This is a genomic window from Janthinobacterium lyxosi, from assembly GCF_051380665.1.
Lineage (GTDB): Bacteria > Pseudomonadota > Gammaproteobacteria > Burkholderiales > Burkholderiaceae_D > Janthinobacterium.
In genome coordinates, this window is sequence record NZ_JBNYXM010000003.1 from 139,898 (window position 1) to 254,090 (window position 114,193).

100 protein-coding genes (2 of these 100 cut by a window edge) are annotated in these 114,193 nt (G+C 62.9%); 43 read left to right on the plus strand and 57 right to left on the minus strand.

Going from position 1 to position 114,193, the window contains the following annotated elements:
• The 8 genes from ACQ4WP_RS04000 to ACQ4WP_RS04035 all read right to left on the minus strand — a co-directional run.
• Window positions 1–575: the 5' portion of a ligase-associated DNA damage response exonuclease gene (locus ACQ4WP_RS04000; RefSeq protein ID WP_436518781.1), read on the minus strand. It extends 466 nt beyond the left edge of the window; the window shows 575 of its 1,041 coding nt (coding positions 1–575); its start codon is at window positions 573–575; its stop codon lies off the left edge, out of view.
• Window positions 576–665: 90 nt separating this feature from the next.
• On the minus strand, window positions 666–2,345 hold the full coding sequence (locus ACQ4WP_RS04005; protein ID WP_436518782.1) for a RecQ family ATP-dependent DNA helicase: 1,680 nt from the start codon (window positions 2,343–2,345) through the stop codon (window positions 666–668).
• A gap of 106 nt (window positions 2,346–2,451) precedes the next feature.
• Window positions 2,452–2,850 carry an MAPEG family protein gene (locus ACQ4WP_RS04010; protein ID WP_099762835.1) on the minus strand — a complete coding sequence of 133 codons (399 nt, stop codon included), beginning with the start codon at window positions 2,848–2,850 and terminating at the stop codon, window positions 2,452–2,454.
• A 48-nt stretch (window positions 2,851–2,898) separates the two neighbouring features.
• Window positions 2,899–6,297 (minus strand): hybrid sensor histidine kinase/response regulator, encoded by a 3,399-nt coding sequence (locus ACQ4WP_RS04015; protein WP_436518783.1) that lies wholly within the window; start codon window positions 6,295–6,297, stop codon window positions 2,899–2,901.
• A complete protein-coding gene (locus tag ACQ4WP_RS04020) occupies window positions 6,294–7,418 on the minus strand; it encodes a hybrid sensor histidine kinase/response regulator (protein WP_436518784.1) in 1,125 nt (374 codons plus the stop codon). The genes ACQ4WP_RS04015 and ACQ4WP_RS04020 overlap by 4 nt, the downstream gene beginning before the upstream one ends.
• Window positions 7,419–7,524: 106 nt before the next feature.
• On the minus strand, window positions 7,525–8,133 hold the full coding sequence (locus tag ACQ4WP_RS04025; protein WP_436518785.1) for a chemotaxis protein CheB: 609 nt from the start codon (window positions 8,131–8,133) through the stop codon (window positions 7,525–7,527).
• Between the two features lies 1 nt (window position 8,134).
• Window positions 8,135–8,968, minus strand: coding sequence for a CheR family methyltransferase (locus tag ACQ4WP_RS04030; protein ID WP_436518786.1), 834 nt, complete (start codon window positions 8,966–8,968; stop codon window positions 8,135–8,137).
• A 141-nt stretch (window positions 8,969–9,109) separates the two neighbouring features.
• Window positions 9,110–10,102, minus strand: coding sequence for an aldo/keto reductase (locus tag ACQ4WP_RS04035; protein ID WP_436518787.1), 993 nt, complete (start codon window positions 10,100–10,102; stop codon window positions 9,110–9,112).
• Between the two features lie 84 nt (window positions 10,103–10,186).
• Here ACQ4WP_RS04035 and ACQ4WP_RS04040 point away from each other — a divergent pair, with 84 nt between their 5' ends.
• Window positions 10,187–11,077, plus strand: coding sequence for a LysR family transcriptional regulator (locus ACQ4WP_RS04040; RefSeq protein ID WP_436518788.1), 891 nt, complete (start codon window positions 10,187–10,189; stop codon window positions 11,075–11,077).
• Between the two features lie 22 nt (window positions 11,078–11,099).
• Here the strand turns inward: ACQ4WP_RS04040 and ACQ4WP_RS04045 are convergent, their stop codons facing one another.
• Together ACQ4WP_RS04045 and ACQ4WP_RS04050 are read right to left on the minus strand one after the other, a co-directional pair.
• Complete coding sequence (locus ACQ4WP_RS04045; RefSeq protein WP_436518789.1) at window positions 11,100–11,687, minus strand: O-methyltransferase; 588 nt, start codon at window positions 11,685–11,687, stop codon at window positions 11,100–11,102.
• Window positions 11,688–11,725: 38 nt separating this feature from the next.
• Complete coding sequence (locus ACQ4WP_RS04050) at window positions 11,726–12,619, minus strand: DMT family transporter (protein WP_436518790.1); 894 nt, start codon at window positions 12,617–12,619, stop codon at window positions 11,726–11,728.
• Window positions 12,620–12,726: 107 nt separating this feature from the next.
• Between ACQ4WP_RS04050 and ACQ4WP_RS04055 the strand changes: the two genes are divergently transcribed.
• Both ACQ4WP_RS04055 and ACQ4WP_RS04060 read left to right on the plus strand, forming a co-directional pair.
• On the plus strand, window positions 12,727–13,506 hold the full coding sequence (locus tag ACQ4WP_RS04055; RefSeq protein WP_436518791.1) for an AraC family transcriptional regulator: 780 nt from the start codon (window positions 12,727–12,729) through the stop codon (window positions 13,504–13,506).
• A gap of 80 nt (window positions 13,507–13,586) precedes the next feature.
• Window positions 13,587–16,049, plus strand: coding sequence for a tetratricopeptide repeat protein (locus tag ACQ4WP_RS04060; protein WP_436518792.1), 2,463 nt, complete (start codon window positions 13,587–13,589; stop codon window positions 16,047–16,049).
• Here ACQ4WP_RS04060 and ACQ4WP_RS04065 read toward each other — a convergent pair.
• From ACQ4WP_RS04065 to ACQ4WP_RS04080, 4 genes are read right to left on the minus strand one after another with little or no spacing between them, the layout of a single operon-like run.
• Window positions 16,046–16,690: an FABP family protein gene (locus ACQ4WP_RS04065; protein ID WP_436518793.1), complete on the minus strand. Its 645-nt coding sequence runs from the start codon at window positions 16,688–16,690 to the stop codon at window positions 16,046–16,048. The two genes, ACQ4WP_RS04060 and ACQ4WP_RS04065, sit on opposite strands and share 4 nt — an antisense overlap.
• Before the next feature lie 59 nt (window positions 16,691–16,749).
• A complete protein-coding gene (locus ACQ4WP_RS04070; RefSeq protein WP_436518794.1) occupies window positions 16,750–17,274 on the minus strand; it encodes a hypothetical protein in 525 nt (174 codons plus the stop codon).
• A 2-nt stretch (window positions 17,275–17,276) separates the two neighbouring features.
• Window positions 17,277–18,080, minus strand: coding sequence for a type I methionyl aminopeptidase (map, locus tag ACQ4WP_RS04075; protein WP_436518795.1), 804 nt, complete (start codon window positions 18,078–18,080; stop codon window positions 17,277–17,279).
• Window positions 18,081–18,093: 13 nt separating this feature from the next.
• Window positions 18,094–18,693 carry a TetR/AcrR family transcriptional regulator gene (locus ACQ4WP_RS04080; RefSeq protein ID WP_436518796.1) on the minus strand — a complete coding sequence of 200 codons (600 nt, stop codon included), beginning with the start codon at window positions 18,691–18,693 and terminating at the stop codon, window positions 18,094–18,096.
• A gap of 112 nt (window positions 18,694–18,805) precedes the next feature.
• On the opposite strand from ACQ4WP_RS04080, the gene ACQ4WP_RS04085 reads away from it, so the two are divergent.
• On the plus strand, window positions 18,806–20,320 hold the full coding sequence (locus tag ACQ4WP_RS04085) for an AMP nucleosidase (RefSeq protein WP_436518797.1): 1,515 nt from the start codon (window positions 18,806–18,808) through the stop codon (window positions 20,318–20,320).
• Window positions 20,321–20,327: 7 nt separating this feature from the next.
• Here the strand turns inward: ACQ4WP_RS04085 and ACQ4WP_RS04090 are convergent, their stop codons facing one another.
• From ACQ4WP_RS04090 to ACQ4WP_RS04105, 4 genes are all read right to left on the minus strand, one after another.
• Window positions 20,328–20,798 (minus strand): RES family NAD+ phosphorylase, encoded by a 471-nt coding sequence (locus tag ACQ4WP_RS04090; protein WP_436518798.1) that lies wholly within the window; start codon window positions 20,796–20,798, stop codon window positions 20,328–20,330.
• Window positions 20,795–21,271 (minus strand): Xre family toxin-antitoxin system antitoxin, encoded by a 477-nt coding sequence (locus tag ACQ4WP_RS04095; protein ID WP_436518799.1) that lies wholly within the window; start codon window positions 21,269–21,271, stop codon window positions 20,795–20,797. Before ACQ4WP_RS04095 ends, ACQ4WP_RS04090 begins: the two co-directional genes overlap by 4 nt.
• Before the next feature lie 133 nt (window positions 21,272–21,404).
• A complete protein-coding gene (locus ACQ4WP_RS04100; protein WP_436518800.1) occupies window positions 21,405–21,875 on the minus strand; it encodes a cyanophycin metabolism-associated DUF1854 family protein in 471 nt (156 codons plus the stop codon).
• A gap of 2 nt (window positions 21,876–21,877) precedes the next feature.
• The gene (locus tag ACQ4WP_RS04105) at window positions 21,878–24,160 is read right to left on the minus strand and encodes a cyanophycin metabolism-associated ABC transporter (protein ID WP_436518801.1); all 2,283 of its coding nucleotides are present in this window, start codon (window positions 24,158–24,160) and stop codon (window positions 21,878–21,880) included.
• Between the two features lie 470 nt (window positions 24,161–24,630).
• Here ACQ4WP_RS04105 and ACQ4WP_RS04110 point away from each other — a divergent pair, with 470 nt between their 5' ends.
• The 4 genes from ACQ4WP_RS04110 to ACQ4WP_RS04125 all read left to right on the plus strand — a co-directional run bounded on the left by ACQ4WP_RS04110 (window position 24,631) and on the right by ACQ4WP_RS04125 (window position 30,828).
• Complete coding sequence (locus ACQ4WP_RS04110; RefSeq protein WP_436518802.1) at window positions 24,631–26,808, plus strand: cyanophycin synthetase; 2,178 nt, start codon at window positions 24,631–24,633, stop codon at window positions 26,806–26,808.
• Between the two features lie 87 nt (window positions 26,809–26,895).
• On the plus strand, window positions 26,896–29,466 hold the full coding sequence (gene cphA, locus ACQ4WP_RS04115; RefSeq protein ID WP_436518803.1) for a cyanophycin synthetase: 2,571 nt from the start codon (window positions 26,896–26,898) through the stop codon (window positions 29,464–29,466).
• A gap of 123 nt (window positions 29,467–29,589) precedes the next feature.
• Window positions 29,590–29,901, plus strand: a complete 312-nt coding sequence (locus tag ACQ4WP_RS04120) for a hypothetical protein (RefSeq protein ID WP_436518804.1) — start codon at window positions 29,590–29,592, stop codon at window positions 29,899–29,901.
• A 45-nt stretch (window positions 29,902–29,946) separates the two neighbouring features.
• On the plus strand, window positions 29,947–30,828 hold the full coding sequence (locus ACQ4WP_RS04125; protein WP_436518805.1) for a MurR/RpiR family transcriptional regulator: 882 nt from the start codon (window positions 29,947–29,949) through the stop codon (window positions 30,826–30,828).
• On the opposite strand, the gene ACQ4WP_RS04130 is transcribed toward ACQ4WP_RS04125, so the two are convergent.
• The 3 genes from ACQ4WP_RS04130 to ACQ4WP_RS04140 all read right to left on the minus strand — a co-directional run bounded on the left by ACQ4WP_RS04130 (window position 30,825) and on the right by ACQ4WP_RS04140 (window position 33,374).
• Window positions 30,825–31,235: a YgiW/YdeI family stress tolerance OB fold protein gene (locus tag ACQ4WP_RS04130; protein WP_436518806.1), complete on the minus strand. Its 411-nt coding sequence runs from the start codon at window positions 31,233–31,235 to the stop codon at window positions 30,825–30,827. The two genes, ACQ4WP_RS04125 and ACQ4WP_RS04130, sit on opposite strands and share 4 nt — an antisense overlap.
• A 92-nt stretch (window positions 31,236–31,327) precedes the next feature.
• Window positions 31,328–32,719 (minus strand): ATP-binding protein, encoded by a 1,392-nt coding sequence (locus ACQ4WP_RS04135; protein ID WP_436518807.1) that lies wholly within the window; start codon window positions 32,717–32,719, stop codon window positions 31,328–31,330.
• On the minus strand, window positions 32,709–33,374 hold the full coding sequence (locus ACQ4WP_RS04140) for a response regulator (protein WP_436518808.1): 666 nt from the start codon (window positions 33,372–33,374) through the stop codon (window positions 32,709–32,711). The genes ACQ4WP_RS04135 and ACQ4WP_RS04140 overlap by 11 nt, the downstream gene beginning before the upstream one ends.
• A 225-nt stretch (window positions 33,375–33,599) precedes the next feature.
• On the opposite strand from ACQ4WP_RS04140, the gene ACQ4WP_RS04145 reads away from it, so the two are divergent.
• Window positions 33,600–34,922: an aspartate aminotransferase family protein gene (locus ACQ4WP_RS04145; RefSeq protein WP_436518809.1), complete on the plus strand. Its 1,323-nt coding sequence runs from the start codon at window positions 33,600–33,602 to the stop codon at window positions 34,920–34,922.
• Here the strand turns inward: ACQ4WP_RS04145 and ACQ4WP_RS04150 are convergent.
• Window positions 34,919–35,182 carry a PAAR domain-containing protein gene (locus tag ACQ4WP_RS04150; protein WP_436518903.1) on the minus strand — a complete coding sequence of 88 codons (264 nt, stop codon included), beginning with the start codon at window positions 35,180–35,182 and terminating at the stop codon, window positions 34,919–34,921. The genes ACQ4WP_RS04145 and ACQ4WP_RS04150 overlap by 4 nt on opposite strands.
• A gap of 312 nt (window positions 35,183–35,494) precedes the next feature.
• Here ACQ4WP_RS04150 and ACQ4WP_RS04155 point away from each other — a divergent pair, with 312 nt between their 5' ends.
• The 4 genes from ACQ4WP_RS04155 to ACQ4WP_RS04170 all read left to right on the plus strand — a co-directional run bounded on the left by ACQ4WP_RS04155 (window position 35,495) and on the right by ACQ4WP_RS04170 (window position 42,251).
• Window positions 35,495–37,735, plus strand: coding sequence for a serine/threonine protein kinase (locus ACQ4WP_RS04155; RefSeq protein ID WP_436518810.1), 2,241 nt, complete (start codon window positions 35,495–35,497; stop codon window positions 37,733–37,735).
• Window positions 37,736–37,752: 17 nt separating this feature from the next.
• Window positions 37,753–38,292: an LbetaH domain-containing protein gene (locus ACQ4WP_RS04160; protein WP_436518811.1), complete on the plus strand. Its 540-nt coding sequence runs from the start codon at window positions 37,753–37,755 to the stop codon at window positions 38,290–38,292.
• A gap of 228 nt (window positions 38,293–38,520) precedes the next feature.
• Entirely contained in the window at window positions 38,521–41,211 is a 2,691-nt protein-coding gene (gene mutS / locus ACQ4WP_RS04165; protein WP_436518812.1) for a DNA mismatch repair protein MutS, read from the plus strand.
• Entirely contained in the window at window positions 41,208–42,251 is a 1,044-nt protein-coding gene (locus tag ACQ4WP_RS04170; RefSeq protein ID WP_436518813.1) for a hypothetical protein, read from the plus strand. The genes mutS and ACQ4WP_RS04170 overlap by 4 nt, the downstream gene beginning before the upstream one ends.
• Window positions 42,252–42,305: 54 nt before the next feature.
• Here ACQ4WP_RS04170 and ACQ4WP_RS04175 read toward each other — a convergent pair whose 3' ends face one another.
• Window positions 42,306–42,857, minus strand: coding sequence for an FKBP-type peptidyl-prolyl cis-trans isomerase (locus ACQ4WP_RS04175; protein ID WP_426071739.1), 552 nt, complete (start codon window positions 42,855–42,857; stop codon window positions 42,306–42,308).
• 93 nt (window positions 42,858–42,950) lie between these two features.
• Between ACQ4WP_RS04175 and ACQ4WP_RS04180 the strand changes: the two genes are divergently transcribed.
• Together ACQ4WP_RS04180 and ACQ4WP_RS04185 are read left to right on the plus strand one after the other, a co-directional pair.
• Window positions 42,951–44,072: a JmjC domain-containing protein gene (locus tag ACQ4WP_RS04180; protein WP_436518814.1), complete on the plus strand. Its 1,122-nt coding sequence runs from the start codon at window positions 42,951–42,953 to the stop codon at window positions 44,070–44,072.
• Between the two features lie 353 nt (window positions 44,073–44,425).
• Window positions 44,426–44,680 (plus strand): flagellar basal body L-ring protein FlgH, encoded by a 255-nt coding sequence (locus ACQ4WP_RS04185; protein ID WP_043462404.1) that lies wholly within the window; start codon window positions 44,426–44,428, stop codon window positions 44,678–44,680.
• Between the two features lie 169 nt (window positions 44,681–44,849).
• Here the strand turns inward: ACQ4WP_RS04185 and bamC are convergent, their stop codons facing one another.
• The 8 genes from bamC to ACQ4WP_RS04225 form a co-directional block, all read right to left on the minus strand.
• A complete protein-coding gene (bamC, locus tag ACQ4WP_RS04190; RefSeq protein WP_436518815.1) occupies window positions 44,850–46,043 on the minus strand; it encodes an NlpB/DapX family lipoprotein in 1,194 nt (397 codons plus the stop codon).
• Window positions 46,044–46,124: 81 nt separating this feature from the next.
• Window positions 46,125–47,003: a 4-hydroxy-tetrahydrodipicolinate synthase gene (gene dapA, locus ACQ4WP_RS04195; RefSeq protein ID WP_436518816.1), complete on the minus strand. Its 879-nt coding sequence runs from the start codon at window positions 47,001–47,003 to the stop codon at window positions 46,125–46,127.
• An 84-nt stretch (window positions 47,004–47,087) separates the two neighbouring features.
• Window positions 47,088–47,660, minus strand: coding sequence for a class I SAM-dependent methyltransferase (locus ACQ4WP_RS04200; protein ID WP_436518817.1), 573 nt, complete (start codon window positions 47,658–47,660; stop codon window positions 47,088–47,090).
• A gap of 42 nt (window positions 47,661–47,702) precedes the next feature.
• The gene (locus ACQ4WP_RS04205) at window positions 47,703–48,380 is read right to left on the minus strand and encodes a site-2 protease family protein (protein ID WP_436518818.1); all 678 of its coding nucleotides are present in this window, start codon (window positions 48,378–48,380) and stop codon (window positions 47,703–47,705) included.
• Window positions 48,381–48,463: 83 nt separating this feature from the next.
• Complete coding sequence (locus tag ACQ4WP_RS04210; RefSeq protein ID WP_436518819.1) at window positions 48,464–49,087, minus strand: L-threonylcarbamoyladenylate synthase; 624 nt, start codon at window positions 49,085–49,087, stop codon at window positions 48,464–48,466.
• A gap of 38 nt (window positions 49,088–49,125) precedes the next feature.
• On the minus strand, window positions 49,126–50,010 hold the full coding sequence (htpX, locus tag ACQ4WP_RS04215; protein WP_436518820.1) for a protease HtpX: 885 nt from the start codon (window positions 50,008–50,010) through the stop codon (window positions 49,126–49,128).
• Between the two features lie 94 nt (window positions 50,011–50,104).
• Complete coding sequence (locus ACQ4WP_RS04220) at window positions 50,105–50,938, minus strand: 3',5'-nucleoside bisphosphate phosphatase (RefSeq protein WP_436518821.1); 834 nt, start codon at window positions 50,936–50,938, stop codon at window positions 50,105–50,107.
• Between the two features lie 102 nt (window positions 50,939–51,040).
• Window positions 51,041–51,919, minus strand: coding sequence for an alpha/beta fold hydrolase (locus ACQ4WP_RS04225; protein WP_436518822.1), 879 nt, complete (start codon window positions 51,917–51,919; stop codon window positions 51,041–51,043).
• Window positions 51,920–52,146: 227 nt separating this feature from the next.
• Here ACQ4WP_RS04225 and ACQ4WP_RS04230 point away from each other — a divergent pair, with 227 nt between their 5' ends.
• From ACQ4WP_RS04230 to ACQ4WP_RS04250, 5 genes are all read left to right on the plus strand, one after another.
• Window positions 52,147–52,671 carry a gamma carbonic anhydrase family protein gene (locus tag ACQ4WP_RS04230; protein WP_436518823.1) on the plus strand — a complete coding sequence of 175 codons (525 nt, stop codon included), beginning with the start codon at window positions 52,147–52,149 and terminating at the stop codon, window positions 52,669–52,671.
• Between the two features lie 4 nt (window positions 52,672–52,675).
• Window positions 52,676–53,656: an Hsp33 family molecular chaperone HslO gene (gene hslO, locus ACQ4WP_RS04235; protein WP_436518824.1), complete on the plus strand. Its 981-nt coding sequence runs from the start codon at window positions 52,676–52,678 to the stop codon at window positions 53,654–53,656.
• Between the two features lie 149 nt (window positions 53,657–53,805).
• The gene (locus ACQ4WP_RS04240) at window positions 53,806–56,220 is read left to right on the plus strand and encodes a TonB-dependent receptor (protein WP_436518825.1); all 2,415 of its coding nucleotides are present in this window, start codon (window positions 53,806–53,808) and stop codon (window positions 56,218–56,220) included.
• Window positions 56,220–57,362 carry a glycerophosphodiester phosphodiesterase gene (locus tag ACQ4WP_RS04245; protein ID WP_436518826.1) on the plus strand — a complete coding sequence of 381 codons (1,143 nt, stop codon included), beginning with the start codon at window positions 56,220–56,222 and terminating at the stop codon, window positions 57,360–57,362. The genes ACQ4WP_RS04240 and ACQ4WP_RS04245 overlap by 1 nt, the downstream gene beginning before the upstream one ends.
• A 152-nt stretch (window positions 57,363–57,514) precedes the next feature.
• On the plus strand, window positions 57,515–57,796 hold the full coding sequence (locus ACQ4WP_RS04250) for a hypothetical protein (protein ID WP_436518827.1): 282 nt from the start codon (window positions 57,515–57,517) through the stop codon (window positions 57,794–57,796).
• Window positions 57,797–58,106: 310 nt separating this feature from the next.
• Here ACQ4WP_RS04250 and ftsB read toward each other — a convergent pair whose 3' ends face one another.
• The 3 genes from ftsB to pyrG all read right to left on the minus strand — a co-directional run bounded on the left by ftsB (window position 58,107) and on the right by pyrG (window position 61,568).
• Complete coding sequence (ftsB, locus tag ACQ4WP_RS04255) at window positions 58,107–58,430, minus strand: cell division protein FtsB (RefSeq protein WP_035821182.1); 324 nt, start codon at window positions 58,428–58,430, stop codon at window positions 58,107–58,109.
• A 61-nt stretch (window positions 58,431–58,491) separates the two neighbouring features.
• A complete protein-coding gene (eno, locus tag ACQ4WP_RS04260) occupies window positions 58,492–59,775 on the minus strand; it encodes a phosphopyruvate hydratase (protein ID WP_034750709.1) in 1,284 nt (427 codons plus the stop codon).
• A gap of 140 nt (window positions 59,776–59,915) precedes the next feature.
• Window positions 59,916–61,568, minus strand: a complete 1,653-nt coding sequence (gene pyrG / locus ACQ4WP_RS04265) for a CTP synthase (protein ID WP_436518828.1) — start codon at window positions 61,566–61,568, stop codon at window positions 59,916–59,918.
• A 246-nt stretch (window positions 61,569–61,814) separates the two neighbouring features.
• On the opposite strand from pyrG, the gene ACQ4WP_RS04270 reads away from it, so the two are divergent.
• Window positions 61,815–62,222, plus strand: a complete 408-nt coding sequence (locus tag ACQ4WP_RS04270; protein ID WP_436518829.1) for a PRC-barrel domain-containing protein — start codon at window positions 61,815–61,817, stop codon at window positions 62,220–62,222.
• A gap of 29 nt (window positions 62,223–62,251) precedes the next feature.
• On the opposite strand, the gene ACQ4WP_RS04275 is transcribed toward ACQ4WP_RS04270, so the two are convergent.
• The 5 genes from ACQ4WP_RS04275 to ACQ4WP_RS04295 all read right to left on the minus strand — a co-directional run bounded on the left by ACQ4WP_RS04275 (window position 62,252) and on the right by ACQ4WP_RS04295 (window position 67,599).
• The gene (locus ACQ4WP_RS04275; protein WP_436518830.1) at window positions 62,252–64,507 is read right to left on the minus strand and encodes a TonB-dependent receptor domain-containing protein; all 2,256 of its coding nucleotides are present in this window, start codon (window positions 64,505–64,507) and stop codon (window positions 62,252–62,254) included.
• A gap of 44 nt (window positions 64,508–64,551) precedes the next feature.
• Window positions 64,552–65,358 carry an energy transducer TonB family protein gene (locus ACQ4WP_RS04280; protein ID WP_436518831.1) on the minus strand — a complete coding sequence of 269 codons (807 nt, stop codon included), beginning with the start codon at window positions 65,356–65,358 and terminating at the stop codon, window positions 64,552–64,554.
• Window positions 65,355–65,780, minus strand: a complete 426-nt coding sequence (gene exbD, locus ACQ4WP_RS04285; RefSeq protein ID WP_436518832.1) for a TonB system transport protein ExbD — start codon at window positions 65,778–65,780, stop codon at window positions 65,355–65,357. The genes ACQ4WP_RS04280 and exbD overlap by 4 nt, the downstream gene beginning before the upstream one ends.
• Before the next feature lie 3 nt (window positions 65,781–65,783).
• On the minus strand, window positions 65,784–66,536 hold the full coding sequence (exbB, locus tag ACQ4WP_RS04290) for a tonB-system energizer ExbB (RefSeq protein ID WP_436518833.1): 753 nt from the start codon (window positions 66,534–66,536) through the stop codon (window positions 65,784–65,786).
• Window positions 66,537–66,678: 142 nt separating this feature from the next.
• Window positions 66,679–67,599, minus strand: a complete 921-nt coding sequence (locus ACQ4WP_RS04295; RefSeq protein ID WP_436518834.1) for a ChaN family lipoprotein — start codon at window positions 67,597–67,599, stop codon at window positions 66,679–66,681.
• Between the two features lie 188 nt (window positions 67,600–67,787).
• Between ACQ4WP_RS04295 and ACQ4WP_RS04300 the strand changes: the two genes are divergently transcribed.
• Window positions 67,788–69,197 (plus strand): FAD-binding oxidoreductase, encoded by a 1,410-nt coding sequence (locus tag ACQ4WP_RS04300; RefSeq protein WP_436518835.1) that lies wholly within the window; start codon window positions 67,788–67,790, stop codon window positions 69,195–69,197.
• A gap of 87 nt (window positions 69,198–69,284) precedes the next feature.
• Here ACQ4WP_RS04300 and ACQ4WP_RS04305 read toward each other — a convergent pair whose 3' ends face one another.
• Together ACQ4WP_RS04305 and ACQ4WP_RS04310 are read right to left on the minus strand one after the other, a co-directional pair.
• Complete coding sequence (locus ACQ4WP_RS04305; protein WP_436518836.1) at window positions 69,285–69,758, minus strand: GNAT family N-acetyltransferase; 474 nt, start codon at window positions 69,756–69,758, stop codon at window positions 69,285–69,287.
• A 39-nt stretch (window positions 69,759–69,797) separates the two neighbouring features.
• Window positions 69,798–72,953 (minus strand): error-prone DNA polymerase, encoded by a 3,156-nt coding sequence (locus ACQ4WP_RS04310; RefSeq protein ID WP_436518837.1) that lies wholly within the window; start codon window positions 72,951–72,953, stop codon window positions 69,798–69,800.
• A 97-nt stretch (window positions 72,954–73,050) separates the two neighbouring features.
• Between ACQ4WP_RS04310 and ACQ4WP_RS04315 the strand changes: the two genes are divergently transcribed.
• Window positions 73,051–73,836 (plus strand): PhzF family phenazine biosynthesis protein, encoded by a 786-nt coding sequence (locus tag ACQ4WP_RS04315; RefSeq protein ID WP_436518838.1) that lies wholly within the window; start codon window positions 73,051–73,053, stop codon window positions 73,834–73,836.
• Window positions 73,837–74,001: 165 nt separating this feature from the next.
• Entirely contained in the window at window positions 74,002–76,404 is a 2,403-nt protein-coding gene (locus ACQ4WP_RS04320; RefSeq protein ID WP_436518839.1) for a TonB-dependent receptor plug domain-containing protein, read from the plus strand.
• 150 nt (window positions 76,405–76,554) lie between these two features.
• Here the strand turns inward: ACQ4WP_RS04320 and ACQ4WP_RS04325 are convergent, their stop codons facing one another.
• Window positions 76,555–77,058: a hypothetical protein gene (locus ACQ4WP_RS04325; RefSeq protein WP_436518840.1), complete on the minus strand. Its 504-nt coding sequence runs from the start codon at window positions 77,056–77,058 to the stop codon at window positions 76,555–76,557.
• Between the two features lie 220 nt (window positions 77,059–77,278).
• Here ACQ4WP_RS04325 and ACQ4WP_RS04330 point away from each other — a divergent pair, with 220 nt between their 5' ends.
• Window positions 77,279–79,489, plus strand: coding sequence for an OsmC domain/YcaO domain-containing protein (locus ACQ4WP_RS04330; RefSeq protein ID WP_436518841.1), 2,211 nt, complete (start codon window positions 77,279–77,281; stop codon window positions 79,487–79,489).
• Between the two features lie 39 nt (window positions 79,490–79,528).
• Here ACQ4WP_RS04330 and coaD read toward each other — a convergent pair whose 3' ends face one another.
• The 5 genes from coaD to ACQ4WP_RS04355 all read right to left on the minus strand — a co-directional run bounded on the left by coaD (window position 79,529) and on the right by ACQ4WP_RS04355 (window position 85,083).
• A complete protein-coding gene (gene coaD / locus ACQ4WP_RS04335; RefSeq protein ID WP_436518842.1) occupies window positions 79,529–80,674 on the minus strand; it encodes a pantetheine-phosphate adenylyltransferase in 1,146 nt (381 codons plus the stop codon).
• 118 nt (window positions 80,675–80,792) lie between these two features.
• Window positions 80,793–82,127, minus strand: a complete 1,335-nt coding sequence (locus ACQ4WP_RS04340) for an ATP-binding protein (RefSeq protein ID WP_436518904.1) — start codon at window positions 82,125–82,127, stop codon at window positions 80,793–80,795.
• Between the two features lie 2 nt (window positions 82,128–82,129).
• Window positions 82,130–82,789: a response regulator gene (locus ACQ4WP_RS04345; protein ID WP_010400558.1), complete on the minus strand. Its 660-nt coding sequence runs from the start codon at window positions 82,787–82,789 to the stop codon at window positions 82,130–82,132.
• A 31-nt stretch (window positions 82,790–82,820) separates the two neighbouring features.
• Window positions 82,821–84,335, minus strand: coding sequence for a Do family serine endopeptidase (locus ACQ4WP_RS04350; protein ID WP_436518843.1), 1,515 nt, complete (start codon window positions 84,333–84,335; stop codon window positions 82,821–82,823).
• A 274-nt stretch (window positions 84,336–84,609) separates the two neighbouring features.
• Window positions 84,610–85,083 (minus strand): Hsp20 family protein, encoded by a 474-nt coding sequence (locus ACQ4WP_RS04355; protein ID WP_436518844.1) that lies wholly within the window; start codon window positions 85,081–85,083, stop codon window positions 84,610–84,612.
• A 222-nt stretch (window positions 85,084–85,305) separates the two neighbouring features.
• Between ACQ4WP_RS04355 and ACQ4WP_RS04360 the strand changes: the two genes are divergently transcribed.
• A complete protein-coding gene (locus ACQ4WP_RS04360; RefSeq protein ID WP_099668403.1) occupies window positions 85,306–85,656 on the plus strand; it encodes a hypothetical protein in 351 nt (116 codons plus the stop codon).
• A 183-nt stretch (window positions 85,657–85,839) separates the two neighbouring features.
• Here the strand turns inward: ACQ4WP_RS04360 and ACQ4WP_RS04365 are convergent, their stop codons facing one another.
• The 4 genes from ACQ4WP_RS04365 to imuA form a co-directional block, all read right to left on the minus strand.
• Entirely contained in the window at window positions 85,840–86,598 is a 759-nt protein-coding gene (locus ACQ4WP_RS04365; RefSeq protein WP_436518845.1) for an alpha/beta hydrolase family protein, read from the minus strand.
• A gap of 70 nt (window positions 86,599–86,668) precedes the next feature.
• Window positions 86,669–87,373: a glutathione S-transferase N-terminal domain-containing protein gene (locus tag ACQ4WP_RS04370; RefSeq protein ID WP_436518846.1), complete on the minus strand. Its 705-nt coding sequence runs from the start codon at window positions 87,371–87,373 to the stop codon at window positions 86,669–86,671.
• A gap of 99 nt (window positions 87,374–87,472) precedes the next feature.
• Complete coding sequence (locus ACQ4WP_RS04375; protein WP_436518847.1) at window positions 87,473–88,960, minus strand: Y-family DNA polymerase; 1,488 nt, start codon at window positions 88,958–88,960, stop codon at window positions 87,473–87,475.
• Window positions 88,890–89,600 (minus strand): translesion DNA synthesis-associated protein ImuA, encoded by a 711-nt coding sequence (imuA, locus tag ACQ4WP_RS04380; RefSeq protein ID WP_436518848.1) that lies wholly within the window; start codon window positions 89,598–89,600, stop codon window positions 88,890–88,892. Before imuA ends, ACQ4WP_RS04375 begins: the two co-directional genes overlap by 71 nt.
• A gap of 217 nt (window positions 89,601–89,817) precedes the next feature.
• Between imuA and ACQ4WP_RS04385 the strand changes: the two genes are divergently transcribed.
• Complete coding sequence (locus ACQ4WP_RS04385) at window positions 89,818–91,083, plus strand: putative Na+/H+ antiporter (protein ID WP_436518849.1); 1,266 nt, start codon at window positions 89,818–89,820, stop codon at window positions 91,081–91,083.
• 52 nt (window positions 91,084–91,135) lie between these two features.
• On the opposite strand, the gene ACQ4WP_RS04390 is transcribed toward ACQ4WP_RS04385, so the two are convergent.
• From ACQ4WP_RS04390 to ACQ4WP_RS04400, 3 genes are all read right to left on the minus strand, one after another.
• Window positions 91,136–93,169 (minus strand): GNAT family N-acetyltransferase, encoded by a 2,034-nt coding sequence (locus ACQ4WP_RS04390; protein ID WP_436518850.1) that lies wholly within the window; start codon window positions 93,167–93,169, stop codon window positions 91,136–91,138.
• An 83-nt stretch (window positions 93,170–93,252) separates the two neighbouring features.
• A complete protein-coding gene (locus ACQ4WP_RS04395) occupies window positions 93,253–94,467 on the minus strand; it encodes an MFS transporter (RefSeq protein WP_436518851.1) in 1,215 nt (404 codons plus the stop codon).
• 319 nt (window positions 94,468–94,786) lie between these two features.
• Window positions 94,787–96,001, minus strand: a complete 1,215-nt coding sequence (locus ACQ4WP_RS04400; protein WP_436518852.1) for an extracellular catalytic domain type 1 short-chain-length polyhydroxyalkanoate depolymerase — start codon at window positions 95,999–96,001, stop codon at window positions 94,787–94,789.
• Window positions 96,002–96,238: 237 nt separating this feature from the next.
• On the opposite strand from ACQ4WP_RS04400, the gene ACQ4WP_RS04405 reads away from it, so the two are divergent.
• On the plus strand, window positions 96,239–96,832 hold the full coding sequence (locus tag ACQ4WP_RS04405) for a PRC-barrel domain-containing protein (protein WP_436518853.1): 594 nt from the start codon (window positions 96,239–96,241) through the stop codon (window positions 96,830–96,832).
• 10 nt (window positions 96,833–96,842) lie between these two features.
• Here ACQ4WP_RS04405 and hrpA read toward each other — a convergent pair whose 3' ends face one another.
• Complete coding sequence (hrpA, locus tag ACQ4WP_RS04410) at window positions 96,843–101,075, minus strand: ATP-dependent RNA helicase HrpA (protein ID WP_436518854.1); 4,233 nt, start codon at window positions 101,073–101,075, stop codon at window positions 96,843–96,845.
• A gap of 56 nt (window positions 101,076–101,131) precedes the next feature.
• Here hrpA and argA point away from each other — a divergent pair, with 56 nt between their 5' ends.
• Window positions 101,132–102,442 carry an amino-acid N-acetyltransferase gene (gene argA, locus ACQ4WP_RS04415; RefSeq protein ID WP_046685875.1) on the plus strand — a complete coding sequence of 437 codons (1,311 nt, stop codon included), beginning with the start codon at window positions 101,132–101,134 and terminating at the stop codon, window positions 102,440–102,442.
• A 48-nt stretch (window positions 102,443–102,490) separates the two neighbouring features.
• On the opposite strand, the gene kdsA is transcribed toward argA, so the two are convergent.
• Complete coding sequence (kdsA, locus tag ACQ4WP_RS04420) at window positions 102,491–103,336, minus strand: 3-deoxy-8-phosphooctulonate synthase (RefSeq protein WP_436518855.1); 846 nt, start codon at window positions 103,334–103,336, stop codon at window positions 102,491–102,493.
• A 220-nt stretch (window positions 103,337–103,556) separates the two neighbouring features.
• Here kdsA and ACQ4WP_RS04425 point away from each other — a divergent pair, with 220 nt between their 5' ends.
• Together ACQ4WP_RS04425 and ACQ4WP_RS04430 are read left to right on the plus strand one after the other, a co-directional pair.
• Window positions 103,557–103,829 carry an oxidative damage protection protein gene (locus ACQ4WP_RS04425; RefSeq protein WP_034750797.1) on the plus strand — a complete coding sequence of 91 codons (273 nt, stop codon included), beginning with the start codon at window positions 103,557–103,559 and terminating at the stop codon, window positions 103,827–103,829.
• Window positions 103,795–104,538, plus strand: coding sequence for a DUF6622 family protein (locus tag ACQ4WP_RS04430; protein ID WP_436518856.1), 744 nt, complete (start codon window positions 103,795–103,797; stop codon window positions 104,536–104,538). The genes ACQ4WP_RS04425 and ACQ4WP_RS04430 overlap by 35 nt, the downstream gene beginning before the upstream one ends.
• Window positions 104,539–104,558: 20 nt before the next feature.
• Here ACQ4WP_RS04430 and rpiA read toward each other — a convergent pair whose 3' ends face one another.
• Complete coding sequence (rpiA, locus tag ACQ4WP_RS04435; RefSeq protein WP_436518857.1) at window positions 104,559–105,236, minus strand: ribose-5-phosphate isomerase RpiA; 678 nt, start codon at window positions 105,234–105,236, stop codon at window positions 104,559–104,561.
• 206 nt (window positions 105,237–105,442) lie between these two features.
• On the opposite strand from rpiA, the gene ACQ4WP_RS04440 reads away from it, so the two are divergent.
• The 12 genes from ACQ4WP_RS04440 to ACQ4WP_RS04495 form a co-directional block, all read left to right on the plus strand.
• Window positions 105,443–105,811, plus strand: a complete 369-nt coding sequence (locus tag ACQ4WP_RS04440; protein WP_436510929.1) for a response regulator — start codon at window positions 105,443–105,445, stop codon at window positions 105,809–105,811.
• 2 nt (window positions 105,812–105,813) lie between these two features.
• A complete protein-coding gene (locus ACQ4WP_RS04445; protein WP_436518858.1) occupies window positions 105,814–106,440 on the plus strand; it encodes a chemotaxis protein CheC in 627 nt (208 codons plus the stop codon).
• Between the two features lie 5 nt (window positions 106,441–106,445).
• Window positions 106,446–107,417 carry a GGDEF domain-containing protein gene (locus tag ACQ4WP_RS04450; protein WP_436518859.1) on the plus strand — a complete coding sequence of 324 codons (972 nt, stop codon included), beginning with the start codon at window positions 106,446–106,448 and terminating at the stop codon, window positions 107,415–107,417.
• Window positions 107,418–107,567: 150 nt separating this feature from the next.
• Window positions 107,568–109,235, plus strand: a complete 1,668-nt coding sequence (locus ACQ4WP_RS04455) for a sensor histidine kinase (protein ID WP_436518860.1) — start codon at window positions 107,568–107,570, stop codon at window positions 109,233–109,235.
• A complete protein-coding gene (locus ACQ4WP_RS04460) occupies window positions 109,232–109,933 on the plus strand; it encodes a response regulator (protein ID WP_436518861.1) in 702 nt (233 codons plus the stop codon). Before ACQ4WP_RS04455 ends, ACQ4WP_RS04460 begins: the two co-directional genes overlap by 4 nt.
• A 252-nt stretch (window positions 109,934–110,185) precedes the next feature.
• Entirely contained in the window at window positions 110,186–110,332 is a 147-nt protein-coding gene (locus ACQ4WP_RS04465) for a hypothetical protein (RefSeq protein WP_157814672.1), read from the plus strand.
• 83 nt (window positions 110,333–110,415) lie between these two features.
• On the plus strand, window positions 110,416–110,589 hold the full coding sequence (locus tag ACQ4WP_RS04470) for a Flp family type IVb pilin (protein ID WP_332860876.1): 174 nt from the start codon (window positions 110,416–110,418) through the stop codon (window positions 110,587–110,589).
• A gap of 95 nt (window positions 110,590–110,684) precedes the next feature.
• A complete protein-coding gene (locus tag ACQ4WP_RS04475; protein WP_436518862.1) occupies window positions 110,685–110,858 on the plus strand; it encodes a Flp family type IVb pilin in 174 nt (57 codons plus the stop codon).
• Window positions 110,855–111,925, plus strand: a complete 1,071-nt coding sequence (locus tag ACQ4WP_RS04480) for a phosphatase PAP2 family protein (protein ID WP_436518863.1) — start codon at window positions 110,855–110,857, stop codon at window positions 111,923–111,925. Before ACQ4WP_RS04475 ends, ACQ4WP_RS04480 begins: the two co-directional genes overlap by 4 nt.
• Window positions 111,922–112,509 (plus strand): prepilin peptidase, encoded by a 588-nt coding sequence (locus ACQ4WP_RS04485; protein ID WP_436518864.1) that lies wholly within the window; start codon window positions 111,922–111,924, stop codon window positions 112,507–112,509. Before ACQ4WP_RS04480 ends, ACQ4WP_RS04485 begins: the two co-directional genes overlap by 4 nt.
• Window positions 112,510–112,544: 35 nt before the next feature.
• Entirely contained in the window at window positions 112,545–113,165 is a 621-nt protein-coding gene (locus ACQ4WP_RS04490; protein ID WP_436518865.1) for a methyltransferase family protein, read from the plus strand.
• Between the two features lie 31 nt (window positions 113,166–113,196).
• Window positions 113,197–114,193 carry the 5' portion of a DUF8689 domain-containing protein gene (locus ACQ4WP_RS04495; RefSeq protein ID WP_436518866.1) on the plus strand. The gene runs 350 nt beyond the window's last position, so only the first 997 of its 1,347 coding nucleotides appear in the window; its start codon is at window positions 113,197–113,199; its stop codon lies beyond the right edge, outside the window.

Sequence of the window (114,193 nt, forward strand, 5' to 3'; positions counted from 1 at the left end):
ATAATGGGGCCGATGCTGGCGTCCAGACCCGCCAGGATGCGCTGCGCCTTGCCAAAGGCATAGCAGAACAGCACGCTGGTGCGCCCTTCGGCCGCATTCCTGCGCCACCATTGGTTGATCTCGTCATGGATTTCCTGCGGCGCCTGCCAGCGGTAGATGGGCAGGCCGAATGTCGATTCCGTGATAAACGTGTCGCAGCGCACAGGCTCGAACGGTGCGCAAGTAGGGTCAGGCTGCAACTTGTAGTCGCCGGATGCTACCCACACTGCGCCGCCGTGCTGCATGCGCACCTGGGCAGAACCGAGCACGTGGCCGGCCGGATGCAGCGAAACCTGTACGCCGTGGTGTTCGAGGGTCTCGCCATACGCGAGACCCTGGATGGAAACAGCACCCAGACGCGCCTGCAGCACCTTGACGCCGTCGCTGGCGCACAGGTAATGCCGGTGGCCCACGCGCGCATGGTCGGCATGCGCATGCGTGATGATGGCGCGTTCGACGGGGCGCCACGGGTCGATGTAGAACTGCCCCGGCACGCAATACAAGCCTTCCTTGCGCACCACTACCATGTCCGCCATGCCCAGCCCCCTACGTTAAAAAAACCGCGTTGGAATGGGCTGATTCTAGCGCTCTTGCGCTCGATCACTGTTCGACAGCGCACAATGGATTCAAGCCGGTGCGACAAACTCGGCCATGAAGGTGCGCGTGGCGTTTTCCGGAAACGCAATCGTGACCTGGTCGCCTGCCACCAACAGCACGGTGCCGATCTGGTAACGGGGCACGCGCACGCGGCTGCCCACGGCGAGCAGGGGAGCCGGCGCTTGGACAGGCGCAGGCGGCAACTCGTCCAAGGTGATGGGCGCGGCCAGCGCGGGCGGCGACTGGCAATTGTCGCAAGTACAACAGCGCTCGAAATCGTCCGCATCGCCAAAATACTCGAGCAGCAATTTCCAGCGACAAAAGCCGCTTTGCGCATACGCCACCATCTGCTCGAGCGCCTGCTTGTCGCGCTCCTGCTTGTCGACATAGGTCTGCGCCAGCTGCGCATACGAAGGCGTGGCGGCCGAGGGCGCTTTCAAGCTGTAGCCCAGCTTGCGGTCCTGGCGCAGCCACTTGCCGTCTTTCAACAGTTTCAGGCAGACCTTCAAGTGGCCGTCGGAAAACTCGGGCAGGCTGGACGCCAGCGCAGCGAACGCAAACGTGGCTGGCAACTCTTGCGCCGCCGCCACGATGACGGCCAATTCCCCGTCCGTGGGGTAATGCTTCGCCAGAAAGAACTGCTGCACCCGCTTGTCTTGCTGGAAGTACAGCAAGGTACAGTCGGCGGCCAAGCCATCGCGCCCCGCCCGGCCCGATTCCTGGTAGTACGCTTCCAGGTTGGCCGGTACCTGCAAATGGATCACGAAGCGCGTGTCGGGCTTGTCGATGCCCATGCCGAACGCATTGGTGGCCACCATGATGCGGCGTTCGCCGCCCATGAACAAGTCCTGGTGGAGCTGGCGCTCGCGCGCCGCCAGCTTGCCGTGGTAGCACGTGACGCTCTCGCCCACTTCCTCCAGCCGCGCCGTCAGATCCTCGACGGCCTTGACAGTGGCCGCATACACGATGCCCACGCCGGCCGTCTCGCGTAGCAGACGCAAGACTTCATCCTGTTTTTCTCCGGCATTCGTGACCTGGATCACGCGGTAGCGCAAATTGGCGCGGTAGATGCCCGTATTGATGACCTGCAGCTTGCGCGCTTCCAGTTGCGCGTCGATATCGGCCATTACTTCCCCGGTGGCCGTGGCCGTCAGCGCCAGCACGGGCGGGCGGCCCAGCGCACGCAGGGCGGCGGCAATTTCCAGGTAGGCTGGACGGAAGTCGTGGCCCCACTGGGAAATGCAATGGGCTTCATCGATGACGACCAGGCTGGGCGGCGCGGCGCCCAGCAGGGACAGGAACGCGGGATTGGTGAGACGTTCCGGTGTGCAAAAGATGATGAGCCGGCCTCCCTGGACCATGCGGGCGATGGCGGCGTCTTCTTCGGCGCGCGACAGGCTGCTGTTGAGCTGCACGGCCGTGATGCCCAGCTGCTGCAGCTTTTCCAGCTGGTCTTTCATCAGCGAGATCAGCGGCGATACCACCAGGGTGGCGCCGGGCAGCAGGGCGGCGGGTAGCTGGTAGCACAGCGACTTGCCGCTGCCGGTGGGCATGATGGCCAGGGTGTCGCGCCCGGCCAGCACGCTGTCGATGACTTCCTGCTGGCCCGTGCGCAGCCGCGCCACGCCAAATACGCAGCGCAGCAGGCGCTGGATCTTGCGCTGGCGGGCGCTGCCCGACTCTTGCGTTGCGGAAGTGGTGGTCATCATGGTGGTCCGGTCCCTGACATGCCGGCGCCAGCCGCCAGCTTGCCCTCATTTTACGGCCGGGCCCGGCGCACCGCCATAGGACGGCTGCTACAGCCCGCGTAGGACTTCACGAAGCGAACAGGATGGCCCAGAACAGCATCAGCAAGCCGGCAATCGACACGCACCACACCAGCGTGCGCACGACCGGTACGCCAAACGCGTACAGCGGCAGGTAGAGCACGCGGGCGGCCAGGTACAGGGCCGCACCGTACAGTGTCAGTGCGCTTTCCTGCGCCGTCACGTGGGCGATCAGTACGGCGGCGGCGAACAGGGGCAGGGTTTCAAACAGGTTCGCCTGGGCCCGCTGCAAGCGGCCCGTGATCTTGCCCACGGGCGGCCCGTCGCCGTCGCGTGCGCTCACGTTATACGCCGTGCCAGTTTCGCGCGTGCGGAATAGCGCGGGCAACAGGATTTGCACCAGCGCCAGCACCAGAGTACAGCCTAGCATGGTCAGTTCAGGAGTCATGTGTGCCTCTGCAGGGTGAGACAGGCAAGCCGTGCCGGCGCGCGCCCGTCAGGGTTGGTCAAGTGCTGCTTGCAACTCCGTCAAATCATAGGGCTTGCGCAAGACACTGGCGGAAAAGCCCAGTTCATCCATCGATTCCTTGCCATAGCCGGTGGAAAAGATGATGCGCATGTCCGGTTTCTCGCGCAGCACCATGCGTGCCAGCGCGATGCCGGACATGCCTGGCAGGCTGACATCGGTAAACAGGATATCGAAGTCTTGCTCGTTGAGCAATTGCCACGCCGCCTCGCCATCGGAGACGCCGCTGACCGTGTGGCCCAGCATGCCCACCAGCTCGCACACCATCAACTGGGAATCGAGATTGTCTTCCACCACGAGAATTTTCATCGATGTCGGCATGTCACCCTGCGGTACCAAAGCATGGCCCGTCAAGTCCAGCCCCGGCGTACCGCCTCCCAGCACGCTGGCCGCAAGGCTGCCGGCCGCCGGAGTGCCTGCCAGCGGCGCACCGGACCGTTCAAACTGGCGCGCCCGCATTTGCTGCTGGCGGTTGGCCAGCACATGACGCAGCTTGCGTGCCAGCTCTTCGCGCCGGTACGGCTTGCTGAGCAATTCCACCCCCGCGTCGAGCCTGCCCTCATGCACGATGATGTCTTGCGCATAGCCCGAGGTAAACAGTACGGCGATATCGGGCTGCAACGCGCGCGCCTGGCGCGCCATCTCCGTGCTGCTGACGGGGCCCGGCATGATTACGTCCGTAAACAGCAAGTCGATCTGCGCGCCGCTGTGCAGCACGGCCAGCGCGCTTTCGCCATCTTCTGCCTTGAGCACCGTATAGCCGAGCGCACCGAGCATGTCGACCACGGTGGTGCGCACGCCCACGTCGTCTTCCACCACCAGCACCGTTTCCGTACCGCCCGTGACGACGCCACTCAATTCCAGTTCCTCGTCCGCTTCGGCCATCAGGGAACGGGGCAAATAGATTTTGACTCCCGTGCCCACGCCAGGTTCACTGTAAATGCGAATATGGCCGCGGCTTTGCGTCACGAAGCCGTACGCCATCGACAGGCCCAGGCCCGTGCCCGTGCCTTCCGGCTTGGTGGTGAAAAACGGCTCGAACGCGCGCTGCAGCACGGACCCGCTCATGCCGCGGCCCGTGTCCGTCACCGACAGCATCACATACTGGCCCGCCGGCACATCGACCAGCTTGTGCACATACTGCTCGTCGAGCACCACATTGCCCAGCTCGATGGTCAGCTTGCCCACGCCATCCATGGCGTCGCGCGCATTGATGGCCAGGTTGAGGATGACGTTTTCGATCTGGCTGCGGTCGACCAGGGTATTCCACAGTCCGCCGCCGCCCACCAGCACGATATCGATCGCTTCGCCCAGGGCGCGCCGCAGCAGCGCATCCATGTTGCGCACCACGCGCGCCAGGTCGGCCACCACGGGTTGCAAGGGCTGGCGCCGCGCAAACGCCAGCAGGTGCGACGACAGCTTGGCGCCCCGCTCGACGGCGGCAATCGCCGTGTCCAGGCGCTGGCGCATCACGCCATCCGTGCCCGCCAGGTGCTGCAGCAAATGCAAATTGCCGGAGATAATTTGCAGCACATTGTTAAAGTCGTGTGCGATGCCGCCCGTCAACTGGCCCACGGCTTCCATCTTCTGCGCCTGGCGCAAGGCATCCTCGGCCTTGGTGCGCTCACCCACCTCCTGTTCGACACGGTGTTCCAGCGTTTCGTTCAATTCATGCAGCGCCTTTTCCACGCGGCGCCGCTCCGTGATGTCGGTCTTGACGGCGATCAGGGAGCGCGCCTGTCCCTGCTCGTCCAGCAGACGGCTGACATTGCTCGACACCCACACTTGCGAGCCATCGGGCTTCAGGTAGCGCTTTTCCAGCGAGAACGATTCGCCCGTTTCCACCAGGCGCTGGAACAGCACACTGTTGCCAGGCACGTCCGCCGGATGCATGATGTCGTTCATGTTCAGGCTCAGCAGTTCTTCTGCGGAACGCCCCAGCATGCAGCACAGGGCGCCGTTGACGCGCTGGAAACGGCCATCGAGGCCCAGCTCGGACAAACCCACCGAGGCCTGGCCGAAAATGGCCGCCATGCGCTCCTGGCTGGCGCTGAGTTCATCCTCGATCTGGCGCCGCTCCGTGACGTCGAACGACACGCCCACGTAGCGGCGCTGGCCCGGCACGCGGCCGGCCACCACCTCGCCCTGGCGCGCGATCCAGCGCAGCGCGCCATCGGCGGGGCGGCGGATGCGGTACTCCGCATATTCGAGGGGATTTTGCGCCAGGTCAAGCTTGCTGGGCCCCACCTTTTGCTGGTCGCGCGCATCGACCAGGCTCACCAGCAAGCGTTCCGTCACTTCCTCCTCGTCGGCAATGCCCCACAGGCGGCGGAACATGGGCGACACCAGCATCGCGCCCGTCTCGGGGAACCATTCGAAGGTGCCGATGCCGCCCGCCTGCTGGGCCAGGCGCAGCCGTTCCTCGCCTTCCATGCGCTCGGTGACATCGATGCCCTCGACCAGGATGCCCGTGACCACGCCCTCGTCATCCTTGATGGGCTGGTACACGAAGTCGATCTGGCGCTGGCCCGTCTGCCCGTCCGCCGTCTGCAAATCCACCTTCACCTGGCGCCCTTCGAAGGGCTCGCCTGTGCGATAGACCTGGTCGAGCAGTTCGATGAAGCCCTGCGCCTTGACTTCAGGCAAGGCCGATTCGACAGTCTTGCCCAGTAAATCGCGGTGGCCCACCAGGCGCAGATAATGTTCATTCGCCAGTTCGAACACGTGCTGCGGCCCGCGCAGCAGGGCCATGAAGCTGGGCGCCTGCTGGAACAGGGCGCGCAGCAGCGCGCGTTCCTCGCCCAGCCGGCGGTTAGCCGCGCGCACGGCCTCGCTCTCCATCTGCAAGGTGGTGTTGAGTTCGCCCAGCTCGGCCGTGGCCAGCTTCAGCTGACGCCCCTCTTCCATGCGCGCCGTCAATTCGAGCGCCGTGCACAGCACGCCGTCCACCTGGCCGTCGGCGCCATGCACGGGTGTGTAAAACAGGTCGAAACAGACGTCCGTGCGCTGTCCGTCGCGCAACAGCGGCAAACAGCATTCGCGGTACACCTGCGTCTCGCCACGCAATCCCGCTTCGAGGATGCGCGCGTTCCAGTCCCATATTTCGGGCCAGACGGCGGGTACCGTGCCGCCCAGCGCCGCAGGATGGCGCGCCCCGGCGATCTGGATGTAGTCATCGTTGTAAATCATGACGTGCTGCGGGCCCCACATCAGCACCATCGCCATCGGCGAATTGAGCACGATGTCGACGCTGGTGCGCAAATGGGCAGGCCAGCCATCGAGTGCGCCCAGGCTGGTGGCGGACCAGTCGCGCCGGCGCACCAGCTCGCCCATGCTGCCGCCGCCGCGCGGCCAGGCTGGCGCGCTCATGTTGCCACTCCCGCTTGCACGCGCACCTGGCACTGGCGCGGGATGCGCACGGTCGCCACCGTTCCCTGCGTGGCCGTGGAACTGAGCTTGACCGTACCGCCGTGGGCCTTGACGAACATGTTCACCGTGTACAGGCCCAGTCCCAGGCCCTGCCCCGTCCTGCGCTTTTCGCCCGCCTGCCGGAAAGGCTCGAACAGGGTCGGCAGCAAGGCGGCGGGGATGACGCCACGATTGGCGATGCGCAATTCAATGCTGTCGGCGTCGCGTCCGTCCAAGGCCAGTTGCACCGGCATGCCCGCCTCGCCATGCGTGAGGGCATTGCATAACAGATTCGAGATGACTTGCGACAGCAAGCCCGCATCGCATTGCCCGTGCAACTCGCCGGCACTGCTGAGCTCGACAAGCGGGGCCTGGCCCGCCGTCTCGCATTCCTCGACGATGGCGCGCGCCAGCGCCAGGTAGTCGTGCGTGCTGCTGCGCAACTCCATCGTGCCGGAACGGATGCGCGCCAGGTCCAGCAGCTGGTCGACCATGCGCGCCATGCGCTTGGCGCTGCTTTCGATGCGCTGCGCCGTGACGATCACCTTCGGGTGGTCGCTCATCATCGGCAACAGCATGGCGCCGTTCATCACCACTGACAAAGGGGTGCGCAAATCGTGGCCCAGCACCGCCGTGAACAGTTCATTGAGGTGCAGCGCATGCTTGAGTTCATCGAGCTGGGCCGACAGTTCACGCTTTTGCTGGTACAGCTGCACCAGCACCGCCACCTTGCTTTGCAAGGCTTTCACGTCGATGGGCTTGTAGAGAAAATCGACGGCGCCCGCCTCGTAGCCACGGAAGCTGTAGCTCGGTTCGCGCGACGCGGCCGTGAGGAAGATCAGGGGAATGCTGCGCGTGCGTTCGCTGCCGCGTATCAGCTCGGCCAGTTCAAAACCATCCATCTGCGGCATTTGCACGTCGATCAGGGCCAGTGCGACCTCATGCGTCAACAGCAATTCCAGCGCTTGCGCGCCCGAGCTTGCCTTCAGGATGACAATACCAGGCCGTGCCAGCACGGCTTCGGCGGCGACCAGGTTTTGCGCGATGTCGTCAACGACGAGGATATGGATAGGTGCAGTCACGGAGTCATCTTCAGGCATCGCAACGGCAAGATGCCATCGTGTTTCGATACGGATATAAATATTGTTTCAGTTTTCACATATATTACACGCACTGCCCCACTCCCATTCACTTGTGTTCGTCATCGCCAAGCAAGGCCAGGCTGGCGGCCATCTGCGGCAAATCAAGCACGCGGTCGGCGCCGGCCAGCTTGAGCGCGGCGGCCGGCATGATGCCACAACTGGCCCGTTGCGGGTCTTGCACCCAGGCGCTGCCGCCCAGTTGCCGCACGCGCGCCAGTCCCGCCGCGCCGTCGGCCGAGGCACCCGTCAGGATGATGGCCAGCATGGCGCGCCGGTAGGCGTGCGCGGCCGTTTCCAGCAGGACATCGATGGACGGGCGCGAAAAATACACGGGCGCTTCCTGCGACAGGGAAAAACAGCCATCGGGTTCGACTTGCAGGTGGTAGTCGGGTGGGGCGAAATACACGACCCCCGCCTCCAGCGGTTCCTTGTCCTGAGCCTCGTGCAAGGGCAGCGCGCAGCGCGCCGCATACAGCTGCGGCAGCTGGCTGGAGCGGCCCGGCGCCAGGTGCAGCACCACCACCACGGTCGCGCCGCAGGTGGCGGGCAAGGCGCGCAGCACGACGCCCAGCGCCTCCACGCCGCCGGCCGAGGCGCCGATGGCGATCAGGCGCAGGCCGGCAGGCGGTGGCGCCACGTCGCAGGTCGGCAGCATGTCAGGCCCGCTGGAAAATGCGTACAGCCGGGCTCAGCTCGTCAAAGCTGGCCGCATGGCGGCTGAAATGCAGGCTTTCCTTCATGCCCAGGCCCAGGAAGCCCCGGTTCACCAGCGCTTCGTGGAACAGGCCCAGGCTGCGGTCTTGCAAGTCTTTATTGAAGTAAATCATGACGTTACGGCAGGAAACCATGTGCACCTCCGAAAACACACTGTCCGTTGCCAGGCTATGGTCGGCAAAGACGAACTGGCGCCGCAAACGCCGCTCAAAGATGGCGCCCTTGTAGGCGGCCGTGTAATAGTCGGACAAGGAGCGCTTGCCGCCCGCCAGTTGGTAATTCTCGCTGAACTGGGCAATGCGCTCGATCGGATAGATGCCCGCTTCGGCGGCGGCCAGCGCCTCGACATTGATGTCGGTCGCATAAATCATGCTGCGCTCGAGCAAACCTTCCTCTTCCAGCAAGATGCCCAGCGACCACACCTCTTCGCCGCTGCTGCAGCCGGCCACCCAGATCTTGATGGAGGGATAGGTATGCAGGACGGGCACGACTTTTTCGCGCAAGGCGCGGAAATAGGCAGGATCGCGGAACATTTCGCTCACTTGCACTGTAAAGAACTGCAGCATCTGCGCGAACATGGCCGGTTCGTGCAAGATGCGGTCCTGCAACTGCGACAGGCTGGCGCAGCCGAAGCGCTGCATGGCCTGGCGCATGCGCCGGCGCAACGACGCCACCGAATAATCGCGGAAATCGTGCTGATATCTCAACAAGATTCCCTCAAGCAATAACTTCAGTTCTATGTCGAAAATATCATCATCTAGCAATTTGACATCCATCCTTCTATCCATGCTGCATCCCCCAGCCCCACAGTGCCGCGCGCGTGCTTGGAGCCAGCCGGAATGCTAGCAGATCGTCGGCGATTATCCCGCAGGGAAAGCGTCAGTTAGGTACGCTGGCGTACACTCGGCTCATCTTTTTCAGGCATCCACGCCCTTCATGCCCTCCGCCGTATAACGCGCGCCCGCCGCCATGCCCAAGGGAAAGGCGGCGTTCATCGCCGCCAGTTCGGCCGCGTCCAGCTGCACAACCAGCGCGCCGAGGTTGTCGTGCAGATAGGCGATGCGCTTGGTGCCGGGAATGGGGATGATGTCGTCGCCTTGCGCCAGCAGCCAGGCCAGCGCCAGCTGGGCCGGCGTGCAGCCTTTTGCGCGCGCGAGGCCCTTGACCTGCGCCACGATGGCCTGGTTGCGCTTCAGGTTATCGGCCGCGAAACGGGGGTTGAACTGGCGAAAATCCCCTGCGTCGAGGCTGGCCGCATCGGCAATGGCGCCCGTCAGGAAACCCCGGCCCAGCGGGCTGTAGGCAAAGAAACTGGCACCCACATCGCGGCAGGCGTCCAGCACGCCCTGCTCCGGCTCGCGCGTCCACAGCGAGTACTCGCTCTGCACGGCGGCCACGGGGCAGAGCGCCGCCGCGCGCCGCAAGGTGGCGGCACTCACTTCACACAGGCCCACGGCGCGGATCTTGCCCTCTTGCCGCAATTGCGCCAGCGCCCCCATCGAGTCTTCCAGCGGCGTATCGAGGTTCAGGCGGTGCAGGTAAAACAGGTCGATGGCCTCCACGCCCAGGCGCGCCAGCGACGCTACGCAAGCCTGGCGGATGGTGGCGGGGGAGTTGTCGACGCGACGCGCATAACTGCCCGCCTCGCGCGCCAGGCCACACTTGGTGGCGACCAGGGCCTGGCCGCGATGGCCGGCCAGAAAGCGCCCCAGCAATTGCTCATTGTGGCCAAAGCCATAGGCGTCGGCCGTGTCGAACAGGGTCACGCCCGCCGCCAGGGCCGCTTCCAGCGTGGCCAGCGACTGCGCCTCGTCCGTGGCGCCATAGAATTCCGACATGCCCATGCAGCCCAGGCCCAATGCCGAGCTGTGCAAGCCGCTATGGCCGATGCGTCGTTGTTGCAGTTGCATGTTGATCTCCCTCAGTGTCAATGCGGCCAGTCTGGGCTGAACCAGCTGGCAAGGGAATGCGCAATTTCGTGATACCTTTCTGGTATGAGAGCCCTCGATACCCATGCCTTGACGCTGTTTTGCGCCGTCGCCCGCTGCCTGAATTTCCGCCAGGCAGCGGAACAATTGCACATGACCCAGCCGCCCCTGTCGCGCGCCATCAAGGTGCTGGAAGACAGGCTGGGCACGCGATTGTTTGAGCGCGACACGCAGGGCGTGGCCCTGACGCAGGCGGGCCGCACCCTGCTGCCGCAGGCGCTGCACATCCTCGATTTGCTGGCGGCGGCGCAACAATCGCTGCAGCGAGACAGCGCGCCCGCGCGCCTGCGCCTGGGCCTGACCAGTTCCGTGGCGGCAGGCCTGTTCCGCCCGCTGCTGACGGCGCTGGAGGGGCAACTGGGCAATGTCCGGCTGGAACTGACGGCGGCGCCCTCGCCGCGTCTGGTGGCTGGCGTGCGCAAGGGCCAGCTCGATGCGGCCTTGCTCGCCCTGCCCAGCGCCACCTTCGAGCTGGCCGTACAGCCTCTGGCGCGCCAGCCCATGATGCTGGCCCTGCCCGCCGGGCACCGGCTGGCGAAGAAGCGCAAGCTCAGCCTGTTTGATATCGCGGCAGAACCGATTTACTGGTTCGAACGGGCGCGCCAGCCCGCCTTCTTCGACCATTGCCAGCAGGTGTTTCGCCGGCATGGTTTCGCGCCCGTCTTCCTGCGCGAAGCGCCCGACCACCATGTGCTGCTCGGCGATGTGGCGGCCGGCAAGGGCATGGCGCTGCTGGCCGACTCGTTCCGCGCGCTGCGCCTGGCTGGCGTGGCCTACCGGCCATTGCAGGAGGGTGAGGAATTGGCGGCCGGCATCGGCCTGGCCTGGCAGGCCGACCACGGCCATGCGGCCCTGCCCCTGCTGCGCCAATTGGCGGCGGAACATTTGCACAGCTGAAGGCCCGCCCTCCGAGAATTACTTAATTGCCCGCCTTGACGGCGATGAATTCGCCCTTGCCGACAGTCGCCAGGCACGCCGTGTAGCGGCTGTCGGCGCGGATGGCGTCAAGGAATCGCGCCATGTCCGCGTAGTGCGAACTGGCGTTGTCGACCACCAGCACGCCGCCGGCCGCCAGCGCCCGGTCCAGCTGCGGCCACCATTGTTCGTACTGCTGGCGCGCGGAATCGAGAAAGATGAAATCGTAGGCGCCATCCGCCGCATCGCGCAGCACGTCGCCCGCGTCCGCCAGCAACTGCTTGACCACACCCTGCAATTGCGCGCGCACAAAGTTGGCATGCGCCATGTCGAACTTGTCCTGCGCTTTTTCCACCGTCACCACGCTGCCGCCCAGCGCCTGCGCCGCGCGCGCCAGCCACAGGGTGGAATAACCGTTCGAGGTGCCGATTTCCAGCACCCGGCGCGCGCCGCGCGCATGCACCAGCACGGCCAGCAATTCGCCCGTGTCGCGCGTAATGTTGAGCATGCGGCTGGCGCGTTCCGCGTGCGCCGCATCGTTGCTGCTACCGAATGCTTCGAGTTCGCTCAACAGGGTATCGATGCTGTGCATGCCGTCTCCTTGTTCAAAGCATCAGCATAGCAAAAAAACTAGGCGCTGGCGCGGCGGCGCAAGGGGCGCTTCAGGGTTTGCACCATCACCACGCCCAGCAGGGTTACGCCGCCGCCGATCACATCGTAGCTATGCAAGGTTTCACCCAGGAACAGCATGGCGATGATGACCGTGAACACGGGCAATAGATTCATCAATGTCGTCGCGCGGCTGGGTCCCAGCTTGGCCAGGCCGTGCATCCACAAGAACGGCGCGATGATGGAAGCGGGGATGCCCGCAAACAAGACCAGCGGCAAGCCGGCACTGGTGACGGGCGGAGCGGACTGGCTCAGGTAATACACGAACAGCACGGGCACGGCGCACCAGACCTGGATCAGCAGGGAGTGCCAGTTATTCAGGGGAATCTTCCAGCGCTTGAGCAGCACGCCATAGCCCGCATACGACAGGCAGGCCAGCAGCATCAGGGCGTCGCCCACAGCCGCGCCATGGGCGATCAGGGCGGCAGGGTCGCCATGGCTGAGCAGGTAGCCGAGCCCCAGCAGCGACACCAGGCCGCCAAACACGCCGCCCACGGTAGGCGCCTCTTTCAATAACAGCACGGACAGGCCTACGGCCAGCAGCGGCATCAGCGATGCCAGGATGCCCATGTTGGTGGCCGTCGTCGTTTGCGCGGCGATGTACGCCAGGCATTGGTACATGACCATGCCCAACATGCCCAGCACAAATAGTTTCCCAAGATACGGTTTCACCACGACCCGCTGCTTCCACACGGCGCGCCCAAACACGAGCGCCAGCAGCACCCCGGCCAGCAACCAGCGGTAAAACGAGATGGCGGCCGGCTCGATCACGCCCACGGTCATCTTGCTGACGATGGTATTGATGGCCCAGATCAGCACGGCGATCACGGGAAACAGATAATGCTTGGGTTTCATGCAAGAACTCCATTATTCAATGAGCGCCATTTTCGCATGGTCCGATTCCATGGATATAATGCAGACCGGACAAACGATGCGAAGAACAGGACAAAACAGGAGACACGATGGCCAGCAACCAGCACTTCCCCGCCATTTCCGACACCCTGCCCTACCCCGTGTACTTTCGCCTCGACGACTATCACGCGCACCAGCAATTCGATTACCAGAGCCATCCGTGGGGCCAGCTCACGTATTGCTCCACGGGCGTGATGGAAATCATGGTGGCGGGCCAGCGCTACCTGTCGCCACCCCAGTACGCCGTGTGGATACCGCCGGAGACCTTGCATGACGGCTATATCCGCCAGGATGTCGTGTTTCACTCGGCCTACATCGATGCCAGCTTATGCGCGCAACTGCCCGCGCAGCCGTGCGCGCTGGTGCTGAGTCCCTTACTGAAAGCCATACTCGGCGACTTTGCCGAACGGGGCGTCACCACGCCCGCCACCCAGGCCGACCAGCGCCTGGCGCAGGTGCTGGTCGACCAGCTGCAGCTGGCGCCGTGCAGCCGCAACTACCTGCCAGGCAGCGACGAGCCCGTCATCGCGGCGCTGCTGGCCGCCCTGCAGCTTGACCCCGGCAGTAACCGCTCACTGGCCGACTGGGCCGCGCAATTGCACGTCACGGAACGCACCCTGGCGCGCCGCTGCCAGCGCGAACTGGGCATGCCGTTCGGCGAATGGCGCCAGCGCCAGCGTTTCCTGGCCGCCCTGCCCCTGCTGGAAAAAGGAGAAACCGTGCAGGCGATCGCGCTGGAACTGGGCTATAGCACGGCCTCGGCCTTCATCGCCATGTTTCGCCGCCAAAGCGGCGGCACGCCGGACCAGTTCCGCCGCGGCCTGCGCTGAAAAAGCAGACCGGCGTTGTCCGCCTTGTCATATGGGGATGCTAAAATTCAAACATCTTTCCAGAGAGCAAAAGGACGCGCATGAACCCCAGCACCGAGACGGCCACCGACACTGCCGGCAGCACCGACCTGCCCGACGTGCCAGCATCGGCCGTGACGGCGCCAGCGCCCATCAAGCTCGACAAGGAGGAAGTCCCCACCGTACTGGGCAAGCTGCGCACCCTGGTGCAGGACAAGACGCGTTTCGAGCCGCACGACATCACGCCGCTGGGCGAGGAAGACGTGCTGCAGGATTTTTCCTTGCAGGCCAATTACGCGCTCGAGGCGCGCTTCGAGCAGCGCGTCATCAATGGCTATTTCGCGCCCTCGGGCAATGACTGCCACTGTGGCTCGCATGAGGTGGGAGCACTCGCTCACGTGCAGGAGAAGGAACGCCTGCGCCGCGCGGCGGCAAAGCTCGACAATGCCTTGCGCCAGGCGGGCCATGCCTACAACGGCGTCGAGGCAGGCGTCTACCTGCCGCACGCCGTCAAGTACTGGCATTTGGACACCTGCAGCGCCTGTTCCGGCAAAGGCCGCATCAGCTGCCACACCTGCCACGGTTCGACCACGGAAACCTGCTGGAGCTGCCACGGCGGGCGCACCGTCAGCTGCGACGCCTACAGCTGCTACGGCAGCGGCAAGGTGTCGTGCTCGTATTGCAGCGGCAGCGGCACGGTGTCCGAGCAAGTCACCGATTACGTGACGGTGCAAGTGCCCACTACCACCTACAGCAACGGCAGTTCGCACACCAGCTACCATAGCGAAACGCGCACCCAGTACCGCACCGAGCATCGCAATTGCTACCATTGCAGCTTTGGCAAGGTCACGTGCAACACCTGCCACGGTTCCGGCAACATCAATTGCGGCACCTGCCGCGCCAGTGGCAGCGTCACCTGCCGTACCTGCAGCGGCGTGGGCGACTTGCGCTGCAACCCCTGCGACGGTTCCGGCAAGGTGGGCAAGGCGGCCTGGGTCGACGTGCATGTGGCGCCCGGCTACAGCGTCAGCCTGCCCAAACAGGCGCCCGACGACGCGCGCCGCATCCGCGACAAGGAGAGCGTGCACTCACTGGCGGCGATTGCCAGCAGCCTGACCTTGGCGAAAGTGAGCATTTACAATGAAGACCAGCCGCAGGAAGTCGACGCCCTGTATGCGGCCAAGCTGCGCATCGTGCGCCTGGACGCTGCGTGCAACGCAGAAAAACACCACCTGGTGGCGTACGGCACGGACTTGCGCTGGCTGACCCTCGATGACATCGTGGAAAAGCTGCTGCGCGGCGACCTCAAGGCGCTCAGCGACGCGCTGGCCGGCAGCGCCGACGATGGCCTGTTCTCGGCCCACGTACAGGGCTTGCTCACGCCGCTGCGCGACGTGGCCGCCTCGGAACTGAATGCGGATGTGATCGAATCTGTCCTCAGCGGCGAGGCGGACCACGCGCACGTCGATGTCGTCTCCGCCGAGTATGCGCAAAATGTGCGCACCTGCGTGCTCGGTGCCTTGCGCCAGGTCTACACGCGGCTGGCCAAGCAGTTCTGGTGGAAAAGCGCGCTGCTCGCCCTGGCTACCGCCATCGCCACCTGGTTCTTCGCCGGCCGCGGCGCCGCAGCCGTCGCAGGTTTACTCGTCACGGGCGCCGGCTACTGGCTGTTCAACCGCAAGGTCAAGGCCGTGCTCAGCGAGGCGCTGGGCGGCGAGCAGCAAGCCGAACGGGCCATGGGCATCGCCGGCAAGGGCCGCCGCAACCGGCTGGCGCACGTGCTGATCCTCGCGCCCGCCAGCCTGGCCGTGCTGGCCGCCAGCTATGGCTTGCCCGTGCGCGTGCGCCCGGTTTCCGCGCCGCCGCAGGCAGCCATGGCCTCGGCGCCCGTCGCGCCCCATGCGCCAGCCACCGTGCCGCAGGACGCCAGTAGCGCCAAAGCCGTCAAGCTGTACGAAAATGGCGACAAGGCGCAGGCGCTGGCCATGCTGGAAAGCCTGGTCGGCAAGGGCGACGCCGGCGCGTATGGTTTATATGGCTGGATGCTGCTGATGGGCGAAGGCAAGCCCGGCCCCGTCACCGCGCCGACGGCGCAGCAACGCGAAGCGCGCCAGGTGGCCGCCAAGCCCCTGATCGGCAAGGGCCTGGTGAAGAACGACAGCTATGCGCTGACGGCGAAAGGCGTGATGCTGGCCGAAGGCTGGCAGGAAGCACGCAACATGGCGCGCGGGCTGGACCTGCTGAAACAGGCCGCGAACAAGGGCAATGCGCAAGCCATGCATTTGCTGGGCCTGTACCACGTGCGTGGCTACCAGATCCCCGTCAACCACAAGGAAGCGCGCAAATGGTTCACCCTGGCCGCCGACAAGGGCAGCGCGGGCGACATCTACAACCTGGGGTTGATGGACTGGGAAGGCGCGGGCTTGAAGCGCCCCGACCGCGCCAGCGCCATGCAGCGCTGGAAGATCGCCGCCGCCATGGGCGAGGAGCGCGCGATCAAGGCCGTCGCGCAAGGCAAACCTTAAGCGACTGCCAGCGCCTGCAGCGCCATCGGGTTCGGCGTCGGCTCGCCGATTTTCGTCAGCAGGTTGCGGTCCGTGTGGTGGAACGGTTCATCCTTGCCGCGAATGAGCATGACTGTGTCCTCGTCGTAGCCCCAGGTACCGTCGGCGTGGATATCGACCTTGATGCGGTATTCGACGGTGGTGAACGCGTGTTCGAGGAAGGGGTTCGAACAGATACCGTACGCCGTCGAATCGCGCTTGGCCACCAGTTCGAAACTGGTGGCATCCAACGTCGTCGTGCCCGACGCCATGGCTATCTGGCCGCGCGGGATGGCCAGAGTCTGGATCACGGCGCCCGTAGCCGGCTCCCACAGCCAGTAGCCCACCTGTTCATGGTAGGTTTTTACCTGGTCCGGCTTGGTGATGTGGATGTAGTAGCGCAAGCCATAGAACAGTTGCGGGCCGTTGGTGACGGGGTCGATCGGCTGCAGTTCGATGCGCTCGACAAACGCCTGCTTGCGCGGGCCGTCCGCTTTCGGCTTGACGTCCAGGCCCCGCGTGCCCGTCCAGATGCCGGCCATGGCCGTCAAAGGACCCAGGTTGTTCAGGGTGTGCACGTCGGCGGACGGCTCGGTGTAGATATCTTCGGGAAAATCGCTCATGCGGAAGTCTTCAAAATGGGGCAACAGTGCTTGCCGCCATTGTAAAACGCAGGCCGCTGTCAGGGAAAGAGCGCGATGTGGCACTCGATGAACAGCAAGGCTGCTATAGCCAGCGCGGGGCGCTGCGCCTCGAACACGGCCGCGTCGCACGCCTGCAGCAGGTTGGCGGCGACGTCAGGCAGCTGCAGTTCGCCGGCGATCAGCGCCGCCACCGCCTCGATATTCGAATACAGGGCGCTGTCAAACCCTTCCCAGTCCACGTAGGCCAGCCATTCGGCCAGGGTCACCACGCAAGCGACTTGCGGCGCCAGGGCCGCGATGAGATCAAAGTGCAGCACGCTGTCGCTGCGGATGCCTTCCTGCTGCAGCACGGCCAGCGCCACGTGCTGCAGCGCGTCTTCCGGATCGCGCCGGTATCTGTTCAGCAAGCGCTGCGTCAGCGTATAGCGCTCGACGTCGATGCCGCGCAGGGCGGCTGCCACGTCGTAATCATGCAGCGCCAGGTGGCGCACCGCGCAGTCCGCGTCCACGCCGGCTTTCGCGGTGACGATATCGGTGAGCTGCTGCCGGCGCGCTTCATCCATGCTTACACCAGCGGGTCAGTCAAGCCGGTCAGGGTGAAGATTTCAAAGCCCGTTTCCGTCACGGCCAGCGAGTGCTCGAACTGCGCCGACAGCGAACGGTCTTTCGTCACCGTCGTCCATTTGTCCGGCAAAACCTTGACCTGGTAGCTGCCCACGTTGAGCATCGGCTCGATGGTGAAGATCATGCCCGGTTCGAGCACGATGCCCGTGCCGGCGCGGCCATAGTGCAGCACTTGCGGCGTGTCGTGGAAGACCTGGCCCACGCCATGGCCGCAGAAGTCGCGCACGGAGGAAAAGCCCTGCGCCTTGGCCACCGCCTCGATGGCGGCGCCCACATCGCCCAAAGTGGCCCCGGGACGCACGGTGTGGATGCCAGCCATCATGGCGTCATACGCAGTGTTGACCAGGCGATTGGCCAGGATGGAGACGGCGCCCACCTTGAAGGTGCGGCTGGTGTCGCCAAACCAGCCCTGGAACTTCGGCGTCACGTCGATATTCAGGATGTCGCCCACTTTCAGAATCTTGGTCTCGGACGGGATGCCGTGCGTGACCACGTGATTGACGGAGATGCAGCTGGCGTGCTTGTAGCCGTGGTAGTCGATGGTGCCGGGGATGGCGCCGGCGGCGCGCATGAATTCTTCGCACAGGGCGTCGAGCCTGGCCGTCGAGACGCCCGGTTTCACGAAAGGCGTGATGTAGTCGAGCGTGTCGGCGGCGATGCGGCCGGCCGCGCGCATGCCGATGAAACCTTCTTCGTCGTGCAGGGGAATTTTCTTGCCGTGTTCAAGCTGGGTGGAATAGCGCATGGTTTTTTCTTGGTTAGTGTGATGTGGCATGTAAGGCCCAGCCGCGCACGGCGTCGTGCGAGGCGCGCAGCATGGCGTCGACACTGGCCGGTATCGGCCGCTCCTGGGTCAGGTAGGGCTTGACGACGGCCACGGGCGCGTCGATCAGCACGAATTTGAGCAGCATGTGATCCAGGTCCAGCTCCGTGGTGACGGGCATGGCTTCGGCGCAGCGGACGAAGCAGGCGTCGAGCGCCGCCTGCTCTTCTTCCACGGCGGCCAGCAATTCCTCGCTGAGGCCACTGCTGAAATCGGGGCTATCCGCGCATTGCAGCAGGAAGCGCGCATACACGGGCTTGCGCCGGCACCAGTCCAGCAAGCCGTGCACGCCGGCCCAGGTATCGCCACCGAGCCAGCGGCTGGCCACCTCCTCGCGGAAGTCGCTCTTCACGCGCAGCCAGGCGCGCGCCAGGATGGCGTTGCGCGAATCGAAGCGGTGATACACGGAGCCGATGGGCGCACCGGCCTTGACGGCGATGGCGGCCATCGAGACGGCGGCCACGCCGCACTGGGCGGCGACGGCGATCGCGCTGTCGATGAAGTTGTTTTCGTTGAATTTAGCAAGTCTGACCATTCAAATAGAATACAGATTCTATTTGAATCCGTCAAGCGGCCCGAGATGCACCGACAAGAGTTGCCCCGCTGCCTTACAATGGTATGCACGAACCGCTACAAGGAGAATCCGCTTGCTTACGCCCCCCTTCATCGCCTCCTCCCGCTTCGACGATCCACGCCTGGCGCTGGAACAGGTGCAAGCCATTTACCGCAGCAGCATCGAACACCTGCGCGATGCGCTGCAGCGCTTTGTCGCCGGCGAAGACATGCACGAAAGAGTGCGCGCCTGCTACCCCTTCGTACGCATCCAGACTGACACCGTGGCGCGCGCCGACTCGCCGCTGGCCTACGGCTTTGTCGCCGGTCCCGGCGTATTTGAAACCACCCTGACGCGCCCCGACCTGTTTGGCGACTATTACCTCGACCAGTTCACCCTGCTGCTGAAAAACCATAACAGCGGCCAGAAGGTGCACCTGGAAGTGGGCGTGAGCGCCCAGCCGATCCCCGTGCATTTCTCGTTCGCCGAGCATGACCATATCGAGGGCAATATGGATGCCGGCCGCCGCCTGGCCATGCGCGACCTGTTCGACCTGCCCGACCTGTCGGCCATGGACGACGGCATCGCCAACGGCACGCATGAACCGGCGCACGGCGAAGCGCAGCCGCTGTCCCTGTTCACGGGGCCGCGCGTGGATTACTCGCTGCAGCGCCTGCGCCATTACAGCGGCACCTCGCCGCAGCATTTCCAGAACTTCGTCCTGTTTACCAATTACCAGTTCTACATCGACGAATTCATCCGCCTGGGCCACGCCATGATGGACCGCGCGCCCGATGCGGCCACGCCATCGGACGAAGACGGCTACATCGCCTTTGTCGAACCGGGCAACGTGGTCACGCGCCGCGTGGGACAGACCGTGGAAAGCGAGGATGCGCTGGGCGCCGCGCCGCCACGCCTGCCGCAGATGCCCGCCTACCACTTGCTGCGCGCGGACGGCAGCGGCATCACCATGGTCAATATCGGCGTCGGTCCCGCCAATGCCAAGACCATCACCGACCACATCGCCGTGCTGCGCCCGCACGCCTGGCTGATGCTGGGCCATTGCGCCGGCCTGCGCACCACGCAAAGCCTGGGCGACTACGTGCTGGCGCATGCGTATGTGCGTGAAGACCATGTGCTCGACGAAGACTTGCCGCTGTGGGTGCCGATCCCGCCGCTGGCGGAAATCCAGCAGGCGCTGCAAACGGCGGTGGCAGAAATCACCCAGCTGACAGGACATGACCTGAAACACATCATGCGCACGGGGACTGTCGCCAGCACCGACAACCGCAACTGGGAACTGCTGCCGCAGCGCACACCGGAGCGCCGTTTCAGCCAGAGCCGCGCCATCGCGCTGGACATGGAAAGCGCGACGATCGCCGCCAACGGCTTCCGCTTCCGCGTCCCGTACGGCACCCTGCTGTGCGTCAGCGACAAGCCGCTGCACGGCGAAATCAAGCTGCCCGGCATGGCCAACCACTTCTACCGCGAGCGGGTCGACCAGCACCTGCGCATCGGCATCCGCGCCGTGGAACTGCTGCGCCGCCAGGGCGTGGACCGGCTGCACAGCCGCAAGCTGCGCAGCTTTGCGGAAGTGGCGTTTCAGTAAGCGCGCTTCAAGGGAAAAACCGGGGATCGTAGCTCCACCGCCTGACGGTACTGGCAGTGATCGCTACGGCATCGGCATGCCGGGGATTGAGCAAGACATTGTATTCGTCGGGCACGATCACGGAAGGCACCAGCAGCAAGGCGGTTTTTCCCGCAGCAATCCAGCCATCGCCAGCCCGCTTGCCCGACAAGCCGGCCGGTATGGCGTCCCAACCGCCGGGAAATGGATCGAGTACCTGGCGCGCGTTCCATACGACATCGGGAATGACAATACGCACCAGGTAACGGTTGAACGGCAGGCCGCCGCCACGCAGGTAATGGACGGTTTCCAAGGTAGCCAGTGCGATACTCGTCGAACAATACACGACGGGCGCGCCCTTGCTGTTCCAGCGGCCGCCCGTAATCCTGGCGCCGGTGCCGTTCAGGTCACTCGCAGGATAGGCTGGCGTCTCGACGGCAATACGCCAGAGCACATTCATGCATAGGCTCCGCTCTGCGTCATGGATAGCAATTCCGCCACCAGCTTTTGTCCCTCGAAGGTGTCCATGTAGCTGGCCGGCGTTGCGCCCGCCAGCGCAGGCAGCGGCTTGCTCAGCCAATCGGAGACCCAGCGCGCCGCATCAAAGCCGGCAGGATCGCCCGATTGTTCGACCATCGCCTGCACCATGCCGATCAAGGTTTCAATGCCCAGCACGCGCTCCGATTCGTCCTTCGACAGCAAACTGGCGTCTTTCTCCTTGCGGCTGATGGTGGCACGCGACAGCCCCAGGCTGGACAACAGAAATTCCTTGCTCATGCCCATGCGCGCGGACAGGCGGCTGATCGTCGAGGCTGGAATACCCCGCCGTATCAGCGCAATACGCGCATCAGTATCAAAACCGTACAACGCCATGCCTTCGTACAGCGTCCTCGCCTGCTGGACCGGGACGGGAGCCTCAATATGTTGCGCCATAACCACCTCCTTTAAGACATTAGTATAGCTCAAATGAGTCAATCCTCAAGATTTGCTCAGGCTCAAAAAAAATGCCGTTCAGCGCAAGCTGAACGGCATGAGCGGCGGCACTGCGCCGCATTCAGGGCATTTTTTACAGGAAGCGGTCGAGTATCTTCCGCGTCGTCTTGTCAATATTGAACATATCGCGGATCAGGAAATGAATGCCGTGGTTGTCGGCGATCAGCAGTGACGTGGCGCCGATGCGGCGGATGTCTTCTTCGCCTTTCAACACGAACTGCGTCTCGCCCCGGTCCGTATCCACATGCCAGGTGCAGGGCGTGGCAAAGCTGGAAACGCTTTTCACGCGCGCAATCTCGGGCATGAATTCGCGCCCTTCCAGCTCTTCCTGCAGCAGACTGCGCGCCGGTTCCGGCAAGGCGTCGAGGCGCTCGATCCACGCCACTTCCTTGCCATTGCCCAGCACCAGCGAAATGCCTTCGTCTGGCGACTGGATGGGAAAGGCGCGCACGGGCACCACGCCTTCAAAGACCTGGCCGTCTTCGGCCGTCATCACCAGCTTGCCGAAGGTGTCGCGGCTTAATGTAAAAGTTGTACTGGCCATGCTTATTCCTTGTCATCCAGGGCGAGTTCGTTGTTACGCGCCTGTGCTTCGTAGAGGCGGAAATAGGCGCCCTCTTTCGCCATCAGTTCATCGTGACTGCCCACTTCGACGACCTGGCCGCGGTCCAGCACCACCAGGCGGTCGGCCCGGTGCAAGGTCGACAGCCTGTGCGCGATGGCGATCGTCGTGCGGCCCTGCACCAGGTTGTCCAGCGCCTTCTGGATTTCTTTTTCTGTTTCCGAGTCCACCGACGATGTCGCCTCATCCATGATCAGGATGCGCGGGTCGATCAGCAGGGCGCGGGCAATCGAGATGCGCTGGCGCTCACCGCCGGACAGGCCCTGGCCACGCTCGCCCACCATCGAATCGTAGCCTTGCGGCAGGCGCAGGATGAATTCGTGGGCATGCGCAGCGCGCGCGGCGGCGATGATCTCCTGGCGCGTCGCGTGCGGCTTGCCGTAGGCGATATTTTCCGCGATGGTGCCGAAGAACAGGAACGGCTCTTGCAGCACCAGGCCGATATTGCGGCGGTAGTCGGACACGGCGAACGAACGAATGTCGACGCCATCGAGCAAAATCGCCCCTTCGGACACGTCATAGAAACGGCAGATCAGGTTGACCAGGGTGCTCTTGCCCGAACCGCTATGGCCCACCAGGCCGATCATCTCGCCCGCCTTGATGTTCAAGGTGATGCCGCGGTTGACGGCGCGGTTGCCGTAGCGGAAACCGACTTCGCGCAAATCGATCCTGCCTTCGATCTTGTCCAGTTTGACGGGTTGCGCCGGTTCCGGCACGCTCGACACATGGTCGAGGATGTCGAAGATGCGCTTGGCGGCCGACGCCGATTTCTGCGTCACGGAGACGATGCGGCTCATGGAATCGAGGCGGCCATAGAAACGCGTGCTGTAGGCGATGAAGGCGGTCAGCACGCCGACGGTGATTTCGCCGCGCGACAACTGCCAGATACCGAAGCACCAGATGACCAGCAAACCCATTTCCGTCAAAAAGGAGACGGTCGGCGAGAACAGCGACCAGACCTTGTTCAACTTGTCGTTGACGGCCAGGTTGTGCGCGTTGGCGTCGCGGAAGCGGGCCGCTTCGCGTTTTTCCTGCGCAAACGCCTTCACCACGCGGATGCCGGGAATCGTATCGGCCAGCACGTTGGTCACTTCGCTCCACACGCGGTCGATCTTTTCAAAGCCCGTGCGCAAACGGTCGCGCACCAGGTGGATCATCCAGGCGATGAAGGGCAAGGGCGCCAGGGTCATGATGGCCAGCCATGGATTCATCGACCACAAAATGACGCCCGTCATGATAATCATCAGCACGTCGGAAGCGAAATCGAGCAGGTGCAGCGAGAGGAAGACGCAGATGCGGTCGCTGCCGCTGCCGATGCGCGCCATCAGGTCGCCCGTGCGCTTGCCGCCAAAGAATTCCAGCGACAGTTTCATCAGGTGTTCATATGTGGCCGAGCGCAAATCGGCGCCCATGCGTTCGGACACCAGGGCCAGCACATAGGTCTTGCCCCAGCCCAGCAGCCAGGCCAGCAAGGCCGAGCCAAGCAAGCCGCTCATGTAGTACACCACCAGCCATGGATCGATATGCTTGCCGTTCTGATACGGAATCAGCACATTGTCCATCAGCGGCGCCGTCAGGTAGGGCGGAATCATGTGCGCGGCCGTACTCAGCAGCATCAGCATGAAGCCCAGCGCCAGCTGGCCACGGTAGGGATGGGCAAAGCGCCACAGGCGGAACAGGGTCCAGGTCGATGGCGGCGTGTACAGGACCTTGGCGCAGATCGGGCATTCTTCCTGCTCGGGCTCCAGCGGTGCCTTGCAGCTGGGGCACACTTCCTGCTCCGCTTCCAGCACGGGCTGGCCCGTCAGGTGGCTGTCGAGGCGCTCGACGAACTGTTCCAGCACGCGGATGGCGTGCAGGTTCTGTCCCAGGGTGAAGCGCCACGAGGCCAGGCGGCCATGGTCGTCGAACAGTTCCAGGTGGCCCACACCGGCGTGGTCATGGTGCGTCAGGCGCAGTCCAGGGCGGAAAGACCAGCTTTTCCAGACGGTATCGCCCGGCGAACGGGCCAGCAAACGCTTCTCGGTGACAACAATTATGCCTTTTGTGAAACGTAATCGCGCATCGAGGTCAACCTCAACGCTACTTAAAACGTTCTCCCCTGGAGAAAGATTTTTTTCCACTTCCGCCAGCCAGGCTTCTGCTACAGGCGTCGGCAGTGAGGTGAGGGGAATAGTTGTTGCAGGAACACTCAGTTCAGTTGTCATCGTAAAGCATACTCCGGCTCGAGGCCAAGCCCTTCAGGGCGGGATTTGGGGGATGGGGCAGACGCCCGATCAATGTTTGTGTGCTGCGCGATGGCGGCTGGCGGATGTACCAGTGGCAATTTCCTGTATTGTATCGAATGGACGCATGCCGGTAAGGAATGGATGGGAAACAATCGGGAAATGCCGGATAGCCGCTGCGCTTTTGCAAGTATACAACAGGAAGCTGTTGCGCAAATGGCCCTACTTTGACACGAGACGGTAACTATCTGACAAGCAAGGCAACATTTAGTAACAATTAGAATGACAACACCAGCAGAATACGAGAAGCAAACGCGACAAGAGACCGCTAAAAGTGGCACACTGCGCATACCCGGGATAAAGAACCAAGCACGAGCCTGAAAAGACTCTGTAGAGCCAACATAAAGTATCTGGCGCCCAGACGCCTGGCTTGTTATCAAGAAACCACTTACATGATCAAGAAGAAGAACATCGAATTTTCCCGCGTCACCCACTTGCGCGGCCCCAACATCTGGACTTATCGCCCGGTGATTGAAGCCTGGGTCGACATCGGCGAACTGGAAGATTACCCATCCAATACCCTGCCCGGACTGTACGAACGCCTGGTGGCGTGGCTGCCCGGCATGATCGAGCACCGCTGCGGCGTGGGCGAACGGGGCGGCTTTTTCGAGCGCCTGCGCGAAGGTACCTGGTCGGCCCACATCCTCGAGCACGTGGTGCTGGAACTGCAAAATCTGGCAGGCATGCGCACGGGCTTCGGCCAGACGCGCTCGACCAGCCAGCGCGGCGTCTACAAGATGGCCTTCCGTACGCGTGAAGAGCACGTGGGCCGCGCGGCCCTGGCCGCCGCGCGCGAACTGCTGATGGCTGCCATCAACGATGAAGCCTACGACCTGGAAGCGGCCCTGGCGCCCCTGCGCGACATGGTCGATTCGCGCTGCCTGGGCCCAAGCACGGCCAGCATCGTCGATGCGGCCACCGAGCGCCGCATCCCGTCGCTGCGCCTGAACGACGGCAACCTGGTGCAACTGGGCCACGGTGCCGCGCAGCGCCGCATCTGGACGGCCGAAACGGACCGCACCAGCGCGATTGCCGAAGGCATCGCCAGCGACAAGGACCTGACCAAATTCCTGCTCAAATCGTGCGGCGTGCGCGTCCCTGAAGGCAGCCTGGTGCGCAGCGCCGAAGCAGCCTGGGAAGAAGCGCAAGACATCGGCGTGCCCGTCGTCGTGAAACCGTATGACGGCAACCATGGCCGCGGCGTATCGCTCAACCTGATGACGGAAGCGGACGTGAAAGCGGCCTACGAACTGGCCGCGCGCAAGGGCGACAGCTCGGCAGTGCTGGTGGAAAGCTTCATCACGGGCGACGAACACCGCTTGCTCGTGGTCGGCAACAAGCTGATCGCGGCCGCCAAGGGCGAATCCTTGTGGGTCGACGGCGACGGCGTCTCCACCGTGCTGGAGCTGGTGAATACACAGATCAATACCGACCCGCGCCGCGGTGAAGGCGAAGATTTCCCGCTGGGCACCGTCAAGCCGCATGAATCGGGCGAAATCGTGCTGGAACTGCAGCGCCAGGGCATGACCGCCCTGTCCGTGCCGCAGGCGGGCCAGAAAGTGCTGATCCAGCCGAACGGCAATGTGGCCATCGACGTCACCGACGACGTGCATCCGTCCGTCGTGCATGCGGCCCTGTTGGCCGCCAGAGTCGTCGGCCTGGATATCGCCGGCATCGACCTGGTCACCACCGACATCACGCGTCCGCTGGAAGAGCAGCGCGGCGCCATCATCGAAGTCAATGCCAGCCCCGGCCTGCTGGCGCACATCAAGCCGGGCGTGGGCCAGCCCCGCCCTGTCGGCGCGGCCATCGTCGACCATCTGTTCGCGCCCGAGGAAACGGGCCGCATTCCGCTGATCGGCGTGACGGGCACGCGCGGCGCCAGCCTGATCGTGCGCATGCTGTGCAAGCTCCTCAACCTGTCGGGCCTGCACACGGGCGCCGTCTGCAGCGAAGGCATGTACCTGGACCAGCGCCGCGTCGTCAGCAGCGATTGCGTGAACTGGGATGCGGGCCAGCGCCTGCTGCTCAACCGCACCGTGCAGACGGCCCTGTTCGAGAGCAATCCGCGCATGATCCTGGCCGAAGGCCTGGCCTACGACAAATGCCAGATTGGCATCGTCACGGACATGGGCAGCCTCGATAGCGTCAAGGATTTCGACGTGCTGGACGAAGCGGGCCTGTACAAGGCAGTGCGCAGCCAGGTCGACGTGGTGGTGCCGACGGGCGTGGCCGTGCTGAACGCCGCCAACGCGCACGTGCTGGAACTGGCCGAGCTGTGCGACGGCAGCGTGACCCTGTATGCGCAGGATGGCAGCCTGGCCGCCATCGCGGCGCAACTGGTCGCCGGCCAGCGCGCCGTGTTCGTGCGCGGCAACCATATCGTGCTGGCCGAAGGCGGCAGCGAAACGGTCTTGCTGTGCCTGGACCTGCTGAAACCGGCCACCGCCGGCAATGTCGACAGCGTACTGGCCGTCGCCGCCGCCGCCTGGGCCCTGAACCTGCCCGTCGACCTCATTTGCGCAGGATTGCGCACCTTCGACGCGGCCCCTGGCTGCATCGGCAACTAATCGGCAACCAAGGTACAGGCAAAGCAGCACTCAAGCCCGGCCATGATGGCCGGGCCCACAAGAACACAACAGGATTACGGTTTAATTATGGAAGTATCTCGCGTACGGGCCTTGCGTGGCCCTAACCTCTGGAGCCACGACACCGCCGTGGAAGCCATTGTTTCCTGCACCACGCAGGAACTCGACATCGCCCAGCTGCCCGGCTTCGAAGCCCGCCTGCGCGCGCGCTTTCCGCAACTGAGCCCACTGCAACCGCTGGGCAACTACAACGCCGCGCCGATGGCGCAGGTGCTGGAACTGGCGGCGCTTGGCCTGCAGGCGCAAGCCGGCTGCCCCGTCACCTTCAGCCGCACCACGTCGACCCTGGAAACGGGCATCTTCCAGGTCGTCGTCGAATACTCGGAAGAAGCCGTCGGCCGCCTGGCCCTGGAACTGGCGCAGCAGCTGTGCCGCGCAGCGCTCGACGATGCGCCGTTCGACCTGGCCGGCGCCCTGCACCAGTTGCAGGAACTCGATGAAGACGTGCGCCTGGGCCCTTCGACGGGCGCCATCGTCAACGCCGCAGTGGCGCGCAACATTCCGTTCCGTCGCCTGACCGAAGGCAGCCTGGTGACGTTCGGCTGGGGCAGCAAGCAGCGCAAGATCCAGGCCGCCGAAATGGACGGCACCAGCGCCATTGCCGAAGCCATCGCGCAAGACAAGGAACTGACGAAAAAACTGCTCGATTCAGCCGGCGTGCCCGTGCCGCAAGGCCGTGTCGCCATCGACGTGGACGACGCCTGGGCCGCCGCCTGCGAGATCGGCCTGCCCGTCGTCGTCAAACCGAAAGATGGCAACCAGGGCAAGGGCGTCACCGTCAATGTCACCACGCGCGAACAGCTGACGGCCGGCTTCCTCGCGGCGCAGGAATTCCGCGACGATATCCTCGTCGAGCGCTATCTGCCGGGCCACGATTTCCGTTTGCTCGTCATCGGCAACAAGATGGTGGCAGCGGCCCGCCGCGACCCGCCGCAAGTGGTGGGCGACGGCCAGCATACGGTGCGCGAACTGGTCGACCAGGTCAACCTGGACCCGCGCCGCGGCAGCGGCCACGCCACCTCGCTGACGAAAATCCGCTTTGACGACATCGCCCTGGCCAGCCTGGCCAAGCAGGGCTATGTGGCCGAATCCGTGCCGCCCGTGGGCCAGCGCGTGATTTTGCGCAATAACGCCAACCTGTCGACGGGCGGCTCGGCCACCGACGTCACCGTCGACGTGCACCCGGAAGTGGCGGCGCGCGCCGTCGCGGCCGCGCACATGGTGGGCCTGGACATCTGCGGCGTGGACGTCGTTTCTGAAAGCATTTTAAAACCACTGGAAGAGCAGAACGCCGGCATCGTCGAAGTGAACGCCGCACCGGGCCTGCGCATGCACCTGGCGCCTTCGTTCGGCAAGCCGCGCCCCGTGGGCGAAGCCATCATCGCCGCCATGTTTGCCGAAGGCGACGATGGCCGCATCCCTGTCGTTGCCGTCACCGGCACCAACGGCAAGACCACCACAGTGCGCCTGATCGCCCACTTGCTCACCACCTCCGGCCTGCGCACGGGCATGACCAATACCGATGGCGTGTACATCGAGGGACGCCAGATCGACAGTGGCGACTGCAGCGGCCCGCGCAGCGCGCGCAACGTGCTGCTGCACCCGGACGTGGACGCGGCCGTGTTCGAGACGGCGCGCGGCGGCATGTTGCGCGAAGGCCTGGCCTTCGATCGCTGCCAGGTCGCCGTGGTGACCAACATCGGCGCGGGCGACCACCTGGGCCTGAACTACATCACCACCGTGGAAGACCTGGCGGTATTGAAACGCGTGATCGTGCAGAACGTGGCCGACAGCGGCGTGGCCGTCTTGAACGCCACCGACCCTGCCGTGGCGCGCATGGCCAAGAATTGCAGCGGCACGGTGACCTTCTTCGCCGCCGACAAGACGCATCCGGTGATGGCCACGCACCGCGCGCAGGGCAACCGCGTGGTGTACGTGGAAGACGGCAAACTGGTCGCGGCGCAGGGCAAGGAACGCCACGAAATCGCCCTGTCGCAAGTGCCGATCACGCGCAACGGCGCCATCGGCTTCCAGGTCGACAACGTCATGGCGTCACTGGCCGCCGCCTGGGCCGTTGGCCTGGACTGGAAAACCATCGCGCTGGGCCTGAAAACCTTTGCCAATGAAGCCGACAATGCGCCGGGGCGCTTCAACGTATTCGATTATCGTGGAGCCACGCTGATCGCCGACTATGGCCACAATCCGGACGCCATCCTGGCACTGGTGCAGGCCGTGGAAAGCATGCCGGCCAAGCGCCGTTCGGTGGTCATCAGCGGCGCCGGCGACCGCCGCGACGAAGACATCCGCCAGCAGACGGAAATCCTCGGCGCCGCCTTCGACGACGTGCTGCTGTACCAGGACCAGTGCCAGCGCGGCCGCGCCGACGGCGAAGTGGTGGCCTTGCTGCGCCAGGGCTTGAACGGCGCCAAGCGCACCAGCCATATCGATGAAATCAACGGTGAATTCGTCGCCATCGACAAGGCCCTGGCGCGTTTGAACGAAGGCGATCTGTGCCTGATCCTGATCGACCAGGTGGAAGAAGCGCTGGCGCACATCGCCAAGCGCGTCGCCGAAGCGTAAGCGCAGCCTGACTGCATACGAGGGCGGCCTGCGGGCCGCCTTTTTTTACCTTGTGGAATCTAGCCGACATAGGAATTGATCTGGCGCAAGGTGGCGCCGCCAGGCCGCTTTTATGCTGGCAGCTTGACTAGCGAACCCGGCGGGGACAGCATGCGCGATGCACGGCACGTCGACACACAGTTATTTCAACCCGACATCCCGGTGCGGCTCGACATGCGCACGGCGGCGCTGGTCGAGCATGCGCTGGCCTTGCAGGAAATGGCCGGCACGGCCGCCGCCGCCCTGTTCCTGCATTGCCACGACGTGCCGCTGCCCACCGCCTTGCGCGTGCTGACGACGGGACCGTGCCGCACACCGGCCGGGCCGCACCTGTTTGCCCGCCTGCGTCCGCGCACGGCTGCGCTGGCGCAAGGCTTGCCGCTACCGGCGCGCTGACGAATCCTGTACCATCGCCGCAACCTATTCATTTGAGGCACGGCGATGCAGGCAGCAACACCCCACGACTCCTATGCGGCACTGATGGCCCTGATCAAGGCGCGCCATGCGGAACTGAGCCCGCAATTCCAGGCCGGCGCGCGCTACCTGGCCGACCATCCGGACGAGGTGGCCGTGTCATCGATGCGCAGCATAGCCGCGCGCGCGCAGGTGCAATCGGCCGCCCTGGTGCGCCTGGCGCAGCAGCTGGGCTTTGCCGGCTGGCCGGAACTGAAAGCCATCTTCGTGGAACGCCTGCGCGCGGGACCGGCCGGCTACGCGGCAAAAGCCGGTGCGCTGGCCGGCAAAGAAGGGAAAGAGCGCGACCTGGTCACCGAAGTATTCGCGGTGCAGCAGCACAACCTGGCCGCCACGGAAAGCGCCAACCACGCCGCCCTGGACGCGGCCGCCAATCTGCTGCAGGCGGCGCACCGCGTGCATGTGGCCGGCTTTCGCGCCGCCCACCCCATCGCCTACACCTTGCACTACCTGTACCGCCTGCTTCGCCCCAGCGTGCAGCTGCTGAGCGGCCAGGGCGGCACCCTGGAAATGGATTTGCGCGCCCTGCAGGCGGGCGAAGCCGTCGTCGTCGTCAGCTTCGCGCCGTATTCCAGCGAAGCGCTGCTGGTGGCGCAGGCGGCGCGCCAGGCCGGCTGCAGGGTTGTCGCCATCAGCGACAGCGCCATGTCGCCGCTGGCCCTGCAGGCAGACGCCAGCATCGTCATCGCCGTCGACAGCCCCTCGTTCTTCCCTTCCATCGTGGCCGGCATCGCCGCCGTGGAAAGCCTGGTGGAATTGCTGGTGGCACGCGCCGGGCCGCAGGCGGTGGACGCCCTGGGCGCGGCGGAGGCGCAATTGCGCGCGCTGGGGGCGTATGCGCGTCCTTAATTAGTCACCACCTTGACCTGCTTGACGTCGAGCGTCGACTCGCCAAAGGTTTCCTTGTCGAACTTGCCGCTCAATTCCACCAGGGTGGTGTGGTCGATCGTGACGCCTTCGGGGAAGCGCTTGGCGTCGATCTCCACGGTCATCTTGCCGCTGGCGTCGGCGAACTCATAATGCTCGCCGCCCTTGTGGCTGAGCAATTTACCTTTCACCTTGACGTACTGGTCGTCCTTGCCCTTGGCCAGCAATTCCTTGGCGCTGATCAACGCCACGCTCGATGGACCGGCATAACCTGCCGGCGCTGATGCGGCCTTGCTCGATGGTCCGCTGTAGCCGGCTGGTTGGGCGATGGCGAAGGCCGAGCCGGCGAGCAAGGCGGTGATGCAGGAGAGTTGGATAAGCTTTTTCATGGTCAGTCCTTGGGTGGTGGTCAGTGGAAGTCATGGCCTGCCGCGTGATCGCAGGCACGGACACATTACACCGGGCGGACATTAACCGTATCTTAAGGTGTGGCCGAGGGCGGCAGGTCGGGTGGCAGGTCGAGCACCACGCCCAGGCCGCGACCGTCCAGGCCGGCGCCAAACGCCAGTGCGATACCATGCAGGTCGGCAATGCGCTTGACGATGGACAGTCCGAGTCCGCTGCCGCCCTGGCCCTGCCCCAGCACGCGAAAAAAACGCTCGGCGAGTCGCTGCCGGCTGGCCGCGTCGACACCGGGGCCATCGTCGCGCACGGCGATGCGGGCGCGGCCAGCGTAGCTGCCCGCCGCGATCTCGACCCGACTGCCGGCCGGGCAATAGCGCAGCGCGTTATCGACCAGATTGCGCAGCATGATGTCCAGCATCCGGGCATCGGCATGCACCGCGTCCAGCTCGCAGCGCACGCGCAGGGTGATGCCGCGCCGGGCCGCCTCGCCTGCATGCGCGGCCAGCAGTTGCTCCAGCAAGGGCGCCAGCGCCACCGGCTGGCTCGCCAGCTGCGCGCGCGCCAGCGGGTCCAGCCGAGCCAGGGTCAGCAGGCTGTCGACCAGCGCCGTCACGCGCGCAATATCCTGGCGCAGCTTCTGAAACGCCGTGACCAGCTGCGGATGCTGGCGTTGCAGCAGCTGCACATGCATGTGCAAGCCCGCCAGCGGCGTGCGCAGCTCATGCGCGGCGTCGGCCGTAAAGCGGCGCTCGGCCTGCAGCGCCGCGTCCAGGCGCGCCAGCACGCCGTTCAGCGCCTGCACGATGGGCAGCAGCTCGCGCGGCTGCCCGGCTGTCGGCACTTGCTCCAGGTCGTCCGGCGATTTGCCGGCAATGGCCGACGCGGTCTGGCGCAAGGGTTTTAACACGCGCCCCGTCAATATCCAGCAGACCAGCGCCAGCAGCCCCAGAAAACCCAGCACCGGCAGCCACAGATGCTCGGCCAGTTCTTCCAGGATATCGAAGCGCTTCTTGTATTTTTGCCCGACCTGCACCTCGAAATGACGCTCGTCGTCGCGCACCACGAACACCCGCCAGCGGCGCTGGTCCACCTCGGGATCGGCAAAACCGTGCCGGCCATCAAAACCTGTCACGAAAGGCCGGGCCGGCGCGCCGCGGGTACGCTGCAATACGCGGCCATCGGCCACAATCTGGTACTGCATGTCGACCTTGCGTTCCGGCCCGCCCCCCGGCCGCGACGACGCCAGCAGCCCGCGTTCGTCCCAGTCGGTGGTGGCGGCCAGGATCATGTAACCGGACTCCTCCAGCGCATCGTCGAACACCTCGTTGGTCTCGCGCCAGGCGATCACGGTGACGATGCCCAGGCTGGCCAGCCACAGCACGGTGCTGGCGGCAACGATCGCGGCCAGCAGACGCCGCCGCAGCGACCACAGTGGTGCGATACCCGCACCGGTATCTTTAACTGCCATCGCTTTTCAGCCGGTAACCCAGGCCGCGCACGGTGACGATGCTGTCGCCGCCGAATTTCTTGCGCAGATTGTGTATATACACTTCGATGGCGTTGCTTTCCACTTCATCGCCCCAGCCATACAAGGTTTCTTCGATCTGGGCGCGGGTGACGATGCTGTTCTTGCGCAGCAGCAGCGCATACAGCACGTGGTACTCGCGCGCGGTCAGGGCGATGGGCAAGCCGTCCAGGCTGGCCTGCCTGGTTTCCAGGTTGAGGGACATGCCGGCGTGCGCCAGCGCATTGCTCGCCTGATTCGCGCCGCGCCGTACCGCCGCCCGGATGCGCGCCGACATTTCCTCCAGCTCGAAGGGTTTGACCAGGTAATCGTCGGCTCCCATATCCAGCCCGTCGACCCGGTCGGCCAGGGCGTTAAAGGCGGTGATCAACATCACCGGAACAGGATTGCCGGCCGCCCGCAGGCGGGCCAGCAAGGCGTCGCCGCTCATGCCCGGCAAGCCACGGTCAAGCAGCACGCAGTCATAGTGATGCGTCAGCAGCGCAGTGTGCGCAGAATCGCCGCGCTGGACCCAATCGACCGCATGCTGGTCCAGCCGCAGCCAGGCGAGGATGGTCTCGCCAAGGGAAATATCATCTTCGACTAGCAAAATGCGCATGGGCGTAACTCGGGAGTGAAAGGAAAACGTTGCCAGTATGGCGGGGAAATTGTGCAGCCTATGCTGCACTGGCAAGATGAACCGAATCTTAAGGATATAACAGGGAACGCAGCGGATGCACAAAACATCGAATGATGAAATTTAGTATAATAAACAACAAATGTTGTAAATTGACGTGCGGCATTCTATACTCGGCTTTCTCCCATCGCAGAAAGAAAGCCACCCATGAGCCATGTCTTCCACCGCAGCCTGAGCACCAGCTACCCTGTCGCCATGGCGGGCGACGGGCCCCACCTGATCGATGCCGAAGGCAAGCGCTACCTGGACGCCTGCGGCGGCGCGGCAGTCTCGTGCCTCGGCCATGCGGATGCGGCCGTGATCGCCGCCGTACAGCGGCAGATTGCCACGATGGCCTACGCGCACAGCTCGTTTTTCACCAGCGAACCAATGGAGCAGCTGGCCGATTTCCTCGTCGCCCGGGCGCCATCCGGCATCGACAGCGTATATTTCGTCTCGGGCGGCTCGGAAGCGGTGGAAAGTGCGCTCAAGCTGGCCCGCCAGTATTTCGTCGAACGGGGCCAGCCGCAGCGCCGCCACGTCATCGCCCGCCGCCAGAGCTACCACGGCAACACCCTGGGCGCGCTGGCCACGGGCGGCAACGCCTGGCGCCGCCAGCAGTTCGAGCCGTTGCTGATCGGCGTCACCCATGTGTCTCCCTGCTATGCTTACCGCGACCAGCCGGCCTATGAAACGGAGGGCGATTACGTGGCGCGCCTGGGCCAGGAACTGGAAGACAATATCGCCGCACTGGGCGCAGACAACGTCATGGCCTTTATCGCCGAACCCGTCGTCGGCGCGACAGCCGGCGCCCTGCCCGCCGTCACCGGCTACTTCCAGCACATGCGCGACATCTGCCAGCGCCACGGCATCCTCCTGATCCTCGACGAAGTCATGTGCGGCATGGGCCGCACGGGCAGCCTGTTCGCCTGCGAGCAGGAAGCCATCACGGCCGACCTGATCTGCATCGCCAAGGGCCTGGGCGCCGGCTACCAGCCCATCGGCGCCGTGATGGTATCCAAGGAGATCTGCGACACGATCCGCGCCGGCACGGGCTTCTTCCAGCATGGCCACACGTATATCGGCCACGCCACGGCCTGCGCCGCCGCCCTGGCCGTGCAACAGCAGATCGAGGAACGCGATTTATTAAGCAATGTGCGCGCCATGGGCGGCTTGCTGAAAGAGCGGCTGCATGCGCGTTTCGATGACCATGCGCATGTGGGCGACATCCGCGGCCGCGGCCTGTTCCTGGGGCTGGAACTGGTGCAGGACCGGGCCAGCAAGCAGCCGTTCGACCCGGCCCGCCGCCTGCACGCGCGCATCAAGGCGCACGCCATGCAAGGCGGGCTGATGTGCTATCCCATGGGCGGCACCATCGACGGCCTGCACGGCGACCACATCCTGCTGGCGCCGCCCTACATCATCGACGCCAGCCACGTCGATGAGCTCGTCGACAAGCTGGGCAAGGCCATCGACGCCAGCCTGCGCTAAACGCGCCCGCTATTGCCCACGGTGGACATCAGGCTGGCGCCGCAGCTGGTCTTGTGCCCGTCAAACGCCACGCGCACGCCATCGATCAACACCTGCGGATCGCCTTCGGCGATCACGCAGCGCACGTGGCCTTTTATCGGGCAGACGCAAGGGTCGCCCTTGCGCGCCACGGCCACACCCAGCACCGTACTGTTCGGCGCCGCCCCCACCACCTTGCCGCCATGGCTGGTGGGGTCGTTCAAGCGGATCACGCCACGCATCATGCCTCCCTGTCCTTGTCCAGCGCATCACCAGGGCACGTGTCCATGCGGTGACGTTCCCACAGACATTATGAGGCGTTACGCGCCAGTCATCATTGCATTCGAACGCAGTGACGGCGTGCCCTCTGCCGTAGCAGCCATAACCATCGGGCTGCAACTTTTGTTCACTCCTTGCCAATATTAATTGACTTATTCGAAACAATCGTTTTAAATCAGGAAGTTACTCAAAATCAATCATCTTGGGCATTCAAACATCGCATTGCCCTTTCCGATGCTTGACGTCCACGCTGATGCACTCTGAAGCCAAGGTATATGGAACTGCTCGACTCCCTGCGTCAGACCCCGTCGCAAGACGACATTATCAGCGGGCACTACGAAGTGCGCCGCTTGCTGGGCGAAGGCGGTTTCGGCCATGTATTCGAAGCCTGGGATGCCAAGCTGTGCCGCAGCGTGGCGCTGAAACGCCTGAAACCGCAAGCCGACGTGCTGCATCCCGAAAAACTCATCAATGAAGCGCGCCTGGCCGCCTCGCTCAAGCATGCCGCCTTCGTGCGCATTTTCGCCATCGAGGGCCAGGGCACGGGCCAGTCCATCGTCATGGAACTGGTCGAAGGCCAGACGCTGGGGCAATTCATGCACAGTGGCAAGGCCGACCTGCAAGCGGCGCTCGACATCGCCTACCAGATCGCCGACGCCATGGACGAGGCGCACGCCATGGACCTCGTGCACGGAGACTTGAAACCGTCGAACCTGATGCTGGAAGCGGAGGGCAAGGTGCGCATCCTCGACTTCGGCCTGGCCCGCCACATCGACCCGCAAGCGACGCAAACGACCACCCTGTGCGACTTGCAGGGCACCATCGCCTACATGGCACCCGAACGCCTGATGGGCCGCCTGCCCGACACGCGCGGCGACGTCTACGCGCTGGGCGCCATGCTGTACGAAATGCTGGCCGGCCAGCGCCACTTCGCTCACCTGAACGGCCTGGCCCTGGCCGCCGCCCACATGCAGGCGACGGAAGCCTGGCCCGACTTGCCTGAAACGGTGCCGCCCACCATCAACGCCCTCGTGCGCTCGATGACGGCGCACGACCCGGCCGAACGGCCACGCACCATGCGCGACGTGCGCGAGGCGATAGGGGCGCAGTGCGGGGAAGCTGTCACCGTGGCTGCGCCCCTTGCTGACGAGACGCCCGCGAAGGAAGAACCGCCCGCCACGGTCTCCATTCGCCTGCCCCTGCCCCGCAAGCGCACGCTGAAATGGGGCGCGAGCGTGGCGCTGCTGGCGGTACTGGCAGGATGGCAGCTGCCCAATATCATTCCTGCCGTCAAGTCGTTCGTCACGGGCGAAAAGGCGCCCGCGCCGTATTCGGAAATGGCCAGCATGGCGGCGGGGATGGAGGCGTTGCGGGTGTTTGATCGCGATACGAGCCAGGCGCAGGCGATTGAGCATTTCAGCACCGTGCTCAAGCACAATCCGACCAGTGCTGCTGCTGCAGCTGGACTATCCATCGCCTACAGCCTGCGCTACATTGGCAATGGTCGTGACGACACTTGGCTGCAACGGGCCGATGCCAGCGCGCAACAGGCAATCGCATCGGACAACCAGTTGGCACTCTCCCATGTAGCGCACGCCTGGGTACAAGAACTGAAAGGACAACGAGAGGCCGCTCTTACTGCCGTCTCTGCTGCACTCAATCTTGACCCGCAAAACTTGCTTGCGCTTGTAGGTAAGATACGATTGCTAATAAATTCGAAACAATTTGAACTAGCGCAAAAGACCATTGACACGGCGTTGGGCATACATCCACGCGAACGTCTTTTCTACTTGATGCAAGGCGTGCTGCATTATCGTCAAGCAGCCTATTTTGAATCAGAAACAGCATTTCGCAAAACGATAGAACTTGACCCGCGATCATCCAACGCATATGCCTATCTAAATGCCGCTCTGCTGCGCCAAGACCGCAACGATGAGGCATTACGCGTCTTACAACAAGGTCTACAAATCCAGCCACACTGGGAACTCTATAACAATTTAGGCACGTCCTTGTTCGCCAAAGCAGATTATTTAGGCGCGGTAGAAGCGTTTAAAAATGCAGTATCCTCAAGCAAAGGAAGTCCGGGAACTTACCTCCTATGGGCCAATCTCGCCGACGCTCAGCGCTGGATCCCTGCTCAGGCGGCAGCATCCAAAGATTCCTACCAGCACGCCATTGCACTTCTAACTCCAATCTTGCAGCGCCGACCTGAGAATGCAACTTTCCACTCCCATATGGCACTGTATCAAGCTTACGTAAATAAAAAACAAGAAGCCCTGACACGGCTCAAGCAAGCCATGAATATGTCCAAAGATGTGGCTGATGTGCAATTCCGTGCCGCACTAACTTATGAGCTGATCGGCAACCACGACGAGGCGTTAACGGCATTAATTCAGGCCGTCACACTCGGCTACCCACTCAATCTGATCGAAACGGCACCCGATCTGTTGAACCTCAGGCGAGATACTCGCTACCAGCAATTTATTATTAACCTGAAAAGAGATCGTAAAACATGACGCATGTGAGCCCTTGGATGAAACTATCCGTACATTTTGACGCGGACCAGACCAGCAGCGAGTTGGACTACAAATTTACCTCCTGCGATGGCACGGCAGATCCCCGCCACGGCGAATACATGGGCGGCGTGCATTTCCAGCAAGGGCAACATGTCTATCTCGATATCAATTGCTGCGGTTCCAAAAAAAGCGGCTTTACCTCGTTTCAGGTCGTCGATTGCTGCATCATTACCATTCCACAACTGACGCAGATCGGCCCGAATGTGCCAACCGTTTACGCGGCACCGTCGCCATTCCTGCAAGCCATTGGTGCGACCTATCCCTTACAGCTGGATTTTGAATCCCAGTTGCTGCCGCAGGACCCTGAGCTACCCGACCTGCGCCGTATCCGCCAGGAATGGAAACATACTCTTGACGTGGGACATACGAAAGGTCGCTGGGAATTGTCCTTCGTCCTGACCGTCCGCATACTGCGTGGGGACGGCGTACAGCCGGAGCTACGCGTGTTCGCCTTCGATCCAGAAAGCTCGGTCGGCGGCACCGTAGACATGGGCTAAGCTGGCAACGTAGTATCTCGCCACCAGAATGTATCCAAGCCGCGCCACCTCCACCGGCGCGGCTTTTTCACATCCGCACGCAATACGCCGCCCCGCCTGCCGAAAGCGGTAAAATGACGGCCTTGAACCCAAGCTCCGCCCCCCTGGCGCGGTCTTGAATGCACACAGCACCACACACAGCCCGGCAGGCAGGCATTTTCCGGCCGCCGGACCAACGACAAAGAACACATGACCACCGTCCCAAAAGAAATCAACGCCGCCGCGGCAAAGAAAAATTCGGCTGAAAAGCTGACTCCGATGATGCAGCAATATCTGGGTATTAAGGAAAACCACCCGACGATGTTGGTCTTCTACCGCATGGGCGATTTCTACGAGCTGTTTTTCGAGGATGCGGAGAAAGCGTCGCGCCTGCTGGGCATTACCTTGACGGCGCGCGGCGTGGCCAGTGGCAATCCGATCAAGATGTGCGGCGTGCCGTTTCATTCGCTCGATGGCTATCTGGCCAAGCTGGTCAAGCTGGGCGAGTCGGTGGCCATTTGCGAACAGATCGGCGACCCGGCCACCAGCAAGGGTCCCGTCGAGCGCAAGGTCATGCGCGTCGTCACGCCCGGCACCCTGACGGATGCGGACTTGCTGCCAGAGAAGGCCGAGCGCCCGCTGCTGGCCATGTGCAGCATCACGCAGCGCAAGACGGTGACGACGGGCCTGGCCTGGCTGTCGCTGGCCAGCGGCGCCTTGAAGCTGATGGAATTTTCCGGCGACAGCAGCACCGTGGCGGCGCGATTGCAACAGGAGCTGGAGCGCATCGTGCCGGCCGAAATCTTGAGTGGCGACAATGGCAACCTGTTTGACGACTACGCGGGCACGCACATCAACCGCGTGCCGGACTGGCATTTCGATGTAGTGGGCGGACACAAGGCCCTGCTCGATCAGCTGAAAGTGGCGACACTCACCGGTTTTGGCGCCGATGGCCTCGGTGCCGCGTTCGGCGCGGCCGGCGCGCTGCTGCGCTATGCGCAGTCGACGCAGGGACGCGGCTTGCAGCACGTGCGCTCTTTGATCACGGAAACGGAAAGCGAATTCATCGGCCTGGATGCGGCCACACGGCGCAACCTGGAGCTGACGGAAACCATCCGCGGGCAGGAATCGCCCACTTTATTTTCCCTGCTGGACCATTGCCGCACGGCCATGGGCTCGCGCATGCTGCGCCACTGGCTGCACCATGCGCGGCGCGACCAGAACGTGGCGCGCGCGCGCCATGAAGCCATCGCCGCGCTGGCGCAAAGCGAAGCGGCGGGGCCTTTGGCCGCCACCCTGGCGCAAGTACCCGATATCGAACGCATCACCACGCGCATCGCGCTGCTGTCGGCGCGTCCGCGCGACCTGGCCGCCCTGCGCGACGGCTTGCTGCAACTGCCGGCCCTGCGCGGCGACGTGGTGCGTTGTTATGGTCCTGGCCAGGGCGGCGAAACAGGTTTGCTGGCCGCCATCCACGCGGCACTGGCGACACCGACCGCCTGCCTGGACTTGCTGGTGCGCGCCGTGGCGCAGGAACCGGCCGCCATGGTGCGCGATGGCGGCGTGTTTGCCACCGGCTTCGACGCCGAACTCGACGAACTGCGGGCCCTGTCGGAAAACGCGGGCCAGTTCCTGCTCGACCTGGAAACGCGCGAACGCGCACGCACGGGCATCGCCAACCTGCGCGTCGAATACAACAAGGTGCACGGCTTCTATATTGAAGTCACGCACGGCCAGACGGACAAGGTACCGGACGACTACCGCCGCCGCCAGACCCTGAAGAACGCCGAACGCTACATCACGCCCGAACTGAAAGTGTTCGAAGACAAGGCCCTGTCGGCGCAAGACAAGGCCCTGGTGCGCGAAAAACTGCTGTACGACCTGCTGCTGGCCGAACTGGCGCCGCACATCGGCACCTTGCAAACCATTTCACAGGGCCTGGCCCAGCTCGACACCCTGAATGCGCTGACGGAACATGCGCAGCAGCACAACTGGGCCGCGCCGCAACTGGTCGACGAGCCGTGCATCAACATCGTCGAAGGCCGCCATCCCGTGGTGGAAAAGCAGATCGAGCGCTTCATCGCCAACGATTGCCGCTTCGTCAACGAGCGCCGGCTGCTGCTGATTACCGGCCCGAACATGGGCGGCAAATCGACCTTCATGCGCCAGGTGGCATTGATCACCCTGCTGGCCTACGTGGGCAGCTACGTGCCGGCCGCTTCCGCCACCATCGGTCCCATCGACCGCATCTTCACGCGCATCGGCGCCACCGACGACCTGGCGGGCGGACGCTCGACCTTCATGGTGGAAATGACGGAATCGGCCGCCATTTTGAACGGTGCCACCGAGCATTCGCTGGTGCTGATGGATGAAGTGGGCCGCGGCACCTCCACCTTCGACGGCCTGGCCCTGGCGTGGGCCATCGCGCGCCATCTGATCGACAGCAGCCGTAGTTTTACCCTGTTTGCCACGCACTACTTTGAGCTGACGCAACTGCCAGACAGTCACCCGAGCGCCGCCAACGTGCATTTGTCGGCCGTCGAACACAAGGACAGCATCGTCTTCCTGCACGCCGTGCAGGCCGGTCCCGCCTCGCAAAGCTACGGCTTGCAGGTGGCGCAACTGGCCGGCGTGCCGCAGCCCGTGATCAAGGCCGCGCGCAAGCACCTGGCGCGCCTGGAAGCGCAAGCGCTGGACGCCACGCCGCAGCGCGACCTGTTCGCGCTGCCCTCCGCCGATCCGTATGCGCAAGAGGAAGAAGAGGAAGCGGCGCCGCTGGCCGCGCTGAATGCGGCGCAGCAAGCCTTGCTCGACGCGATCGCCGACCTCGATCCCGATGCGCTCACGCCGCGCGATGCGCTGGAGCAGTTGTATCAGTTGAAACGGCTGGCCGCCGCATGACCATACGGCGCAGCATCGCCAGCCTGCGCCTGCTGGCGGCCGGCCTGCTGGCCGCCAGCCTGCAGTGGCAAGCGGCGCTGGCCGCCCCGGGCGACCAGGCCGGCTTCGAGTTTGCCGTGCTGGGCCATTCCTTCAACGCGGGGCCGGACGATGGCCCCCTGAAAAAAGCCATCGCCGACACCAGCGCCTTCAATGCCTCCTTCGTGGTGGCCACCGGCATCAAGGCCGCCAGTGAATCGTGCAGCGACAAGCTGTATGGCCAGCGCAAGGATTTGCTGGACGCCAGCGGGCCGCCGCTGATCGTCTCGCTGTCGGCCAGCGACTGGGCCAACTGCCGCAATTCGCGCGGCAGGGTCAACGCCATCGAACGCCTGAACCGCTTGCGCGACGTGTATTTCGCCGACGACCAGAGCCTGGGCCAGCGCAAGCTGACCCTGTCGCGGCTGTCATCGACGGCAAAGTTCCGCAGCTATGCGGAAAACGCCCACTGGGAGTATGGCGGTGTGCTGTTCGCCACCATCAACCTGCCCGCGAATAACAACCATTTCCTGCCAGAAGCGGGACGCAACAGCGAATTCGAAGACCGCCTGGTCGCCAACCGCTCCTGGCTGCAGCGCCTGTTCGCCATGGCACAGCGCAAGCAACTCGACGGCATCGTGCTGTTTTCCGATGGCGACGTGGGCGTGCTGGATGAAGACGACAATTCGCTGCTGCCCAGCTTCAGTTCGAAACAGGATGGCTTTGCCGGACCACGCAAGCAGGTCCGCGCGCTGGCGAAGAAATTCAGCGGCAAGGTCTTATTGGTCGATACGCAGCGCAATGGCGACGCGGGCGGCAAGGAAGACAAGAGTAGAAAGGCCGCCGCCAGGGCAGGCGGGCCGAAAATCAGCTGGAAAGGCAACCTGGGTCACGTCAGCATCGACAACGACTGGTCGGCCATCGCCGTACGGCCCGGCAAGACGCCATTCTTTGAGGTACGTCAACGGGCCGTCAGGCCATCGGCGCAAGCAAGAGCCAAGGCGTCGACTGTGCGCCGTTAGTAGCTGCGGCACAAATGAACAGGCCGGCATATAGCCGGCCTGGAACAAGCGATATTAATGGATAGGATGAGTGCGGAAGTGGTCGCCCTCTTCGCCGTCGCCTTCATCATCTTCATCGCCATGGTCATGGCCGTGTGCACCATGCACGTGGCCATGGGCGATTTCTTCGTCGGTGGCTACACGTACGTCAGCGACGGTCAGCGAGAAGCGCAGCGCGATGCCGGCCAGTGGATGGTTGCCGTCCAGCACGACCTTGTCGTCGGCGATATCGGTCACCGTGAAGATCATCGCTTCTTCGTCCGGCGAATCGCTTTCCGGCATGCCTTCGAACTGCATGCCCACTTCCAGCGGCTCAGGCAGGCGATTGCGCGGCTCGACCTTCACCAGGGCTGGATCGTATTCACCGAAAGCATCATCCGGTTCGATCTGGATCGTGTTGGAATAGCCAACTTCCTTGCCGTCGAGCTCTTCTTCGATCTTCGGCAGGGTATTTTCATAATCACCGTGCAGGTAGACCATCGGCTGACGGCCATCTTCGATCAGATTGTCTTGCGCGTCTGACAGTTTGTAGTTGACAGTCACGACCGTATTTTTGGCAATCTTCATTATGCTTCCTTTCATTGTATAAGCTGGCAAATTATACCTTCACGCCGCCAACGGCAGGCGCATTCCTGCATTTCCGGTTGTTATAATGGGCGCATGAAAAAATTAACTCTCCTCGGCGATATCACGCCGGCGCAATTCCTGCGCGACTACTGGCATAAAAAACCCTTGTTGATCCGTCAAGCCGTGCCTGGCTTCAAGGCGCTGTTCGATTTCAAGGCCCTGGCCGAGCTGGCCACCCTGGACCACGTCGAATCGCGCCTGGTCAGCCATGCGGATGGCCACTGGAACATGCAGCAAGGCCCACTGACCAGCCTGCCCTCACTGAAACAGAAGGAATGGACCTTGCTGGTGCAGGGCGCCAACCTGCACAGCGCCAAGGCCGACGCCCTGCTGCGCCAGTTCCGTTTCCTGCCGGATGCGCGCCTGGACGACCTGATGGTCAGCTTCGCCACCGATGGCGGCGGCGTGGGCCCGCATTTCGATTCCTACGACGTGTTCCTGCTGCAAGGCCAGGGCAAGCGCCACTGGCGCATCGGTGCGCAGAAGGACCTGAGCCTGATCGACGGCTTGCCGCTGAAAATCCTCAGCAACTTCACGCCTGACGAAGAATTCACGCTGGAACCGGGCGACATGCTGTACCTGCCGCCCCACTACGCGCACGACGGCGTGGCCATCGGCGACTGCCAGACGTATTCGATCGGCTTCCGCTCACCCACGTTCCAGGAACTGGGCGAAGCTTTCCTGCAATTCATGGCCGACTCGATCGACTTGCCGGGCATCTACAGCGATCCCGACTTGAAAGCGTCGGGCAAACCGGCGGAAATCCCCCGTGAAATGCTCAGCATCATCACGGAAGAAATAAACAAGGTGCGCTTCACGGAAGAAGACGTGACCATCTTCCTGGGCGAACACCTGTCGGAACCGAAACACAATGTGTTTTTCACGCCGCTGTCCAAGCCGTTGACGGTGGGCCGCTTCGCGGACGCCGCACAGAAAAAGGGCGTCGTGTTGTCGCGCAAGACGTTGATGCTGTATCGTGGCAAGAATGTCTTCATCAATGGTGAATCGTTTGCCATTGGCAAGGCCGACAAAACGGCCCTGGAAACCCTGGCCAACGAACGCGCCCTCGATGGCGCCGCCGTGGCCCAGGCTTCCGATGACGTGATGGATGCGTTATATACCTGGTATCAGGATGGCTGGATCGAACTGGCCTGAATGATCGTGGCGTAGCAAAGTGGTATTACAGTAGATGAAATGACAGCATCTGCGTTAGCGCAATGAAACATATTATTTTTATATCGTTTTGTCGCGCTTTCGCAAATCGCTTACACTTGCTTGCAATTTGCTTCGGCAAATATTGCGATATCACAAAATAGTTGCGAATTTGCCTCTTGTTCCTATTGCGACGCACCAAAAATCGCTATAATATTCGGTTAGGAAGTTTCCGTTGTCTGGCAGGCACCACCTGGTACGAAAAGCCTTCGAAGACGACCTAACGAGCGATAATTACCGGTAATTATTCATCGCAACAATATTGATTTATTTTTTGAAATAATTAAGGAAAACAAATGAAAAAATCCCTGCTGATCGCCTCCCTGATGGTTGTTGCTCTGGCTGCTTGCAGCAAAAAAGAAGAAGCTCCTGCACCAGCACCAGTAGTTGAAACCCCAGCACCAGCACCAGTAGTTGAAGCCGCTCCAGCTGCTGCTGCTGACGCTGCTGCTTCGGCCGCTACCGACGCTGCTGCTGCTGCTTCGGCTGCCGCTTCGGCCGCTACCGACGCTGCTTCGGCTGCTTCGGCTGCTGCATCGGCTGCTAAGTAATTTAGCACCCCGCAGGAAAGAAAGCCGGCCTTCGGGCCGGTTTTTTTGCGTCCACAGTTTTATCCGCAAGATAAAACACTGGCAATCGGCAATAAAAAAGCTGGCCCGGGTTCCCGGGCCAGCTTTTTTAATGTGCGGCAGGTTCTGATGCCTGCCGCGAATGCACTGCTTATTTCAGCTGATCGTTCAGCAAGCCCAGGATCTTCTCGGCCACTGGCGAGGTATCGGGTTTGCCTTCGTTGCTGAGGATGCTGACCAGGCTGGTCGAGCCATTGCCGGCCTTGACCAGGACGCGGTAGCGCTGCGCTTCCTTGTCCTTGTCGGACGACGAGCCCCAGCTGAACAGTTTCGAGAAGAAACCATCTTTCTTGACAGCATCAGGATCGACGTAACGCACGAAATACGTGCCTTGCGTGCGGTCGCGGTCTTCCACCGTAAAGCCGACCCGGTCCAGCGCCAGTCCGACACGGCGCCAGGCGCGGTCGAAACCTTCATCGACTTCGATGGCGCGCGCCGGCGTGGCGGCGTCGCCGACCAGCTTGGCGTGCAGCGGCTGCACGATGGCGGCGTCGACGGCCGTCTTCGCTTGCGCCTCGTCGCTGGCCGCGCCCAGGCGCGTCATCAGCTTGGCCAGGAATTGCGCTTCCAGGCCCGGATCGTTGGGACGTGCGGTCCAGGTGGTGGTTTCCTTGTCGCGGCCCGTGACCACCTCTTCCACGCCACGGTGGCTGATGTAGATCTCGGTCGAACCGTCAGCCAGGCGCTCCACGCGGGTGCGGAACTTGTCTTTTTCACCCGTCGAGTACATCGAATCGAAGGCCTTGCCGATGGTGTTGCGGATAAAGTCCTGCGGCAGCTTGGCGCGGTTTTCGTTCCACTCGGTTTCCATGATGCCAGCCGTCGGCTGGTCGATGGCGACGGTAAAGCCGGAATCTTCCCAGAACTGCTTGAGCTGCGGCCACAGCACTTCAGGCGACTGCTTGACGACCAGCCAGCGCTGGTTGCCCGCGCGCTCGACCTTGACGCCACCGGCCGTGACAGGCACGACACCCACCACGCCGTCGGCGCCCACAATGACGGGCGTACCGGCCGTGGCGTTGCGCTGCGCGTTGTAGCCGGAAGCCGTGGCCACACCGTTTTTCGCATCCGGCAGGGTGTAGCGGTTGTCCTGCTGCAATTGCGTCAGGTCAGGCGGCACGTCCAGGGTGCCGGCTTTCTTGACCGACTTGTAGTCGACCTTGTCGCCGCCGACTACCGAACTGATCATGCCGCAGCCCGCGAGGCTGGCTGCGATGGCGCCGATGACGATGCCGCGGACGGCGATGGTGGCAGGCGCCGATTGGTTTTTCTTGCAATTAGTCATGTCGTAACTGGATAAGAAGCTAAGTAGCAGCTGGAATCAGGGAAGGTCCGGACTGGTCAAGTCCGGGCTTGAAGTTCGGCCTTAAGACAGGATGCCGGCGTCGCGCAAGGCATCGCGCACGATAGCATGGCAATTTTCAGCCAGTGGCACCAGTGGCAAGCGTATGCCGGCCGGCATCAGGCCCATTTCGGCCAGCGCCCATTTGACGGGCACCGGGTTAGGCTCGACAAACAATTTCTGGTGCAGAGGAAAAACTTTGTTATTGATGGCGATTGCCGTGGCACGCTCGCCCGCCATGGCCGCGACGCACAGTTCGTGCATGGCGCGCGGCGCCACGTTGGCCGTCACGGAGATGTTGCCGTGGCCGCCGCAGAACATCAGCGCCATGGCCGTCGGATCGTCGCCCGAGTACACGGCAAAGTCCGCTGGCACGAGGCGCAGCAGGTCGATGCCACGGCCGATATTGCCGGTCGCATCTTTCACGCCGACAATATTCGGGATGGCGGACAGGCGCACGATGGTCTCGTTGCTCATGTCGGCAACCGTGCGGCCAGGCACGTTGTACAGGATGACGGGAATGTCGACGGCTTCGGCGATGGCCTTGAAGTGCTGGTACATGCCTTCCTGGGTAGGACGGTTGTAGTACGGCACGACTTGCAGGACAGCATCGGCGCCCGCTTCTTTCGCGTAGCGCGTCAGTTTGATGGCCTCGGCCGTGGAGTTACCTCCGGCGCCGGCGATGATAGGAATGCGTCCCTTGGCATGTTCGACGGTCAACTGGATCAGTTCGCAGTGTTCTTCCACGCTGACCGTTGCCGATTCGCCCGTCGTGCCAACGATGACGATGCCGTCCGTACCCTCGGCGATATGCCAGTCGATCAGCTTGCGCAGACCTGGAAAGTCCAGACTGCCGTCTGCGTGCATCGGGGTGACGATTGCTACAATGCTGCCCTTGATCATAGTAAGTTTATAGCGCCGATAAATAAAACAACGATTGTAGCGGATAGCCCGCGCCTGTGGTGCATTCTGACATGGTAAGGCCGCTCAAAACGTCGGCAGCAGGGCTGCCAACCGTGGAAAATCCGGCCTGACGGCGCAAATTCGTTGCACGAGAGCAGCTTTTGGCTGTTCCACGCGTCCATCCTCATACGCTACCACACGCAAGCCCTGCCGCACCGCCCAGCTCAGCATTTCCCCTTCCTTCAGCAGGAATTTCGGATTCGACGGCTTGCCGAACTGCTCATTGCCTTCCGCAAAGGTTTCATACAGCAGCACGCCATCGGGAGCCAGGCTGGCCACCATGGCTTCCAGCAGGGGCCGGTGCAGATAATTGGTGACGACGATGCCGGCAAAGCGGCCGGAAGCGAAGGGCCACACGGCGCCCGGCGCCTCCAGGTCCACCAGCGAGGTGGTGATGCCCGTGCCGGCCGCCTTTTCCAGCATTTCCGGATCATGGTCGAGCGCGATGACGGGGTGGCCCAGGCTCACCAGGTGACGCGCATGGCGGCCTGCGCCACAGGCCAGGTCCAGCACTTCGCCGCCCGGGATCAGGGGCGCCCAGCGGCGCAGCCAGCCGGAAATCGCTTCGGTTTCTACTATTGGTTCAGTTACTTGCATCGGTACTTCCATCAATTATTTGCATACATCCAGTTGCGGGCATCAAGTCAATAGTGCCGTCAGGGGCGTGACCAGGGTGACAAAAATGCCAATGACAAATTCGATCGCCGCCAGCAAGGCGCGGTTCAATATGCCCGTGTACATCAGCAGCACCAGGGCGCCGAACACATACAGGCTGTAGCGTTCGATGCTGGCGTAAGGACGCGCCAGTTGCATCGGCAGCAAGCCCGTCATGATGCGTCCGCCATCGAGGGGCGGCACGGGAATCAGGTTAAAGACAAACATGGCCGCATTCACGCTGACGCCGGCACCGGCCATCTTGCGGAAAAACATGCCCATTTCCGTCGGCGGCATGACGCTAAGGACGACAAAGGCGATCATCCAGCCCAGGCCCATGACGAAATTGGCGCCAGGACCGGCAAACGCCACCCACGCCATCTGCTTCTTCGGATTGCGCAGGCGACTGAAGTCGACGGGCACCGGCTTGGCATAACCAAACGGCACCTGGATCGTGAAATACAGTATCAAGGGCAGCAATATCGTGCCGAAAGGATCGATATGCCGGATGGGATTGAGGCTCAGCCTGCCCTCGTTCGAAGCCGTGGGATCGCCGAAATAGCGGGCGGCGTAGCCATGCGCCGCCTCATGCAGGGAAATGGCAAACAGCACCGGCACCAGGTACACCGCAACGGTCTGGACTATCGTATTGAAATCGCTCATGACCGCGATTCTACCAGAGGCGTACTGGCGCCTTTCTTATGTTGCCATTAAAGATAGGTAAATCCGGCGCCCTGCGCCAACCGCTACAAGCCCAGCACGGCCGGGTCGCCGCGTCCCACGCGCACCACTTCCGGCTCCGCACCCGTCAGGTCGATCACGGTGCTGGGGCCATGCGCGCAGACGCCGCCATCGATGATCAGGTCGACCAGTTTTTCCAGGCGCTCGCGGATCGTCTCGGCATCCGTCAGGCTGTCTTCGTCACCGGGCAGGGTCAGGGTGGCGCCCAGCAGCGGCTGGCCCAGCTCGTCCAGCAGGCTTTGCACGATGCGGTGCTGCGGCACGCGCAGGCCGATGGTCTTGCGCGAAGGATGGCTGAGGCGACGCGGTACTTCCTTGGTCGCTTCCAGGATGAAGGTGTAAGCGCCCGGCGTGGCGGCCTTGAGCAGACGGAACTGGCGGTTGTCGACGCGGGCATACACGCCCAGCTCGCTCAAGTCGCGGCACAGCAAGGTCAGGTGATGCTTTTCATCCACGCCACGGATGCGGCGCAGGCGCTCGACGGCGCCCTTGTCGTCGAGCTGGCACACCAGCGCGTAGCAGGAGTCGGTGGGCAAGGCCACGACGCCGCCGGACTGGATGATTTGCGCCGCCTGCTTGATCAGGCGCAATTGCGGATTCTCAGGGTGAATATGAAAAAATTGACTCATGTGTAAGCGTTCTGGCGAACCAGCTTGTTAAGTTAGCATTATTGTACGCCGCGCAGCGCGGCAATACGTTGTTCGAGAGGCGGATGGGTGGCAAACAGCGCGCCCCAGCCGCCTTTGCCGCCGCTGATGCCCAGCGCCTGCATCGATTGGGGCAGTTCGCCCGGCGGCACGCCGCCCAGACGGGCCAGCGCATGCATCATCGGCGTCGGGCTGCCCAAGAGCTTGGCAGAACCGGCATCGGCGCGAAATTCGCGCTGGCGCGAGAACCAGGCCACGATGATGGAAGCGAGCAAGCCAAAGATCACTTCGCACACCATGACGGTGACGAAATAGCCGATGCCGCGTCCGCCGCCTTCGCGGTTGTTATTTTTCAACAGTACATTATCGACAAAGAAACCCACCACGCGGGCCATGAAGACGACAAAGGTATTCACCACGCCCTGGATCAGGGTCAGGGTGACCATGTCGCCATTCGCGACGTGGGCGATCTCGTGGCCCAGCACGGCTTCGACTTCATCGCGGTTCATGCTTTGCAACAAGCCCGTCGAGACGGCCACCAGCGCCGAATTTTTGAAGGCGCCCGTGGCAAACGCATTCGCGTCACCTTCATACACGGCCACTTCCGGCATGCCGATGCCGGCCCGCTCGGACAGCGCGCGCACGGTATTGACCAGCCACAATTCGGTTGACGAGGTGGGGTTATCGATCACGCGCGCGCCCGTGCTCCACTTGGCCATCGGCTTGCTGATCAACAGCGAAAAGATCGACCCCGTGAAGCCCACCACCAGCGAAAACACCAACAGGCTGCCCAGGTTCAGGGTGCTGCCCCGCGCTGGGTTGCCCACGCCCAGCAAGCTGAGGACGAGCGACAGCACCAGCATCACGGCCAGGTTGGTGGCAATAAAAAGGACGATACGTTTCATGGGCGTTGGCTCCGGAAAATAATAATAACTAAAAGATAAGTATGCGCTCGCGACTCTTCAAGCCCCCGCGCGGCAGACGCAGGCCAGCCGTGCCCTAGAACCAGTCGTGCCAGATGGGTGTGACGTTGGCTGGCAAGGGCGGCAGCATGGCAAAATCCACGCGCGACTCGCCTGGCGCATGGAAATCCGTGCCGCGCGAAGCGAGGAAGCCGTAGGCGTTGGCCAGCTGCGCGTATTGCGGATACTGGTCCGGACTGTGGCTGCCCGTGACGACTTCGATGGCCACGCCACCGAGTTGCTTGAATTCATCGAACAGCACGCCTTGCGCCATGTCGCTGAAGCGGTAGCGGCCCGGATGGGCGATGACGGCCACGCCGCCCGCGCCGCGTATCCAGCCCACCGCTTCGGCCAGGGTGGCCCAGCGGTGTTCGACGTAGCCCGGCTTGCCTTCCGACAGGTATTTCTTGAACACGTCAGGGATATTCGCACATTTCCCCGTTTCAACAATGTAGCGGGCAAAATGCGTGCGCGACATCAGATCCGGGTTGCCGACAAATTTCAAGGCCCCTTCATAGGCATCGGGGATGCCGGCCAGGTCCAGCTGGCGGGCGATCTCGCGGCCGCGCGCGTCGCGCCCGGAACGCGTCTGGTGCAATCCCTGCACGAGACCGGGATTGTTTTCATCGACTTGCAAGCCTACGATGTGCACGGTCTGGCCGGCCCAGGTGATGGATATTTCCACGCCGGCCACGAAACGCATGCCCAGGTCCAGCGCGGCCGTGCGCGCGGCGGCGATACCGGACACTTCATCGTGGTCCGTCAGCGCCCACACATCGACGCCCGCGCGGCAAGCATACGCAGCCACGGCAGCGGGCGCGAGCACGCCGTCGGAAATATTCGAATGACAATGCAGGTCGACTTTAAGCATACGAAAACAATACCCTGCACGGGCTCAGCATGAAAGAAGTTTTCATTGTACGCTGCTTGCCCGATAAGGAAGTCGCGTTAGCGACACAGCTGCGCCGGCGCATTACTGCGCCAGGAAGGTTTCCACCAGGCGCGCCAGCTCCGCCGGCTGGTCATGGTGCAGCATGTGGCCCGCGTCCGCCATCATCTCGCAGCGCACATCCTTGATGCAGGCCAAACGCCGGTCGATTTCAATGCGCGCCTCTTCCTTCGGCCCCATCCATTGCCACATATTCGTCTCAATAGCCTCCACCCACAGCACGGGCGCCGTGATGCGGCGCCAGCACGCCATCACTTCTTCCACCTGATACAGGATGGGATTGACGCGCTTGTGCTGCGGGTCGCCCATGATGTCCCACTCGCCCGCCTCGTTTTGCGCCGACCAGTGCTCCGCCAGGAAGGCCGCGCGCGCGTCCGGCAGGCGCGGATTGGTCTTTTGCAAGCGTTCGGCCACGGCCTGTTGACTCGGATAGCTGCGCATGACGGGCGGCTCGCGCAATTCGTCCAGCCACTTGGCGTAGCGGCCAGGGGCTTGCTCCGGCTTGGTCGCCATCATGCCGAAGCCTTCCAGGTTGATGAATCGGCTGATGCGCTCGGGCCGCACGCCCGCGTACAGGCCGGCCACGTTGGCGCCCATGCTGTGACCGAGCAGGTTGACGGGCGCATCCGGCGAATAGTGCAGCAGCATGGCATCCAGGTCGGCCAGGTAATCGGGGAACCAGTAAGTGTCCGATTGCGTGTAGTCGCTAAGGCCAAAGCCGCGCCAGTCGGGCGCGATCACGTGCCAGTCGCCCGCCAGCTCGTCGACGACGAACTGGAACGAGGCGGCCACGTCCATCCAGCCGTGCACCATGAACAGGATGGGCGCGCCTTCACGCCCCCAATGGCGCACATGCGTGCGCGCGCCGCGGATATTGATGAATTCGGAACGGGAAAGTTTCATGGGTTTCATCTCATTACCTGCCTTGAAAGTGGCGCGGATGGCGCCACATGCTGTGTCTGTAAATAGTGCGGGCACAAAAGTACGACCGTTCGATTATTATACCGGATTGGTGGTCGGCGCCAGGACTTGCCCTGCAACAGCGTAAAATAGCGTACATAGTAGGTAAGCCAAGCAAAACTTCCGCGTCCGGCCCAGCCCGGCGCTTCCACCACCGCCATAGGCTAACGATGACACTCTACCAATTGGGCGCCGATGCGCCACAGATTGACGCTTCCGCTTTTGTTGCCGACACGGCTAACGTGATCGGCAAGGTGACGCTGGAAGCGAATACCTCCGTATGGTTCGGCGCCACCATCCGCGGCGACAACGAACGCATCACCGTGGGCGCCAACAGCAATGTGCAGGAAGGCGCCGTGCTGCACACGGATCCGGGCTACCCGCTGGACATCGGCCAGAACGTGACCATCGGCCACCAGGCGATGTTGCATGGATGCACGATCGGCGATGGCGCCCTGATCGGCATCCAGGCCGTGATCCTGAATGGCGCGAAGATCGGCAAGAATTGCCTGGTCGGCGCAGGCGCCCTGGTCACGGAAGGCAAGGAATTTCCCGACAATATGCTGATCATCGGCTCACCGGCGAAAGCCGTGCGGGCCCTGACGGCAGACGATATCACCAGGCTACAAGGCAACGCCGTGAACTATGTGCAACGCGGCCAGCTATTTAATACGCAACTCAAGAAGATTGGATAAGAGAATGACGACTGAAACCATCGGCGCCGTCAGCGCAGCCGCCACCACCCAGGATACCCTGCAAAAATTTATTTTCGACAACGCCGCCGTGCGCGGCCAGTTCATCGACGTTTCCGGCACCTGGCAGGAAGTGGTGGCGCGCCACGCCTACCCGACGGCCGTGAAAAAAGTGCTGGGTGAAATGGTGGCTGCCGCCGCCCTGCTGTCGGCCAACCTGAAATTCAACGGTTCCATCATCATGCAAATTCATGGTGACGGTCCCGTGCGCCTGATGGTGGTCGAGTGCGATTCGGACCTGCGCCTGCGCGCCACGGCCAAGCTGGACCCGGACGCCATCATTGCCGAGGTCGCCACCGTGCCGCAATTGCTCAACGCCACGGGCAAGGGCCGCTTCATCATCACCCTGGACCCGGCCGACAAGGTGCCAGGCCAGCAACCGTATCAGGGCATCGTGCCGCTGGACGGCGACGACATGGCGACCGTGATCGAAAACTACATGTTGCGCTCGGAACAGCTCGACACGCGTTTGTGGCTGGCCACGGACGACAGCGTCTCGCGCGGCCTGCTGCTGCAAAAGCTGCCGCACCATGGCGGCAAGGCCGAAGCGACGCCGGTCTCGGAAGAAGTCGCGCTGGAGACGTGGCACCGCGCCGTGATGCTGGCGTCGACCCTGAAAGAGGAAGAAATCCTCGCCACCGACATCGAGACCCTGATGCAGCGTTTGTTCTGGGAAGAAACTATCCGCGTCTTCGATCCCCTGCACCCGAGCTTCCATTGCAGCTGCACGCGCGAAAAAGTGGGCAATATGCTCAAGATGCTGGGCGAGGAAGAAGTCAACGGCACCCTGGACGAAGTGGGACAAGTGGGCGTGAACTGCGATTTCTGCGGCCAGCACTACGCATTCGATAAGGTCGATTGCGCGCAGCTGTTCATCACGGATGCGCCGGCCGAAGTCTTGATCCCACCCGCAGCGAGTATTAACTAAGCATTACAGTTTCGCCATAATTCCCGCGCCGCCCCTCAGGCGGCGCAGTTGTTTCCACTGTCATCGTTGCGTCATCAGTTCGTCATCAGCCCGTCACGCGCCGCCGTTACGCTGCGCAGCTTGTATTACTTCCCACTTTCCACAGGCTGATGATGACCACCCACTTGACGCTGGCCCTGCGCCGCCATTCCTTCCACGTTTTGCTGGGCTTCTGCGCTGCGGGCCTCTCCCTGCCGGCGCTGGCGCAAACGGCCGTGGCCGCCGCCGTGGCATCCGCCGCCACCGACATGGCCGCTGCTGCCCCGGCTGCCGCTGACGACAATGCCCCGATGACCACTGTGGAGATTTCCTCGCGCAAGACGCGCTCTTCGGTCGCCCTGAGCAAAAATGAAATCCAAAAAATCCTGCCCGGCACGAATCCCCTGAAAGCCTTGCAAACCTTGCCTGGCGTCAGCTTCCAGACGGCCGATCCGTGGGGCAACAACGAACAGAACCTGTCGCTATTCGTGCATGGTTTTTCCGGTCAGCAACTAGGCTATACCATGGATGGCGTGCCGCTGGGCGACCAGCAGTACGGCAACTACAACGGCCTGTCGCCGCAGCGCGCCGTGATCAGCGAAAACGTGCGCAGCGTGGTGCTATCGTCGGGCGCGGGCGACCTGGCGACGGCCTCGACCAGCAACCTGGGCGGCACCATCGAAACCTATTCCAGCGACCCGCTGGCCACGCAGGGCGCCAGCGTGCAGCAAACGGTGGGCAGCCACCGCACCTCACGCACGTTTGCCCGCTACGACACGGGCGTCTTCGGCGACGGCAGCAGCGCTTACTTTTCCATTTTGCATCATGAAGCGCGCGCCTGGGATTTCGACGCGCGCCAGGGCGGCGACCAGTTCAACGCCAAATACGTCAACCGCAGCGAGGCGGGCAAGCTGACCCTGTTCTTCAATTACTCGGACAAGATCGAGCCGAACGAAGACAGCACCGTGCACGTGGCAGGCGAGACGAGCGCGCCGTACACGCGACCCTTCCTGTATCCGGACTTCAAGGCAGCCCTGAACTATTTGTCGCCGACGGGCGCCACGCCTGCCGCCGACGGCAACAATTACCGCAATTACTACAGCGACGCACAGCGCACCGATTACCTGGCCTACGCCAAGTTCGACGCCAACCTAGGCGAAGGCACGACGTGGGCCAACCAGGTGTACTACCACAAGGACGACGGCGCGGGCGTGGTGGCCGGCCCCATCGGCGTGGCCGGCTTGCCGGGCTTGTTCAGCGTGTACTACCCGAAACAGAATTTGAAGGAAGTGTTTGGCAACTCGGGTTACGCCGTGCGCACGACGGAATACGACATCAAGCGCGGCGGCTTCATTTCCACCCTGCGCAAGGAAATTGGTGAGCATCAACTGGAAGCGGGCCTGTGGCTGGAACAGAACCGCTCGTCCGCCTACCGCCGCTGGTATGCGCTGGACGTCAACAACCCCACCTCGCCATATGACCGCCCCGGCAATCCCCTGATCACGCAGTACGGCAGCGAGATCGACAACAAGGTAGTGCAGCTGCACTTGCAGGATGAATGGCGCATCCGTCCCGATATCGCCCTGCAGGCCGGCTTCAAGTCCAGCCTGCAGTTTGCCGATGGCAAATTCCCCGTGCAGCCGGCCAAGGGCGCCATTTCCGGTAGCTCGACGGCTTTGCCGGTCGGCACCATCAACACAAAAAAATGGTTCTTGCCGCAAGTGGGCGCGCGCTGGGATGTCACGCCGCAAGACCAGCTGTACTTCAATATCCAGAAAAACATGCGCCAGTTCGTCACCTACGGCGGCGGCGGAGCCTCGCCCTGGAGCTTGTCGAGCCAGGCAGCCTTCGACCTGTTCAAGCGCGACGCCAAACCGGAAACGGCCCTCACCTATGAAGTGGGCGTACGCGGCAGCCACCCATTGAACCTGGGCGCCATCACGGCCATCGATGGGCAAGTCAATGTCTACCACGTCGATTTCAGCAACCGTTTGCTGCAGATCAGCCCGACGCCCGTGATTTCCTCCATCATCGGTGGCAATCCCGTGCTGGCCAACGTGGGCAGCGTGCGCACGGACGGCATCGACATCGCCGGCACTGTTCATTTTGGCAACAATTTTTCGTTCTACAATGCCCTGTCGTACAACCGCTCGCAATACGCGGACAATTACAACAATGGCGCCGCGCTGGTGCTGACAGCGGGCAAGAACGTGCCGGGCTCGCCGGAATGGCTGAACAAGTTCGTGGCCTCGGCCACCTTTGGCGATATCGAAGTGCAGCTGACGGGAGACTATGTGGGCAAGCGCTACGCGACGTACACCAACGATTTGTCCGTGCCCAGCTATTTCCTGATGGGCCTGGGCGTGTCGGGCAAGCTGCCGGCCATGGCCAGCTGGCTGAAAAACCCGCGCTGGCGTGTCAACGTCAGCAACCTGGCCAACCGCGAAGGTTCGCTGAACGTGGTGGTCGGTGCGGCAGACAAGACGTATAACACCTTCCCGATCGCCCCGCGCCAGGGCTTTTTGACCCTGACGGCGGATTTCTGATGCGTGCGCCGCATACCGCCCCTGTGTTGCCGCAACGGCATTTTTCGCGCCGCAGCTTCGTCCAGGCGGCCGTCGGCGGCCTGGCCCTGGCCAGCGCACCCGGCCTTGCCGCCAGCCTGCTGGCCCCGCCTCCCGCGCGTCCGCTCGTGTTCGCCCACCGGGGCGCCAGCGCCCTGCGTCCCGAACACACCCTGGCGTCGTATGCCAAGGCCATCCTCGATGGCGCCGACTACGTGGAGCCGGACCTGGTCGCCACGCGCGATGGCATCCTCGTGGCGCGCCATGAAAGCAACCTGATCGACACCACCGACGTGGCGCGCCGGCCTGAATTTGCCAGCCGGCGCGGCAAGAAGATGGTCGACGGCGAATGGCACGAGGGCTGGTTCATCGACGACTTCACCCTGGCGGAACTGAAAACCCTGCGCACCATCGAACGGCTGCCGAAAGTACGCACCGGCAACACCTTGTACGATGGACAATTCCAGATCCCCACCTGGGAAGAAATCATCGATTTTGTTGCAGCGCAATCGGCCGCCAGCGGACGCGTCATCGGCCTCGTGCCGGAGCTGAAAAGCTCCACGTACTTCCGCGATGCGGGCCTGGCGCTGGAAGACCGTTTCCTCTCGACCATGCTGGCGCACGAGTACACGCGCCGCGCACCGATCGAAATCCAGTCCTTCGAAGTGGCCAATCTGAAGTACTTGCGCGAGAAGCTGGGACGGCGCGCCAACGTGCGCCTGATGCAGCTGGTGGTGGGCGGCGATATCCGCCCGATCGACGTGGCCAAGGCGGGCGGCAAGCTGACGTTCGGGCAGATGACGACGCCGGCCGGCTTGCGCGACATCGCCGCCTACGCGGACGTGGTGGCGCCGCCCACACGAGGCGTCATCGCGCTGGGCGCCGACCAGCGCCTGGCCAAGCCCTTGTCCATCGTCGACGATGCGCATCAGGCGGGCTTGCTGTTGCACACCTGGACCTTCCGTCCGGAAAACCGTTTCCTGGCAGCCGACTTCCGTGACGGCAATGGCGAAAATGCGCGCAACGAAGCCGGTTCCGTGGCGGAAATGCGGCGCTATATCGAGACGGGACTGGACGGCTTTTTCAGCGACGATCCGGGTTTGGGACGCATCGCCGTCGGATAAACATTTCGTAACAAATTCATTTTCAGGGCGTGGCCGATGACTACGCCCTTATTATGCGTTTCTTGAATTTCTGAAATTGGAATTTGAAATTGGACGCATATCGCAAACTCCATTATTGTGCAATGCAACAACAGACCATTCATGGAGGGCATATGTCCACTTTTACCAACACCTACAGCAACGACAACGGCAACTACTTCAGCAACCTGGGCCGCGCCACGCGCGCCTTCCTGGGCGCCCTGCTCGCTTCCAAGCCGTACAGCGAACTGGCACAGAAGGAAGTCATCGCCACCACGGCCACCAGCGCCGATGACGAGCGCTATGTACGCCCAAGCAAGAGCGATTTCGCCCTGCTGAACTCGGAAGCGAACCGCTACGAAAAGCTGATGCCGAATCTGGCCGCAGAATTACGCTTCCTGGCTTCGCGCGGATAAAAAACGCCCAGGGCGGCGTTGTCTGCGCCTCGCCCTGAACGTTTTTTAAGCCAACTAAATACTGAAAGGATTTTGATATGATATTTCTCGAAACCGCACTGATCGCTGTTGCCATCGTGGTCACCAGCATCCATTTTTACCTGATCTCGACCGGCAAAGCGCGTTTCTGATCGGCAAGCAGCAAGGCAGTTGCACCGCGCCGCGCCATGCGGCCAGTCGTGTGCAGCAGTGCACGGTAGTAAATACAAGGTAGCAGTGATATGTCAGCCTGGCAATCGGTCCAGGCTGGCAAGTGGGAAGTAGTCCGTACTCAGTGCGGCGCAGCAGCGTCCACCGGCGTTTCCAGCAGCGGCGGGGTCTGGCCCTTGCGCACGATCTGCACGAAAATCTCATTCTGTTTGACCATGCCCAGCTCATAGCGGGCACGCTCTTCGACGGCGCCCGTACCATCTTTCAGGTCGCGCACTTCGGATTCGAGCTTGGCGTTTCGCGCCTTCAATTCCATGTTCTTCTTGTTGGCCACCGCCACTTGGGCTTCCATATCGGCAACACGCAGCCAGCCGCCTTTACCCAGCCAGAGGGGAAATTGAATCAACAGCAGCAGGGCTGCCAGGGCGAGCGTAATCAGGCGCATGGGGCATTCAGTTAAAAAACCGGCCGGATATCTCCGGCCGGCCAGTGGGTTTTACATCAGCTTACTTCAGATTATAGAACGCATCGCGGCCAGGGTAGCTGGCGATGTCGCCCAGGTCTTCTTCGATGCGCAGCAGCTGGTTGTACTTGGCCATGCGGTCCGAACGCGACATCGAGCCGGTCTTGATCTGCAGGGCGTTCGTGGCAACGGCGATATCGGCGATGGTCGAGTCTTCCGTTTCACCCGAGCGGTGCGAAATGACGGCCGTGTAACCGGCGCGCTTGGCCATTTCGATGGCGGCGAAAGTTTCCGTCAGGGTGCCGATCTGGTTGATCTTGATCAGGATCGAATTGGCGATGCCTTTCGAGATGCCTTCTTTCAAGATCTTGGTGTTGGTGACATACAGATCGTCGCCGACCAGTTGCACTTTCTTGCCCAGTTCCGCCGTCAGGATCGCCCAGCCATCCCAGTCGCCTTCATGCATCGCATCTTCGATCGAGATGATCGGGTACTTGTCGCACCAGGTCGCCAGCAGGTTGGTGAACTCGGTAGCCGTCAGGCTCAGGCCTTCGCCTTCCATTTCGTACTTGCCGTTCTTGTAGAACTCGGACGCGGCGCAATCGAGGCCGATGGCGATCTGCGTGCCTGGCTCGTAACCGGCTTCTTCGATGGCCTGGATGATCAGCTTGATGGCTTCTTCATGGTTGGCCAGCGATGGCGCGAAACCGCCTTCGTCGCCCACGTTGGTGTTCAGGCCCTTCTTGTGCAGGATCTTTTTCAGCGTGTGGAATACTTCCGCGCCGTAGCGGACGGCTTCCTTGAACGACGGGGCGCCCACGGGAATGATCATGAATTCCTGGATGTCCAGGTTGTTGTCGGCATGTGCGCCGCCGTTGATGACGTTCATCATCGGCACTGGCATCTGCATGGCGCCCGAACCGCCGAAATAGCGGTACAGCGGCAAGCCCGCTTCTTCGGCGGCAGCCTTGGCGACAGCCATCGAGACGGCCAGGATGGCGTTGGCGCCCAGGCGCGATTTGTTTTCCGTGCCGTCCAGGTCGATCAGGGTACGGTCCAGGAAAGCCTGCTCATTGGCGTCCAGGCCCATGATGGCTTCGGAGATTTCGGTATTGATGTTTTCGCATGCTTGCAGCACGCCCTTGCCGAAGTAGCGCTTGGCGTCGCCATCGCGCAATTCCACGGCTTCGCGCGAACCGGTCGAGGCACCCGACGGCACGGCCGCACGGCCCATCACGCCCGATTCCAGCAACACATCGCATTCGACGGTCGGATTGCCGCGCGAGTCCAGGATCTCGCGACCGATAATATCAACAATAGCACTCATGTCATTCTCCAAAGTTAAGCGTAACAGGGGCTGCACACTGCGTTCTGATGCGCAATTGCACAAAGGGGGCAAAGAAACTCCCGGCGGGAACTATCTGGCCGGGAGCTGTCTTACGGGTAATACTGTCGCAATCGACCGCGTTATTGCGCGGCCGCGTTGGCTTCCTTGTGCGCCAGCGCTGCCTTGATGAACGAGGTAAACAAGGGATGGCCGGTGCGTGGCGTCGACTTGAACTCGGGATGGTATTGCACGCCCATATACCATGGGTGGGAATTTTCACCCGTGCGTGGCAATTCCATGATTTCGCACAAATCTTCGCTCGGCGTGCGGGCCGAAACGATCAGGCCAGCCGCTTCGACACGGGCCAGGTAGTGATTGTTGGCTTCGTAGCGATGGCGGTGACGCTCGGTCACCACGCTGCCGTAGATCTCGGCGGCGAGGGTGCCCGGATTGACGGCGCAGGTCTGCGCGCCCAGGCGCATGGTACCGCCCAGGTCCGAGTTTTCATCGCGCAACTCGACTTTACCATCGTGGTTTTGCCACTCATTGATCAGTGCAACGACAGGTTGATCCGTATCAAGGTCGAACTCGGTCGAATTCGCGTTCGGCATGCCTGCCTTGTTGCGCGCGTATTCGATCAGGGCCACTTGCATGCCCAGGCAGATGCCCAGGTAAGGGATCTTGTGCTCACGGGCAAATTGGGCCGCCTTGATCTTGCCTTCCACGCCGCGCTTGCCGAAACCGCCCGGTACCAGGATAGCATCGTACTTGGCCAGGTTCTCGCAACCCGTCGTTTCGATTTCTTCCGAGTCGATGTACTCGATGTTGACGCGGCTTTCCGTGTGGATGCCGGCGTGGCGCAACGCTTCGATCAGCGACTTGTACGACTCCGTCAGTTCGACATACTTGCCGACCATGCCGACGGTAATTTCCGCCTTCGGGTGTTCCATCGTGTAGATCAGCTTGCTCCAGATCGACAGGTCGGCCGGCGCAGGATCGAGGTCCAGCGCTTCGCAGATGATGGCGTCGAGGCCCTGATCGTGCAGCATTTGCGGCACTTTGTAGATGGTGTCGACGTCCCACACGGAAATGACGGCATGCTCTTCGATGTTCGAGAACAGCGAGATTTTCGCGCGCTCGTCTTCCGGGATGGCGCGGTCGGCACGGCACAGCAGCGCGTTCGGCATGATGCCGATTTCACGCAGTTTTTGCACCGAGTGCTGCGTCGGCTTGGTTTTCAGTTCACCGGCCGAGGCGATGTAAGGCACCAGGGTCAGGTGGATGAAAGCCGTGTTCTTGCGGCCGGCGCGCAGGCTCAGCTGACGCGCCGCTTCCAGGAATGGCAACGATTCGATATCGCCGACGGTGCCGCCGATTTCGCACAGGGCCACGTCGTAGCCTTCGGCGCCACGGCGGATGTAATCCTGGATTTCATTGGTGATATGCGGAATCACCTGCACGGTCTTGCCCAGATATTCGCCCCGGCGTTCCTTGCGGATCACCGATTCATAGATCTGGCCAGTGGTGAAGTTATTCACCTTTTTCATGCGGGTGGAGATGAAGCGCTCGTAGTGACCGAGGTCGAGGTCGGTTTCGGCCCCGTCATCGGTAACGAATACTTCACCGTGTTGCATAGGGCTCATCGTGCCAGGATCGACGTTGATATACGGGTCGAGCTTGAGCATGGTGACTTTAAGGCCGCGCGATTCGAGGATCGCGGCGAGAGAGGCGGCGGCAATCCCTTTTCCAAGGGAAGACACAACGCCACCAGTGACGAAGACAAATTTGGTCATTGCAGATGGTGCCGAACGGCACGTGCGGGAAATTGAAATTATACACTAAAGCCTGCCTGCGGCGCTTCCCGCGCGCGGAAATTTGCGCCAAATGTCGACTATCGCCCCCGCTCCTGCGGTCTACACACAACAAAATTACTCAATAGTAATAATTGAAATATTTTCAATACCTTAATTTGTGTGGGCGAGCGAACAGACCCTGCCGCGCCCAGGCGGCAGACTGGAATTTTTCAACGGAGGTCCATCATGAGCTACGAAGAACGCGACGCCTACGGCATGTATGTCAACCGTGGCCACAAAGGTCCCGGCCCTGAACTGATGGGTGCCGACACCCTGATCGGCGACCATGTGCACAACGCCAAGGATGAACATCTGGGCGAAATCAAGGAAATCATGATCGACATGCGCAGCGGCAAGATTGCCTATGCTGTCATGTCGCACGGCGGTGTCTTCAGCATCGGCGAAAAGCTGTTCGCCGTGCCCTGGGAAGCGCTGCTGCTCGACACCGTCAACAAGCGCTTCACCCTCAACGTCGACAAGGAGCGTATCGAAAACGCCCCCGGCTTCGACACGGATAACTGGCCGGACATGGCCGATACCACGTGGGTGAACTCCATTCACAGCTACTACGGAACGACGCCGCGCGAGTATTAATTCACCCCAAGCGCAGGGCTGGGGTTTGACTAGAACCGGTACTCCAGCCCCGCCACATACGTCCTGCCCCGTGCCGTGCTCAGCGGCGTATTCTCTTGCGACTGCGACGGCATTGAGTTCAGGCGGTTCAGCGCTTCCGAAAAATCCTTGTTCATGGCGTTCTGCACCGACAGGCGCAGGAACAGATTCTTGCTGACCTGGTAGCTGGCATACAGGTCTACCACGGCCGGGATCTTCGGATTGTCGGCCTTGACCACTTCGCCCGTCGTCTCATCGGCCTCATTCTCCGGCGACAGGCGGCGGTTCGAACCCGTGTGCTTGAGGATGGCGCCCACTTCCAGCTTGTTGTCCAGCAAGCGCGTGCCCACGTCGAGGTTGTAATACACGCTGGGCAGCTCGCTGATGTCGGCCGCACCAAACCACGCGCTGGCGATCGAGGTGGGCTGGCGCGTCGTCTCACGCGTGTACGACAGGCGCGCATAGGCCGGCCCCAGCTGGTATTGCGCTTCCAGTTCCCATCCCCGCGAGTACACGGGCGTGGCCGAGTTGATGTAGATATACATGTTGGTCATGTAGTCATCCACATTCTGCCAATCATTGGCGAGCACTTCCGCGATATTGCACTTGCGGCCGCTGTCGCACACGAGGAAGGACTGGCTGGTGATATAGCCGTCGATCTTGCTCTTGAAATACAGGGCCTTGAAGTTCAGTGCGTCACTCGCGCTCAGCAAGCCATGCAGGCTGGAATTGAAGCCCAACTGGTAAGTCGTCGCCTTCTCGCCCTTCAGGAAAGGATTCATCGAGGCGCCGCCATCGTTGGAAAAGAATACTTCCTGCGGATTCGGGCCGCGCATGGTGCGCTCGGCGCTGGCAAACGGCTGGAACCACGGCGCAACCTGGGCCGACAGCATCAGCGAAGGATTCACGCCGTGCTCTTTCAGCGCAATGCGCGACGCGCCTTGCGGGAAGCACTGCACGCGCAGATCGCAGGCAGGCTTGTAGCCCGTCAGCTCGAAGCTCGTATAGTTGAGGCCGGCATTGACTTGATAGATGCCACGATTGTATTGCAGGCCGGCATACACGCTGTCAATCTTTTGCCGTCCTTCCGGCCCGAAAGTATTGTTTTCAATCGATTGCTGGTTCGCCTCGGGGTTATCGGGATCGTCGACCAGGCTTTCCACGTGTTTGCTGTATCTGTTACGCATCATCTTGCCGCCCAATGTCACCAGGGCGTCGCCGCCCGCCAGCCTGAAACTGCTGGTGTTATTGATATCGAAGGCATCGGCGCGGTTGGCAGCATTCGTGTTGATGAAATTGGTCAGCGCCTCGGGCATGTATTTCTGGTTGCCACGGCTGCTGCTGGCAACCACATTGAGGTCGATCAATTCGGAAAACGGCGTGTAGTGATATTTTACGTAGTAATCGTCGCTCTGGATGTCGCGGCGCGTAAAGCTGCTGCGGTAATCGCGCGCCGACAATTCCAGCGCGTGGAAATCGTTCAGCTTCAGGTCCAGCTTGAGCAACTGCGACTTGGGTTTCTGCTTGTAATAGCGGTTGTAGCCGAAACCGAATTCCTCGCTGTTGATTCCCTTGGCATTCTTGTAGTTATTGCCGATCACGCTGGCACTGGTGGCGGCCATGAAGCCCACGCTGCCGCCGTCGAAGGCCGGGTTTTTCATGGCTACGGCCAGCATGCCGCTGCGCCCCACGCCATTGCTGCCGGACGACAGCTTGCTGCGCGCCCCCGTTTTCTGGCCAGAAAACACCACGTCATCGACGCCGATGGTACGGAAGTTGGCGCTGCCGGCCAGCGCATTGACGCCGTCGCCGCCGATGACATTGCCGCGCGACACATCCACGCCGATAATGAAGTTCGGGTCGATCAGGGCGCCGAACTGGCTGCTGGGCACGCCGCCATGCGAGACCGACGATGGCGCGCTGCCATAATAATTCTGGCTCACGCCATCGACCATCATGTTGACCCGGCCCAGACCCGACAGGCCGCGAATATTGACGCTGACGGCGCCCTGCGCCGGATCGATCTGGGTAAACGTGCCCGGCATGCTGCGCACGATCTGGTCCACTGGCTGCAAGCGCGTGTCCGGCCCGCGCGCACTGACGGCGCCCGGCTTTTCCAGCGCCTGGCGTTCCACAGGAACCGCCTCGCCCGACACATTCAGCGGCGAAAGCTCGACCTTGCCGCCGGTATTTTCTTGCGCCCACGCCTGTTGCGCGAGCACGGCCATGCACACGCACACGGCATGCGCGATTATCTTGATATGCATACACCCTCGATTTCTTATGTGATTGAAAAAACTGCTAAAGCGATTCAGGTGGCGCCGTGGCCTCCATCCGTTTCCAGCTTGAAAGACACGGGCAAGGTGACCGTCACCGTGCCCTGGTGCAAGACCGTGGCGGGCGGCGCCGGCAACGGTTGCGCGCGCTGCAGCACTTGCAGCGCTTCGCGGTCGAGCAGCACCGTGCCCGATGAAGTGATCAATTCGCTGGCCAGCAGCTTGCCGTCGCGGTCCACCTGGAAGCGCACCCAGGCGGCGCCGGCCCGCCTGCGCAGGCGCGCATCACCCGGATAGCGCTTGAAATGGGCCAGGTGGCTGAGCACCTGGCTTTGCCAGCTGGCCGGCGCAGCGCTGGCGGGCGGCGTGTCGCTGTTGAACGGCGCCGCCTGCGGACCGCGCACGGCGGCCGGTGCCGGCGTGGCGCTGCTGCTGGCCTGCGCGGGCACGGCAGCTTCCTTGGCGGCATCCTTGCCCGGCTCCGTCACGGGACTTGCTGCCGCCTTCGCTTCCTGTTCCGCGGCGACGATGTCCGGCGCGGCGGCGCGCGCCAGCACCGGCAGCGCCTCTTGCCGGGTCGTGCTCTTCGGTGGCCGGGCGGCGCTGGAGGCGGCCGACTGGCGCGCACCCACGGCCTGCGTGACCTGCGTTTCCGGCGACATCGCTTGCGCGGCAAACACCAGCATCACGCTGGCGGCCGGATTGGCGGGCGCCACGGCAATGGGCTGCCAGCTGGCCCACAGCAGCAGCAGCAGCAGCGCCAGCGCAGCCAGCAGCACCAGCGACGTGGCGATGCCCCAGCTCAATATCGGACGCAGCGCCTGCGTGGTCGCCCCTTTCACCCGCCCTCCCGGCCGACCAGGCCCACTTTCAAATAGCCGGCCTGGCGCAAGGCATCCATCACGCCCAGCACGTCTTCATACGCGGCTTGCTTGTGGGCCTGGAAAAACAGCGTGCGCTGGCGGTCGCCGCCCGTTGCGGCATCGAGCAAACTGCCCAGCTGCTCGCGCGCCACGGGCGACTCGCCCAGGTACAGGCTGTGGTCCGCTTTCAGGGAAACGAACAGCGGCTTGTCGGGGCGCGGCACGGGCTTGGCCGTGGCGGCCGGCAAGTCGATTTTCAGGTCGACGGTGGCCAGCGGCGAGACCACCATGAAGATGATCAACAGCACCAGCATCACGTCGATGAAGGGCGTGACATTGATCTCGCAAAGCTCCGGCATGTCGGCCGTATCGTCGTCCGGCGCAGGGAAAAGGCTGGCCATGGTTCAGGCCTGCTGCCGGTTGTCGAGGTCGCGGCTCAGCATCAACAGCACTTGCGCGGAGGCGGCACGCAGCTGCGCCTTGTACTGGTTGATGCCACGGCTAAGCACGTTATAGATGACGACGGCGGGAATCGCCGCCACCAGGCCCAGTGCCGTCGCCAGCAAGGCTTCCGCGATGCCCGGCGCCACGGTGGCCAAATTCGTGCTCTGGCTGACGGCGATGCCGATGAAACTGTTCATGATGCCCCACACGGTGCCGAACAGGCCGACGAAAGGCGCCACTGCGCCGATGCTGGCGAGTAAGCCTATGCCTTGCGTCATCGCGCGCACCTGCTGCGCGATTAACTGTTCCTGGCGAAAACCGGCCCGCTCTTTCAACGCCGCCGCCGTCGCATTCGCGTGCGACAAGCTCAGTTCCTGCTGCACATCATCGAGCAACCGTTGCGCCAGAAAAGACGCCCCGCTCTTTACTGCCGCGTCAGGCAAGGACGTGGCCGACTTCAGCACGGCGACGGCCTGCGCCGCCGCGCGCCGGGCTTGCAGCAAACTGGCGCCCTTCACCAGCAAGACCACCCAGGTGGCCAACGCGGCGATCAATAAACCGATGAGCACGCTTTTCACCACCTGGTCAGCAGCGAAAAACATGCCCAGCGGCGACATGTCGTGCGGCAGCGCGGACGCTTGCGCCGTGGCATGAAAAAGGAAAAGAGCGATGCCGCAGGTGGCGGCCTTGATACACAACAAAGGGATACGCATGGAAGCTTCAACAGGTAACAGACATGGCTGCGCCAACGGCGCGCACGCGCATGCAAAAAAAATCGGACGAACTACCTGGCTGCTATGGAGGAGCTTGCTGGGGGAGAGTGCCGGGCAGAGCACCCGGCGGAGGTAAAACGACTTATTTGGCGCTGGCGATGGCGGGTGCCGCAACCGGCGTAAACCACACAAAGTCCGCCTGCGGCGCCAGTACCGTGGCGCCGCGCTGCGCCAGCACCAGCACCAGCGGCGCCGGACCGCCCGTCAAGTCCTGCACGTGCAGCGGCACGCCCAGATCCTTGTGCGCGTGGTAGGCGCCGGCGATCAGCACGGCCGGCGCGGGCGCGGCCAGCAGGCGCTCGGCCATGCGGCGGTCGCGCTGCTGCTGCACCGACAGCATGGCGGCCAGGCGCGACGCGTCGATCTGGTTGTCATGCATGACGCGGATGATGTCTTTCAGTTTGTCATGCACCTTGCCATCGTTGGCCAGGTTGGAATGGGTGCCCTGCACGGCCGGCTTGTCGACAAACAGTTGCTTGATTTCGCTGCGGTCCAGGTTCGCCGACCAGACGGGATACGGTGCGCGCATCACCGTCATGACCAGGTCGCCATATTGCGCCCACTTCCAGCTTGGCTGCCAAGCCAGCAGCTCGGCCACGTGCCCGGGGCGCACGACGGGGTCCGTCTGCAGCCACGACTTGACCTTGTCCACCTTGGCTTGCTGGTCCGGGTTCAGCATTTCCAGCAGTACACTGCCTTGCGGACGCTGGCCCTGCAATTGCTGCAGCAACCACTGCTCGATCTGGTGATGGCTGAGCTGGTCATGCTGCTCGCCGATGATCACGCGCGGGGCGGCAGCCAGCTGGGCCAGCAATTGCTCGGCGCTCAGGCGCTGGCCGCTGCGCAGGTCGACGATCTCGCCCAGCTGGCGCACGTCTTGCGTAGAAGCGGGCGCGGCCGTCGTGGCGGCAGCCGTGCCAGTGGCCGGTGCGACGCTGCTGCAGGCGCTCAGCGCCAGCACGCAGGCGGGCAGGACGGCGGCGAGGGACAGGGGGAATTTCATGGGCATGGCCTTTCGGGTAAAGCGCGCATTGCAAATAGGTACAGGCGGGCATTTTAATAGAAATGATTCTCATTTACAACCAATGCACGACAAACCATGCAGTTTTTTTTACAACCGGCAAAAAATCAACATGGTGCTTCGGTGAAATCCCCGGGCGCGGAGTAGAATAAAAAAAACGGAGGACTCGCGTGAATCAAACTGACCAGTTGGCGGTACTGAAAAAACCACTGCCCGCATCCCTTGCTGCCGTACTTTCCCTGATCTTTGCCGACCGCTTTTCCATGACGCAAGCCATGCGCGAACACCATGGTCGCGACGAGTCGAGCTATCCCCCCATGTTACCGGACGCCGTCATCTTCGCCCATTCCACCGAAGAAGTAGCGGCCGCCGTCAAGCTGTGCAGCGCGCACGACGTGCCCGTCATCGCCTATGGCAGTGGCACCTCGCTCGAAGGCCACGTGCTGGCCCTGCATGGTGGCGTCACGATTGATCTGTCGCAAATGAACGCCATGCTCGCCGTGCATAATGAAGACTTGACGGCCACCGTGCAGGCGGGCGTGACGCGCAAGCAGCTGAACGATGAAATCCGCGACACGGGCCTGTTCTTCCCCATCGACCCGGGCGCCAATGCGTCCCTCGGTGGCATGGCCGCCACGCGCGCCTCGGGCACGAATGCCGTGCGTTACGGCACCATGCGTGAAAACGTGCTGGCCCTGACGGTGGTGACGGCCGATGGGCGCATCATCAAGACGGGCACGCGGGCGAAAAAATCCTCGGCCGGCTACGACCTGACGCGCTTGTTTGTCGGCAGCGAGGGCACCCTGGGCATCATCACGGAAGTGACGGTCAAACTGTATCCGCTGCCCGAAGCGATCTCGGCCGCCGTGTGCTCGTTCCCCGGCACGGGCGAGGCCGTCAACGCCGTGATCCAGACCATCCAGATGGGCGTGCCCGTGGCGCGGGTCGAGTTTCTCGATGAAAATGGCGTGAAAGCCATCAACGCCTACGACAAGATGGAGCTGCCGGAAAAACCGTTGTTGCTGTTTGAATTCCACGGCACGCCGGCCAGCGTGGCCGAGCAGGCGCAGCTGGTGCAAGCCATCACGGCGGAACACGGCGCCAGCGATTTCGCGTGGGCCAGCCGCCCCGAAGACCGTTCGCGCCTGTGGGCCGCGCGCCACAACGCGTATTTCGCCCTGCTGCAGATGCGTCCCGGCAGCCGCGCCATTTCCACCGATTGCTGCGTGCCCATTTCGCGCCTGGCCGAATGCATCCTGGCCACCAAGGCCGATTGCGAAGCGCAGGGCCTGGTCTACGCCATCATCGGCCACGTGGGCGACGGCAATTTCCACGTGCAGATGCTGGTCGACCCGGATGATCCGGCCGATATCGCGCGTGCGGAAAAGGTCAATAGCGACATGGTCACGCGCGCCATCGGCATGGACGGCACCTGCACGGGCGAGCACGGCGTGGGCATGCACAAGATGGATTTCCTCGTGGAGGAGCATGGCGAAGGCGCCATCGACACCATGCGCGCCCTCAAGCACGCGCTGGACCCGAAGAACATCATGAATCCGGGAAAGATTGTCAGATGGTAGGTCGGTGTCTTCGGGATTGGCATTTCCCCCACTGGGGAAAATGCCCCCTGAGGGTACGCCCCCCAGTCCTTGCCGTCGGGCTAATTTTTACAGGTCCATGCACATCGGCACGAAGGCGATGCCATCCATTTCCACTTTCGGCCCCGTGGCGACAAAACCCAGGCTGGCGTACAGGGGCAAGGCATACATGGAGGAATTGACGGTAAACGCCGTCACATTGCCCCTGGCCAGCGAGGCATCACAGGCTGCTTGCCACAGGCGGCGCGCCATGCCGCGCCGGTGCAGCGCGCGCGGCACGAACATGTGGAACAGGTGCGTGTTGTCGCGCATGGCCACCACGCCGGCCAGTTCGCCATCGAGATGCGCCAGCTGGTACGCATAGCGTGCATCGGACAGATAGCCTTCGATGGCCGGCTGGCGGCAGTGTTCGATGAACTTTTCCGCCCCCGCGCCATCCGCGTGCAAGGTCAAGAAGGGCATCAGGTCGTCGATCAGGGCGACGATGGCGGGCGCGTCGGCGACCAGGGCGGGACGCATGATCGGTTCGGATAATGTTGTCATATTCAAATAATGCCATGCCCTCCTCCCCGCCGGCAACTCTCAACAGAAATCGCGGCTGCTGGTCCTCAAGCGTCCCAGCAAATGCGACATGTCGACCAGGCGCTTGGCCACCAGGTTGCATACCTGCCCTTCGCGCTGCCACACGCCATACACGCCCAGCAGCGGCGCGCTCAGCACCTCGCGCCGCTGGCTTTCCACCAGGGCGGGCCAGACGATGACGTTGACCGTGCCCGTCTCGTCTTCCAGTGTCATGAAGATGACGCCCTTGGCCGTGCCCGGACGCTGGCGCACGGTGACGATGCCGCAGGCGCGCGCCAGCTGGCCATTCGTGTAGCTGGCAAGCGTCGCGGCGGGCAGGAAACGCTGCTCCAGCAATGACTTGCGCAGCAGCGCCAGCGGGTGGCGGCCCAGTGTCAGGCCCTGCGCGCGGTAGTCGCTGACGATGCTCTCGCCTTCCGTCTGCGCGGCCAGCACGGGCAAATCTTCCTCTTGTGTCGTGGAGCGCAGCAAATCCCTGTCGGGCACGGCGCCAGCCGCCTGCCACAACGCCTCGCGCCGGTGGCCGGCCAGCGCGTGCAGGGCATTGCCGGCAGCGAGCACTTGCAAATCATGACGGTCAAGGCCGCCACGCCGGGCCATATCTGCCACGTCGATAAAAGCGGCGATGGCGCGCGCATCTTCGATACGCCGGGCGGCCTCTGCGCGCATGCCGAACAGGCTGTTCAATCCCAGGCGCACGGCAGGCGCGGCGCACGGCTCGCCCGATTCTTCCTGCTCTTCCAACTTCGCCTCCCAGCCGCTGACGGCCACCTCGACGGGCAGCACTTGCACGCCATGCCGGCACGCATCCTGCACCAGTTGCGAGGGACTGTAAAAGCCCATGGGCTGGCTGTTGAGCAAGGCGCACAGGAAGGCGGCCGGTTCATGGCATTTCAGCCAGGAACTGGCGTACGTCAGCAGGGCGAAGCTGGCCGCGTGCGACTCGGGAAAACCGTATTCGCCAAAGCCCTCGATCTGGCTGAAGATGGCTTCCGCAAACTCCCGCTCATACTCATTTTTGACCATCGTTTCGACGATGCGTTCCTTGTAATTGTTCATGCCGCCCTTGCGTTTCCAGGCCGCCATGGCGCGCCGCAACTGGTCCGCTTCACCGGGCGTGAAATCGGCCGCGATGATGGCCACCTGCATCACCTGTTCCTGGAAGATGGGGATACCCAGGGTGCGCCCCAGCGCCTTTTGCAAGCCCTTCGGATATACCACGGCTTCCTTTTGCTGGCGCCGCTGCAGATACGGATGCACCATGCCACCCTGGATGGGACCGGGGCGCACCAGCGCCACCTCGATGACGAGGTCGTAGAATTCACGGGGGCGCAGGCGGGGCAACATGCTCATCTGCGCGCGCGACTCGATCTGGAACACGCCGATGGTGTCCGCCTGGCACATCATGTCATAGGTGGCGGGGTCTTCGGCGGGAATATCCTGCAGGCGGAATTGCTCGCCGCGCCGCGCACTGACCAGTTCCAGGGCGCGGCGCAGGGCCGACAGCATGCCCAGCGCCAGCACGTCGACCTTCATCAAGCCCAGTTCCTCGAGGTCGTTCTTGTCCCACTCGATGACGCTGCGCTCGGCCATGCTGGCATTTTCAATCGGCACCAGGCGCGACAGTTTTCCTTTCGCAATCACAAAGCCGCCCGGATGTTGCGACAAATGGCGGGGAAAGCCCAGCAGCTGCTGCGCCAGGCCAGCCCACTGCTGCGACAATTCCGCTTCCGGGTCGAGCCCGCATTCGGCCAGGCGCTCCAGCAGATCGCGCTTGCCGTCGAACCAGCGATGCGCCTTGGCCACCTTTTCCACGATGGCCAGGTCGATCCCCAGCGCCCGGCCGCTGTCGCGCAAGGCGCTTTTCGGCCGGTAGCTGATCACTACGGCGGCCAGCGCGGCCCGCTCGCGGCCATATTTGCCGTAGATATATTGAATCACCTCTTCGCGCCGCTGGTGCTCAAAATCGACGTCGATGTCGGGCGGCTCGTTGCGCTCGCGCGACATGAAGCGCCCGACCAGCGAATTGCCGCGCGCCGGGTCCACTGCTGTAATTTGCAGGCAATAGCAGACAGCCGAATTGGCGGCCGAGCCCCGGCCCTGGCACAGGATGTTTTGCGACCGCGCAAAGCGCACGATGTCATACACGGTCAAAAAGTACGCTTCATACGACAGGTCGGCGATCAGCTCCAGTTCCTGCTCGATCTGCTCCTGCACGTTCGCTGGAATGCCCAGAGGAAAGCGGATGCGCGCCCCCGCATAGGTTTCCTCGCGCAAATAGGTCGCCGGCGTGTGGCCGTGCGGCACCAGCTCGCCGGGATAGTCATAGCGCAAGCTGTCGAGGGAAAATGTGCACCGGCCCGCGATGCGCAGGGTTTCCGCCAGCGCCTGCGGCGGATACACATTGGCCAGGCGCAAGCGCGCGCGCAGATGCTGCTCCGCATTTTGCGCCAGCGCATAGCCGCACTCACCCACCGGCTTGCCCAGGCGTATCGCGCACAGGGTGTCGAGCAAAGGTTTGCGCGAGCGCACATGCATGCATACATGGCCGACGGCCACCACGGGCAAGCCCAGCGCCTGCGCGGCGTCCTGCACGGCGCTGCGGTGCGCGTCATCCTGCGCCCGCTGCAGCAAATTCAAGCCCACCCAGCTGCGCTCGCTACCAAAGGTGGCTGCCATCCACGCCCCCTGTGCGCGCACGGTTTCCGGCTGGGCCGGATAGCTGGGCAGCAGGATCATCAGACAACCGGGCAAACCCCGCAAATGGGCAAACTCGGGCGAGGGCGCGGCGAAATCGTCTGGCGTCAGCAAATAACGCCCCTTGGCCGCCCGCGTGCGCGCCATGGTGATCAATTCCGACAGATTGCCATAGCCATCGGAATCCCGCACCAGCGCCAGCAAGGACAGGGCCGGGCTGCCGTCGGCCTGCGTCAAATGAAAATGCGCGCCGATGATCAAGGGGAAATCGGCCCGCTTGGCCACCGCATGGGCACGCACGACGCCCGCCAGCGAGCACTCGTCGGTAATCGCCAGCGCGTGATAACCGAGCTGGACTGAGCGTGCCACCAGCTCTTCGGCATGCGAAGCCCCATGCAGGAAGCTGAAGTTACTCAGGCAGTACAACTCAGCATACTCGGGTAAGACTGCGCCCCACATGATCCACCTCAATGCTGTATATAAACACAGTATATTATACTTATCTGGAATCGGGCTTATCGTTTATGCTGGTGTTTTACCTTTTGCCTCGACCGCCATGATCGTCCATCTCTTGAAATGTTTCGGCGCCGCACCCGGTGGCGGCAATGCGGCGCTGGTCGTGGAAAACGACCACGGCAACGTAACGGCGCGCCAGGCCTTCGCCCGCGAGCGGCAAGTGAGTGCCTGCGTCTTCATCGACCGGCAAGCGAATGGCGGCATCGTGCTCGACTATTTTTATCCGCACACGCGCAGTCCCCTGTGCCTGCATGCCACGCTGGCGGCCACGCATGTGCTGCTGACGGCGCCTGGCGCCCCGGCAACCCTGACGGTAACGACCGCCATGCGCGGGCAAGCCTTGCAGCTGGTGCGCAGCGCAGCCGGTCTATTCATCGGCCTGGCGCCGCAGCCCGCGCCGGCCGTCAGCGTGGAAAAATATATTCCGTCGGAACTCATGGGCCAGCACATGCACTTGCTGTCGCCGCCCGTCATCGCCTCCGTCGGCAGCCCGAAGCTGCTGCTGGAAGTGGCCGACCGCACCACCCTGCGCGCGCTGCGGCCAAACCTGGAACTGATCGCCGACTGGAGCGCCTTGCACAAGGTCAGCGGCTGCTATGCGTATTGCCGCACGGGCGAGAACGCATACGAAGGGCGCAACTTCAACCACCTCGACCCGGCGCTGGAAGACAGCGCCACGGGCGTGGCGGCTGGGGCGCTGGCAGCCCACTTGCAACAGTCGCTGGATTTGCATCAGGGCCACGTGACGCAGCAGCCCTGTTTGATCGAGGTGCAATACAGCGCGCAGGCAATCTGGGTGGGCGGCATGGTGCAACGCAGCACCTGAACGGGGCATGCTGCACCAGTACAAGGCAAGCCGGGCAGCGGCCAAAAGATAATCAACCAGGAAACAACAGTTACAACAAATTTGTAATAACAAAACAAAGTATCGCTGGTGAATGCTGAAATGATGGCACTAGAATCAAGTCACAATACCACTTGGAGATACTGCGTGCCCACCCTCACCACCTTGCGTAAAGCAGTCCTCATCAGCCTGTACGGCAGCGCCACCCTGGCCGCCTTCAGTCCCGCCGCCATGGCCCAGACCACGGAAGCGGGCGCCACGGACGGTCCCGTGCAAACGGTCAGCGTGGTCGGCTCGCGCCGGGTCGCCAGTTCCGCCACAGATACCATGGTGCCGGTCGATATCATTCCGATTTCCAGGGTGGCCGAGCAAGGCGGACAATTCGACCTGGCGCAATCGCTGCAATACATCTCGCCCTCGTTCAACTCCACGCGCCAGACGGGTGCCGACGGAGCCGACCTGATCGATTCAGCCGCCCTGCGCGGCCTCGGCTCCGACCAGACCCTGGTGCTGGTGAACGGCAAACGGCGCCACACGACGGCCCTCGTCAACCTGTTCGGCGCGCGCAACCGCGGCAACACGGGCACGGACATGAATGCGATTCCCTTGTTGGCGATCAAGAACGTGCAAGTGCTGCGCGACGGCGCCGCCGCCCAGTACGGCTCGGACGCCATTGCCGGGGTGATCGACATCGAACTGAAGAAAAGCCTGGGCTGCGAAGCGGTGGCCGGCTACAGCCAGTATTCGGAAGGCGACGGCAAGAATTACATGACCTCCGCCTATTGCGGCATCGCGCTGGGCGACAAGGGCACCCTGGCTATCACGGGCGAATACCTGGACCGGGGCCGCTCGAACCGGGCCGATGCGGACAGCATGCGCATCATCGGCGACACCAAGTCCAAGAACAAGACGCTGTACCTGAATGGCGACTACGCCACCAGCAGCACAGGCAAACTGTACTTCACGGCCGGCGCGCAGACGCGCGACGCGTCCAGCGCCGCATTCGGCCGGGGCGGCATCGGCAGCGACGACATTCCGTCGCGCAATTCCGCCGCCATGTATCCGAACGGTTTCGTGCCCTTCATTAACGGCAAGATCGACGACCAGTACGCCACCATCGGCCACCGCAGCCAGATCGGCGAATGGCATGCTGACTTTTCGCAAACCTATGGCTACAACAAGATGCGCTACGACATCAGCCACACCTTGAACGCCTCGATCGCCAATCTCGACTTGATGAACGGCGGCAAGGGCGTCAGCGCCAGCAGCTATGATGCGGGCGGCTTCTCGTTCCAGCAACTGACCAGCAACGCCGACTTCAGCCGCTACTACGATACCGTCATGCGCGGCATGAACGTGGCCTTCGGCGCCGAGTACCGCAGCGAGGAATACAAGATCATGGCCGGCGAACCAGGCTCCTACAGCGACGCCGATGGCGTGGGTGTGGGCGGCAATGCGGGCAGCCAGGGCTTTCCCGGCTTCCAGCCCGGCGACGCTACCAAGGCCAAGCGCCACAGCATCGCCGCGTATGGCGACGTGGAACTGGACTGGACGGAGCGCCTGAAAACCCAGGCAGCCCTGCGCTATGAAAAATTCAGCGACTTCGGCTCCACCGTGACGGGCAAGCTGGCCGCCAGCTATAAAGTGGCGCCCAACGTGCTGCTGCGCGGCTCGGCCAGCACGGGTTTCCGCGCGCCATCGTTGCAGCAAGTGTATTTCTCGTCCACCTTCACCGACTTCATCGGCGGCGTGCCCACCGACGTGGTGCTGGCGCCGAACGGCGGCGCCGTCGCCAACGCGGCCGGCATTCCCAAGTTGAAAGAGGAAAAATCCACCAGTTTTACGCTGGGCACCACCTGGACGCCCACGCAAGCCATTTCCATCACGGCCGACCTGTACAACATCAAGATCAAGGATCGCATCGTGCTGTCGGGCCGCTTCAATGCCGACAACTATCCGGACCTGGCGGCGCGCCTGGCCCTCTTGGGCGTGGGCGAGGCGCAATTCTTCGTCAACTCCATCGACACGCGCACGCGTGGGCTGGACCTGACGGCCTCGCACAAGGGCGAGCTGGCAGGCAACCGCCTGAACACCTTCCTGGCCTTGAATTTGAGCAAAACGGAAGTGACGAAAGTCAAGACGCCCGCCTCGCTGACGGGCTTCGAAGATGTCTTGCTGTCCGAGCGCGAACGCCTGTTCATCGAACAGGGCGGCCCGCGCGCGAAAGCCACCCTGGGCTTCGACTACATCACGGGCAAGCTGGAGTCGGACTTGCGCATCATCTACTTTGGCCCGCAAACCCTGGGCACCTTCAGCGGCACGGCCGAAGGCGTACCGAACGCCCGCTACAAGGCCAAGACCTCGGCCGACCTGAGCTTTACTTACAGCATCAGCAAGAACACCAAGCTGACCTTTGGCGGCAACAACATCTTCAACGTCAAGCCGACCACGCAAAACGCGGATGAGACGGATAACGGTTTCAAGTACGACAGCGTGCAATTCGGCCTGAATGGCGCTTCGTACTTTGGCAGACTGTGGGTGAAGTTCTGATCGCCCTGTCCGCCTAAAGAAACAGCGGCTGCGCCAGCATGGGCAGCCGCTGTTTTTTTATGCCAGCATCGACACGCGCCCGGATAGCAGGAGCTTGATGAGAGATGGCTTGCCCCCCAGGCAGGCGCTTCCCACGCGATAGATGTCCCGCTAGCGCCGTGGCTCCACGGATAGCTCATAAACGCCCATGCTCCAGTACTGGCTGCCTTGCCTGTTGCGGGCAAGCCAACCCAATGCCTGCAATTCCTTGCCGATCAAACGATTCATGATGCCATGTCCGACAAGCAGCACAGGCCCCCTGTCGGCCAGCGCAACAAGCCGCTCGGCGGCAGCCCTGGCGCGCCGCCGGGTTATCGTTAGCGAGTCCGATCCGCGCGCATAACCGAACAGCCAGAGCAGGCGAAAAATCGCTGCCCAGGCTTCGGGCGGCAGCCAAGGTGCACGCCAGAGGGCAAAGGGCAGCTCGGCCTCAGTGAAAATCGCCTCTTGCATGAACGGCAAGTCGCCCAGTGCCCTGGCCGACGAGCATGCCCTTGGTGCAGTGCTTGCCACGATAGTGGAGGCGGATAGCGCTGCCATGGGGCACTCTGCAGGTATGTCATCCTCTTTGATGAGCGATTGATTGTAGAGATCAATCCACTGTCCCATGTGCATCGGCGCTATCCAGCGTCCCTTGGCGAGGTTAGGCTCGCCGTGTCTCATTAATGTTATTCGCATGTTCAGTTTGATCGCCTCGCATATTATCAGTCTGCTTCCTGTCCCTTGCCTGGCCTCGCGGCTCCCGGCGGGCACGGCCGCAGTGAACAATCTTTGCCCTGCGGCGGAAAGAACGGATAATAGCGGCTAACTCATAAGCACAGTATTGGATTACCTCATGGAAATTAAAGTCAACTTTCTCGACAAGCTGCGTCTCGAAGCCAAGTTCGACGATTTTACCGTCATCGCCGACCAGCCCATCCGCTACAAGGGCGATGGTTCAGCGCCTGGCCCGTTCGATTACTTTTTGGCATCATCGGCACTGTGCGCCGCGTACTTCGTGAAGTTGTATTGCGATACACGCAATATTTCCACCGAAAATATCCGCCTGTCGCAAAACAATATTGTCGATCCAGACAACCGTTACCAGCAGATTTTCAAGATCCAGGTCGAGCTGCCGGCCGATATCTCCGCCAAGGACCGCCAGGGCATCCTGCGCTCGATCGACCGTTGCACGGTGAAAAAAGTGGTGCAAGCGGGGCCAGAGTTCGTCATTGAAGAGGTAGAGAATCTGGATGCCGATGCCCAGGCCTTGCTGGCCCTGAATCCGGCTCCTGGCGCGAATACCTATATCGTCGGCAAGGACTTGCCGCTGGAACAGACCATCGCCAATATGTCCGGTCTGCTGGCAGGCCTGGGCATCAAGATTGAAATCGCCTCGTGGCGCAACATCATTCCGAATGTCTGGTCGCTGCATATCCGCGACGCGCACTCGCCCATGTGTTTCACCAACGGCAAGGGCGCGACCAAGGAAAGCGCGCTGGCGTCGGCCCTGGGCGAGTATATCGAACGGCTCAGCAACAACCATTTCTACGCCGGTTCGTTCTGGGGCCAGGACATTGCCAACGCGTCATTCGTGCATTACCCGAACGAGCGCTGGTTCAAGCCGGGCCGCAAGGATGCGCTGCCGAAGGAGATTCTCGATGCCTACTGCCTGGAGATCTACAACCCCGATGGCGAGCTGCGTGGCTCGCACCTGGTCGACACCAACTCCGGCAATGCGGAGCGCGGCATCTGCTCGCTGCCGTATGCGCGCCAGTCCGATGGCGAGGTCGTGTATTTCCCGTCCAACCTGATTGAAAACCTGTACGTCAGCAATGGCATGAGCGCCGGCAATACTTTGGTCGAAGCGCAGGTGCAATGCCTGTCGGAAATTTTCGAACGGGCCATCAAGCGCGAAATCCTCGAAGGCGAAATCGCCCTGCCCGACGTGCCGCAGGAAGTGCTGGCGAAGTATCCCGGCATCCTGGCTGGCATCCAGGGGCTGGAAGAACAGGGTTTCCCCGTGCTGGTGAAGGATGCATCGCTGGGCGGCGTATACCCGGTGATGTGCGTCACCCTGATGAACCCCCGCACGGGCGGCGTATTTGCCTCGTTCGGCGCGCACCCGAGCCTGGAAGTGGCGCTCGAGCGCAGCCTGACGGAATTGCTGCAAGGGCGCAGTTTTGAAGGCTTGAACGACTTGCCGCAACCCACCTTTGCCAGCGAAGCCGTTACCGAGCCGAATAACTTCGTCGAACACTTCATCGATTCCAGCGGCATCGTCTCGTGGCGCTTCTTCAGCGCCAAGGCCGATTACGATTTTGTCGAGTGGGATTTTTCCGGCCACGGCGACGACTCGAATGCCGAGGAAGCGGCGACCCTGTTCGGCATCCTCGCCGACATGGGCAAGGAAGTCTACACGGCCGAGTATGACCAGCTGGGCGCCACCGCCTGCCGTATCCTCGTGCCAGGCTATTCGGAAGTGTATCCGGTCGAAGATTTAATCTGGGACAACACCAACAAGGCGCTGCTGTTCCGCGCCGACATCCTGAACTTGCACCGCCTGGACGATGCCAGCCTGGAAGACCTGCTCGAACGCCTGGAAAACAGCGAGCTCGACGAATACGGCGACATCGCCACCCTGATCGGCATCGAGTTTGACGAAAATACGGTGTGGGGCCAGCTGACGACGCTGGAATTGAAGCTGCTGATTCATCTCGTCTTGCAGCAATTCGAAGAGGCGAAAGAGCTGGTGGAAACCTTCCTGCAGTACAACGACAACACGCTCGATCGCAAACTGTTTTATCAAGCCTTGAACGTGGTGCTGGAAGTGGAACTCGATGACGAGCTGGAGCTGGACGATTACGTGCTCAATTTCCGTCGCATGTTTGGCGACGCCCGCATGGACGCGGTGCTGGGTACGGTGGACGGCAGCGTGCGCTTCTTCGGCCTGACCCCGACCAGCATGCAACTGGAAGGCCTCGACAGGCACCAGCGCCTGATCGACAGCTTCAAGAAATTGCACGCGGCGCGCGCCAAGGCCGCGGCCACAGCCACAGCCAGCTAGGGCGGAAAATCAGGGCTGGCTGCAACCGGCTGACGAGAATCAGCCGGCCAGCGCCGCGATCTCTTTCTGCATGTTCTCTATCGCCCGCTCATTGTACTGGTCGGCAAAATACGCATCGCCAAACAGCTGGCCCGCCTGCGCCTTGCCGCATAAATGCTGCAGGGCCAGACCCCGCTGCTCGTTGAAGCGCACGGGGTCCACATGCGCGTATTCGCGGCCGATGGCTTGCGTATACGCCTGATACACTTCCTCGTCCTGGCCGAGGATGGCCAGGTCGGCGCTGAGCATGGCGTCCTTCAGCACGTGGCTGATGCCGGGACCCTGGAAATGGTCGGTGGCGCGTATCAATTGCGCCACGTCCTGGTTGTCGCCCGCATCGAGGCCGCTGGCCAGCCACAGCTGGGCGCTGGCCTCTTCGCTGGAATACAGGGCATCGTCGTCGTGGCTGTAGACGGCGTCGTGGAACCAGAAGGCTTTCTTGACCAGCGCGCTGTCGCGCTTGGGCGCATAGGTATTGTCGGCCCACACGCGGATCTCGGACAGGCCGTGCACCAGGTGGTCGAGGTTGTGATAATGACGGTCTGCGCCACCATATGCCTGCGGCCCCGTCAGGTGCGCGAACCAGTGATCCGCCAGCGCGATGTCCGCTTGCGAGGCGGTGGCGTAATTCCACAGCGCTTGCCACTCCTTGCGCAGGCAGTCGAGTATCCACGCCTGGTAGGCCGGGCCGGGGACGAATTTCTTCATGGTCCAGTTCCAGCCCACGGGGCCTTCCAGCGCCTTGACGAAGCTGGAGCTGACAGAACCGAGGTCGCGCGGCGGCATGACGAAAATCGTCTTGGCGCCCTGCAGCACGTCCACGTTGGTTTGCTGGATCAGGTTTTCATAGTCGAAATCGGCCGTCGTGCGGATGCCGCGGATCAGGTAGTCGCAGCCATGCTTTTTCGCCGCGCGCGCCGTGTAGTCGCCCTTGACGATGACCACCTGCACATTCTCCCAGCCGCACTCGCGCGCGCTCTGCTCGATGATGCGCTTGCGGTCTTCGGCGGGAAATTGCGGCTTCTTGGCAGGGTTTTGCGACAGGAAGACGATCACCTCGTCGGCGAGCGAACGCGCTTCGCCGATCACCCACATATGGCCGTTGGTGATGGGATCGAGGGTTCCTGAAAATCCGATTCTCTGCATGTGCGCTCCGTGGTCTGGTTCTGCTTGTTTCGCAGACAATATAGGGCCACGGCGCGCACGTCAATGCACGCGGTTAAAGATCCGCCTCATCCCGCCTCGATCTGGAGGGAAATCTGCCTCATTTTTTTGCCGTCAAGGGGAATTCCACGCGCACACACAGGCCGCCCAGGCGCTCGGATTTATCCAGCACCAGGCGCGCGCCATGGCGTTCGGCGATGGCCTTGATGATGGCCAGCCCCAGGCCGCTGCCGTTGGCGTCCGTGCCGGGCACGCGGTAGAAGCGGCTGAAGACGCGTTCGCGCTCCTCGGGCGGGATGCCGGGGCCGCTGTCTTCCACAGATAGCGTCACGCCGACGGGGCTGGCGCGCAGGTCGATGTCGACCGTGCCGCCCTGCGGCGTGTACTTGATGGCATTGTCGACCAGGTTGCGCAGCATGATGTTGAGGGCGTCGGCCTGCCCCGCCACCCTGGCCGGGTCCATGTGGTGCAGGCCCAGGTCGATCTTGCGCGCCTGCGCGATGCCGGCCATGTCGCCCAGCGCACGCTTGACGACATCGTTCAAATCCACCGCCTGCAGCTGGTCGCCGCTGGCGGCGCTCGCTTCCTGGCGCGCCAGCACCAGCAGTTGCTCGACCAGGCGCGTGGCCCGCTCGATGCCGGCGCTGACGCGCGAAATCGCCAGGCTGCGCTTTTCTTCCGATTCGGCCCGCTCCAGGCTGAGTACCTGCAGTTTCAGGGCGGCCAGCGGCGTGCGCAATTCATGCGCGGCGTCGGCAACAAAATGCTGCTGCGCGTCGAACGCCGTCTTCACGCGCCCGAACAGCAGGTTCAATTCATGCACCAGGGGGCGCACCTCGTCGGGCAAGCCCGCTTCCGAGACGGGCGACAGATCGTCCGCCTGGCGCGCCGCCACCTGCTTGCGCACGCGCGAGACGGGTGCCAGCGAACCGCTGACGACCCACCACACGACCAGCATCAATATCGGCGCCATCAGGGCGATGGGCCCCACCGTGCGCAGGGCCAGGCTGCCGGCCATGCGCTTGCGCACGGCCATGTCCTGGGCGATCTGCACGGTCTGGGAACTGGTTTGCACGGAGAAGATGCGGTAAGTGGTGCCGTTCGCCTTCACGTTCGAAAAGCCCAGCACGGCGCGCTGCGGCAGTTCCGCGCGCGTGATCGAACGGAACACCTGCACGCCGTCCGGCGTCCACACCTGCACCACCATGTCGTTGTTGACAGGATCGGCCGGCAAGGCTTGCGCATGGTTGGCCAGCGGCGCGCCGGAGCGCAGCGACAGGGCCATCTGCTGCATGTGGTAATCGAAAATCTGGTCTGCGTCGTACAGGGCGCTGCGGTAGGCGATCGACGCCTGCGCCAGGGCCGCCATGATGATGGCCGCCAGCAAAAACCACAGCAGGCGGCCGCGCAGCGAGTGCGTCACCGTGACCTTCATCCTCATGCCTTGGGCACCATGTAGCCGAGGCCGCGCACGTTCTGGATCAAGTCGCTGCCCAGCTTCTTGCGCAAGCCATGGATATACACTTCCACGGCATTGCTGTTGACTTCATCCTTCCAGCTGTACAGCTTTTCTTCCAGCTGCGCGCGCGACAGCACGATGCCGGGGCGCGCGATCAAGGCTTCCAGTACGGCCCATTCGCGCGCCGACAGGTTGACCGGGTGACCCTCGGCGATCACTTCGCGCGTCAGCGGATTGATGGAAACGCCCTGGTGTTCGAAAATCGGTTCCGGCCGCCCCGAGGCGCGCCGCAGCAGGGCGCGTATGCGTGCCAGCAATTCGTCGAGATCATACGGTTTCAGCACGTAATCGTCGGCGCCCGCATCGAGGCCGGCGATGCGCTGCTCGACGGCGTCGCGCGCCGTGGCCACCAGCACCGGGGTATCGAGCTTGCGCAAACGCATCGAGCGCAGCACATCGAGGCCATCCTTGCGCGGCAAGCCCAGGTCCAGCAGCACCAAATCATAGGTCTGCGTCTGCAGGGCCGTGTCGGCCATGTCGCCATCCTTGACCCAGTCCACCGCGTAATGCTCGGCGCGCAGCAAATCGAGCACCACCTCGCCGATCATCGTGTCGTCTTCTACCAGCAATAAGCGCATGGCTTGCCTCTCTATCTCGTTATTCTCGTTTTCAACCCAAACGCACGGGGATGAATATCTTGTCGGGGCCGCGCTGTATCAGCAAGGCCACCGACTTGGCGGATTTTTCCACCACGTCGCGCACCTGCTCGACGGTGTTGACGGGGCGGCCATTCACCGACAATAGCACGTCGCCCGGCTGCACTCCGGCATTCGCGGCAGCACCGCCCGCGTCTTCCACCAGCAGGCCGGCGCTGATGCCCGCCTCGCGTTTTTCATCCGATTGTAACGGACGCAGGGCCAGGCCCAGCTTTACCTTGCCGGCCGCGCTGTCACTCTTCGCCACGTCGGCCACCTTGTCGGCCGCATTGCCCAGGGTTGCCGTCAGGCTGACGATCTTGCCGTCACGCCAGACATCCATGCTGATTTTGTCGCCTGGCAAGGAGGTACCCACCAGCGCGGGCAAGTCGGCCGAGCCGATGATGCGCTGGCCATTCACCTTGCGCACCACGTCGCCCGACTTCAGGCCCGCCTTGTCGGCCGGGCTGCCCCGCTCCACATTGGCGACCAAGGCGCCTTCCGGCGTGGCCAGCTTGAACGAGTCGGCAAAGCCTTGGTTGACTTCCTGCACCGTCACGCCCAGCTTGGCATGGCTGGCCTTGCCCGTGGCGACGATCTGGTCCTTGATGCGGCCGGCCAGGTCGATGGGGATGGCAAACGACAGGCCCTGGAAACCGCCCGTCTGGCTATAGATCTGCGAATTGATGCCGACCACTTCGCCGCGCGTATTGAACAGCGGGCCGCCCGAGTTGCCGGGGTTCACCGCCACGTCCGTCTGGATGAACGGCACATTGCTGTCGTCAGGCAGGGAACGGCCCTTGGCGCTGACCACGCCGGCCGTCACCGTGCTGTCGAAGCCATAAGGAGAACCGATGGCCAGCACCCACTCGCCCACTTTCAGGTCGCTCGAATGGCCGAGCGGCACGATGGGCAGGTTGTTGGCATCGATCTTCAGCACGGCGATATCGGTCTTGGGATCGGTGCCGAGCACCTTGGCGCGGAATTCGCGGCGGTCGTTGAGCTTGACGGTCACTTCGCGCGCATCGCGCACCACATGGGCATTCGTCATGATGATGCCGTCCGGACTGACGATGAAACCGGAACCGAGGCCATGCGTGGGCACGTCGCGGCCACCGCGCTGCCCGCCTTGCGGCCCCTGGAAGCGGCGGAAGAATTCGAAGAAGGGGTCGTTGCCGAAATCGTCATTGCCAGCCTGAGCCGATGGGTCGTACGCCACCTTGGTGCTGCCCGTGACGCTGATATTGACGACGGCCGGGCTATTGCGCGAAGCGATCTGGCTAAAGTCAGGCAAGGCCACCAGCGGCGCGGCAGCGGCGGGCGCCACGGCTGCAGCCACGGGAGCGGCGGGAGTGCCGGCGGCGGCATTCGCGCCAGCATTGTTCTGATGGATCACCATGGCGCCGCCGGCGCCCAGCACACCGATCGCGGCCAGCGCGGCTACAGTGCGTTTGATTTTCAGGGATGCGGTATTCGTTTGCTGTTCCATGAATTGCTCCTCATTCAATGAGATTTTGATGTATGCAATAGTGGGCCACGAGTCTTAGGCGGTGCTTAACATTTTTCCATTTGGAAACAGGCATTTGCGTCTTTAAGCATGGTTTAATCTTGCGTGCCACACGCACCTCGCATGGCGATCAATAAAGGGCCCGAACGGGCTCCAGACGTGACACTGGCCGGATCAACCGGCCAGTATTTTACTGCATGGGGAGGGGCTACCCCCTCCCGCCTATGCCAGCGCTTGGCGCCGAAATCAGCTCAGTTCAGGCTGCCTGACGCTGTTCCAGCGCGCTGACAGTAGCGCCGACACTGGTGTCGCTGCCGGTGCCGATCTCGATCTTGCGCGGTTTCAGCGCTTCCGGCACTTCACGCACCAGGTCGATGGTCAGCATGCCGTTTTCAAACGTGGCGCCCGTGACCTTCACGTGGTTGGCCAACTGGAAGCGTTGTTCGAAATCGCGGGCAGCGATGCCGCGGTGCAAGAACGTGCGCTCAACACAATCTTTCTGCTTGCGGCCCGTGACGTGCAGCGAGTCGCGTTCGGTGATGATATCGATCTCTTCGCGCGAGAAGCCGGCCAATGCCATCACGATGCGGTATTTATCCTCCGATACCAGTTCGATGTTGTAGGGCGGATAGCTCGGCTGTGCATCGGCGCGCTGTTCGTTGAGCAGCTGTGCCAGGCGGTCAAAGCCAATGGCGGAACGGTACAGGGGGGCAAGGTCAAAAGTACGCATGATAAATATCCTTTTCAAATGAAGCGATAAGAAGAGCGGACCTCACCATGAGCATCCGCTTGTTACCGATATACGGCCTCTCCAGCCCCCTTTCAAGGCCTTGAAATTGACGAAAAGCGCCCCAGACACCGCTAAATTTGTAAGAAATTTTTACATGGCCCATCCAGAGGGATTTGCATGGCGCCCCCTATGCGGGGCCGGCTTTTGGTGTATGCTGGCGGCATGAACAATGACACCGACATCCAGCTCAGCGGCCCCTTCAAGGCCACCGACGGCTCCGGCCGTGCCCACGACATCAAGGCCATCCGCATCTTCGACGAAGGCTACGGCATCATCGACGTCTACGTCGATTTCGCCGCCCCGCTCGAAGCGGGCGCCTGCAAGGACAAGACCCTGGTCGGCCACATCCTGGCCCGCCTGCGCAGCCTCGGCTACGTGGGCCCCGACTTCGGCCATGGCGATCTGGGCCTGCAAGACAAGAAACTGATCGTTCTGGAAGCCCCCGAGGAGTTTTCCGCCTTTGCCGTGAGCAAGGGCTGGAAAGACTTATCAGCAGAGTTTGACGAGGACTGAGCACCTGCAAAAAACCCGTGGCGTTGTTGCCGTGCCTCGTCGTACATTCGTACTGCCTTCGGCAAGGCGCCTAGCCCTGGGCATTTTTTCAGGCACTCAGCTTATTCAACTAGACCGACACCATCTGCGCCGCGCCAGCTTCTGTTGCCGCGGCGTTTTTCATGGGTGACCGCTTAGTTGAGCTTAGTTGATATAGCGCGCACTCCACGCGGCGATGACGTTGGCGACATACGCCGCATCATCGCGCCCCGTCAATAAGTGGTCGGCATCGTCGAGCGAAACGAAGCTTTTCGGGTGCTTGGCCGCCGTAAAGATATCCATTGCGTTCGACAGGCTCACCGTCGTGTCGTTCGGCGCGTGCATCACCAGCAGGGCGCGGCGCAGGCCGGCGATGTGCTCTTTTAAGCTGTGGCTGCCCGCGTCGTCGACGAATTGCTGGCGGATGCGAAATGGCCGCCCTTCCAGCTGCACCAGCGCCTCGCCCTCGGCGGCGATCCGCTCCAGGTGCTCGCTGAACATGCGCGTGACATATGCGGGTGTGCTGGGGGCGGCCAGAGTGACAATGGCGGTGGCTTCCGGTACTTGCGCGGCAGCGGCCAGCACGGCGGCGCCGCCCAGGCTGTGGCCGATCAGCAATTGCGGCGCAGAGTGTCTGGCCCGCAGGAAATCGGCGGCGGCAAGCAAATCGTCAACATTCGACGAGAAATTGGTGGCGGCAAACTCGCCCTCGCTGGCACCCAGCCCCGTGAAGTCGAAGCGCAGCACGGCGATGCCGTGTTCCGTCAAGCCTTGCGCGATGCGCCGCGCGGCCAGCACATCCTTGCCGCAGGTAAAACAGTGGGCGAACAGCGCGTACGCGCGGATGGCGCCGTCGGGCGCATCGAGGCGCGCCGCCAGCACATGGCCATGCGCGCCGGGAAAGTCTTGCCGGGTGGATTTCATTGTCTCAGATCAAAGCTGCCGCGCAGCGCGGCCGATGGCGCATTGTAGCGCCGCCCGGCCGCCAGCTGTTTTAAGCACGCTTCGGTATGTCGATGCCTTTCATGACGGCAGGGCGGGCCAGAAACGCGTCCAGCGCGCGCTGCACATTCGGGAAATTGTCGAAGCCGACGAGATCGCCAGCGCCATAAAACCCCACCAGGCAGCGCACCCACGGGAAGATGGCGATGTCGGCAATCGTGTATTGCCCGCCCATGATCCAGTCGCGGCCCTGCAGGCGCTGCTCGAGCACGCCCAATAAACGCTTGGCCTCGCCGATATAACGTTCCAGCGGACGCTTGTCTTCGTAGTCCTTGCCGGCGAATTTGTGGAAAAAGCCCACCTGGCCAAACATGGGTCCGATACCGCCCATCTGTAACATCAGCCACTGTATCGTTTCATAGCGCAGGCCCGCATTCTGGGGGATGAACTTGCCCGTTTTCTCGGCCAGGTACAGCAGGATGGCGCCCGACTCGAACAGGGCCAGCGGCTGGCCGTCGGGACCGTTCGGATCGAGGATGGCGGGAATCTTGTTGTTTGGATTGAGGGACAGGAATGCGGGCGACAGTTGCTCGTTCTGCTCGAAGCTGACCAGGTGCGGCTCGTACGCCAGACCCAGCTCTTCCAGCAGGATGGAGACCTTGACGCCGTTCGGCGTGGACAGCGAGTACAGCTGCAGGCGCTCGGGATGCCGGGCAGGCCATTTCTCGGTGATGGGGAAGTCGGAAAGTCGGGACATGGAAATCCTTATTGAAGTGGTTGACGCGGCGCAAGAAAGCAAGTATAGCCAAGCATGGCAATGTGCGTTGCGCGCCGTTTGAAGCGCTCTGGCCGCCACTCAGCCAAACAAACCATGCAGGAACCAGCGCGGCGCGGCATCTTCTCCGCTGCCGGCGATGCGTTCGCGGTAGACCCAGTAATGGGCGTGGTCGCGTCCTTCCGCGATGAAATAATCGCGCGCCTGCGACTGGCCCCACCAGCCCGCCTCAATGCGCTCGGCGACAGACACCATCTTCAGGGGCGAGCCATAGAAGGGCCGGTGCTCGCGCATCAAGAGGGCGATGGGCTGGGCCAGCAGCCAACCGGGGCGGGGCATGCCGGGCAAACCGGGCGGCAAGTCCGGCGCCACCTTCTTGCCACCGGGCTTCGTTGCCAGCGGCAGCCACTGGTTGGCGGCCTCGGGACGGTAATCGGCGCGCGGCGATGCCTGTAAGACATTCTCGGCACCCAGGCGCGCCACCAGCAATTCCATCAGGCGCTGGCGTTCCTGCGGCGTGCCGCCCGGCTCGGGAAACAGGCTCTCGCTGGGCGGCGCCATGTCTTGCACCTGCAGCGCTTCCAGGGTCAGGCCGATCACCGGTGCGTCCAGCACCAGTTGCGCCAGGCGCTCCTTGAGCAAACGCAATAAATGCTCGTCGCGCCAGACGGCCTCGCCCAGCGCCAGGTCGATGACGGTGGGCGGGCGCGCCACCCTGCCCCGCTCATGCGCCAGCAGCAGCTGTATGCGCTCGACGGCAAATTGCCGCGCGCACAGCCAGCCTGTCATCTGCTGCAGCAGGCGGCGCGCGCCGAACAGTAAGGCGTCCGCATGCTCCACGCGGTCGAACAATTCCAGGCTGGCACGGAACGTGGGCGGCGCTTCCACCCAGACGAACAGTTCCGTGCTGTGGCCATGCGCGTCGTCGAGCATGTCCAGCAAGGCGCCGCCGCAACGGCGCTGCAAGCCGGGCCAGGGCAACTGGCGCAGCTGCCCCAGAGTGCGGCAGCCGATGCCGTCGAACCAGTCCAGATAGGGGCGCGCGGGCGGCAGCAAGGCGCACGGCAGGCGGTCGAGGCGGCGGATGAGGCTATTCATGCCCAGCACGCGGGCCCGGCGCGTACCGGCGCGCGCCAGCAACCAGGCGCCGCGCGCCGTGGGCGCGCACGATAGCTGGGCCGTATAGCCCAGCGCGCGCAAACTGGCCGCAATCTGCCGGCACAGGGCGCGCACGCCGCCGAACAGGCGCAGGCTGGCGCCCGCATCGACCAGCAGGGTCGCTTCCTCGCCCTGCGCCACCAGCGGCGAGTACTGCAGCAGCGCCAGCGCCACCGCTTGCAGGGCCTGCGCTTCCAGCTCGGGCGAGCGTTCGTGCAGGTGCGCCTGCGGCGCCAGCATCAGCGCGCCCGCGCGGCGCATGCCCGGCCGAATGCCGGCCGCCCGCGCCAGCGGCGACAGGGCCATCACTTGCTCCTGCTCCAGCACCACGCCCAGGTGGTCAGCCGACCAGCGCGGGCAAAACACTTCGAGCGGGAGCCGGGGCAGGCACAGGCCGATCCAGAGTCGCATGGCGCAGCAGTAAAGAAGGAGGTTGCAGGGGCAGGAACAGGGGCGCGTCGCGCTGCGGTCCCCGGCGCTTGATGAAGCCGATCTCGATGCCGCCGGCGGCCGGGCGCACGGACAGGCGCAGCGGCGCCGGCGACGCATCCTGCGCGCCGTGCAGCGGGCGCAGCATGCAGAACAGGGTATTGCCGCCTTGCGCGGCCAGGTGCAGCCGGCGCAGGCTTTCGGCGCGCACGTGCGACTGCCAGAACAGCAAGGCGCCGCAACTGCCGCTGCGCAAGATGTTTTCCGCTGCCCACAAGGCATCCTTGCTGCCGGCGCTTTTGAGCCACAGCAGTTGCGAGGGCGCCAGGCCCTGCGCAGCCAGGGCCAGCGCCTGCGGCGGATGGGGCGGCTGCAGCAGCACGATGGGCAAGCCCGGCAGCTGCGCCAGCGCGGGCGCCAGCAAACGCAATTCGCCGCTACCCGGCTGCTGCACCAGCAGATCAATGAGGCTGCCGCTGGGCCAGCCGCCGCCGGGCAGTTGCGCGGACAGGGCGGCAAAACCCGTGTCCAGGCAGCGCGTGGCGCCCTGTCCCAGTTGCGATGCGCGCCATAAAGACGGGTGCAAGGCTTCCGGCGCGACCATCAATTGGGAATGTTGCATAATTGAACATGAAGATAAATACTGCATGCATATACAGTACTATCCAGTCCTCTTTTTGGCAAGGCTTATCTGCTTATTATCTGCGCAAGGCCTTCCCGGAGGCCGCTCCGCCATGTGCGAAAAACCCCGTTTTTGGCATCGATTGCTGTACCATAAGCACTCTCCTTACCGCCTGGCAAAGTACCAGTCGGCTTCCTCCGTCCATAAGGAAACGCATTTGACCGCCATCCAAATCATCAGCGCCGTCGTCTTCGGCCTTGCGCTCATCCACACCTTCGCCGCCAAGTCGTTTGAAACATTGTCGCGGCGCCATCCCCGCCATGCAGGCTTGCTGCACTTGCTGGGCGAAGTGGAAGTCGTGTTCGGCTTCTGGGCCTTCATTTTGATCATCATCATGGCTTTTGTCTCGGGCGGCGATGCGGCCATCGAGTATGCCGAGTCGCGCCAATACACGGAACCGCTGTTCGTCTTTGTCGTCATGGTCGTGGCCGCCTCACGCCCCGTGCTCGACGCCATGCAGCGCCTGCTGAAAAGCGTGGCGCGCGTGATGCCTTTGCGCACGGAACTGGCCCTCGTCTGGCTGGGCCTGGCGCTCGTGCCCCTGACGGGCTCCTTGATCACGGAACCGGCCGCCATGACCTTGGCCGCGCTGATGCTGGCGCCGCAAATTTTCCGCCCCGGCATCCCTGAATGGCTGAAATACGGCGCGCTGGGCGTGCTCTTCGTTAACGTTTCCATCGGCGGCACCCTCACCTCGTACGCGGCGCCGCCCGTGCTGATGGTGGCCACCACGTGGAACTGGGACAGCGCCTTCATGGCCACCCATTTCGGCTGGAAAGCCTCCATCGCCGTGCTGGTCAATGCCACGGGCGTGAGCATATTGCTGCGCAAATATCTGCACAGCAACACGTCCGACATCAAACCGAAGGCCGGCGAGGTGGAAGCGCCAAAAGTGCCGCTGGCCGTCAGCCTGGTGCACATGGTCGTGCTGGCCGGCGTGGTCATCCTGGCGCACCATCCTGTGCTGTTCATCGGCCTGTTCCTGTTCTTCCTCGGCTTCGTGCAGGCGTATGAGCGCTATCAAAGCCCGCTGATCCTGAAGGAAGGTTTATTGGTCGGCTTCTTCCTCGGCGGCCTGGTGGTACTGGGCGGCATGCAGCAATGGTGGCTGCAGCCCATCGTCTCGAGCCTGAAACCGCTGGCCCTGTTCTTCGGCGCCCTGGGTTTGACGGCGATTACCGACAATGCCGCCCTCACTTACCTGGGTTCGCTGATCGTCGGCATGACGGACGAAGCGAAATACATGCTGATGGCCGGCGCCGTGGCTGGCGGCGGCCTGACCGTCATCGCCAACGCGCCGAATCCGGCCGGCGTGGCCCTGCTGCGCCGCGGCTTCAAGGATGAATCGATCGGCGCGGTCGGCCTGCTGGCCGGCGCCCTGCTGCCAACGGCCGTGGCGGGCCTGGCCTTCCTGGCCCTGTAAGCCTCATCACGGGGCGGCTGCCAGCCGCCCCCGCTGCCCTCAATTTCCCTCCTCAGTTTCCTTCATGCACCAGGAAGTGCAGCCGGTCATAGAACAGGCTGTAGGCATAGTCGAACGTGCCCACGCTGCGAAAACCCTTGTGCAGATACACTTGCAAGGCTTCGCTCTTTTCCCACACCGTCAAGGTGATGCGCGCACAGCCCTTGCGGCTGGCCAGGTCGCGGATTTCATGGAACATTTGCCGGAACAGGCCCTGCCCCCGGTATTTCTCATCGATGGCCAGGCTGCTGACAAAACAGTCGTCGGCGCGCGCATGCGCGAGCACGAATGCGTCATACGCATCGTCGAGCGCCTTCATGTCATCGCGGTAATATGACACGGCGCCGCAAACCTGGAACTCGGCCATCGTCGCGGCCGTGAAAAAGCCGATGAAGCGCCCGTCCTCGTCATGCAGGCCGTGGATATGCGCCAGGTAGGGATCGATATTCTGCCGCCGCTGCAATTCGACGAACTGCAGATTGAGTTTATTGCCGAATGAGCAGTATTCGAGGTAGCTGGTGGCAAACAGCAGTTTCGCCATGCGGTTCTTCGTCTCGTCGCCCAGCAGTTCGCCCGCCACCAGCTTGAGCGGCGCATGCGACAGCAAGCCCGCCTGCACCTCGTCGCCGGACGGGGCGGCATCGCCGATGGCCGGCATGCGGCTGCCGTGGCGGCCCACGGTGGGGCGCCAGAAATTGCCGGCGGCAATATGCTGCGAACGGTGGGCCAGCAGGTAGCGGCAAAAGACGGCATTCACGCGGTCCAGCTGCGGGTCGTCCGACAGCACCGAGTAATAGTGGAAGTGATCGATTTCCGCCCGCAGCTGGGCCGCATACGCCATGCGCGGTACTTCCTCGATGTCGAATACATCGACGATGTTGACCAGGTGCAAAGGATCGTCGAGTTGCCAGTCGATTTCATCGAGCCTGGCGACGCAGCGCGCATACGCGCGCCGTTCCTCGTCGCTGAGCGGGATGTGTATGTCGGTAATGATATCGTCCAGCAAACGCATACCGCGGATGCCGCCCGCCACCGCTTCGTGCGCGCTGTCATACAGCACGCAATAGCGCTGGTAGAACTCGGCATGACTGAGCAGGGTCACGCCCAGGTTTTTCTTCCATTCGGCATAGAACTGGCCGAACAGCTGCGCCTCGAATTGCGGACAAGAATGGGGAATCTCCCCATCGATGCCCGCATAGGCGAGGTTCACATTGCGCTGGATCACCCGCAGCGCGGCATCGTTCTTCTTGGCGATCAGCATGCCCGTTTCATCGAGAAACAGATTCATCCAGCTGACATGCTGGCGCGCTTCGCCCTCGCATTCCCTGCGCTGGAAATAATCGGGCACTTCCGGCTTCATCAGGAAAATCGTCGCCGGATTGTGCGGGATCGTATCGACATCCATATATATGCCGCCGTATTCGCACATGATGAGGATGCGGAAATAATCGGACAGGGTGGCGAAGTAGCGCTGCGTATGCAGGGTATCGAGTATGTCGAAGCGGGCCGGCGCAAAGTCCAGCGCCAGCGCGCGCAGCGAGTTGATATGCAGGGTCGTGCCGTCGATGGCGTAACGGCCTATCGTATAGCGCCCGGCGCCGCCCGTGGGGCTGAAACGCGCATCATGGCGCAATTGCTGCGCATCCCAAGCCCACAGGATGGAGACATACGGCGCGCCGCCGTTGTGCCGCACCTCTTCCAACGCCGCGCCCCACTGCCCGATCGCTTCACAGGCGATGGCCGGCAACGGCCCGCCCATCCAGATGCGGTGCAGATAGCGCTCGTCATCGCCCAGCGCCCGCGTGGGGATGCAGCTGAGCGAGGAACAGCTTGCGGCATTGAAATGCGTAAAATTGGCGGCGACGAAGCTGCGCAGGGCGGCGATGCCCGCCTGGTGCTCCACGGCCAGTTGTTCCAGATCGCTGCCGGCCGGTCGGTCATCGGCCAGGGTGATGTAATCGAGTTTCAGCCGGTGGATGCGAAATTCGTACTCCAGGTTGAAAATCTTTGCTTGATCGTGTTTCGAGGCCAGGTCATCTATTTTCATGGGCGCACCATCTTCCGCAGGAGAGTGTCAGTAAACGTCGCAGGAGGTAAATCAAGGTCGAGAACATGCGCATCGTTGCGCCATCAGTGCCGGGCCAGCAGCACCTCGCTTTCCCGGCGCCCCGCCATGCCCCGCGTAAACAGCAGCAGGCAGGCGGCGATGACCACGATGACGGGGATATTCAGCAGCGCATACGTTTCCAGCGCATAGCCGAAGCGCTGGCACAGCACGTTGTACAGCTGCAGCCAGGCAGACAGATAAATGCAGTACAGCAAGCTCATGGCGGCCGTCGTCAGTGTCATCGATTCCTTGCTGGCCGTGAGCGCGCTGCGGATCAGGGCGCCGTTGAACAGGCCGAAGCCGATGGAATAGACAAACATGCAAGCGGCAAATACATCGACGTGATGGCGGCCCGCGCCGGCGCCCAACATGCCGGCGGCCGCGATCAGCCCGCCCAGGCGCAGCAGATGCACGAGCGGGAAATCCTGCCGCAGGCGCTGGATGGCGATGCTGCTGAGCACAAAGCCCGACAAAATCACGCATTGCAGCGCGATATAGGTAGCGTAGGAGGCGCCCATCTCCTGCAGCACGAAGATGGGCGAAAAGCCGATCCAGGCCGTCAGGGGCACGGTGGCCAGCCCGGCCGTGAACATGCCGAACATGAAGCGCCCGTTGCTGAAAATGGCGACATAGCTGTGCACGATGGCGCGGCCATCCAGGCGCGGCTGTGTCAGCGCCACGCGCGGCATGGTCTTGAACAGGCCCAGCAAGGACAGCAGCGCCAGCAGGCCGGAAAGGAAAAACACGTAGCGCCAGTCCAGCCGGCTGATGATGGCGCTGCCGAGGATGGGGCCGGCCAGGGGCGCGAGGATGGTGGTGCTCGACAAAATGCTGCTCAGCTTGACGGCCGCCATGTCGTCGAATAGTTCATGGATCATGGCATAGCCGACGAAGATGAAGCAGCAGCCCATGCCCTGGATGAAACGCAGGGCGAGAAATTGCTCGATGGACGTAGCAAACGGCACCGCCAGCGTGGCCAGCAGGAACAAGGTATTGCCGGTCAGCACCAGCTTGCGCTTGCCGATAGTGTCGGCCAGCGGGCCCAGGAAAATCTGCAGCGAGCTGCCGCCCAGCAGATACAGGCTGAGGGACAGGGGGACGAACTTTTTCTCCGCCTGGAACTCGTCGACGATGCCCAGCATCGCCGGCATGATCATGTCATTCGACAGATAGATATTCAGTTCAAAAACGAGGAAAAACGCAAAAAACCACAACAACTGCCTGGACTTGATGGACATGGCGCGTTCCGTAACGTGGGTGGCTGCCGTCAGGGCATGTCTACCGTCGGGGCATGGGACGGCGGACACGTCTCACACTGAAAACGTGTACCAATTGTATACCAATTAGTATTTTTAGCGCCTTTTTTTGTGATTTTTACATACCGAAGCAATACCACTAATGAGAAATCGAGGGCAGGACGGCATTCGGTGACGGAGCTGAAAAAGGTGCGACAGGCGCGCTGGCGCGGCCGTGCGGCGGCACGGCCAGCGCTGCGGAAAAGAGAGGAACGGTGCGTACCAGTGCCTGCCGCGCCGTTGCGGCGCGCGGCACGGCAGCCTATCGGCGGCGGTGGCTGGCGAAGAAATCGAGCAGCATCTTGCTGGCGTCGGGTTTGGCCTTGTCGTTGAACGGCAGGCTGGCATCGCCGCCGCTCCAGGCGTGTTCGAGGTGCTCGACCTGCGCCACGCGCAGCAGCACCACCTTGCCTACCTGATAGTCGTGCAGCGCATACGCATGCGCCGGATTGCGTCCGCCCGCCGCACCGCCAGGCAAGCGCTGCGCCGTCACCAGCGTATCGGCTGGCAGGCGGTTGACGCGCACGCTCTGGCGCACCAGCTGCGTCTGGTTAATGGGCCGCACCACTTTGTCGGCCTGCCCTTGCAGCAGCATGGTGGGCAGACGGGGAAACGCAGGCTGGCGCGCCAGCACTTCATCGATGGCCGCGTCGGTGCGGGCGGCAGCGCCATGCTGCATCACCTGCAGCGCGCCGATCAGGTTATGCCCGGCGCCAAACACGGGCCCGGAATGCAGACCCAGCGCGGCAAACAAATGCGGATGGTTCAAGGCCACGATATGCGCCATGCCGGCACCGGCGGAAATGCCGCAGATATAGATGCGTGCGCGGTCGATCGCGTAGCGGGCCGCCACCTGCTCGACGGCGCCCACGATCAGGCGCACGTCGCCGCCGCCCTCCTGCGTCAGTTTGTCGTACCACTTCCAGCAGCGGCGCGCATGCGAACGCAACGATTGCTGCGGATACAGCACGGCATAGCCCTTGCGCTCGGCCAGGCGGTTCATGCGCGTGCCTTCGGCAAACTGCGTGGCGCTCTGCTCGCAGCCGTGCAGCATCACCAGCAGCGGCCGGCCCCGGCTGCGCATGGCGGCGCTCGGCGCTTTTTCGGGCAGGTACAGGAAATACGGCAGGCGCCGGCCCGGCAACTGCCCCAGTTCAGGCAACGGCGCATAGTGGGCCGCCAGCCACTTGCCCGGCGGAGGCGCCGTTCGCTTGCGCACGCGCGGGGGCGACAGGGGCGTGGCGAAGGGCGCCAGCGAGGGCACGGCGTCGCTGGCGGGCCTGGCGCGCGGCTTGGCGACGGTTTTCGCCACTGCCTTGGCGCCGGTTTTGCTCACGACCTTGCTCACGACCTTGCGAGGCTTGGGCTTGGCTGGCACGGGCCCGAACAGCACCTTGGCCAGCCTGCTCGCCGTGCGCTGCTGCGCCTTGCCGGCGCGCAATAGCCCGCGCAGCCATTTGGTGGCGGGCTTCACCATGGCAAGCGGCGCGCGTGTCGTTGTGGAGCGTAGCGCAAGTTCATCCCACTGCATCGTTGCATCGTCAGCATGTGCGGCCTCCTCCGTAGAACGCATAGAGTACCGCAATTGGCGGACAACACCGTACGTTTGCACACCGATAAAAGTGCCGCAGACACCATTGAGGCAGATCAAACGCGACCTTGTGCGCATGCGTAATCTGGGGACTCGATCAGCACTTCACGAGGAGAGAACACCATGAGCTATCTGGACCGCGACATCCTGGGCATATACCGCAACCACGACGGCCCGGGGCCGGCCCTGATGGGGGCCGACACCCTGCTCGGCGACGATGTCTACAATCACAGCGACGAAGAACTGGGCGACATCAAGGAAATCATGCTCGACATGCGCACCGGCCAGATCGCCTATGCCGTGCTGTCCTTCGGCGGCATCCTGGGCATGGGCGACAAGCTGTTTGCCGTCCCTTGGGAACACCTGACCCTGGACCCCGTCAACAAGCGCTTCCTGCTCAACGTGGAAAAAAAGCAGCTGAAAGACGCACCCGGCTTCGACAAGAACAACTGGCCCGACATGGGCAGCGATGCGTGGAACCAGCAGATGGAAGCGTTCTATGGCAGCGGCACGCGCTATGGCAGCGGCGCCATGGCGGGCGGCCGCATGCAGTCGGAAAGCGAGCTGCGCGGTGGCGCCAGTCTGCAATCAGGCAGCGACGGCAGCATGTCCGGCACCTCCATGAGCGGCAGCCGCGCCGGCACGGGCAGCAGCCAGGGCGATGTGGGCAACCTCGGCTGGCGCTCCTCGCGCGGTGATGAAGATGAGACGAGATGAACAGGACATCCTAGCGCTGCATCGACTCCCATACTTTCTGTAACCTTTTGGCAGAAACAGGCATCGGCGTGCGCAATTCCTGCGCAAACAGGGACACGCGCAGCTCTTCCAGCATCCAGCGGAACTCCACCAGTTTCGGGTCCGTATTCTTGCCCGCCTGGCGGTCCTTGGCCTGACGCAAGTATGGTGCGGCCGCCGATTGCCATTCGGCCATCAACTTGGTGTCGCGCGCGGGGTCGGCGCGCAGCTTTTCCAGGCGCACATTGATCGCCTTCAAATAACGGGGGAAGTGCGCCAGCTGCGTGTACTCGTTTTCCGTCAGAAAGCGTTTATGCACGAGTCCCTGCAGTTGCGACTGGATATCGGCCGCCGCTGCTGCGGGAATATTCTGCAGGCGCTTGGGCAAGCCGTGGAATTCCGTCAGCACTTGCGACAGCAAACGGGCGATTTCATTCACCAGCAAAACGAGGCGCGACTTGCCCTCCGCCTGGCGCCTGGCAAACGAGGCGGCGTCCAGCGGCAGCGGCTCTTGCAGGCAGGCGATGTCGAGCGCCTTGTTGATGATTTGTTCGCGCAACTCTTCCTGCGAACCGAGGGCCATGAATTGCATGCCCATCTGCTGTAAACCAGGGATGTTTTTCTCGACGTACTTGATCTGTTCTTTCATTTGCAGCGCGAACAGGCGGCGCAAACCGATCTTGTGCGTGCGGGCGGCTACGGTCGGGTCGTCAAACACTTCCAGGTCGCAATGCGTGCCCTTGTCGACCAGGGCGGGGAAGCCGATCAGGGTCAGCTTGCCCTGCACGATTTCCAGCAACTCCGGCAATTCGCCGAAGGTCCAGCCCGTCAAACCCATGTGCTGCGAGACGGTGGCATTCGGGGACGCTGGCGCCGCAGCGGCAGCCGCTCCCTTGGCCGGCGCGCCGCCCTTGCCCGTTGCCGCGTTGGCGGCGGCGCCCTGGGCTTGCGCCTGCAGCCGCGACGCCACTTGCGCGCCCGCCACGCGGGCAGCAGGCGTACCCGTGCCGGAGACGCCCGACACTTCGGCCAATTTTTGAAAACTCTGGCGCGCCTGGCCGCCAAATTCCGCCTGCAGGGTGGCCAGGTTGCGGCCCATGTCCAGCTGGCGGCCATGTTCGTCGATCACCTTGAAATTCATGAAGTGATGGGCAGGCAGGGTTTCCGGCTTGAAGTCCGTCGTCAGCACATTGATGGTGATCCGCGTGCGGATGTCTGCGATGATGGCATCGATCAGATCGCCGCGGCCAAACACGCCCGCCTCATGCACGCGCTCGCAGAATTTCGCCGCGTAATCGGGCAGCGGAACGCAGTGGCGGCGCAGCTTTTGCGGCAGGGATTTCAGCAGCAGATGCACTTTTTCCTTCAGCATGCCCGGCACCAGCCATTCGCAGCGCTCGCGCGGCAACTGGTTCAGCGCATACAGCGGCACGCTCAAGGTCACGCCATCGCGCACGCTGCCCGGCTCGAAGTGGTATGTCAGGCCCATTTCCAGGCCCGTCACGGACATGGTTTTCGGGAACAAATCCGTCGTCACGCCGGCCGCCTCGTGACGCATCAGCTCTTCGCGGTTCAAATACAGCAGCTTCGGATTCTCGCGCGTGGCGTCCTTGTGCCATTTCTCGAAACCGGCGCCATTGCACACGTCCGCCGGCAGCAGCTTGTCGTAGAAGGCGGCGATCAATTCATCGTCGACCAGCACATCCAGGCGGCGCGATTTGTGTTCGAGATTTTCGATGTCCTTGATCAGCTTGTGGTTGTGCGCAAAGAACGGCGCGCGCGTGTCGAAGTCGCCGCCGACCAGCGCGTCGCGGATGAAGATTTCGCGCGCTTCCGGCAAGTTGAAATTGCCGTAGTTGATCCGGCGCTGGCTGTACACCACCAGACCATATAAAGTCGCGCGTTCCGACGCCGTCACCTGCGCAGAGCGTTTTTCCCAGCGCGGCTCACCCCACGATTTCTTCAGCAAATGCTCGCCGACTTTTTCCAGCCATTCTGGCTGGATCTGCGCCACGCAGCGCGCATACAAACGCGTGGTGTCGACCAGTTCGGCCGCCATGATCCACTTGCCCGGCTTTTTCAGCAGCGAGGAACCTGGCCAGATGTGGAACTTGATGCCGCGTGCCCCCAGGTAGCCTGCGCCCGGCTCGTCCTCGCCCTTGAAGCCGATATTGCCCAGCAAACCGGTCAGCAAGGCCATGTGCAGGTTGTCATAGGTAGCCGGCGCTTCGTTCAATCGCCAGCCCTGTTCCTTGACGATGGTCAGCAGCTGCGAATGCACGTCGCGCCATTCGCGCAAGCGCATCTGCGACAGGAAATTCGTGCGGCAATTATCCTGCAACTGGCGGTTGGTTTTCTTGTGCTCGATGGCCGATTCGAACCAGCGCCAGATTTTCAGGTAACTGAGGAATTCCGACTTTTCATCGGCGAATTTCTTGTGCGCCTCGTCGGCCGCCTGCTGGTGTTCCATCGGGCGGTCGCGCGGGTCTTGCACGGACAGGGCCGAAGCGACGATCAGCACTTCCGTCAGGCAGGCGTTATCCAGGGCGGCCAAAATCATGCGGCCCACGCGCGGGTCCAGCGGCAGCTTGGCCAGCTTGTTGCCCAGCGGCGTGAGCTGGTTGACCTCGTCGACGGCGCCCAGTTCCTGCAGCAGCTGGTAGCCGTCGGCCACCGCGCGCGCCAGCGGCGGCTCGATGAAGGGGAAGGTTTCCACGTCCGTCAGATGCAAGGATTTCATGCGCAGGATGACGGCGGCCAGCGAGGAGCGCAGGATTTCCGGCTCCGTGAACTTTGGCCGCAGCAAATAATCCTGCTCTTCGTACAAACGGATGCAGACGCCATCGGCCACGCGGCCGCAACGGCCGGCGCGCTGGTTGGCGGCCGACTGGGCGATCGGCTCGACCTGCAGCTGTTCGACCTTGTTGCGGTAGCTGTAGCGCTTGACCCGCGCCAGGCCCGCATCGACCACGTAGCGGATGCCGGGCACGGTCAGCGAGGTTTCCGCCACGTTGGTGGCCAGCACGATGCGGCGCGCATTGCTGGTTTTAAACACGCGCTCCTGCTCTTCGGCCGACAAACGGGCGAACAGGGGCAAAATCTCCACGTGCGGCGGATGGTGCTTGCGCAGCGCTTCAGCGCAGTCGCGGATTTCGCGCTCGCCCGGCAAGAACACCAGCACGTCGCCCGAGCCGATGCGGCACAGCTCTTCCACGCCATCGACGACGGCATCCATCAAGTCGCGCTTTTCGCGCGCGGCAGCGGTCCTCTGCCCCGGCCGGTCTGTTCCCGAACCGGCATTCGCGCCCGAACCCGGCATGGCCACCTGTTCGCGTTCCACGGGACGGTAGCGCACTTCCACCTGGTACAGACGGCCCGACACTTCGATCACGGGCGCGGGTTTTTCCGGCGTGCCGAAATGGCGCGAAAAGCGTTCCGCATCGATGGTGGCCGAGGTGATGATGATTTTTAAATCGGGCCGGCGCGGCAGCAGCTGTTTCAGATAACCGAGCAGGAAATCGATGTTCAGGCTGCGTTCATGCGCCTCATCGATGATGATGGTGTCGTAATTTTTCAACAAGGGGTCGGTCTGCGTCTCGGCCAGCAAGATACCATCCGTCATCAGCTTGACGGACGCGCCACGGCTCAGGGTGTCGGTAAAGCGCACCTTGAAACCCACCGTTTCACCCAGCGGCGTACCGAGTTCCTGCGCGATGCGCTTGGCTGTCGAGGAAGCGGCGATACGGCGCGGCTGCGTGTGGCCGATCATGCCCTTCTGGCCCCGTCCCAGTTCCAGGCAAATCTTCGGCAATTGGGTCGTCTTGCCGGAACCCGTCTCGCCCGAAACGATGATGACCTGGTTTTCCGTGAGCGCCTTGGCGATTTCCGCACGCCGGCCCGAGACGGGCAAGTCTTCCGGATAGGTGATCGGTGGCAGCGGGTTACGGAAGGTTTTTTCCGCCTCGCGCGCGGCGCGGGCGGCATCGCGGCTTTCGCGGTTTTCCTGCCCCTCGCGCGGCGGGCGCGCGGCCTGGGCCTTGCCCTCACCCGCGCGCTGCTGCTGTTGCTGTTTCTGTTGTTCCGTGCGCTGCTGCTGCCTTTGCTGACTCACGGGCGGGCGCTGGCGGCCCTGCGCAGGCGTGGCGGCAGGCGTGAAAACATCGCCGCTGGCGGGCACATTTGCAACGGTGGAAGGAGGGGAAGACTTATTGCTGGCTGAAGACATTGTTTTTTACAGGTATTTTAAGCGCGCACATCGCGCAGCGAATTATAATGCGCTTAATGGAAAACCCTACCCAATTCGTCCAATGGCTGCGCTCAGTCGCGCCCTACATCCACGCCTTTCGCGGCAAGACCTTCGTGGTCGCCTTCCCCGGTGAACTCGTCAGCGCCGGGGCGCTGCAGGTACTGGCCCATGATTTGTCCCTGCTGCATGCACTGGACATCAATGTCACCGTTGTCTACGGCTCACGGCCGCAGGTAGCGGAACAACTGGCCTTGCGTAACGTCGAAGGCCGCTTCCACAACGGCGTGCGCATCACGGACATCGCAGCGCTGGAATGCGCGAAAGAAGCGGCCGGCGAGTTGCGCCTCGATATCGAAGCCGCGTTCAGCCAGGGCTTGCCGAACACGCCCATGTCGCATGCGGCTATCCGTATCATTTCCGGCAACTTCATCACGGCCCGCCCGCTGGGCGTGATCGATGGCGTGGACCTGGAACTGACGGGCATCACGCGCAAGGTCGACGCCGAAACCATCCACTCCATCCTCGGTTCGGACGGCCTGGTGCTGCTCTCGCCGCTGGGCTTCTCGCCCACGGGCGAAGCATTCAACCTGACCATGGAAGACGTGGCCTGCAGCGCCGCCATCGCCCTGCATGCGGACAAACTGATTTTTATTACCGAAACGCCGATGATGGAAGACGCCACGGGCGTGGAAATCCGCGAACTGTCGTCGCACCAGGCCGAAGCCGTGCTGATGGCCGGTTTCTTGCCGGACGCCACGGCGTTCTACCTGAAACATTGCGTCAAGGCATGCCACAACGGCGTCGAGCGCTCGCACATCGTGCCCTTCTCGATGGACGGTTCGGCCCTGCTGGAATTGTTTACCCATGATGGCGTGGGCACCATGATCAGCCACGAAAACCTGGAAAGCCTGCGCCAGGCCACCATCGAAGACGTGGGCGGCATCATCAAGCTGATCGAACCGCTGGAAGCGGACGGCACCCTCGTCAAGCGGGGCCGCGAGCTGATCGAGCGCGAAATCGATTATTTCTCCGTCATCGAGCATGATGGCGTGATCTTCGGCTGCGCCGCCCTGTACCCCTTCCCCGCGCAAAAAATGGCGGAAATGGCATGCTTGACCGTCAACCCGGAAGTACAAGCCCAGGGAGATGGCGAGCGCATCTTGAAACACATGGAAAACCGCGCGCGCGCCGCCGGCCTGAACAAACTGTTCGTGCTGACCACGCGCACCTCGCACTGGTTCAAGAAACGGGGCTTCGTGCCGGCCACCGTCGACGATTTGCCGAAGGACCGCCAGCATATGTATAACTGGCAACGCAAATCCCAGGTGCTCATCAAGACACTGTAAAAATGAAAAAATCCCGGCATGCCGGGATTTTTCATTACTTAAATAGCATTATTTGATATTCAGCGGTGCAAACGATTTGACCAGGTCATCGAGCGCCTTCAATTGCGCCAGGAACGGTTCCAGCTGGTCCAGCGGCAGGGCGCTGGGGCCATCGCAGCGGGCGTTGTCAGGGTCAGGATGGGCTTCCAGGAACAGGCCGGCGATGCCGACGGCCAGGCCGGCGCGGGCCAGGTCCGCCACTTGCTGGCGGCGGCCGCCCGAAGCGGCGCCGCCGGGGTCGCGCTGCTGCAGGGCGTGCGTGACGTCGAAAATGATGGGCAGGTCGTCGCAAGTCTTCTTCATGACGCCAAAGCCCAGCATGTCGACCACCAGGTTGTCGTAGCCGAGGCAGGTGCCGCGGTCGCACAGGATCAATTGGTCGTTGCCCGCTTCCTTGAATTTCTCGACGATATTGGCCATCTGGCCAGGGCTCAAAAATTGCGGCTTCTTGATGTTGATGACTTTACCCGTTTTCGCCAGGGCCACGACGAGGTCCGTCTGGCGCGCCAGGAACGCGGGCAGTTGCAGCACGTCGACCACTTCGGCCACCTGCTGCGCCTGCCATGGCTCATGCACGTCGGTAATCACGGGCACGCCAAACGCCGCCTTCACGTCCTGGAAGATGCGCATGCCTTCTTCCAGGCCCGGGCCACGGTAGGAATGGATGGATGAACGGTTGGCCTTGTCGAAACTGGCCTTGAACACATAGGGAATGCCCAGTTTTTGCGTCACGCGCACATATTCTTCGCAGGCGCGCATGGCGAGATCGCGCGATTCGAGTACGTTGATGCCGCCAAACAGCACGAAGCTGCCTTCATTGCTGACGTCGATGCCATTGACTTTCACTGAGGTCATAGGGAATTCCATATTGGTTAATTGCTACTACTTACTTGGACGAGGCGCAGCCAGCGGCTGGCGCGATAAGGCATCTTACTAGCTAGGGCGGCACAGATCAAATTTGATCCAGCGCAAGGGCGCGGCAAACGGCGTGTAGCCAAGCCGCGACGCCCCCGCGAGGGCAGGCGCAAAGTGCCTTATAATCACGCTTTATCTCTACACTGATTCAGGAGCACAGATGGCCCGCACGATCCACTGCATCAAACTCAACAAGGAAGCCGAAGGACTGGATTTCCCACCGTACCCGGGCGAACTGGGCAAGAAGATTTACGAATCGGTGTCGAAAGAAGCGTGGGCCGCCTGGCTCAAGCACCAGACCATGCTGGTCAATGAAAACCGCCTGAATCTGGCCGACGCGCGCGCCCGCAAATACCTGGCCACGCAAATGGAAAAACATTTCTTCGGCGATGGCGCCGATGCGGCCATGGGCTACGTTCCGCCAACGGAATAAGTTTTTCGCTTTGAATGCCCGTGGCCGACGCGCCACGGGTAGCCCTCCCCCTTCGCCTTCCCGTTTCACGCCGCCTGACGCTGTTTCACGGCAGACCTTTCCCGTTTCGTCGCAAGCACCTCGCCGCCCACGCCGCCCGCTGGCACAGTACGTCCATCGACAACTTCATTCCAGGGCGGACACCATGTTGCAGCAAATCTTCAGCCACACTCCCCTCTACGTCTGGGCCATCCTGGGCTTCCTCGTGTACCGCGGCGTGCTGGCCAGCCGCGCGCGTGAAGTGAGCTTGCGCAAGCTGTACACCATTCCCCTGGTCATGCTGGTCCTGTCCCTGAGCGGCGTGTACGGCAGTTTCGGCTTGGCCGGCATCGCGCCATTCGCCTGGGCCGCCGGCGCCCTGGCCGGTGCGGCGCTGGCCTGGACGCTGAGCGATGCGCACAAAATAGTCGCCATTCCCGAGCGGGGCAGCGTGCAGCGCCCCGGCAGCTGGGTGCCATTGATCTTGATGATGAGCATTTTTTGCATGAAATATGCGGTCGCCGTGACCCTGGCCATCGCCCCGGCGACTGCCCATGCGACCGGCTTCAGCGTGCCCGTCTGCCTCGCCTACGGTGGCTTCAGCGGCATCTTCCTCGGTGGCTTGCTGCGCACCGTGGCCGTGTACCGGGCGGTGCAAACGGAAGGCTGGGGTCAGACCCGGCGGGTCTGACCCCGGATTTCTGCTGCGTATCAGTATGCCAACGTCCGCACGCCTTCCGGCATGCCCAGCAGGCAGACATTCGCGCCGCGCACGGCGAACAGGCCGACGGCGATGACGCCGACGATCTGGTTGATCTGCTGTTCCAGCGCCACCGGATCGGCGATCTGCAAGCCCAGCACGTCGATGATTTCGCCACCATTGTCGGTAATGAACGCTTCCGTGCTGCCAGCCTTCAGGCGCAAGCGGGGCGTGCCGCCCAGCGCAGCCAGCTGGCGCGATACGGCGGCGCGGGCCATCGGCACCACCTCCACCGGCAGCGGGAAGGCGCCCAGAGTGCCCACCAGCTTGGAGCCATCGGCGATGCAGACGAACTGTTTCGCTACGGAAGCCACGATCTTTTCACGCGTCAATGCCGCGCCGCCGCCCTTGATCATGGCGCCGCTGGCCGTGATTTCATCGGCGCCGTCGATATAGACGGCGATCGACTCGACATCGTTCAAGTCGAAGACGGCAATGCCATGGCCTGCCAGGCGCGCGGCCGTCGCTTCGGACGATGCGACCGTGCCTTTGATGCGGTCCTTGATCTTGGCCAGTTCATCGATGAAAAAGTTGGCGGTGGAACCGGTGCCGACACCGATGATTTCACCATCGACTACGTAATCAATGGCGGCGCGGGCTACGGCTTGCTTCAATTCGTCTTGGGTCATGACATTCAGGCTAAAGTGGGGAATGGCGCTATTTTAACGGATTGCCAGCCCGGCCAGCCGGCCATGATGACCGACGATGCGACCGGATACAACAGGCAAGTGGAAAAACCTTGCCCTAGGGCAATTTCCCACCCAATTACTCTCTATGCCCTTTAAAATATGCGAAAATGGAACGATTGACCGATATGACGTTTCAGGAATAGCAAATGAATCACAGTAAACAGGTACTTGTTGTCGATGACAGCCGGGTTTCACGTTTGATGTCGCATCAGTTCATCCTCAGCAAACATGCCGACTGGCAAGTGATTGAGGCGGCGACGGGTGAAGAAGCCCTGGAAAAAGTCAAGACAGTCAACCCTGTCCTGATATTACTGGATGTCAACATGCCCGGCATGGGCGGCGTGGCGGCAGCGGAACAATTGCGCGTGCTGTGTCCGCAAACGCACATCATTCTTGTCACGGCGAATGTGCAAAACGCCATCCGCAACCGTGCCAGCGAGATGAAAGTCGGCTTCATGGAAAAACCCATTACGGAAACCCGCATCCATCAGCTGATCGAATCACTGGGACTGTGAGCATGATCAATCTCTCCGAACTCGAAAACGATGCCCTGGTAGAGATATTCAACATCGGAGTGGGCCATGCTGCCGCCGCGATGAGCGAGATCGTCAATGAAGAAGTTACCATGTCGGTGCCGTCGATCACCTTCCTGAACCGTGCCGACGCGGCCGCCCTGCTGGGCAGCAAGAAGGATGGCGAACGCATCTGCGGCGTCAGCCAGCATTACGATGGCGCCTTCGCCACCGAAGCCATCCTGATGTTCCCGGAAGACAAGAGCCTGGAAATCGTGCGCCTGATGGTGGGCGACGCCATGCCGCTGCAGGAACTGACGGAGATGGAACAGGAGGCGATGAGCGAAATCGGCAACATCATCCTCAATTCCTGCGTGGGCACGCTGGCCAACCTGTTCGACAGCGAACTGCATGGTTCGCTGCCCCTGTACCACGTGGGCACCAGCGCGGAAATCCTCTCCTCGTTCGGCGGCCGCGATGACGAGGCCGTCGTGCTGATGCTGCATATCGACTTCGTGCTGTCCAAGCACCAGATCCACGGCTATGTCGCCTTCGTACTCGACCTGTCCGCCTTGCACGACCTGAAACAGCAGGTCAGCCGCTATCTGGCCAAGGTCCTGGGACAGGCGTGACGATCATGCCGGATGCCTTACACCGACTCGCCCTGCTCGAAAGCATACTCGGTGCCGTCAACCTGGGCGCCATCGTGCTCGACGAGCAGCACCGCATCGTGCTGTGGAACCACTGGATGGCGCGCCACTCGGCGTGCCGGGCCGACGCCGTGCTGGGCCAGGACTTCTTCGCCGTCTATCCGGAACTGCGGCACAAGCGCATCGATTCGGCCATCACCCAGGCCTTGCGCGACAATTTCCAGTCGCTGCTGTCGCAAACCCTGCACAAGGCGCCGTTTGCCCTGTACACGCACGGCGCGGCCGCTGGCATGGCTGAAGGCCAGGAACGCATGCAGCAGGCTATCGCCGTCACGCCGATCAATCTACCCGGTTCGCCGCGCCACTGCCTGATCCAGATCAATGATGTCACCATCGCCGTGGGCCGCGAAAAGCTGCTGCGCGAACAGACCATGGTCTTGCGGTCGCAAACCTTTTCCGACGGCTTGACGGGCATCGCCAACCGCCGCCACTTCGACGTGGCGATCGAGAAGGAAATGCGGCGCGCCATGCGCACCAGCAGCCCCCTGTCGCTGCTGATGATCGACATTGACCATTTCAAGGATTACAACGACCATTACGGCCACCAGCAGGGCGACGACTGCCTGATCCGCGTGGCAGCCGAACTGGCCGCCATGCTGCAGCGCCCCACCGACCTGCTGGCGCGCTATGGCGGCGAGGAATTTGCCGCCATCCTGCCCGACACGGACGCGGCGCAGGCGCTGCGCTTGGCCGAGGCGATCCGCCAGCGGGCGGCCGAACTGCGCATTCCGCATGCCAAGACGGGCAATGACGTCAAGCACATCACGGTCAGCATCGGCATCGCCACGCAGCACCCGCAGCAGCCGCTGGCCATCGCTGCCCTGATCGGCGCCGCCGACCGCGCCCTGTACCTGGCCAAGGGCGCCGGGCGCAACCGCGTGATGGTGCGGCCGCTGTAAAAAAAGCAACACAGGAAAAAGGATTCCAGTAGACATCTTTACGGCGTGTGCGTAGACTCGTTACTGATTGCAGCAACAACAACAAGAATTTATCTGTGGTATCTATCCCAGCGCATGGCCCACCCATGCGGGACATGGCCAGGAGCGCTTGTGAATCTCGATCGTCCCCTCAGATCCGGCTTGCCGGACGCCAGCATGGATACGACCATGGTGAACGGCATGCGCCTGCTGCTGTCGAGCGCCACCTTGCTGACCCTGTTCATCGACCACGAAAGCGCCGGCAAGCTGACCAAGATCACCTGGCTGATCTTTTCCGCGTATACCCTGCACAGCCTGCTGCTGTATGTGCTGGCCGTCTTGGGCCTTAGTTTGCCGAAAGATATTCTGCTCTACTGGCTGGACGTGGCCTGGTATGCGCTGATCGTGTTTTCCACCAGCGGCCAGAACAATTTATTCTTCCTGTTTTTTTTCTTTGCCATCCTGACCTCGTCGTTCCAGCGCGGCTTCGAGGAGGGCGCGCGCGTGACCCTGGCCTCGGCCGGCCTGTTCGCCGCCACCGCCCTGTTCGGCGAAACGGAGGCGGAACTGTCGCGCCTGCTGCTGCGCACCACCTTCCTGCTGGCGCTCGGCTACATGATCGCCTACTGGGGCGGCTCCGCCATCACCCAGCGCAGCCACCTGGCGCTGCTGCGCGATGTCAGCCAGCTGTCCAATCCGCGCTTTGGCGTCGACCAGACCATCACCTCGGTGCTGGAAAAAACCCGCAGTTATTTCAACGGCCGCAGTTGCCTGCTGATCATGCAGGACAAGGGCACACGCGTCTGGTCGCTGCGCAGCGTGCTGCATACGGCAACGGGCGTCGTGCACACCAGTTCGCTCCTCAGCGACGACGCGGCCAGTCCCCTGCTCGCTTTCCCACCCGATAAAATCGCCCTGTACAACCAGCCCGCCGGCCCCTGGCTGCCGTGGATAGGCGGCGCGCGCATGCTCGAGCCCGACAGCGGGCGCTGGCTGCGGCATGACGACGCGGCAGGAGCCCGCCTGGCCGAACTGCTCGAAGCGCACGCCTTCATCAGCGCGCCGCTGCCCTTGCGCAATGGCAAAGGCCGCATCTTTATCGTGTCCGCCACCAGCATGAGCAAGACGGACGCCCTGTTTCTCAGCCATATCGGCGCGCAGGCGTTTCCCGTCATTGAAAACATCGATCTGCTCGACCGCCTGGCGTCGCAGGCGGCCTCGCGCGAGCGCGAAAAGATCGCGCGCGACCTGCATGACACGGCCGTGCAGCCGTATATCGGCTTGCGCCATGGCCTGGCCGCCCTGCGCAATGAAGCCACGCCGGGCAACCCGCTGCTGCCCGAACTGGAAAAACTGATCATCATGTCGGGCCAGGTGATCACCGACCTGCGCAGCTACGCGCGCACGTTCAAGAATGGCCAGGTGCAAAGCGAGCCGGAACTGCTGGTCGCACTGCGCCGCCAGGCCACGCAGATCCGCGAATTCTATGGCATCGACATCGCCCTGCATATCGAAGGCGACCTGCACATCAACGACCGCCTGGCGGCCGAGGTGTTCCAGATCGTCAACGAAGGCATGAGCAATATCCGCAAGCATACGTCGGCGCGCCACGGCGCCGTCAAGCTGACCTGCGTGCAGGGCGCGCTGCACATCAGCATCGACAACGAATGCGCGGCCGCGCACGTGCCCGACTTCCTGCCCGACTCGCTGGCCGAGCGCGCCGCCGCCCTCGGTGGCACGGCCCGCGTCACGCACAGCATGCTGGGCAACACCTCCGTACAGATCGAGATCCCCATATGAATGACTTACGCTACATGCCACCGATCAGCCATGTCATCAGCGTCATGCTGGTGGACGATCACAAGACCATGCTGTGGGGCCTGGAGCGGCTGATCGGCGGCGAGCATTCGGGCATGCGCGTGGTCGCCACGGCGTCCGACAGCGCCGAGGCGCTGGAGCAGGCGAAGGCGCTGCAACCGGATGTGATCGTGCTGGACCTGGACCTGGGCGGCATCAGCTCGCTGGCCATCCTGCCCGCGCTGGCGCAGTGCGGCAGCACGCGCGTGCTGGTACTGACGGCCAGCCACGACCAGGCCATCCTGGACCAGACGGTACTGAAAGGCGCGCGCGGCATCGTCAGCAAGGACGCGCCTGCGGAGATGGTATTGAAGGCCATCGAAAAGGTGTACCAGGGTGAGCTGTGGCTGGAACACGCGATGCTGGGACGCATGCTGACGCAGCTGACGCAGCCCGGCGGCGGCTCGGCGCATGCCATCGCCGTCGCCAGCCTGACCCTCAAGGAAAGAAAGATCATCGCCGCACTGGTGCACGGCAGCGGCACGCCGGCCAAGCTGCTGGCGGACCAGCTGTTTATCTCCGAACACACCTTGCGCAATCACCTGACGTCGATCTACCGCAAGCTGGGCGTGTACAACCGCCTGGAACTGTACGCCTACGCCACCAAACACCAGCTGGGCGAATTGCCGCCCGGCGCCTGACGCCGCTGTCCCCCTGCACGGCCACTGCACGGCCGCGCACGCCCTCCCCGCCGCCCCCTTCGCCAGCCACCGGCACGGCCCCCTCCGCCCCTGCGCGCGCCAAACTCGACCATGACAATTGTCACGAAAAAAACAAGCAGTTCCTCCTCGCAATAAAAGGATGTTCTTCTGATGTAGATCAAGGTGCCGACTTCTATAGTGGTTTTACCGGAGTGCAAATCACCGCGCGGCCACCACGACACGGAGCACAGCATGCGCCTTGACAAGTTTCTTCCGACAGCCCTGATCACCTATTTGCAGGGTAAGGAAAAAGCTGCGTTCTACCGCTATGCGCTGGTGGCGGCCCTCATGGCGGTGGTGTGCATCATCGGACTGCTGGCACTGGGCGAGAGCCCATGAAACCGCCAGGTCGAAGCAGCAGGAAGCCAAGCTGCAATACCGCTTTACCCACCGCTGTACCTTAACCACCGCTAGGAGTTGTCATGAACCTCATCAAAAACTTTATCCGCGAAGAAGATGGCGTCACTGCAATTGAGTATGGCCTGATCGCTGCCCTGATTGCCGTGGTGATCATCGCCGCCGTCACCATCGTCGGCACGCAGCTGAAAAAAACCTTCAGCACCATCGGCACCAAGCTGACCTCCGCCAATGCCTGATGCGATGCAGTCCGGGCCGGCACAGCGCCAGCCCGGACGTATCGCCCCGACACGCTCCGGCACACCCACCTTGATGACGCATAGCGAGGCCCATCGTGAAATCTCTCTTCAGCCGTGTATCCGACGAGTCGGCCGTCACAGCGATCGAATACGCGCTGCTGGCGGGCCTGATAGCGACAGTGCTGGTAATCACGATCACCGTGCTCGGCGACCAGGTCAAGCTGCTGTTTGTCTACGTCAAGGACCAGGTGGTCCTGGCCCTGTCATGAACACCCTGCGCGCCGCGTTGCGCACCCACCGTGCCCTGCTGCTGATCGTGCTGCTGTATGCCGCCACGGCGGCACTGCTGGCTGGCCGCCTGCCCAGCGCCTCGGACACCCTCAACGTGCTGGCCGGCTTCCTCGTGGCCATCCTCACGGGCCCCATCTTCATCCTGTGCGGCTACACCATCCATGTCATGGTGATGAAACGCCCGCACCGCCTGTGCCACTACCTGTACCATGATCTGCGCCGCTACCTGAGCAACGAGCGCCTGCTGCACGCGCTGCCGGCCATGCTGCTGATCCCCGTCTTTGCCTCCAGCTTCACCGTCTTCAAGGCCGCCATCCCGCGCCTGCATCCCTACACCTGGGATGCCAGCCTGTCCGCCTGGGACATCGCGCTGCATGGCGGCAAGGCCCCATGGGAAAGGCTGCAGCCGCTGCTGGGCCACCCGTTCGTCACGGGCCTGCTCAACTTCAGCTACCACTTCTGGTTCTTCCTGTTCTACGCCGTGCTGTACTGGCTCATCCTCGATACGCGCCGCCCGCTGCTGCGCATGCAGTTCCTGCTCAGCTTTGCGCTGACCTGGATCGCCCTCGGCAGCATCCTGGCCGTGCTGTTTGCCTCGGTCGGCCCCTGCTACTACGGCCACCTGCATGCCAGCGACCCGTATGCGCCGCTGATGGCCTACCTGCATGACGCCAACCAGCACGTCCCCGTGTGGGCGCTGCAGGTGCAGGACATGCTGTGGCAAGGCTATCAAAGCAAGGGTACGAACGGCGAACTGGGCATCTCCGCCATGCCCAGCATGCACGTGTCCACGGCCGTGCTGATGGCGATCATGGGCTGGCGGGTCAGCCGGGCCGCCGGGCTCGCCCTGTCCGCTTTCGCCGTGCTGATCCTGCTCGGCTCCATCCACCTGGGCTGGCACTATGCGCTCGACGGCTATGTGGGCGCGGCCGGCGCGGCGCTGGTGTGGCACCTGGTGGGACGGCTGCTGGGCAGCCAGGCCGCGGTACCCGCCATGCACAAGGCCACGGTGCCCTGCATGAGCAAGGGAGGACTGACATCATGAACGCCCACCTGCCCATGCTGTTGTGCCTGGCCGTGCTGGCCACCCTGCTCGCCGCCGCCCTGTGGCACGACCTGCGCACGCGCCGCATCCCCAACCTGCTGGTGCTGTGGGGTACGCTGGCGGGACTGATCCTGAACAGCTTCGTGCCGTCCGGCGCCGGCCTGTTCGACGCAGCCTTCGGCGGCCTGGGACTGCTGCAGGCGCTGGCCGGCGCCGCTGCCGGACTGGCCCTGCTGCTGCCCATGTACCTGCTGCGCGCCCTGGGCGCCGGCGACGTCAAGCTGATGGCCATGTGCGGCGCCTTCCTCGGCCCCGATGCCGTGCTGGAAGCGGCCCTGCTGACCTTTCTGGCGGGCGGCGTGCTGGCCCTGGCCGCCGCGCTGGCAGGCCAGCGCCTGCGCCAGGTGCTGAAAAACACCTATCACATGATGCTGGGCGCGCTGCTGCACAGCCTTGCCGGCGGCGCCGCCACGATCGCCGAGCCGCCACCGGCCACCGGCAAGCTGGCTTACGCCTTCGCCATTGCCAGCGGCACCGCACTGCAGGTGTTCCTGCATTACACCCATCTGTGGAGCCTGCGCTGAAACGCGCCGCCTGCCCGCCAACATAGGACCTGACCATGGACACCCTCGCCACCCTCTGCCACTCGCGCCGCGCCAGCCTGCTCACCAGCATCGCCATGGCCGGCCTGTGGACCTTCTTCGCCAGCGCCCACGTGATGGGATTCCTGCGCAGCGGCGACTGGAGCTACCTGCTGTTTTGCGCCGCAGAAACCCTGGCTGCCCTGTTCTTCATCGTGCGCTCGGCCCCCGTCAGCGTCTCCACCAATGCGGGCGACTGGCTGCTGGCCATCGGCGCCACCTTCGCCCCGTTCCTCCTCTCGCCTGCCGACATGGCCATCTGGCCCGGCGCGCGCTACCTGCTGGCCATCGGCAGCCTGCTGCAGATCGCCGGCCTGCTGTCGCTGAACCGCAGCTTCGGCCTGGTGGCGGCGCAGCGCGAGATCAAGACGGGCGGCGTCTACCGCGTGATACGCCATCCCCTGTATGCCAGCTACCTGATTTCCCTGAGCGGCTACCTGCTGGCCAATACCTCGCCCGCGAATACCGCCACCTATGTCGCGACGATGGCCATGATGGTGGCGCGCCTGCTGCGCGAAGAACGCTTCCTGTCCACCGACGTGCGCTATCGCGTCTACATGCGCCAGGTGAAGTATCGCCTGCTGCCCTACATCTTCTGACATCCGGCCACCCGAGCGAGGAGTACACATCATGCCTGACACCTATCCAGAACGCAGCGACGGCGGCGGCATCGAGCCGGCCGCCAAGCGCGCGCCACGCACGGTCGAGGAAACGGGATTGCCCTTCCTGTTCCTGGTCGAACTGCTGGTCAAGATACTCTTCCTGCGCGGCCAGATCGGCCTGCCCGCCCTGTCGACGCACGTCAAACTGGGCGCCGGCGTGCTCGAACCGCTGCTGACCTTCATGCGCGCCGAAAAACTGTGCGAAGCGCGCCGCAACGGCGGCAACGGCACCGATGCCGACCTGTATTACCTGCTGGGCGACCAGGGCCGCCTGCGCGCCGCCGAGTACATGCGCCGCAATGCCTACAGCGGCCCCGCCCCCGTCACCCTGGCCGATTACAGCAACCAGGTGCTGGCGCAAAGCGTGGCGCACATGCAGGTCACCCGCGACGACGTGCAGCGCGAATTCCGCGACGTGGTGGCCAGTTCGGCCGTGCTCGACCAGCTGGGTGCAGCCATGAACTCCGGGCGCGCCCTGTTCTTCCACGGTCCCGCCGGCAGCGGCAAGAGCTACCTGGCCGAGCGCCTGAACGGGCTGCTCAGCGGCGCCATCGCCCTACCTCATGCGGTGATGGTCGATGGCGAAGTGCTGCCCTTCCTCGACCCCATGCTGCACACCCTGTCGCGCGGCGGTTCCGTGCCGCCCGACCCCCGCTGGGTGCGCGCCGAACGCCCCGCCGTGCTGACGGGCGGCGAGCTGACGCTCGACATGCTCGACCTGCAATTCGACCAGGGCAACCGGCTGTACCAGGCGCCGCCACACCTGAAGGCCAACAACGGCATCTTCATCATCGACGACCTGGGCCGCCAGCGCTGCTCGCCTGTGGAGCTGATGAACCGCTGGATCGTGCCAATGGCGCGGCATATCGATTACCTGTCGCTGCACACGGGCTACAAGTTCCCCGTGCCCTTCGACGTCATCGTCGTGTTCTCGTCGAACCTGGCGCCGCAGCACCTGGCCGACG

Excerpts from the sequence above, each read along its gene's own strand:
- ACQ4WP_RS04055 (WP_436518791.1), top strand. The coding sequence starts at position 12,727 with ATGGCCAGCAACCAGCACTTCCCCGCCATTTCCGACACCCTGCCCTAC.
- mutS (WP_436518812.1), top strand. The coding sequence starts at position 38,521 with ATGACCACCGTCCCAAAAGAAATCAACGCCGCCGCGGCAAAGAAAAAT.
- ACQ4WP_RS04450 (WP_436518859.1), top strand. The coding sequence starts at position 106,446 with ATGCCGGATGCCTTACACCGACTCGCCCTGCTCGAAAGCATACTCGGT.
- ACQ4WP_RS04025 (WP_436518785.1), bottom strand. The coding sequence starts at position 8,133 with ATGCTGCCGACCTGCGACGTGGCGCCACCGCCTGCCGGCCTGCGCCTG.
- ACQ4WP_RS04130 (WP_436518806.1), bottom strand. The coding sequence starts at position 31,235 with ATGAAAAAGCTTATCCAACTCTCCTGCATCACCGCCTTGCTCGCCGGC.
- ACQ4WP_RS04270 (WP_436518829.1), top strand. The coding sequence starts at position 61,815 with ATGAGCTACGAAGAACGCGACGCCTACGGCATGTATGTCAACCGTGGC.
- ACQ4WP_RS04470 (WP_332860876.1), top strand. The coding sequence starts at position 110,416 with ATGAACCTCATCAAAAACTTTATCCGCGAAGAAGATGGCGTCACTGCA.
- map (WP_436518795.1), bottom strand. The coding sequence starts at position 18,080 with ATGCGCTATTCCACCCAGCTTGAACACGGCAAGAAAATTCCCCTGCAC.
- ACQ4WP_RS04340 (WP_436518904.1), bottom strand. The coding sequence starts at position 82,127 with ATGAAGGTCACGGTGACGCACTCGCTGCGCGGCCGCCTGCTGTGGTTT.
- ACQ4WP_RS04480 (WP_436518863.1), top strand. The coding sequence starts at position 110,855 with ATGAACACCCTGCGCGCCGCGTTGCGCACCCACCGTGCCCTGCTGCTG.
- ACQ4WP_RS04430 (WP_436518856.1), top strand. The coding sequence starts at position 103,795 with ATGCGGCCATGGGCTACGTTCCGCCAACGGAATAAGTTTTTCGCTTTG.
- ACQ4WP_RS04370 (WP_436518846.1), bottom strand. The coding sequence starts at position 87,373 with ATGTCCCGACTTTCCGACTTCCCCATCACCGAGAAATGGCCTGCCCGG.
- ACQ4WP_RS04100 (WP_436518800.1), bottom strand. The coding sequence starts at position 21,875 with ATGGCCAGTACAACTTTTACATTAAGCCGCGACACCTTCGGCAAGCTG.
- ACQ4WP_RS04330 (WP_436518841.1), top strand. The coding sequence starts at position 77,279 with ATGGAAATTAAAGTCAACTTTCTCGACAAGCTGCGTCTCGAAGCCAAG.
- ACQ4WP_RS04015 (WP_436518783.1), bottom strand. The coding sequence starts at position 6,297 with ATGAGCGCGCCAGCCTGGCCGCGCGGCGGCGGCAGCATGGGCGAGCTG.
- ACQ4WP_RS04155 (WP_436518810.1), top strand. The coding sequence starts at position 35,495 with ATGGAACTGCTCGACTCCCTGCGTCAGACCCCGTCGCAAGACGACATT.
- ACQ4WP_RS04375 (WP_436518847.1), bottom strand. The coding sequence starts at position 88,960 with ATGCGACTCTGGATCGGCCTGTGCCTGCCCCGGCTCCCGCTCGAAGTG.
- ACQ4WP_RS04090 (WP_436518798.1), bottom strand. The coding sequence starts at position 20,798 with ATGAATGTGCTCTGGCGTATTGCCGTCGAGACGCCAGCCTATCCTGCG.
- hslO (WP_436518824.1), top strand. The coding sequence starts at position 52,676 with ATGACGACTGAAACCATCGGCGCCGTCAGCGCAGCCGCCACCACCCAG.
- ACQ4WP_RS04105 (WP_436518801.1), bottom strand. The coding sequence starts at position 24,160 with ATGACAACTGAACTGAGTGTTCCTGCAACAACTATTCCCCTCACCTCA.
- ACQ4WP_RS04310 (WP_436518837.1), bottom strand. The coding sequence starts at position 72,953 with ATGTGGGGCGCAGTCTTACCCGAGTATGCTGAGTTGTACTGCCTGAGT.
- bamC (WP_436518815.1), bottom strand. The coding sequence starts at position 46,043 with ATGACTAATTGCAAGAAAAACCAATCGGCGCCTGCCACCATCGCCGTC.
- ACQ4WP_RS04295 (WP_436518834.1), bottom strand. The coding sequence starts at position 67,599 with ATGAAATTCCCCCTGTCCCTCGCCGCCGTCCTGCCCGCCTGCGTGCTG.
- ACQ4WP_RS04350 (WP_436518843.1), bottom strand. The coding sequence starts at position 84,335 with ATGGAACAGCAAACGAATACCGCATCCCTGAAAATCAAACGCACTGTA.
- ACQ4WP_RS04210 (WP_436518819.1), bottom strand. The coding sequence starts at position 49,087 with ATGAGTCAATTTTTTCATATTCACCCTGAGAATCCGCAATTGCGCCTG.
- exbB (WP_436518833.1), bottom strand. The coding sequence starts at position 66,536 with ATGCGTATCCCTTTGTTGTGTATCAAGGCCGCCACCTGCGGCATCGCT.
- ACQ4WP_RS04345 (WP_010400558.1), bottom strand. The coding sequence starts at position 82,789 with ATGCGCTTATTGCTGGTAGAAGACGACACGATGATCGGCGAGGTGGTG.
- ACQ4WP_RS04070 (WP_436518794.1), bottom strand. The coding sequence starts at position 17,274 with ATGGATGAAGCGCGCCGGCAGCAGCTCACCGATATCGTCACCGCGAAA.
- ACQ4WP_RS04485 (WP_436518864.1), top strand. The coding sequence starts at position 111,922 with ATGAACGCCCACCTGCCCATGCTGTTGTGCCTGGCCGTGCTGGCCACC.
- ACQ4WP_RS04040 (WP_436518788.1), top strand. The coding sequence starts at position 10,187 with ATGAGAGCCCTCGATACCCATGCCTTGACGCTGTTTTGCGCCGTCGCC.
- eno (WP_034750709.1), bottom strand. The coding sequence starts at position 59,775 with ATGAGTGCTATTGTTGATATTATCGGTCGCGAGATCCTGGACTCGCGC.
- ACQ4WP_RS04325 (WP_436518840.1), bottom strand. The coding sequence starts at position 77,058 with ATGCACATGGGACAGTGGATTGATCTCTACAATCAATCGCTCATCAAA.
- ACQ4WP_RS04080 (WP_436518796.1), bottom strand. The coding sequence starts at position 18,693 with ATGGTCAGACTTGCTAAATTCAACGAAAACAACTTCATCGACAGCGCG.
- ACQ4WP_RS04395 (WP_436518851.1), bottom strand. The coding sequence starts at position 94,467 with ATGTCCATCAAGTCCAGGCAGTTGTTGTGGTTTTTTGCGTTTTTCCTC.
- ACQ4WP_RS04175 (WP_426071739.1), bottom strand. The coding sequence starts at position 42,857 with ATGAAGATTGCCAAAAATACGGTCGTGACTGTCAACTACAAACTGTCA.
- ACQ4WP_RS04150 (WP_436518903.1), bottom strand. The coding sequence starts at position 35,182 with ATGCGTGGCGTGATCCGCTTGAACGACCCCACCAGCCATGGCGGCAAG.
- ACQ4WP_RS04045 (WP_436518789.1), bottom strand. The coding sequence starts at position 11,687 with ATGCACAGCATCGATACCCTGTTGAGCGAACTCGAAGCATTCGGTAGC.
- ACQ4WP_RS04245 (WP_436518826.1), top strand. The coding sequence starts at position 56,220 with ATGCGTGCGCCGCATACCGCCCCTGTGTTGCCGCAACGGCATTTTTCG.
- argA (WP_046685875.1), top strand. The coding sequence starts at position 101,132 with ATGGAAAACCCTACCCAATTCGTCCAATGGCTGCGCTCAGTCGCGCCC.
- ACQ4WP_RS04225 (WP_436518822.1), bottom strand. The coding sequence starts at position 51,919 with ATGAAACTTTCCCGTTCCGAATTCATCAATATCCGCGGCGCGCGCACG.
- ACQ4WP_RS04220 (WP_436518821.1), bottom strand. The coding sequence starts at position 50,938 with ATGCTTAAAGTCGACCTGCATTGTCATTCGAATATTTCCGACGGCGTG.
- ACQ4WP_RS04200 (WP_436518817.1), bottom strand. The coding sequence starts at position 47,660 with ATGCAAGTAACTGAACCAATAGTAGAAACCGAAGCGATTTCCGGCTGG.
- ACQ4WP_RS04035 (WP_436518787.1), bottom strand. The coding sequence starts at position 10,102 with ATGCAACTGCAACAACGACGCATCGGCCATAGCGGCTTGCACAGCTCG.
- ACQ4WP_RS04405 (WP_436518853.1), top strand. The coding sequence starts at position 96,239 with ATGAGCTATCTGGACCGCGACATCCTGGGCATATACCGCAACCACGAC.
- hrpA (WP_436518854.1), bottom strand. The coding sequence starts at position 101,075 with ATGTCTTCAGCCAGCAATAAGTCTTCCCCTCCTTCCACCGTTGCAAAT.
- htpX (WP_436518820.1), bottom strand. The coding sequence starts at position 50,010 with ATGAAACGTATCGTCCTTTTTATTGCCACCAACCTGGCCGTGATGCTG.
- ACQ4WP_RS04425 (WP_034750797.1), top strand. The coding sequence starts at position 103,557 with ATGGCCCGCACGATCCACTGCATCAAACTCAACAAGGAAGCCGAAGGA.
- ACQ4WP_RS04230 (WP_436518823.1), top strand. The coding sequence starts at position 52,147 with ATGACACTCTACCAATTGGGCGCCGATGCGCCACAGATTGACGCTTCC.
- ACQ4WP_RS04050 (WP_436518790.1), bottom strand. The coding sequence starts at position 12,619 with ATGAAACCCAAGCATTATCTGTTTCCCGTGATCGCCGTGCTGATCTGG.
- ACQ4WP_RS04250 (WP_436518827.1), top strand. The coding sequence starts at position 57,515 with ATGTCCACTTTTACCAACACCTACAGCAACGACAACGGCAACTACTTC.
- ACQ4WP_RS04110 (WP_436518802.1), top strand. The coding sequence starts at position 24,631 with ATGATCAAGAAGAAGAACATCGAATTTTCCCGCGTCACCCACTTGCGC.
- ACQ4WP_RS04390 (WP_436518850.1), bottom strand. The coding sequence starts at position 93,169 with ATGAAAATAGATGACCTGGCCTCGAAACACGATCAAGCAAAGATTTTC.
- cphA (WP_436518803.1), top strand. The coding sequence starts at position 26,896 with ATGGAAGTATCTCGCGTACGGGCCTTGCGTGGCCCTAACCTCTGGAGC.
- kdsA (WP_436518855.1), bottom strand. The coding sequence starts at position 103,336 with ATGACCTCAGTGAAAGTCAATGGCATCGACGTCAGCAATGAAGGCAGC.
- ACQ4WP_RS04490 (WP_436518865.1), top strand. The coding sequence starts at position 112,545 with ATGGACACCCTCGCCACCCTCTGCCACTCGCGCCGCGCCAGCCTGCTC.
- ACQ4WP_RS04400 (WP_436518852.1), bottom strand. The coding sequence starts at position 96,001 with ATGGTGAAGCCCGCCACCAAATGGCTGCGCGGGCTATTGCGCGCCGGC.
- exbD (WP_436518832.1), bottom strand. The coding sequence starts at position 65,780 with ATGGCCAGCCTTTTCCCTGCGCCGGACGACGATACGGCCGACATGCCG.
- ACQ4WP_RS04030 (WP_436518786.1), bottom strand. The coding sequence starts at position 8,968 with ATGGATGTCAAATTGCTAGATGATGATATTTTCGACATAGAACTGAAG.
- rpiA (WP_436518857.1), bottom strand. The coding sequence starts at position 105,236 with ATGACCCAAGACGAATTGAAGCAAGCCGTAGCCCGCGCCGCCATTGAT.
- ACQ4WP_RS04275 (WP_436518830.1), bottom strand. The coding sequence starts at position 64,507 with ATGCATATCAAGATAATCGCGCATGCCGTGTGCGTGTGCATGGCCGTG.
- ftsB (WP_035821182.1), bottom strand. The coding sequence starts at position 58,430 with ATGCGCCTGATTACGCTCGCCCTGGCAGCCCTGCTGCTGTTGATTCAA.
- ACQ4WP_RS04180 (WP_436518814.1), top strand. The coding sequence starts at position 42,951 with ATGAAAAAATTAACTCTCCTCGGCGATATCACGCCGGCGCAATTCCTG.
- dapA (WP_436518816.1), bottom strand. The coding sequence starts at position 47,003 with ATGATCAAGGGCAGCATTGTAGCAATCGTCACCCCGATGCACGCAGAC.
- ACQ4WP_RS04205 (WP_436518818.1), bottom strand. The coding sequence starts at position 48,380 with ATGAGCGATTTCAATACGATAGTCCAGACCGTTGCGGTGTACCTGGTG.
- imuA (WP_436518848.1), bottom strand. The coding sequence starts at position 89,600 with ATGCAACATTCCCAATTGATGGTCGCGCCGGAAGCCTTGCACCCGTCT.
- ACQ4WP_RS04135 (WP_436518807.1), bottom strand. The coding sequence starts at position 32,719 with ATGGCAGTTAAAGATACCGGTGCGGGTATCGCACCACTGTGGTCGCTG.
- ACQ4WP_RS04065 (WP_436518793.1), bottom strand. The coding sequence starts at position 16,690 with ATGAGCGATTTTCCCGAAGATATCTACACCGAGCCGTCCGCCGACGTG.
- ACQ4WP_RS04240 (WP_436518825.1), top strand. The coding sequence starts at position 53,806 with ATGATGACCACCCACTTGACGCTGGCCCTGCGCCGCCATTCCTTCCAC.
- ACQ4WP_RS04355 (WP_436518844.1), bottom strand. The coding sequence starts at position 85,083 with ATGCGTACTTTTGACCTTGCCCCCCTGTACCGTTCCGCCATTGGCTTT.
- ACQ4WP_RS04145 (WP_436518809.1), top strand. The coding sequence starts at position 33,600 with ATGAGCCATGTCTTCCACCGCAGCCTGAGCACCAGCTACCCTGTCGCC.
- coaD (WP_436518842.1), bottom strand. The coding sequence starts at position 80,674 with ATGCAGAGAATCGGATTTTCAGGAACCCTCGATCCCATCACCAACGGC.
- ACQ4WP_RS04305 (WP_436518836.1), bottom strand. The coding sequence starts at position 69,758 with ATGACAACATTATCCGAACCGATCATGCGTCCCGCCCTGGTCGCCGAC.
- ACQ4WP_RS04465 (WP_157814672.1), top strand. The coding sequence starts at position 110,186 with ATGCGCCTTGACAAGTTTCTTCCGACAGCCCTGATCACCTATTTGCAG.
- ACQ4WP_RS04360 (WP_099668403.1), top strand. The coding sequence starts at position 85,306 with ATGAACAATGACACCGACATCCAGCTCAGCGGCCCCTTCAAGGCCACC.
- ACQ4WP_RS04140 (WP_436518808.1), bottom strand. The coding sequence starts at position 33,374 with ATGCGCATTTTGCTAGTCGAAGATGATATTTCCCTTGGCGAGACCATC.
- ACQ4WP_RS04005 (WP_436518782.1), bottom strand. The coding sequence starts at position 2,345 with ATGATGACCACCACTTCCGCAACGCAAGAGTCGGGCAGCGCCCGCCAG.
- ACQ4WP_RS04460 (WP_436518861.1), top strand. The coding sequence starts at position 109,232 with ATGAATGACTTACGCTACATGCCACCGATCAGCCATGTCATCAGCGTC.
- ACQ4WP_RS04170 (WP_436518813.1), top strand. The coding sequence starts at position 41,208 with ATGACCATACGGCGCAGCATCGCCAGCCTGCGCCTGCTGGCGGCCGGC.
- ACQ4WP_RS04095 (WP_436518799.1), bottom strand. The coding sequence starts at position 21,271 with ATGGCGCAACATATTGAGGCTCCCGTCCCGGTCCAGCAGGCGAGGACG.
- ACQ4WP_RS04365 (WP_436518845.1), bottom strand. The coding sequence starts at position 86,598 with ATGAAATCCACCCGGCAAGACTTTCCCGGCGCGCATGGCCATGTGCTG.
- ACQ4WP_RS04010 (WP_099762835.1), bottom strand. The coding sequence starts at position 2,850 with ATGACTCCTGAACTGACCATGCTAGGCTGTACTCTGGTGCTGGCGCTG.
- ACQ4WP_RS04185 (WP_043462404.1), top strand. The coding sequence starts at position 44,426 with ATGAAAAAATCCCTGCTGATCGCCTCCCTGATGGTTGTTGCTCTGGCT.
- ACQ4WP_RS04060 (WP_436518792.1), top strand. The coding sequence starts at position 13,587 with ATGAACCCCAGCACCGAGACGGCCACCGACACTGCCGGCAGCACCGAC.
- ACQ4WP_RS04315 (WP_436518838.1), top strand. The coding sequence starts at position 73,051 with ATGATCGTCCATCTCTTGAAATGTTTCGGCGCCGCACCCGGTGGCGGC.
- pyrG (WP_436518828.1), bottom strand. The coding sequence starts at position 61,568 with ATGACCAAATTTGTCTTCGTCACTGGTGGCGTTGTGTCTTCCCTTGGA.
- ACQ4WP_RS04445 (WP_436518858.1), top strand. The coding sequence starts at position 105,814 with ATGATCAATCTCTCCGAACTCGAAAACGATGCCCTGGTAGAGATATTC.
- ACQ4WP_RS04160 (WP_436518811.1), top strand. The coding sequence starts at position 37,753 with ATGAAACTATCCGTACATTTTGACGCGGACCAGACCAGCAGCGAGTTG.
- ACQ4WP_RS04125 (WP_436518805.1), top strand. The coding sequence starts at position 29,947 with ATGCAGGCAGCAACACCCCACGACTCCTATGCGGCACTGATGGCCCTG.
- ACQ4WP_RS04440 (WP_436510929.1), top strand. The coding sequence starts at position 105,443 with ATGAATCACAGTAAACAGGTACTTGTTGTCGATGACAGCCGGGTTTCA.